The following is a 114,735-nucleotide window of genomic DNA, read 5'->3' on the forward strand; positions in this document are numbered from 1 at the left end:
CATTCCGAACCCGGAAGCTAAGCCTGTCTGCGCCGATGGTACTGCACTCGACAGGGTGTGGGAGAGTAGGACACCGCCGAACACCCGTTACCGAAGACCCCCACCGATTCCGGTGGGGGTCTTCGGCTTTCCCGGATCGAATCACTGCCGGCGGGGGTCGACGTCACCCTGGGCGGGTGGGTCTGGGGCCTTCGAGTGCGTGGAACCAGTGCTCGACGCGGCTCACTGTTTCGGCATGGCCACCGGTGACGCCGAGCGAATCCTCCATGATGATCACACGGGACAGGCACGTCATGAGGACCGACGCCACGACTGGGGGAAGATCTTCGTGCTCGATTCCGTACCGGTCGAGGACGGCAGCGATTGCGTCGGCCTGCTGGCGCCTGAATTGTTCTGAGTATTCGGCAATTTGGGTCCGAAGCGTCGGCCGGTGCCGCGACAGTGCAATGAACTCCATCGTCAGTGCCACGCCGGCAGGATCGGTGCTGAACTCCCACAGCGCCCACAGCGGTTGCGGCGAAGCCAGTGCGCTCGCTTGGTATTCGAGGCCTTCCTCGGCTCGACGTCGGAACACCTCGAACAGCAACTCGTCCATGCTCCGGAAGTAGTAGTGCACCAATTGTGGCTTGAGACCGGCTTGTTCGGCGATGCGGCGGGACGAGACGGCGGCGTAGCCGTGTTCGATCATGACCGTTTCGGCGGCGTCGAGCAGTACCGTCCGGTTCTTCGCGTCGGGAGCCCCGATTCTGCGCGGCGATGCCATGCGCGTCGTCCACCTCCAGGATTCGCACATCGGGTCGGGTGTGCTCGCATCGTAGGCGCCGGAGCCGGAAATATGGCGGGTATGCCTCGGTTCTTCGGGAGGCGAACGGCGCGGCAGGTTGTAAGGGGTCACCACCTGTCGTGATTCCGGGCTCGCGACGATCGACGCGGCGGTAGATGTCGACGGACAGGACCGGTGGTCGTTTGTCCGATTCGAGTCGGGAGTCGCTGTGCGCTTCGAATCCGTTGTGCGGATTGAGAACCGGGCCTCTCTGTCTCGTGGCGGCATAAGTCTGTTTACATCCGAGACGACCACGATGTGTGACCTTGACCACGTTCCGGCGGGCGTGCTATCCATGTGCTCAGCATCGCTATGCAACTGCTCAGCATCGGGGTGGGGCTACAGCCGGTCCCGTCCGTGCGCCCAGACAGGAGTTTGCCGTGACCGCTGCACCCGAGAACTCCCCGACCTGCCCGGTCGACCAGCTCGAGGGCGACTTCGCCCGGGACTACTTCACCGACCCGTACTTCACCGACGATCCGCACCCGTTCTACGACCATCTGCGGTCGCGCTGCCCGGTGCACCCGGTCAGCCACGGCGTCCTCGCGGTCACCGGCTACGACGAGGCCCTCGAAGTGCTCCGCAACACCACCGTGTTCTCCAACATCACCGCACCCATCGGCCCGTTCCCGCCGCTGCCGTTCATCCCGGACGGGGACGACATCAACCACCAGATCGACGAATATCGCGACCAATTCCCGCTCAACGAGCACCTGGTCACGATGGACCCACCCCGGCACACCAAGATCCGCCGCCTGCTCGCCGGCCTGTTCACCCCTCGCCGCATGGAGGAATCCGAAGAGTTCCTGTGGCGCTTGGCGGACAGGCAGATCGACGAATTCCTGGCCGACGGCACCGTCGAGGTCCTGCACGGATTCGCCCAGCCCTTCGCGTTGCTGACCATCGCCAACCTGCTCGGTGTCCCGGAAGAGGACCACGACGACTTCCGCCGTCATCTGCTCGCCCAGCAGGTCGGGGCGATGAGCGAGGCCGATACCCTGGCCACCAACCCGCTGGACTACCTCGACGCGAAGTTCACCGGCTACCTCACCGACCGCCGCGCCAATCCGCAGAACGACGTCCTCGGCGCCCTCGCCGCGGCGACCTACCCCGACGGCGAACTCCCTGAGGTGGTCGAACTCGTCCGGCTGGCCACGTTCCTCTTCGGCGCAGGTCAGGACACCACCGCCCGGCTGATCACCGCGGGGATCCGGCACCTGGCCGACACCCCGTCACTCCAGGCCGCGCTGCGCGCCGACCGCACCCTGATCGCGGATTTCGTCGAGGAACTGCTGCGCATGGACGGGCCCGTCAAGGGCGATTTCCGGCTCACCCGCACCACCACCGAACTGGCCGGGGTGCGCATTCCGGCCGGCACCGTGGTGATGGTGCTGCCCGGTGCCGCCAATCGCGACCCGGCCCGGTTCGACGACCCGCACACCTTCCACGTCGACCGGGCCAACGCCCGTGAACACGTCGCGTTCGGTCGGGGTGTGCACACCTGTCCGGGTGGACCGCTCGCCCGTATCGAAGGCCGTGTCGCGATCGAGCGATTCCTCGACCGCACAACGACCCTGACCGTCGACGACTCCCACCACGGACCGGCCGGACATCGCACCTACCGGTACGAACCGACCTACATCCTGCGCGGAATCGCAGAACTGCACGTCGATTTCACTCCCGCCCACTGATCACACGGCCGACCGACGACGAAAGGCCACACCATGGGGATCCTTGGGGAAGGTGGCGGGGATCGGCGCAGTCCCGTCGACGTTGCCGAGGTCCGGCCGGAAACCTCGGCGGTCGCCGAGATCGACCGGTGGATGCGGAGCTACATCCGTCGCCATCCCGTCGCGGCGCTGGAAACCGTCGGTGGGCAGTGTGTGCTGGGTATCCGCGCGATCCAGTATCTGATCACCGACATTGCGGCCCTGCGGTTTCCGTTCGCGGAGTTCGTGCGGCAGGCGGCGTTCATGGCTTCTGCGTCGGCGCTTCCCACGATGTTCGTGGCGATCCCGATCGGTGTCACCCTGTCCATCCAGTTCGGTCTGCTGGCAGGGCAGGTCGGTGCGACCTCGCTCGCCGGCGCGGCCAGCGGTCTCGCGGTCATCAAACAGGGAGCACCGATGGTCGCGGCCCTGCTCATGGCGTCGGCTGCGGGGTCGGCGGTCTGTGCGGACCTCGGATCACGCAAGATCCGGGACGAGATCGACGCCCTCGAGGTCATGGGTGTCTCGGTGGTGCGCAGGCTCGTGGTGCCGCGTCTCGCAGCGGCGATCTTGGTCGGGGTCGCCCTGACCGGGTTGGTGTGCTTCGTCGGCTTCCTCTCGGGATACCTGTTCAACACGTTCGTCATGAACGGAACGCCCGGCAGCTTCGTGACGACGTTCGCATCCTTCGCGACCGTGGGTGATTTCGTCCTGACGATCATCAAGGCGATCGTCTTCGGGGCGATCGTCGCGATTGTGGCCTGTCATAAGGGGCTCGACACCCGCGGTGGGCCCGCCGGTGTCGCGAACTCGGTGAACGCCACCGTGGTCGCCTCGATCCTGCTCCTGATGATCGTCAACGTCGCCTTCACGCAGCTGTATGTGCTGCTGTTCCCACGTACGGGGTTCTGAGTGGCATCGCGATACTTCCCTCCCGGGACACGGCCGATCGTGAATGTCGTTGCGTCGCACGCAGCGGTGATCCAGCGCCTCGGCCACATGATCGGGTTCCTGGTTCGGGCGCTGGCGGCGATCCCCACGACGCTGCGTCACTACCGGAAGGAATTCCTGCGGATTCTGGCCGACGTGACGTGGGGCAACGGCTCGATCGTGGTCGGCGGTGGCACCGCCGGAGTGATCGTCATCCTCGGTGCCGCCGCCGGAGCGCTCGTCGCGATCGAGGGATACAACGCATTGCATCTGCTCGGCCTGGAATCGGCGACCGGCATGATCTCGTCGACGGCGACGACGCGTGAACTGGCGCCGATCATGGCGTCGCTCGCGTTCGCCGCACAGGCCGGCTGCCGATTCACCGCGCAACTCGGTGCCATGCGGATCTCGGAGGAGATCGACGCGATGGAAACGCTTGCGATCCCGTCGATTCCGTATCTGGTGACGACGCGGTTGCTCGCGTCGATCGTCGCCATCATCCCGTTGTATCTGGTGTGTCTGGCCGCGAACTACCTGACCGTGCAGATCGTCATCGGGATGTCCGGCGGCGTCTCGTCCGGCACCTACGACCACTATTTCCGTCTCGTTCTCAGTGGCCCCGACATCGTGTACTCGCTCTCGAAAGCCGTTGTCTTCGTGGTCATCACCACGACAATCCAGTGCTACTACGGCTTCTACGCGTCGGGTGGACCGCAGGGCGTCGGCACTGCTGCCGGCCGGGCGATGCGCTCGAGCATCTCCGCGATGATCGTCGTCAATCTTCTGCTGACCGTTGCATTCTGGGGGATCAGCTCCGGAGCGAGGCTGGGTGGGTGAACGATGCCGATCCTGTTCGAGAGCGACGGACGCGGTCCGGGTCCGGCCCGGCTGTACCTGCAGGGCTTCGGGGCACTCGTCGTGGCGGCCCTGCTGGTCGCAGGGCTCGTGGCGAAGACCGGTGGCGCATTCGACCGCACCTTCGACGTCACCGCAGCCCTGACCGAGGTGGGGGACGGGCTGCCCGCACGGTCCGACGTGAAGTTCCGCGGTGTCCTGGTGGGAACGGTGCAGAGTGTCGATGCCGCCACCGGCGACGGACCGAACGTCGTTCACATGGCGCTCGACCCGGCCCACGCACGCTCGATTCCGAGCACCGTCACCGCACGCGTCGTCCCGAGCAATGTGTTCGCCGTGTCGTCGGTGCAACTCGTCGACAACGGGGCGGCGCCCCCGCTCCCACCGAATGCACGGATTCCCCAGGACGAGAGTCTGGCGACGGTCCAACTCCAGACCGCGCTGACGAAACTGCGGGAGATTGCGGCGGCGACAGCACGTGTCGGCACCGAACAGACCCTGGGTGTCCTCGCGGCGGTGGCCCACGCCACCGACCGTCGGGGCGACGACATCGTCGAGGCGGGAGCACAACTGGCGCGGATCGTCCGGGAGGTCGGCCCGGTCGTCGAGCCCGGCGCCGGACCGTCGACACTCGACGCGCTGACCGGCGCAGTGGAAGGTCTGCACGAGTCGGCACCGGAGCTGCTCGACGCCCTGCACCATTCGATCGCCCCGATGCGGACACTCGCCGAGAAGGACGCGGCACTCGCGGCGTTCCTGTTCTCCGGGGCGAACACGCTCGGGACGACGGGAACCGCCTTCGACAACAACACCGATCGGATGATCACTCTCACCACGCAGCTCACGCCGGTGCTCGGGGTTCTCGCCGACGGTTCGCCCTCGTTCTCGCAGATCGTGGTCAGCATGAACAGCATCTCCAGGAAGTGGTTCGAACACTTCCAGCCGGACGGCCGGCTCAACGGGGTCGGCAAGTTCGTCTTCCAGTTCACCCCGCACCGCATGTACACCAGGGCCGACTGCCCGCGATACGGCGACCTCGCCGGCGCGAGCTGCGCAACCGCCCCCACCGGCGTTCCGCCGGTGCCCGGTTACATCCCCGACGCGTCGACGATGGTGAGCACCGAGCCGGTCGGCGGCAACGTCGGGCCGGTCGGGGGACCGGAGGAGAAGGAACTGCTCGACGCGATCCTCGGTGGCGACCTCAACGCGGCCGCGGAGATGCTCCTCGGCCCCCTCGCCCGGGGTGCGGTCGTCAACGTCGTACCCGAACCGGAGGCGCCGCGATGAGCTATCGCAAGCCGCTGATCGGACTGTCCCTGTTTCTGGTGGTGTGTTGCGCCCTGGGATGGACCGTGCTGGTGACACTGCAGCGCGGCGTGCAGGGGCCGACGGCCTCCTACAGTGCGGAGTTCACCGACGTCTCCGGGCTACGGGTCGGCGACGACGTGCGCATGGCGGGTGTCCGGGTGGGTCGCGTCGATTCGATCGCGCTGGACGGCACCACCGCGAAGGTGAAGTTCCGCATCGACTCCGGTCAGGCCGTGTACGGCAACACGAAAGCGTCGATCACCTACCAGAACATCATCGGACAGCGGTACCTCGGATTGTCGCTCGGCGAATTCGGCGACCCACGGATACTGCCCGCAGGCAGTGGGATTCCCGTCGAGCACACCGAGCCGTCGTTCGACATCTCGGTGCTCCTCAACGGATTCGAACCACTGTTCAGCGTCCTCGATCCCGAGCAGGTGGACAACATCACCACCGCGATCATCACCGCGCTCCAGGGCGATACGGGCGCGGTCACCACGCTCGTGGCGGAGACGACGCGACTCGCCGAATCGATCGCGGGTCCCGACCAGGTCCTCGGCGAGATCATCGGCAACCTCGACACGGTCGTCCACGACCTCGCGGTGCAGAGTGGCAACTTCGACACGGTCATCTCGCAGTCGCGGGCCATCTTCGATCAGCTGACGGCGCGACGGGACGAACTCGTCGGGTCGGTGGAACGGATCGGTGCCGTCGCCGACAGCGTGTCCACGATCGTCGGCGAGGTCCAACCCGACCTGCAGGAATTCCTCGCGCGGGAGCCGGGTTTCGCGCAGCATTTCAACGATCACAAGGACTCCTTCGAGTACTTCGCCTTCAACCTTCCCGCATTGCTGAAAGGGCTCGCCCGGGTGAGCCAGGAGGGGAGCTACTTGTCCACATACCTGTGCAACTTCAATGTCACGCTCGTCCCGGCGCTGAGCAACGTCATTCCGACCGTCGTCGCGCAGGCCACGCCCGAGGGCCGGGTCACGCATTCACCGGTCTGCAGGTGACCGACCGTGACCACCCAGCGCACCGCCCGCGGCGGCAGGTTCCGGATCCGGCCCATCGAGGAGTACCGGCCGGTGACCCTCGGCGCGATCACCGTCGTCGCCATCGTCGTTGCACTTGCGGCGACACTCCTGATCAGCTCCGCTGGATTCGGAAAACGCACGTATGAAGCCGAATTCGCTCAGGCGGCACAGATCGCGCCCGGCGACGGGGTCACGATCGCCGGCGTCCAGGTCGGAACGGTGGACGGAGCGCGGCTCGAGGACGACCACGTCGTGGTGACCATGAAGATCGACAACGGGGTCCCGCTCGGCGCCGATACCCGGGCATCCATCAAACTGACCACGCTGCTCGGCGCCCGCTACATCGAACTGCGGCCCGCCGGCGAGGGCGACATTCCGGATGATCGGATCCCGCTGTCCCACACCGAGGTTCCGTACGACCTCATGGAGGTGCTGGCGGACGCGACCACGACCTTCGAACAGGTCGACGCCGGAGAACTCGGCGACACCCTCACCGCGCTCGCCGGTGAGCTGAACGGTCTGCCCCCGCTGATGCCCCAGGCGCTCGCGAACATCGAGAGTCTGTCGGCGGTGCTGGCGGAGCGCCGCGACCAGGTGGGGTCGCTGCTGGAGGCGACCGGGACGATGACCGGGATCGTGCGAGATCAGCAACACAGCCTCGGCGCGCTGGTCACCAACGGCCGGGACATGCTGCAGGAGATCACGACTCGCCGGGAGATGATCGATCGGCTGCTCGCCGCGACCACGAACCTCGTGTCGGAGCTGCACACCCTCGTGGTCGAGGACCGGCCGGAAGTGGAACAGCTGATCGCGAGCCTGAACGAACTGCTGCAGAGCCTCGGCAACCACGACGATCTGCTGCGCAACACCCTGCAGATCCTTCCGGTCCCCTTGCGCAACTTCACGAATGCCAGCGGAACCGCGAACGAGGTGGACTTCTCCGCGCCCGCCGGCCCGATGATCGACTCGTGGATGTGCGCGCTCAGCGGCCGTGCCGTGGAACTGGACATGCCGGCCTACTTCCAGGAGTGCGAATGAGCCCGCTTCGGATCGTCGGCGCCGCTGTCGTGGCACTTCTCGTGCTCGCCGCGGGATTCTTCGGACTCCGCGCGGTATTCGCCGGCGAGGAACCGCACACGATCACCGCTCGATTCGACAACGGTGCCGGGCTGTACGAGGGCAATACCGTCGCGGTCCTGGGAATTCCGATCGGAAAGGTCACGCGGATCGAACCGAAGGGTGCGTACGTCGAGGTGAGGATGGAGGTCGACGGCGGCATCGACCTTCCGGCCGACGTGCAGGCGGTGGCGGTGTCGACGTCCGTGCTGACGGACCGCCACGTGGAACTGACACCGGTGTACCGCGGCGGCGACACGCTTCCACGGGATGCGATTCTCGGACTCGACCGCACGAAGACTCCGATCGAGTTCGACCGGCTACTGGCCATGGCGGACAACCTGGCCGTCGAGCTTCAGGGCGACGGAACCGGCGGGGGCCCCGTCGCGGACATCCTGGCGGCCGGAGCCGGCGCCACCCACGGCAACGGTGATGCGATGAGGTCGGCACTGTCCACCCTTTCGGACGCGCTGCGCCTGAGCGACGACGAGGGTACGGGCACCGCGAACGAGATCACCAGGATCGTCGACGATCTCGCGGTCCTGACGAGTGCGGCCGCCGCCAACGACCGCGACATCCGCGAGTTCGGCGAGGCCATCCGAATGATGAGCGAGATCCTCGCCGACGCGAACCTCGGCACCGGCGACACCGGTTCGAAGATCAACGACATTCTTGTTCAGGCGAACTCGCTGCTGACCGACAATCGGGACGCGTTGAGATCCACGCTCACGAACGCGGAGACGGTCACCCGGTCGCTCGCGGACTATCGTGACCAGCTCGCCGAATTCCTCGACGGGACGCCGCTGCTGATGGAGAACGCGTACAACACGATCGACCAGGAGAACGGGGGAGCCCGCGTGCACGCACAGCTCGAGAAGGTCTTCTTCGACGGGCAGCTGGTCAAGGAGGTCTGCAACCGCCTGGGACTCACCCATCTCGGCTGTGCAACCGGAACCCTGCGTGACTTCGGGCCCGATTTCGGTGTCGCGGGCATGCTCGAGGGACTGGCGGGACTGCCGAGATGAGGGGCCCACGGTTGCGGTTCGCGTTCGCCGGCATCTCGGTCGCCGTGGCGATGTCGACGGCGGCCTGCTCGACGGGGCTCGAGAATCTGCCCCTTCCCGCCCCCGGTGTCGGCGGCGACTCGTACGTGATTGCGGCGACGTTCGAGAACGCGCTGAATCTGCCGACGAAGGCGAAGGTCAAGCTCGCCGGTGTGGACGTCGGAGAGGTCGAGTCGATGCGTGTGGAGAACTACACGGCGGTCGTCTCCCTGCGCATCATGAACGGTGTGGTGCTGCGCGAGGGCACGACCGCCGAACTGCGGTCGGCGACTCCGCTCGGTGACGTCTTCGTCTCGCTGCAGTCGCCGGACGATCCGTCGGCGGACGCCGCCGTCCTCGGCGAGGGCGACACCATCCCGATCGACGCCACCTCCGCCGCGGCAACCGTGGAGGAACTTCTCGCAACGTCGTCACTGCTCGTCAACGGCGGTGTCGTCCGGAACCTCACGAAACTGGTCAACGGCCTCGGTTCGGCGGTGGACGGCAAGGGGGACCGCATCGCCGAACTGATCCACGAGTCCACCAGGCTCGTCGGCGATCTCAATTCCCGGTCCGAGGAGATCCGACGATCCCTCGAGCAGACGAACGGTCTCGTCGCGACGCTCTCGGATCAGCGTTCGACGATCAACGATGCGGTCGTCGCTGCCGGTCCCGCACTCGACGTGTTGTCCGAGAACACCACGGCGGTGGTCGATCTGGTCTCCCAGGTCGCCGCGATCACCGACCGGATCGGTGAGTTCCCGTCCGTCCAGGGAACCGACACCCGCAGCATGATCGCCGACATCAACCGGGTTGCAGCCGAACTAGACAGAGCAGCGACCCAGCCGGGGGTGTCCCTCGATACCGTCAACCGGATCCTGGCGCCGGTCATCAACATCACGAGCGGTACGTCCGCGCACACCGACGCCGATCTGGAGCAGCTCGCGCTCGGTGCCGTCCCGGTCCCCGGGCACACCGGTGACCCCGGCAGCAGGCTGCCCGACGGCACGGACTGGACGGCGTTCGTCGGCACGTTGACGTACACGATCATGCGACTGCAGACCAAGTTCGGGGTGGTGCCGGAATGACGGCCGCCGACGGACGGAACGCAGTCCTCGAAGTTCCTGCCCGCGTACTGGTTACGGGTGTGCGCTACGCGTCGGCGCGCCGCCTCGGGCTGTCCGTGGCGGCCCTCGCCCTCACTCTGGTTCTCGGTGTCACCTACCTGATCTTCGGTGTCTTCCACCTCGATCCGGCCGACCGGAAGATCCACGTGCGGGTGAACCTCGGGGATTCGGGAGGGCTGCTGCCCGACCGCAACGTCACGTTGCGTGGCGTCCCGGTCGGGCGGGTGACGTCGGTGGAACTCACCGACGAGGGCGTGGTCGCGGTCGCGGCGATCGACTCGTCGGCGCAGATCCCCGTCGGCGGAGAGGTGCGGGTGGCGGGACTGTCGCTCGCGGGGGAGCAGTACCTCGACTTCCGGCCGACCTCCGACGGTGGGCCGTTCCTCGTCGACGGCGCGGAAATCGCTGTCGGCGAGACGTCGACCCCGGTCCCGTTGTCCACGCTCATGGGCAATCTCGACGGCATGCTCGCGCAGATCGACCCCGATACGGTCCGGACCATCGTCGACGAGCTCGGCATGAGCGCGGAGGGTCCGGACAAGCTGGCCGATATCGTCGACGGCGGAACGTTTCTGATCTCCACACTGGATTCGGTGCTGCCGCAGACCGTCAGCGTGCTCAACACCAGCAAGGTCGTGCTCGGGACACTCTCGGACAGTGCCGCCGGTCTGGCCGCGACCTCCCGGAATCTGTCGGCGACGCTCGAAGGGATCGAGTCGAAGGACGCGGGATTCCGGCAGTTCGTCGACGGTGCGCCGGCGACCCTGCAGTCCGTCGACACGCTCTTCGCGGACAACTCGCCGACGATGGTGCAGTTGCTGGGAAATCTGGCCACGACCGCGCAGATGGCCTACCTCCGGGTACCGGCCCTCCACGAGTTCTTCTTCCCGGCCACCCGCGGCGGGTCGACACTCGACGCGCTGGGGACCGCGTTCCGCGACGGCGGTATCTGGGCGTTCGTCAACATCTATCCGCGGTACTCGTGCGACTACGACCTGCCCCGGCAGTCGCCTGCGCTGTCGAACTTCCCGGAACCGTACCTGCACACCTACTGTCCGAATCCCGATCCGTCGACCCTGGTCCGCGGAGCACGCAACGCGCCGCGACCGGCGGGTGAGGAAGGCGGTTATGCGCCGCCGCCGGGCGTCGATCCGCTGCAGCAGGCGGATCCGACACCGGTGGGGCCGTTGTCTCTACTGCTCGAACCCGGCGGCCCCGATCCCGGCGACCCGGGGGTGCGCTGATCCGATCACGGCTGCCGACGCAGCGACCCGGCCCGACAACGAGAAGGAGAACCGACGTGAGCAAGAACAGCCGGACGGCAGCGGCCGTCGTCGAGCGCGAGGATGCCGACGAGAAGGCCGAGAACGATGTCGTGAACGAGGATGCTGAAACCGGCGACGCCGCAACCGAAGACGCTGCGACCGGCACAGCGGTGCGGGGCAAGGATCGGGGACGCCTCGCGCTCCTCGCCGCCGTGCTGGTGGCGGTCCTGGCGGTCGTCGCCGCCGGCGTGCTCGGCTGGAAGTGGAATCAGGCCGACGCCGTCGACGACGCCTCTGCCGCAGCGCTCGACGCGGCACGGCAGTACGCGGTCGTGCTGACCAGCGTCAGCTCGGACGACCTCGACGCGAATTTCCAGGCTGTGCTGGACGGCGCCACCGGCAACTTCAAGGACATGTATGCCCAGTCGAGCGAACAGCTTCGGCAGCTGCTCGTCGACAACCAGGCCACCGCCGAGGGCGTCGTGATCGAGGCAGGCATCAAGTCCGCGACGACCACGAAGGTCGAGGTGCTGCTGTTCGTCGACCAGACCGTCACCAATGCCGTGACACCCGAACCGCGACTCGACCGCAGCCGCGTCGTGATGACGATGGAACTCGTCGACGGCCGCTGGCTCGCCTCCGACGTGGTGCTGCCCTGAACTCGGGCGCGCGGACGTTCAGGCGTCGGGAAACGGAGGAAGCGCCCGCTCGTGGAGCCAGGAATCCCACAGCGGACGTAGCGGTTCATCGGTGAAATGCGCTGCAAGACCGACGAACTGCTCGGTGGTCACGTTCGAGTGCCGATGCTCCGCGGTCCAGGTGCGCAGCAGGGGGAAGAAGCGGTCGTCGCCCAGCTGCCGGCGCAGCGCGTGCAGGGTGAGGGCGCCGCGCTTGTAGATCCGGTCGTCGAACATGTCCTTCGGGCCGGGATCGCCGAGCAGGATGTCCTGGGGTTTGCGCGCCAGCCCGCGATGTGCTTCCGCCGCAAGGGTATGCGCGGACGGGCCGGTCGAATTCTCCGCCCACAGCCATTCGGCGTAGCACGCGAAACCCTCGTGCAGCCAGATGTCGCGCCAGCGCGTGAGGGTCAGGCTGTTGCCGAACCACTGGTGCGCCAATTCGTGTGCGACAAGCCGTTCTTCGCGGCGGCGGCCGTCGCAGTGGTTGGCGCCGAAGATCGACAGACCCTGCGCCTCGATCGGAATCTCGAGGTCGTCGTCGGTCACCACGACGGTGTAGTGCGCGAACGGATACGGCCCGAACAGGCGCCGGAAGACCTCCATCATCTGCGGCTGACGGCCGAAGTCGACGTCGAATTCCTCCCGCAGTCGCGGGGGATGCACCGCGACGATCGGAACGGGGGACGAGCACACCTTCCGGGACTCGTAGTGCCCGATCTGCACGGTCGCCAGATACGTCGACATCGGTTCGGGCTGCTCGTACACCCACGTCGTCTGGCTGGCCTTCGTGGTCTTGCGCAGCAGCGTGCCGTTCGCGACGGCGTGGAACGGCGAATCCGTGGTGAGGGTGATCCGGTAGGTCGCCTTCGACCCCGGGTGGTCGTCGCACGGAAACCACGACGGGGCACCGTTCGGCTGGCTCGCCACGAGCGAACCTTCCTCGAGTTCCTCCCAGCCGACCTCCCCCCACATCGAGTGGCGCGGCGTCGGCGTCCCCGAATAGTTCACGGTGACGGTCAGAACCGCCCCGGCCGGGATCTTCTGCGCCGGGGCCACGGTGAGCTTGCCGTCGCGGTGGGTGTACTTCGCCGGCCGCGCACCGTTGACCGACACCTTCGACACCCGCATCGTGTCGACGAGATCGAGCGCGTACTTGCCGCGCACATCGGTCGTGGTGGCGATGATCGTCGCGCGACCGGAGAGCCGGTTCGACGCGACCTTGTACGTCAACTCCAGTTCGTAACGGGACACGCGATACCCGCGGTTGCCGCTCGTCGGCAGATAGGGATCGAGCGGACGGTCCATGCCCACGGGGGCGACCGGCTTGGCCGCCTTGCCGGACTTCATCGGGGCGACCAATCCGCGGGCGACGTCCACGGGGCGATGGGATTGCCCTGCCAGCGGGTCGACGCGGGGACGACATCGCCGCGCATCACGAGCGAGGCCGGGCCCACGGTGGCTCCGGCGCCGATGCCCGACGCCGGCAGCGCGACGCACTGCGGGCCGAGCGTGGCTCCGTTCTCGAGGGTCACGGTGTCCATGGACATGATCCGATCATGGAACAGATGCGTCTGCACCACGCACCCCCGTTCCACGGTCGCTCCGTCCTCGAGCGTCACCAGATCCGCCTCCGGCAGCCAGTAGCTTTCACACCACACGCCGCGGCCGATGTGCGCGCCGAGCGCCCGCAGCCACAGATTCATCGCGACGGTTCCGGTCGCCGGGCGGGCGAACCAGGGCGCGGCGACCATCTCGACGAACGTGTCGGACACCTCGTTCCGCCACACGAACGAACTCCACAGCGGATGTTCCACCCGGCCGATCCGCCCGACCACCAACCATTTCGCCGCCACCGAGATTCCGCACGCGACCGCACCGGCGATCATGAGGACGAGACCGCCGAGCAGCAGGGCGAGCGGATATCCCCCGACGGCCGCGAGCGCGTTCAGTGCAAACAGCACACCGAGCCCGATCCCGAACGTCACCATCATCGGGACGAGCCGGAACGTTTCGACGCATCCCCGCGCGACCTTCAGTTTCAGTGGGGGAGCGAACGTGCGGGTCGCATCGGAGTCGCCCGCGGAACGGCGCAGTCGGACCGGGGGACTGCCCAGCCACGACGACCCGGACTTGGCTTTCGTCGGCGCTGCGGACAGCACCGCGACGAGACCGTGCTTCGGTACCCGGCGTCCCGGCGCGGCCATGCCCGAGTTGCCGAGGAACGCGCGCTTGCCGACCTTCGCGTGGGAGATGAACAGCCAGCCGCCACCGAGTTCGTAGGACGCGACCATGGTGTCGTCGGCGAGGAACGCCCCGTCGGCGACCTTTGTGAACTTGGGGACCATCAGCACGGTCGACGCCTCGACGTCCTTGCCGATGTCGGCGCCGAGCAGACGCAGCCAGATCGGGGTGAGCATCGAGGCGTACAGCGGGAACAGGAACGTGCGTGAGGAGTCCATGAGCCGTTCGGTGGCCCACACCTGCCAGCCGACGCGGCTGCGCACCGGGTGCCAGCCCTCGGTCATGCCGAGCGACAGCAGTCGCACCGCTGCGACGGTGAGCAGTGCGAACACGAACATGGTGAGCAGCCCGGCCGCGGGCAGCATCACGAGGGACCGGGCGACGGCCTCGGGCAGCGTCGCGGTGTCGCTCACCCACCAGCCGATCAACGCCACGCCGGCGCCGATCGCGACGAGCGGCAACCCGGCGATCAGCACCGAACTCGCACCGAACACCGGCACCCACGCCGGCGCGCGACGGGGCGGCTCGGCCGGCCACGGATGCGACGCCTTTCCCACCTTCACGGCGGGCGAGCCGGCCCACTGTTGTCCGGACTTGACGCGCCCGAACACCGCGGATCCGGCTTCGACCACCGCGTTCTTGCCGATCTTGCACCCGGGATTGAGGGTGGACCGGGCCCCGATCGACGCGCCTGCCCCGATCCGGATCGTGCCGATGTGCACCACGTCGCCGTCCACCCAGTGACCAGACAGGTCCACCTCGGGTTCGATCGAGCAGCCGTCACCGAGTTCGAGCATCCCGGTCACCGGCGGCAGGCTGTGCAGATCGACGCCGCGGCCGACCTTCGCACCGAGCGCGCGGGCGTAGTACAGCATCCACGGGGCACCGGACAGGTTCGCGGCCCCGCTCGCCTCGACCAGCCGCAGAGACGACCACAGGCGCAGATGCACCGAGCCGCCGCGGCGATACGTGCCGGGCTTCACGCCGCGCAGCAGGATCCGCGCGCCCGCGACCGCGATCGTCATGCGGCCGAGCGGGGTGATGAACAGCAGCACACCGAGCGCGACCCACCACCACGACAGGGTGACGGTCCACGGCACCGAGACGACGGTCGCGAGCACGTTGTTCAGCACGGCCAGCCACGTCACCCACTGCATGCCGGTCAGCGTGGTCAGCGGGACGGTCGCGGCGATCTGCGCCAGCTGCGCGGACCGCGGTGTCGGTTCGACGGTCCGGGGAGCGACGGTTTCGGTCGGGGCGAGCTCGTCGAGGTACAGGGCGAGCGAACCGAGCCGCGGATGGTCGTACAGTTCCGCGACGGTCATCTCCGGATAGCGTTCGCGCAGGGCCGTCACCAGCTGCGCCGCCGACAGTGAGCCGCCGCCGAGTTCGAAGAAGTCGTCGTCGAGGCCCTCCACGTGGGCGCCGAGCAGCGACATCCACAGGCTCGCGAGCCATTCCGCGGTGGGGTCCAGTCCGAGTGCCTCGGCGGACTCGGCGTCGGCGCCGGGCAGCGGCCACGGCAGCGCGTTCCGGTCGACCTTGCCGGACGTGCGGGTGGGTAGTTCGTCGACGAGCGCCAGTCGCGGGACCATCGCGGCGGGAAGCTGCTCGGTGAGCAGGTCGCGCGCCGAGGCGACATCGAAGTCCGGGTCGGTGCTGGCGATGTAGCCCACGAGCATTGCGTGCCCGGCCGCGGTCTTGCGCACGGCGCAGGCGCCGCCCGCGACGCCCGGCAGGTTCTGCAGGGCGTTGTCGATCTCGCCGAGTTCGATGCGTCTGCCGCCGATCTTGACCTGGTCGTCCGCGCGACCCTGGAAGAGCAGGCCGCGACGGTCGAGGGTCACCAGATCGCCGCTGCGGTAGGCGCGTTCCCAGCCCAGGGTCGGCATGGGCGCGTATTTCTCGGCGTCCTTGGCGGGGTCGAGGTAGCGGGCCAGGCCGACGCCGCCGATGACGAGTTCGCCGGTGGCGCCCTCCTCGACGGGCACCCCGTCGGCGTCGACGACGGCGAGGTCCCAGCCGTCGAGCGGCAGGCCGATGCGGATGGGGCCGGTGCCGTCCATCCGGGCGGCACACGCGACCACGGTCGCTTCCGTCGGCCCGTAGGTGTTCCACACCTCCCGGCCGGGGACGGCGAGCCGGGCGGCGAGGTCCGGGGGACAGGCCTCCCCGCCGAAGATGAGCAGCCGCACCGCTTCGAGCGCTTCGGCGGGCCACATCGCCGCGAGCGTGGGCACGGTGGAGACGACGGTGACATCGCGGGAGACCAGCCACGGACCCAGATCCATGCCGGAGCGCACCAGCGATCGGGGCGCGGGGACCAGGCACGCGCCGTGCCGCCACGCCAGCCACATCTCCTCGCACGACGCGTCGAATGCCACCGACAGGCCGGCGAGTACCCGGTCGCCTGGTCCGATCGGGTTGTCCTGCACGAACATTCGCGCTTCGGCATCGACGAAGGCGGCGGCGTTGCGGTGGGTGACCGCGACGCCCTTCGGGGTGCCCGTCGACCCGGAGGTGAAGATGATCCAGGCGTCGTCGTCGAGCCGCGGTCCGCGGATCTGCGGATTCGCGGACCCAGGTGCGGTGCCGGGGCCGATCCCGTTCTCGGTGACGATCGCGGTGACCCCCGCCTCCCCGAACACCAGCTCGGCTCGTTCGTCGGGATCGTCCGCGTCGACCGGAACGTACGCCGCGCCCGCGGCCAGCACCGACAGGATGGTGACGTACAGGTCCTTCGTGCCCGACGGCATGCGCACCCCGACCCGGTCGCCGGCGCCGACGCCCGCGTCGGTCAGCCGGTAGGCGCCGGCGACGATCTCCTCCGCCAGCTCCGCGTAGCTGAGCGTGACCTTGCCGTCGTCGATCGCGGGGGCGTCGGGATGGGCGTCGGCGGTGCTGCGCAGGATGTCGACGAGGGTCCGCGCGGGAGGCGTGAACGAGGAGCGCAGGTACTCGTCCGGTATTCGAGCCGGCCGACCCGGATCCGTCTTGGGCTGGACAGACAATCTGCGTCCTTCTCTAGGTGTCGATGCGTGTGGCCGGTTGTCTCACGGCCGGGTGGACGGCAGGTGAACTCCCTGCCGGCGGGCGGTCGCTTCGACCGATTGTGCTCCGGACCATCGACTTCTCGCCTGTCGACCGCGCGCGAAATGTTTCGGTTTGACAACAGCGGCGACGTGCTGTCATCCTCTTCGGCAGGTCACGAGTACCAGCATCAAGCCCCGGCTCGCTGGTCGGCAACCCTCCTCCGCGGTGGGGTGCTCCGGGTGACGACCAGGCTGTGGTTCCAACACCGGACGCAGCAAGCGCGGACTCCGCCGGCGATCCAACATCGTCGTGGCGATCACCGACGGGTCCCTGGACAGACAAGGGATTACTGATGACTGCTGCAATGACCGCCACCTGCATCGCCCCCATTGCTCGCGTTTCCGGCTGTGACCTGCAGGTTCCGCTCGTCCAGGGTGGCACCTGCACGTACGCCAACTTCGACTACGCCGCGAGTGCTCCGGCCCTGGCCGCCGTCACCGACCGCATCGCCGAACTGCTGCCCTTCTACGCCAGCGTTCACCGCGGCGCCGGCTACGCCTCGCGCGTGACCACGGACGCCTACGAGAAGTGCCGGGCCGTGGTTGCCGGATTCGTCGGTGCTGCCGACGATCAGGTCGTCGTGTTCACCCGCAACACCACCGATTCCCTGAACCTGCTCGCGACCGCCGTGCCCGGTGACGTCGTGCTCCTCGACATCGAACATCACGCGAATCTGTTGCCGTGGAAGAACGCCCGCATCGTCGAGGCCGCCGACACGGTCGCGGGGACGGTCGAGCGACTCGCCGCGGAACTGCGCCGCGCGCCGGCCGCGCTGCTCGCGATCACCGGAGCCTCGAACGTCACCGGTGAGCTGCTGCCCATCGAGGAACTCGCGAACCTCGCGCACGAGTGCGGTGCCCGCATCCTCGTCGACGGCGCACAGCTGGTCCCGCACCGCCGCATCGACCTCGCCGCGACCGGCGTCGACTACCTCGCGTTCTCCGGTCACAAGACGTACGCGCCGTTCGGTGCCGGCGTCCTGGTCGGCCGCCGCGACTGGCTCGATGTCGCCGAGCCCTACCTCGCCGGTGGTGGCGCGGTGCGCGAGGTGCGCCTGGACCACACCGACTGGGCCTGCGCCCCGGCGCGCCACGAGGCCGGATCGCCGAACGTGCTCGGTGCGGCCGCGATCGCGGCGGCCTGCGAAGCGCTCGCCGGTTTCGACGCCGACGCCGTCGCCCGCCACGAAGAGGAACTGAGCCGTCTGCTGGTCGAGGGCCTGCGCGAAATCGACGGCGTCGAACTGCTGCGCCTGTGGGAGGACTCGTGCGAGTCCGTCGGCATCGTCACCTTCACGGTCGCGGGCTACGAACCCGCCGAGGTCGCGGCGTACCTGTCGGCGGAGCACGGCATCGGCGTCCGCGACGGACGTTTCTGCGCGCATCCGCTGCTCGCCCGCGTCGGCCGCGCCGGAGGTGCAGTGCGTGCCTCCCTCGGCCTCGGCAGCTCGTCCGCCGACGTGGAGCGTCTGGTCGGGGCGGTGCGTCGCCTCGTCGAGCACGGCCCGTCCTGGACCTACGCGAAGACCGACGGCCTGTGGGGCCCGTCCCCGGAGACCCGCCCGGGTCTCGCGGCGGAGGGCGCGGGCGCGTCGGAGTGCGTCTGATCACCCCGATCGACAATTTCCCACAAGATCGGTAGGGTATTGCCCATGGCATCGCAGACCGCATCGAACGTCGTCGCACAGTGGTGCCGTCGTCATGTCGATCTGTGCCGTACCGCTTCCGGCATGTGTACGAGCTGAACGACACCCCAGTCTCCACAGCTCATCGCCGCGGGATCGCCTGCGGCAGTTCGAAGGAACCCCACATGTCGTACAACATCGTTCACACCGTGTCGTCCGCGCGCCCGCTGCGTGTCGCCGTCGAGCTCTCCGGTCCGTCCGGCCCGCACTACTGGGCCGATCTCACCGCCGGCCGACCCGGCGAGGAGTCGCTCGATCTCAGTGCGCCGCAGCCGAATGTCGTGCGGATCCGCGCCACCGATCTGCGCGAGACCCGCAAGGCCACCGATCGCGTCCGTGCCGGGCTCGTCGCCGAGGGTCGCGACCCCGGCAGCGTCACCGTCCTGGTCGATCTCGAGGTGGTCGTCGCATCCGAGGCCCGCAGCGCGCGGAAGCAGTACGCGCAGTTGGATGTTCCGCGCGCGTCGGACACCCTGTCGTACGTCGGTACCCCGCAGGGGCTTGCCGGCCTCATCGCCGACATCCACTCCACGCACGTCGCGGACGGTGTCACCCTCGTTCCGCTGGCGGCGCCGTTCACCGTGGAACACATCATCGACGGAACGCTGCCGTGGCTCGAAGCCCGCGGCCTCGCGGCGACCGCGCCGTCCGTCGTGGAAGTGTTGCGCCGCTTCGGAACCGGTGGTCGGGGCCTCGTCCGCGCCTCCTGAGTATCCCGGCGCGAGCCGGTCACGATTCGAAAAGCCGAGTGGGGCGAGAGAACGGATTCTCTCGCCCCACTCGCTGTGTCTTCAGGCCGAACGCCGGGTCAGGGGTTCGACGACGTGCACGCCGGGATCGGGGTCGAAACGGTAGCCGGTTCCCCGCACCGTCGTGATGATGGATCCGAATCTTCCCAGCTTCGTGCGGATTCGGGACACGTGGACGTCGACGCTGCGACCGCGTCCGTGGTCGACGTTCGCCGCGGCGGGATCGAGTTCGCGCAGTACCGATCGGGACACGACCACGCGAGGTCGCCGGACCAGCCGGGACAGGATTTCGAATTCGGTGTGGCTGAGCGGAACCCGGGCATTGTCGAGGATCACGTCGCGGGCCGGAAGATCGATCACCAGCGGCACCGGTGTGGAGCTGAGCAGCGTGTGTGTGCTCGCTCCCGGCACGAGGTCCCGAGCGGTTTCGCGCAACGCGTCGGCGAGCGCGGCGAGATCCGCCGACGAGCGCACGCCGGTGTTCGAAAGCTGAACGACCAGTACGAGTTCGGGTGTTGTGGTCATGGTGTGGTGTCCAATGGTGTGGGCCGGTGGTAGACGCCGTCGTGGTAGAGCAACGGCGCCGCCGTCGACTCGTTGTCGGAGACGTGCGTGTGGGTGACGAGGCCGACGACGAGCGTGCTGTCTCCGGCCGGAATCAATTGGTGCACAAGCAGACGCAGGCGCACGGGAGTGTCGTGGAGTACCGGTTCGCCGGTGTCGAGGCGGCCCCACAGGGAACGGTCGGCGAAGCGTTCCTCGGCGCTGCGTGCGAAACGCTGTGCCAGATGCTGCTGGTCCTCGCCCAGGAGGTGCACCACGAGCGAGTCCGCCGCGTGCACGGCGTCGATGCTCGACGAGGTCCGAGTGATGTTGAACGACACCAGGGGTGGGTTCAGCGACAGCGAGGAGAACGACGTCGCGGTGAAGCCGACCGGGCCGTTTCCGGCGTCGAGCGTGACGACGGTGACGCCTGCCGGGTGGCGGCGCAGCGCGGAGCGGTACTCCTCGTTGCCGACGCCCAGGGCGAATTCGGGTGCGGTGGCGTCGGCGCGATCGGCGACAGGGGAATGTGATGTGGGCATGGCCGTCCCTGGAAAGGCTCGTCCCCGGAAGAAACTGGGGGACAAGGCGAGTGATGAGATGGAATGGGTGTGGGCGTCAGGCCGCACACAGGCACGAGCGGGTACGGCACAGGTCGACGTGCCTGCGGCTCCACGCTCGGATAGTCACGGTGACACTATAGTGCAGCGGTTCCGGTTTCGATACCGCGGGCCGGTCAGTCCATGTCCACGTCCATGCCCGCGGTGATGCGCAGAAGTTCCCGATAGGTCGTGCGGAACACCGTGTTCGGGTATCCGCCCGCGGCCCACAACAGCGGATGGGCCTCGAGCGCGCGATCCACATAGGTCGGCAGATTGGTGGGATGGCCGAGCGGCGCGACACCGCCGACCGGTTGCGCGGTGACCTCCGTGACCAGCTCCGGCGACGCCGGCACCAGCGTGCCGCCGAGGCGCTCGCCGCAGCGCCGGACATCGACCCGATGGGCTCCGGAGACCAGCAGCAGAACCGGTTCGCCGTCGAGTTCGAACACGAGCGATTTCACGATCGCACCGACGTCGACGCCCAGCGCCGCGGCCGCCTGCTCGGCGGTGTGCACCGACTCCGGCTGGGTGAGGATCAGGCCGGGATGGCCGCGGGAGATGAGCGTGTCGGCCACGTGAACGGCGTTCGGATGCAGTGTCGCGGACATGGTTCCAATGTAGGAGCGGACCGCAACTGTCGCGCGGGGATCAGTAGAGCGGAAAGCCGTCCTCCGGTCCCAGCATGCGTTCGAGGCGGGTGCGCGTGATCTTCGCGAGTTCGTCGGTGCGGATCTTCCGCTCGGCGTCGATCTCGTTGTCGAGGCGGTGCACGAGGTCGGTGAGCAGCTCGTCGGGCCCGCGGTCTGCCGCACACCACAGATAGCGGAAGCCGAACCTCTCCTCGTACACCTGCGCCGAGTGGGCGATCTCCGCCATCATGAGCGGATCGTCGGTCCACACCGAACACTGCTCGGCGCGCGAATGGGTGCTGCGCGGCCGGACACCGACGATCGGGTGGCACTCCAGGGCCTCGGCGATGCTCGCCTCGTCCAACGTGACGAGCACTGCGTCGGCGCGGGCGAACAGTTCGGTGTAGCTCGCGTACGGGCGTCCGGCGGCCACCGGGTTCGCCCAGGCGAGCGTCGCGCAGCATTCGTACAAGGCGTGAACGGCGCCGCGGCGGCTGAGGGCGTTGAACGCACCGAGACCGATTCCCTGATGCAGAAGCATGGCCTGCGCTCCTCTCCGAGACGGACCGCCCCGGGGAACCCCGGCGCTGCGGTCGGATCCAGCTTCCCTCGTGTGGGGGCGTGTCTCCAGAGCTGTGACCGGGAGTTTTCGAGTCTTTAACACCGCTCGGGGGTGAACGTGACGGGGAGCTCGGTGTGAACGACCGGCAAAGATATTACTCTCGAGTAATGACCGATCATTCCAGCTGGAAAGCATTCACCGTCGAGGTCGAGGCGCACGTCGCACGCGTGACTCTCGTCGGACCCGGCAAGGGCAACGCCATGGGACCCGAGTTCTGGTCCGAGCTGCCCGAGGTGTTCGCCGCACTCGACGCCGACGACGAGGTGCGCGCCGTCGTCCTCGCCGGCTCCGGCAAGCACTTCTCGTTCGGGCTGGACCTGCCCGCGATGAGCGGCGACCTCGGCAAGGTTCTCGCCGACAAGGCGCTGGCCAAGCCGCGCACCGACTTCCACGCGATGATCAAGCGCATGCAGGCGGCGATCACCGCCGTCGCCGATTGCCGCAAGCCCGTCGTCGCCGCCGTGCAGGGCTGGTGCATCGGTGGCGGCGTCGACCTGATCACCGCGGCGGACATCCGCTACGCCTCGGCGGACGCCAAGTTCAGCGTCCGTGAGGTGAAGGTCGGCATGGTTGCCGACGTCGGGACCCTCGCCCGCCTCCCGCTCATCGTCGGCGACGGCCACACCCGCGAACTCGCCCTCACCGGCAAGGACATCGACGCCGCCCGCGCCGAGAAGATCGGTCTCGTCAACGACGTGTTCGACGACGCCGAGGCCACCCTCGCCGCCGCCCACGCGACCGCCGCGGAGATCGCCGCCAACCCGCCGCTCGTGGTCCACGGCATCAAGGATGTCCTCGATCACAGCCGCTCCCCGCAGGTCGACGACAGCCTCCGCTACGTCGCGGCGTGGAACGCGGCGTTCCTGCCCTCCGAGGACCTGACCGAGGCCATCTCCGCCATCTTCGAGAAGCGCCCCCCGAACTTCCGGGGAGCCTGATCTTCGGGCTCCACCCGAAACGAGCGAACGGTACATCAGTCGGTCAGATCGACTGAATGTACCGTTCGCTCGGAAAAAGAGGGGGTCGAAAGAGACCGGCTCGGCTCAGTGGCCGCCGTTCTCCTTCAGCCGCGCGATCGACGCCTCGACCTCGGCCTCGGCCTCGGCGCGACCGACCCAGTCGGCGGCCTCGACGTGCTTGCCCGGTTCGAGATCCTTGTAGTGCACGAAGAAGTGCTTGATCGCATCGAGCTCGAACTGCGCGACGTCGGAGATGTCCTGGATGTGATCCCAGCGCGGATCGCCGGCCGGCACGGCCAGGATCTTGTCGTCGCCACCGGCCTCGTCGACCATCTTGAACATGCCGACGGGGCGGGCCTCGACGATGACACCCGGGAAGACCGACTCGGGGAGCAGCACCATGCAGTCCAGCGGGTCGCCGTCCTCGCCGAGGGTGTTCTCGATGTAGCCGTAGTCGGCCGGGTAACCGAACGACGTGTAGAGGTAGCGATCCAGCTTCACGCGGCCGGTCTCGTGATCGACCTCGTACTTGTTGCGCTGTCCCTTGGGGATCTCGATGGTGACGTCGAACTCCACGCCGGTGTCCTCACTTCGTCGGTGATTGGCTGTCGCTCCAACTGCCGCGATCGCGGCGATGGTCCGCAGAGAGGATAACGGGAGCGGGGCTACCCTGGTGGACGCAGGTGCCGGACCCACCCGGGCGGCCACCAGGGCGCGGGAGTCTCGAACGCAGCGGAGGCGTGTTGGCGGGTCAGGATAAGAACAAGAAGCTCGGCGGGCTCGAAGCGCGCCGCCGACGAAGCCTCCGCATCCTGATCGGCATCTGGGGCACCGGATTCCTCGCGCTCGTCGTCGGCGGCACATTCGCGCTGTCCGAGATCGTGGGCAGCGACGCCGAGGCCGCGATCGCTCCGGCGCCCGGCCCGGTCACCGCGACCCCTCAGGTCGCTCCCGTGCCCGCCGACGCTCCGGCGCCCGTCGCCGCCGCGCTCGGCGCGATTCTGGCGCCCACCGTGGCCGATCCCGCGCTCGGCACCCTCACCGGGTCCGTCACCGACACCGCCACCGGCACGGTCCTGTGGGCGCAGGATCCCGACCGCCCGATGATTCCGGCGTCGACCACGAAGGTCCTCACCGCCGCGGCGGCGCTGTTGTCGCTGCCACCCGACCACCGGGTGTCCACACGGGTCGTCGAGGGCAGCCGTCCCGGCGAGATCGTGCTCGTCGCCGGCGGCGATCCCACCCTCACCGCTCTTCCGGTCGGGCAGGACGGCTTCTACCCGGGCGCGCCGCGCGTCGCGGATCTCGTTCAGCAGATCCAGCGTTCGGGCGCCGTCGTCGACACCGTGCTCGTCGACGTCGGCAGCTACATGGGCGATCCGATGGCCACGGGGTGGATGCCGTCGGACGTCGGGGGCGGCTACATCGCACCGATCGAACCGGTGATGCTCGACGGCGGCCGGTCGATTCCGAACGCGGACGAATCTCCGCGCAGCCCGACGCCCGCGCTCGACGCCGGCCGCGCCCTCGCCGCGGCGCTGGGCGCCGACCCCGCGGCCGTTGCGGTCGGGACCGCATCCCCGGGGGCCGCGCCCTTGGCGTCGGTGCAGTCGGCACCTCTGCGCGACCGGCTCCGCCAGATGATGGACCACTCCGACAACGTCCTCGCCGAGACGATCGGCCGCGAGATCGCGATCGCGTCGGGCTCGCCGGCGTCGTTCTCCGGGGCCGTGGACTCCGTGCTCCGCACCCTCACGGCCGCCGGATTCGACGTCGGTGGCGTCACCATGCACGACGTGAGCGGCCTGTCCGTGGACAATCGCATTCCCACGCGGCTGCTCGACGCGGTGATGGCATCCGCCGCCGGCACCGACCAGGACGCGCTGCGCCCGATGCTCGACTACCTGCCGGTCGCGGGGGCCACCGGAACCCTCAGCGCCCGCTACGCATCCGCCAACCGCGACGGCGCCGGCTGGGTGCGCGCGAAGACCGGCACCCTCTCGGAGGCGAGCGGGCTGGTCGGAACCGTCGTCGACGTCGACGGGCGGGTCCTGTCGTTCGCACTGATCGCCAACGGCCGACCGCCCGGCGAGAGCCGGTCTGCACTCGACGCGGTCGCTGCGACTCTCCGGGGGTGCGGATGCCGATGACCGGCCGCGACCACACCATCGGCGACGCGATCGACTGGTCGTTCGCGGCCGGGGTGGGTGCGCGACTGGCCCGGCCGGGTCCGGCGATGTCCCGGTACACCGCCGATGCCGTGGTGGCCGAACTCGCCGACGCCGCCGACCGGGCCGAGCAGCCGGTGCGGGAACTCACCGGTCTCGGTGACGGCCACGACGCTCCGGCGCCCGCCCGGGTCGTGGACCGCAGCGGCTGGGTGCAGGCCGCGGCCGGGTCGATGGCCGACCTCACCGGCGGTGGACAGAACGGCACGTCCTGGATGGGCAAGCCCGCCGGCATGCAGGCCGGCGCGATGCTCGCGTACCTGTCGTCGGCGGTCCTCGGCCAGTACGACCCGTTCTCGCGAACCCTGCTCCTCGTCGCACCGAACGTCGTCGCGGTCGAACGCGCGCTGAAGGTCCCGACCGCGGACTTCCGCCTGTGGGTGTGCCTGCACGAGGTCACCCATCGGGTGCAGTTCGCCGAGGCGCCGTGGATGGTCGAGCTGATGCGCACCGCCACCGCCGAACTCGGGGCCGCCGCCGACGAGCCCGTCTCGGAGCTGGTGGGCCGGGTCGTCGCCGTCGTCCGCGACCGCCGCAGCAACGACGAGAAGCAGATGTCCGAGCGCGGTGTCCTCGGCCTGCTGCGGGCCACCCAGTCGGAAACCCAGCAACTCGCCCTCGACCGCATGCTCGCGCTCGGCACCCTCCTCGAAGGCCACGCCGACCACGTCATGGATGCCGTCGGCCCCGGGGTGGTTCCCGCGGTCGGCCGCATCCGCCGGGCGTTCGACAACCGGCGGCGCCGCAGCTCGAACCCCGTTCATCGGGTGATCCGCGCGCTGCTGGGCGTGGACGCGAAGATGGCACAGTACGTGCACGGCAAGAAGTTCGTCGACGCCGTCGTCGCCCGCGTCGGGATGGCGGAGTTCAACGCCGTGTGGTCCGGCCCGGACGCGATGCCCACGCTCGCCGAGATCGACGACCCGGACGCCTGGATCGCCCGGGTCCTGGGCTGAGCGGCGTGGAACAGGACACGACCGGGGACCGGGACACGGCTGCCGGGAGCCGTCCGTTGCTGCCCGAGACCCCGGCGATCCACGAGGTCCGGCTGGCCGTGCGGGCATGGCTCGGCCGCCACGAGGTGCGGTCGGTGGCGGTGGGTCTCTCCGGCGGCGCGGACTCGGCCGCCCTGACCGCCGCGGCGGTCGCCGAGGCGGATTCGGTGCGGGCGGTCGTCGTCGATCACCGGCTGCAGGTCGGCTCCGATGTCGTCGCGGCGCGGGCCGCGGATTTCGCCCGTGCGCGGGGGTGCACGTCGGTGCAGGTCGTCCCGGTGGAGGTGGCCGGGCCCGGTGGGCTCGAGGCTGCGGCGCGGGCCGTGCGGTACCGGGCACTCGACGACAACCGCGCCGACCTGCCGGTGCTGCTCGGGCACACCCTCGACGACCAGGCCGAAACCGTGCTGCTCGGCCTGGGCCGCGGCTCCGGCCTCCGTTCGATCCGCGGCATGGCCGATTTCGACGAACCCTGGGGCCGGCCGCTGCTCGGAGTGCGGCGCTCGGTCACGCGAGCGGCGTGCCGCGAGCTCGGGTACGAGCCCTACGAGGACGCGCACAACAGCGATCCGCGGTTCACCCGCGTGCGGTTGCGCACCGAAGTGCTGCCGCTGCTCGAAGAGGTGCTCGGCGGCGGTGTCGCGCCGGCGCTGGCCCGGACGGCGGCGCAACTGCGCGAGGACGGGGAGGTGCTCGACGCGGCCGCGGCCGAGGCGTTGGTCTCCGCGGGTGGAGACGGCGCCGGACTCGACGTGGAATCGCTCGAGCCGGTGCATCCCGCGGTGCGGCGGCGCGCGCTGCGGCGCTGGCTCGCCGAAGCGGGTGCGTCGGCGCCCACGGACCGGACGTTGCGGGCCGTCGACGACCTGATCGGCCGCTGGCACGGGCAGGGTCCCGTGGCGGTCGGGCGTGGGCCGCGACCGGGGACCAGGTTGGTCGTGTCGCGTCGGCGTGGCAGGCTGGTCGTGGTGTTCGTCGACCAGCAGCGGTGTGCGGACGACTGACGGAAGGGCAGGAACGAACCGGTGTACGAGAGCGACATTGCGTCGGTATTGATCTCCGAAGAGCAGATCAAGGAGCGCACGGCCGAGCTGGCCGAGTCCATTGCCAAGCGTTACCCGGTGGGTGCGCCCGAGGGCGACCTTCTGCTCATCGGCGTGCTCAAGGGTGCGATCTTCTTCATGACCGACTTCGCCCGTGCCATGCCCATCCCCACCCAGATGGAGTTCATGGCGGTCAGCTCGTACGGGTCGTCGACGTCGTCGTCGGGTGTGGTGCGCATTCTCAAGGACCTCGACAAGGACATCGCGGGCCGCAACGTGCTCATCGTCGAGGACATCATCGACTCCGGCCTCACGCTGTCGTGGCTGATCCGCAACCTGTCCTCGCGCAATCCCGCGTCGCTCGAGGTGGTGACGCTGCTGCGCAAGCCCGAAGCCGTCAAGATCGACGTGCACGTCGCCGATGTCGGCTTCGACATCCCGGACGAGTTCGTCGTCGGCTACGGCCTCGACTACGACGAGCGGTATCGCGACCTTCCGTACATCGGCACCCTCGACCCCAAGGTCTACTCGAGCTGACGTCGGCGCCCGGCACGTTTCAGTGCCCCGGTATGTTTCAGTGACGCAGCATGTTTCAGTGACGCAGCATGTTTCAGTGACGCAGCGCGACGGTGCGTCGCAGTGCCTCGAGGTCCTGTTCCATGAGCCGGAACAGCCAGTACACCAGCACGAACGCGGCGATGCTGCCGACGGACAGCACCCGCACCGCGAACAGCACCTGCGGGATCTCGTAGGAGTTCAGGAACGTCACCCCGGCGACCCCGACGAGCGGGACCGCCGCAGCCAGGGCCAGGTAGCGGATGCTGCGGCGGTGCAGACCGTCGAGTTCCCGGGCGTCGGTGGCGTCGGTGGATCCGTGCGGCAGGAACGCCGGATACAGCGACCGCACGACATAGAAGGCGACGAAGAAGAACGGGTAGGCCACGGCGATCGCGCCGCACACCGCCATCGAACTGACGAAGTGCGTGGCGGCGCGCGTGTCGATCTCCCCGGTGATCACGCTCAGTGCCACGGGGAAGATGATGCCGGCCAGGATCCACAGGCTCATCACGACCGCCGCGACCCTGTCGCTGAACAGCAGCGCGTCGTGTCTGGTGCGGGCCAGCGTGACGGCGTCGTAGGTGCGTCCGCGTTGCAATCCGCGCGGCACGGTGATCAGGCGACGGCCCAGGTACACGATCACCAGGGCACCGAGGGGGAACAGGGTCGCGTTCACGATCAGCGACACGACCTCGAAGTTGTGCCTCGCGTCCGGCGGTAGCTTCTCGATGATCAGCGACGAGTTGTGCTGGTAGTTGTAGAGCGCTGCGAGGGCGTTGGGAATCCCGATCGCGGCGACGAGGACCGGCACGACGGGTTTGCGCAACCGGGCTCGCCAGCTGTCCAGTGGGGGATCGACGAGGTCACGGGCGCGGTGGTCGAGGCACAGGTCGAGTTGCTGGGCCAGTTCCGTGCCCGACGACCAGCGGTCCGCCGGATCCGGTTCGAGACACTTCGCGAGTACCCGCCGCAGCGTCTGCGGGCAGTCCGCGGGCAGCTTCGCCATCATTTCGGGGGTCAGGCCGCCGCGCCGGCGCCGCACCATCGTCTCGAGAGCCGGGAGAGTGTTCGTGTCGAGTGCCTCGCCCGGCTCCGGATCCCCCGGGCGGACGCCCGCCAGCAGCTCCCACAGCATCACTCCGAGGGCGTAGATGTCGCTGCGGGTGTCGAGGTCCGCGGCGGATCCCGGCAATCCCGGATGGCACGCCTCGAGCTGTTCCGGCGACATGTAGGCGAGGGAGCCGCCGAGATAGGCGACGGGGGAGCTGCCCCCGACGGACTCGGCGTAGCTGATGTTGAAATCGGCCAGCTTCGGCACACCCTCCGCGGTGAGCAGCACGTTCGCGGGTTTGACGTCGCGGTGCAGCACACCGCGACCGTCGGCGTAGGCGAGCGACTCCGCGAGCCGCCGTCCCAGCCACGCCACGGTTTCCGGCCAGGTCAGCGATTCGAGTTCGCCGCGCACGGTCGATTCCGCCGGGCGGATCTCGCCCTTCTCCGCGAGGGTCGCGTCGATGACGTCGAGCAGCATCGAGCCGGCGCGCTGGTCCGGCGGGGTGCGCCGCACCCGGTGCAGCACGTGCAGCAGTGTCCCGCCCGGGACGTACTGCATGTACAGCAACCGCAGACCCTGATCCGGGAGGATCCGCTGGTCGAACACGCGGACGATGTAGTCGTGGTCGAGCTGCGCGAGGGTCTGCGCTTCGCTGCCCTGGTCGGGAGAGATCTTCACCGCCACGAGTCGCTGCATCGAGAGCTGGCGGGCCAGGAACACCCGGCCGAAGGCGCCGCGGCCGAGGCTGGTGAGCAGGTCGAAGTCGTCGATCCGCCGTCCGGCGCGCAGTTCGTCGACGGTGACGGGGACGCCGGGGGTCATCGGATCGGTCACGGCGTCGGCGGCCCGGGTGACCTCCGCGGTGCGGGTGGCATCGAACCGGCTCGTCTCGGCGCCCGCGACCTCGGTGGTCTCGGCGCTCGGTATCCGAGTCGGTTCGGTACCGGACAAGGCGTGCGGATCCCGCTCGGCCATGCGAAATGATACCCACGCCCACGGCCCCTCCCGCAGGTGAAGTTGCTCCGCCGAACCGGCCGCGGTACGGGAACGCTGCGTCGGTCCGGGTCGTTGAAGCTCGCGAGGGGCGGAATACGCACCGGCGACGACATCTGCACACGCGGTAATCTGGCTGTGGCCGGATCGTCACCGGTCGACGCACGCTCATCGACGATGACCGCACTGATGACCGCACTATCGAAAGGACCGGCCGGCCGGGCCGAACCTGTATGAATCGCAAGACAGTGTTCCGTAATCTGGCGATAGTCGCCGGCATTCTGTTGGTCATCTACGCCTTCAGTTACTTCGGGAACGACACGCGTGGATTCACCAAGGTCGACACCTCGGTGGCACTCGCGCAGCTCGACTCGAAGAACGTCTCCAAGGCCCAGATCGACGACCGCGAACAGCAGGTCCGTTTGTGGCTGAACAACGGAAACGACGCCACCGAGAACCAGACGCAGATCATCGCGAAGTACCCGGCCTCGGCGTCGGAACAGATCTTCGACAAGGTCGCCGCGTCGGGCGCCGGCGAGTTCGACACCGCCGTCACCCAGGAGAGCTGGCTGACGTCGATCCTGCTGTTCGTCGTTCCGATGATCATCCTGCTCGGCGTGTTCTTCTTCATGATGACGCGCATGCAGGGCGGCGGCCGCGGCGGCATGATGGGCTTCGGCAAGTCCCGCGCCAAGCAGCTCTCGAAGGACATGCCGAAGACGACGTTCGCCGACGTCGCCGGCGCCAACGAGGCTGTCGAAGAGCTGTACGAGATCAAGGACTTCCTGCAGAACCCGGCCCGCTACCAGGCGCTCGGCGCGAAGATCCCGAAGGGCGTGCTGCTGTACGGCCCGCCCGGCACCGGCAAGACGCTGCTCGCACGCGCGGTCGCGGGTGAGGCCGGGGTTCCGTTCTTCACCATCTCCGGTTCCGACTTCGTCGAGATGTTCGTCGGTGTCGGCGCATCCCGGGTGCGCGACCTGTTCGAGCAGGCCAAGCAGAACAGCCCCTGCATCATCTTCGTCGACGAGATCGACGCGGTCGGCCGCCAGCGCGGTGCCGGCCTCGGCGGCGGTCACGACGAGCGCGAGCAGACCCTCAACCAGCTGCTCGTCGAGATGGACGGGTTCGGCGACCGGCAGGGCATCATCCTCATCGCCGCGACGAACCGCCCCGACATCCTCGACCCCGCGCTGCTGCGTCCCGGCCGCTTCGACCGCCAGATCCCGGTGACCAACCCGGACCTCGCCGGCCGCCGCGCGATCCTCCAGGTGCATTCCAAGGGCAAGCCGATCGACCAGAACGCCGACCTCGAAGGTCTGGCGAAGCGCACGGTCGGCATGTCCGGCGCCGACCTGGCGAACGTCGTCAACGAGGCCGCGCTGCTCACCGCCCGCGAGAACGGCACGGTGATCACCGAGGCGATCCTCGAGGAATCCGTCGACCGCGTGATCGGCGGTCCGCGCCGCAAGAGCCGCATCATCAGCGAGCACGAGAAGAAGATCACCGCCTACCACGAGGGTGGACACACCCTCGCCGCGTGGGCGATGCCCGACATCGAGCCCGTGTACAAGGTGACGATCCTCGCGCGCGGCCGCACCGGCGGTCACGCCATGACCGTTCCCGAGGACGACAAGGGCCTGATGACCCGATCCGAGATGATCGCGCGTCTCGTCATGGCGATGGGTGGCCGTGCCGCCGAGGAACTCGTGTTCCACGAGCCCACCACCGGCGCGTCGTCCGACATCGACCAGGCCACCAAGATCGCCCGGGCGATGGTCACCGAGTACGGCATGAGCGCCAAGCTCGGCGCGGTGCGCTACGGGCAGGAACAGGGCGACCCGTTCCTCGGCCGGTCCATGGGACAGGCATCGGACTACTCGCACGAGGTGGCCCGCGAGATCGACGAGGAGGTCCGCAACCTCATCGAGGCGGCCCACACCGAAGCGTGGGCGATCCTCAACGAGTACCGCGACGCGCTCGACGCGCTCGCCGGGGAACTGCTCGAACACGAGACGCTCACCCGCAAGGACCTCGAGCGGATCCTCGCGTCCGTGGAGAAGCGTCCCCGCATCACCGCGTTCAACGACTTCGGCGAACGCATCCCGTCGGATCGCCCGCCGATCAAGACCCCCGCGGAGCTCGCCGCCGAACGCGGTGAGCCGTGGCCGCCGCAGCCCGCGGTCCCGAACCTCGCGAAGCCGCAGCCGCTGCCCTCACAGCCGGTGACGCAGCAGCAGGCGCCCCAGCAGCCGGTGATGCCGCATCCGGAACCGGCCCAGCAGCCGGAGCCCTCCCGGTCGGCCACCTCGCAGCAGTACCCGCAGGCCGGCGGTCCCGGAGGGTACGGGACTCCGCCGCAGGGCCCGGGCAACGGCTATCCCGCGCCGCAGCCCGTCCCTGCTTCCGAGCCGATGCCCGGTTTCCCGCAGCCCGGCCAGTACTCCGGCGGGCCGCGGCACGCGACCCGGCCCGACTACGGCGCTCCCGCAGGATGGTCGGCGCCGGGGTGGCCGCCGCAGGAGCCCGAACAGCCACGCAGCACGTATCCCGGCTACCCTCAGTGGACTCAGCCTGCGCGTCCCGCCGACGCCGGCGATCGGCAGGACGAGAATCAGCAGGCACCGGAGCCGCCGCCCACGCAGCCCTGGGAGGGGCCGACCGGCCCGCGCTGAGCCGATTTCAACGAGAGTGGAGGACGGTCGGGTGTCGGTGAACCACCTGGATAGCACTGGGACTGCCGTGACGGCGCCGGGCGACGACGAGCAGCTGAGTCTGGCGACCGGCCGGGCATTCGATCAGGCCCGGGCCGAAGCCGCGGTCCGCGAACTGCTCATCGCCGTCGGCGAGGACCCCGACCGGGAAGGGCTGCTGGACACCCCGCGCCGCGTCGCGCGCGCATACCGCGAAGTGTTCGCCGGGCTGTACACGGATCCGGACGAGGTGCTCAACACGACGTTCGACGAAGGTCACCAGGAACTCGTCCTCGTCCGCGACATCCCGCTGTACTCCACCTGCGAACACCACCTGGTGTCCTTCCACGGCGTCGCGCACGTCGGCTACATCCCCGGCCCCACCGGGCGGGTCACGGGACTGTCCAAGCTGGCGCGGCTCGTCGATCTCTATGCGAAGCGCCCGCAGGTGCAGGAACGGCTCACCAGCCAGATCGCCGACGCGATCGTCCGCAAGCTCGATCCGCGCGGCGCGATCGTCGTCGTCGAGGCCGAACACCTGTGCATGGCGATGCGCGGCATCCGGAAGCCCGGCGCCAGCACCACGACGTCGGCGGTGCGCGGGTTGTTCCAGACCAGCTCGGCGTCCCGCGCCGAAGCCCTGGATCTGATCCTGCGCCGGTGAGCGCGCTGCAGAACCTGAGACGCCCGGTCGTCATGGGTGTTCTCAACGTGACCAGCGATTCGTTCTCGGACGGTGGTCGCTACCTGGATCGCGACGCGGCGATCGCACACGGACTGGAACTGCGGGCGCTCGGCGTCGACATCGTCGACGTCGGTGGTGAATCGACCAGGCCGGGCGCGCAGCGCGTCGACGCCGAGGTCGAGGCGGGCCGCGTCGTCCCGGTGATCGAGGCGCTCGCCGCCGAAGGTGTCGTGACCAGCGTCGACACGATGCGCGCGTCGGTCGCCGAAGCGGCGATCGCGGCGGGCGTGACGCTGGTCAACGACGTGTCGGGTGGTCGCGCCGACGCGGACATGGCCTCGGTCGTCGCGTCCGCGGGCGTGCCGTGGATCCTCATGCACTGGCGGCCGGCGGACGGATTCGTTCATGCCGGCGGTTCCACGCACTACGACGACGTCGTGCGCGAGGTGCGCGACGAGCTGCTCACCCAGGTGGATGTGGCGGTCGCTGCGGGGGTGGACCCGCAGGATCTGATCCTCGATCCCGGCCTCGGATTCGTGAAACAGTCGGACCACAACTGGGAACTGCTGCGGCGGTTGCCGGAGCTGACCGCGCTCGGATTCCCGGTGCTCATCGGCGCATCCCGCAAGCGATTCCTCGGTTCACTGCTCGCCGACGCCGATGGCAATCCCCGCCCGCCCGCAGGACGCGAGGTCGCGACCGCGGTGGTGTCGGCGCTCGCGGTCACCCACGGCGCGTGGGGGGTGCGCGTGCACGACGTGCGGTCGTCGCTCGACGCGCTCGCGGTCGCAGGGGCCTGGCAGCGGGGTAGTGCGGCAGGAGAGGCGGAATGAGCGATCGGATCGAACTGCGCGGCCTGCGGGTGCGCGGCAACCACGGAGTGTTCGAGCACGAGAAGCGCGACGGTCAGGACTTCCTGATCGACATCGTCGTCTGGACCGACCTCGCGCCGGCCGCGGCGAGCGACGCCCTCGAGGACACGCTCCACTACGGGATCCTCGCCGAACGCGCCGCCGCGATCGTCGCCGGCCCGTCCCGGGACCTGATCGAGACGGTGGCGGGGGAGATCGCCGACGATGTGCTCACCGACCCGCGGGTCGAGCGGGTCGAGGTCACCGTGCACAAGCCGTCCGCCCCCATCCCGCTGACGTTCGGGGACGTCGCGGTCGTTGTCGATCGGACGCGGCAGCCATGAGCCGGGCGGTGCTGTCCATCGGGTCGAACCTGGGGGATCGGCTCGCGCATCTGCGCTCGGTCACCGAGGCGCTGGGCGATCGGATCGTCGCGGTCTCACCGGTGTACACGACGGCACCGTGGGGTGGAGTCGACCAGCAGGATTTTCTCAACGCCGTCGTGGTCGCCGACGACCCGGCGCTCGACAGTCGGGGCTGGTTGCGTCTCGGACAGCAGCTCGAAGCCGCCGCCGACCGGGTGCGGGTGCAGCGGTGGGGGCCGCGCAGTCTCGACGTCGACGTGGTGACGTGCGACGAGATCGTCAGCGACGACCCGGAACTGACGTTGCCGCATCCGCGGGCGCATCAGCGCGCGTTCGTACTGGTGCCGTGGCTCGACGTCGCACCGGACGGCACGCTCACCGTCGACGGTGAACGCAGGCTGCTGACGGACTGGCTCGCCGACCTCGACGACGCCGAACGCGCCGGGGTGCACCGCACGGATCTCCGGCTCGGCTTTCACCCCGAAGACCGGGAACCCGACGAGGGGGAGCGCCGGTGCTGAAAGCGACACGTATCCGCGACCTGCTGGCCTTGGCGCTGCTCGCCGCGGTCGTGTCGTGGTTGCTGGTCCGCGTCCTGTACGGATCGCTGCCGCCGATTCCCGTCTACGCGGGTGCCTCGTTGTACCCGGTGGCAGTGCTCGAAGTGGTGCTGGCCTTCATGATCCGCTCGCGCGTCGGCAAGCGGGAGATCGGCGACGGGCCGCGCCAGCTGCATCCGATCACGGCGGCCCGCGCGGTCGCGCTCGCGAAGGCGTCCGCGCTCGTCGGTTCCGCGGCCTTCGGTGTCTGGGTGGGTTTCCTGCTGTACCTGCTGCCGCAGCGGTCGTTCCTCCAGGCCGCCTCCGAGGACACCGCCGGCGTGGTGGTCGGAGCGATCGGCGCCGTCCTGCTCGTCGCGGCGGCCCTGTGGCTCGAGCACTGCTGCAAGACGCCCGAGGACCCCGGCGAGCCCGCGACCTGAGATCCCCGCCATCGAGTCTCGGGGATCGCGCCCGGGACCAGTACCCTTGTCCGCATGGGCAGCTCGGGCCGGGACAGGAACGAACGTCGGCAATGGCGCAGCGCGAGTTCGATGATCGTCGCGGCGCTCCTCGCCCTCGCCATGGTGGCGTCGCTGTTCCTGGTCTTCAGTCAGAGCGTTCAGCTGCTGCGCGTCGGCATCGTCGTCGCACTGTGGGCCGCGACGATCGGGGCGATCGCGATGACGAAATACCGTCGCGAGTCCGCCCTCGAGAAGGCGAAGGTCGAGGATCTCAAGACCGTCTACGAACTGCAGCTCGAGCGGGAGATCTCGGCGCGGCGCGAATACGAACTGACCGTGGAGCAGAAGGTCCGTTCGCAGATGAAGGTCGAGGCCGACGAAATGGCCCAGCTGCGTGCCGAACTCGCCGCGCTGCGCCGCAACCTCGAGATGCTGTTCGACGGACGCATGCCGGAGGACCGCACCGCGCTGAACGCCGTCGTGAAGCCTGTTCAGGAGATCGGGACGCGCCCGAATTCGTCACAGGTCAGTGCCCCGCGACCGGCGGGTCCGGCGTTCGCATCCCCGGACGACGAACCGCTCACCGCGGAGACCACCGCGGTGACGTCGGACCCGGCCGACCCGCCGCACACGGCCGAACCGCCCAAGCCGACCGGAACGCCGAAGCCGACCGGAGCGCCGAAGCCGACCGGAGCGCCGAAGCCGCGGGTCGCGCCGCCCGGGCAGGAGAAGGGATCCGGGAAGGATCCGGTTTCCCGTCCGGACGCGCCCGCTCCCGAAGGCCTGCACGAAGCGCCCGGTGAGTCCGCCGTCGTCCTGCCGGACGCACCTCCGAACGGGCGTCGAGCCCGCCGGCTCCGGGCCGAGGCGGCCGGTGAGGAGAGCGCGCAGCAGGGCCGCAGCGTCGCCGAGATCCTCGCGTCGCTGTCCGCGGAGCGCTGATCGGGACCTTTTAGACCCCGACCGGGAGTCTCTCCGGGGGTCGCCCGCCCTTGCGGTGAGGCGTAGATCACGCCCGGCACCCGTGGCCGACGCAGATCGCGCCGCGCTATTGTCGGGCAGAACGTCTGGTACCCGCCGAGCGGGACTGGAACGAACGAGAGGACTCCCGTGAATTCCTTCGGGATCACAAACGCGCCTGCCCCCGCACGCCTCACCGTCGGAATCGTCTCCGCCGGTCGTGTGGGCACCGCGATCGGCGCGGCACTCGAGAAGGTCGGCCACGTGGTCGTGGCCTGTTCCGCCGTGTCCGAAGCGTCCAAGCATCGGGCCCGGACCCGCCTGCCCGATTCCGAGATCCTGCCTGTCGACGTCGTCGCGGGCCGCTGCAACCTGCTGATTCTCGCTGTTCCCGACTCCGAACTGGCCGAGCTCGTCGCGGGCCTCGCCGCGACCGGAGCGGTACCGCGGGGCACGATCGTCGCCCACACGTCGGGAGCCAACGGCATCGGGGTGCTGGCACCGCTCACGGAGCAGGGTGTGGTGCCGCTCGCGATCCACCCGGCCATGACGTTCACCGGCCACGACGAGGACACGGCCCGGCTGTCCTCCGCGTGCTTCGGGATCACCGCCGCCGACGACATCGGCTACGCGATCGCGCAGTCCCTGGTCCTCGAGATCGGCGGGGAACCGGTCCGGGTACGCGAGGACCTGCGCCCGCTCTACCACGCGGCGCTGGCCCACGGCAGCAACCACCTCGTCACCCTCGTCGTCGACGCCGTCGCGGCACTGCGCGTCGCGCTCGAGGGCCAGGAACTGCTCGGCCAGCAGCTCGTCGACGACGATCCCGGTGGGGTCGCCGAACGGGTGCTGCAGCCGCTGCTCGTCGCCGCTCTCGACAACGCGTTGCGTCGCGGTCCGTCGGCGTTGACCGGCCCGGTCGCGCGCGGCGACGTCGCGGCGGTCGCCACGCATCTGCAGGTGCTCGACGAGGTGGATCCGCGCATCGCCGCGGGCTACCGGGCACTGTCGCTGCGGTCGGCGCAGCGTGCAGGCTCGAAACCGGAGCTGATCGAGCTCCTCGAAGGGAATGATCACGGTGAGTGAAACGGGACGGGGCGGGTACGTGCGCGGTGAACTGACCGTGCATCACGATCCCGCTGACTTGACGAAGGTGACCAAGGCGCTCCGCGGCGTCGGACGGACGGTCGCGCTGGTGCCGACCATGGGTGCGCTGCACTCCGGTCATCTGGAACTGGTGCGTCAGGCCAAGCTGACCGGCGCCGTCGTGGTCGTCTCGATCTTCGTCAATCCGCTCCAGTTCGGTGAGAACGAGGACCTCGACGCCTACCCCCGCACCCTCGACGCGGATCTCGCACTGCTGCGCGAGGCAGGGGTCGAGCTGGCGTTCGTGCCGACCGTGTCGGCGATGTACCCGGAGGGGCGCCGCACGATGATCCACCCGGGTCCGCTCGGTGCGGAACTCGAGGGCGGCAGCCGGCCCACGCACTTCGCGGGCATGCTCACGGTGGTGGCGAAGCTGCTGCAGATCGTCGCGCCGAACACCGCGTACTTCGGTGAGAAGGACTATCAGCAGCTCGCGCTGATCCGGCAGATGGTCGCCGACCTGAACTTCGACGTCCGCATCGTCGGTGTTCCGACGGTGCGGGAACAGGACGGGCTGGCCCTGTCGTCGCGCAACCGCTACCTCGACGAGACGCAGCGGCAGACCGCGACCGTGCTGTCCGCCGCGCTCGTCGCGGGGGCGCACGCGGCGGCCGGTGGCGCCGAGGCGATCCTCACGGCCGCCCGCGAGGTGCTCGCGTCCGCGCCGGAGATCGAGCTCGACTACCTCGAGTTGCGCGGTGTCGATCTCGGAGAGCCGCCCGAGCGTGGCGACGGCCGTCTGCTGGTGGCCGCGCGAGTCGGGACCACCCGGCTCATCGACAACGTCGGTGTCGCGATCGGCACCGGCTTCCTGGAACGGGCGACCGGACCGGTCGACCCGGCCGTCGACGACCTCCTGAATCGCTGAACAAGCAGAACCAGAACGACAAGAGCTGAGGCAATACATGTTTCGCACCATGATGAAGTCGAAGATCCACCGCGCCACGGTTACTCACGCGGACCTGCACTACGTGGGTTCGGTGACCGTCGACCAGGACCTGATGGATGCCGCCGATCTGCTCGAGGGCGAGCAGGTCTGCATCGTCGACATCGACAACGGCAATCGTCTCGAGACGTACGTCATCGCGGGCGAGCGCGGGTCCGGGATCATCGGGATCAACGGTGCCGCAGCACGTCTGGTGAGCCCCGGCGACCTGGTCATCCTCATCGCCTACGGAGTGATGAACGAGCAGGAGTGCAAGGACTACGCTCCGCGCGTGGTGTTCGTCGACGCCGACAACCGCCAGGTGGAGCTGGGCAGCGATCCGGCGCACGCCCCGGAGGGCTCGGGCCTGATCACCCCGCGCATGCTCGCCACACTCGACTCCGGTTCGTTGGTGTAACGGTGCTGCTCGCCGTCGACGTCCGGAACACCAATATCGTTCTGGGTCTGTTCACCGGCAGCGGTTCGCACGCAAAACTGCTGCAGGACTGGCGAGTTCGCACCGACCCCCGGATGACGGGGGACGAGCTCGCGTTGCTGTTCCGCGGGTTGCTCGGTGAGGACGTCGACCGGATCACCGCGGTGTCCGCGCTGTCGACCGTGCCGTCGGTACTCCGTGAACTGCGCGGCATGCTCGGCCGGTACTGGGCGGAGGTGCCGCACGTGGTCGTCGAACCCGGTGTGCGCACCGGTGTGCCGCTGCTCGTCGACAACCCCAAGGAGGTCGGCGCCGACCGGATCGTCAACAGCCTTGCCGCGCACCACTTCTACGGTGGTCCGTGCATCGTCGTCGATTTCGGTACGTCCACGTGCGTCGACGTGGTTTCCGGCAAGGGCGAGTTCCTCGGCGGTGCAATCGCGCCCGGTGTCGAGATCTCGATGGACGCGCTCGCGTCGCAGGGTGCGGCGCTGCGGAAGGTCGAACTCGCGCGACCGCGCGGGGTGGTCGGGAAGAACACCGTCGAATGCATGCAGTCCGGCGCGGTTTTCGGATTCGCGGGCATGGTCGACGGTCTCGTGCGCCGCGTGCGCGCCGAGGTTCCCGGATTCGACCGCGACGACGTCGCGGTGATCGGCACGGGTGACTGCGCGCCGCTGATCATGCCGGAGGCGACGTCGATCGAGCATCACGAGCCGGATCTGACGCTCGAGGGATTGCGCCTGGTGTTCGAGCGGAACCAGGCCCGGCGTTCCGCACGTCACGGTTCTACGGGTTCCCCCACTCGCGAATCTGTGTAAGAATGGTCGCCGTGATCCGCTGCATGAACGCCCAGGAGTGTTGTCGAGGCTGACGTCCGCCTCGACCGATTACACATTCCTGGGAGTTTTCTCATGCGCGCTGCGCTTGCTGTTTCTGCACCTTTCATCGCTTCCCCCGCTTCGCATTCCGTCGGCTTTCTGCCGCTGACCACCGAGCGGACCTACCCCACGGAGCTCGCCGCCGCTGTTGCCCGCGGCGCCGTCGTCGTCGACATCCGCACCTCGGCCGAGCGCACCGTTCAGGGCACGCTTCCGGGTGCACTCGCGATCGACGCCGCGCTTCTGACCCGGCGTCTCGACCCGGCCGCCGGAGCCGAGAGCCTGGCGCTCGCCGTCGACCACGACGTCGAATGGGTCGTCGTTTCCGCGGACGGACCCGCCGCACACCGCGCGGTCGCGTCCCTGCAGGAGATCGGATTGCGCCGCGCGACCGGCCTCGTCGGTGGGTACGCCGCGATCAAGACGGCCGGTCTGGTCGACGCTGTCACCCGCGCGCAGCACATCGCGGAGGACGTGGCGCGCGTCACCGCTCACTGACCGCTTCTCTCTTCGGGCACTGACCTCGGGTTCCTCCGAGGAGGTCTGCGAATTCGTGCCTGCGGGTTCCGATAGTCTGGTTACCCGTGAGTGATGCCAGCGTTCAGCAGCCCGACGACACCCCCGAGCAGATCCGGGTCCGCCGCGAGAAGCGCGAACGACTCCTGGCGCAGGGCAAGGACGCGTATCCCGTCGTCGTGCCCCGCACCCACACTCTCGCGGAGATCCGTGCGAAGTACCCCGATCTCGAACCCGACAGCACCACCGGCGAGCAGGTCGGTGTCGCCGGCCGGGTGATGTTCTTCCGCAACACCGGCAAGTTGTGCTTCGCGACCCTGCAGGAGGGTGACGGCACGCAGTTGCAGGTCATGCTGAGCCTGGCCGGTGTCGGCGAGGAGTCGCTGGCCGCCTGGAAGGCCGACGTGGACCTGGGCGACTTCGTGTTCGTGCACGGTGAGGTCATCAGCTCCCGTCGCGGTGAGCTGAGCGTCATGGCCGACACCTGGCAGATGGCTGCGAAGTCGCTGCGCCCGATGCCTGTCGCCCACAAGGAGATGAGCGAGGAGTCGCGGGTCCGGCAGCGGTACGTCGACCTGATCGTGCGCCCGGAGGCGCGGGCGAACGCGCGGATGCGTGTCGCGGTGGTGCGGGAACTGCGCAATGCGCTCGAACGTCGCGGATTCCTCGAGGTCGAGACCCCGATGCTGCAGACGCTGCACGGCGGTGCCGCCGCGCGACCGTTCGTCACCCATTCGAACGCCCTCGACATCGATCTGTACCTGCGCATCGCACCGGAGTTGTTCCTCAAGCGTTGCGTCGTCGGTGGAATCGACAAGGTCTTCGAGATCAACCGGAATTTCCGCAACGAGGGCGCGGACTCGACGCATTCACCGGAATTTTCGATGCTCGAAACGTACGAGGCATACGGAACGTACGACGATTCGGCGCGCATGATCCGCGAGATCATTCAGGAGGTCGCATTCGCGGTCTTCGGCTCGTACGTGGTAACCCTCGCCGACGGAACCGAGTACGACCTCGGTGGCGAATGGAAGACCCTCGAGATGTATCCGTCGTTGTCCGAGGCGATCGGCACCGATGTGACGCCGGACACCACGGTCGAGGAATTGCTGGAACTTGCGGGGCGGGTGGGGCTCGAGGTCCCGAAGGACAAGGGATACGGCCACGGCAAGCTCGTGGAGGAATTGTGGGAGCACATGTGCGGCGATCAGCTGTACCAGCCCACGTTCGTCCGTGACTTCCCGGTCGAGACGTCACCGCTCACACGCGATCACCGCAGCATTCCCGGCGTGACCGAGAAGTGGGATCTGTATGTGCGCGGATTCGAACTGGCAACCGGATATTCGGAACTCGTGGACCCGGTGATCCAGCGCGAGCGTTTCGTCGATCAGGCGCGTCTGGCAGCGGCGGGTGACGACGAGGCCATGGTTCTGGACGAAGATTTCCTCGCCGCAATGGAACAGGGTATGCCGCCCACCACCGGTACGGGTATGGGAATCGATCGGTTGCTCATGGCACTCACCGGACTCGGAATCAGGGAAACCATCCTGTTTCCAATTGTTCGTCCGTCCGCTCGCTAATTCCGCACCCCGACCGGAATCGGTATTGCCCTTGTGAAATTCGCATGTACTCTTGTGCCCGTACCCGGGGGGCTGGGCGTTTCATTCGAGAGGATTTGCGGCACATGGCGAAGAAGGTCACCGTCACGCTGATCGACGATGTGGATCAGGAATCGGCGGCAGACGAGACCGTGGAATTCGGGATCGACGGGGTCACATACGAGATCGATCTGTCCGACGAAAATGCCGCGAAACTGCGCGAGCAATTGGAATTCTGGGTCGAGCACGCCCGGAAGGTCGGCGGCCGGAAGCGTCCGAAGGCGGTTCCGGCAGCACCGGCCGGGCGGAAGTCCTCCCGGACGGCCACCCCGAATCGGGAGAAGAGCGCCGTCATTCGGGAATGGGCCCGCGAGAACGACTACGCAGTTTCGGCACGCGGACGTATCTCCGCGGAAATTGTCGAGGCCTACAACGAAGCCCACGCATAGGCAGCTGTAGGACCGAAGACGGACGAACGAGGCGTCACCCGGAATTACCCGGGTGGCGCCTCGCCGCTTCTGCCGTCCGAATCCGGGTGCGTGCTGGGCGATCGGAGGCGCGCGCGGGCCCCGCGGGGTTGTTCGCTTCAGGCGTAGAGCTTGCGGAAACGTATCGGCGACGTGCAGCGTTAGCACTCGTGACCGGGTTTCGAAGTTCCGCTCAACCGGGTAGAGGGGGAGCGGGCCGAAACCACGGCAACTAGAGTGTCAAGTGGGGTCGTGGAACCTTCGCCGGTTCGACGACGACTCGAGTGCCGGAGCGAAACGCGGCAGTCGGGTCCGGAACAATCCTCGTACCGGATCCGCAGGCCGGAGAGTGTGAGGGAGTGCGATGTTCGAAAGGTTCACCGATCGCGCGCGGCGCGTCGTCGTCCTGGCTCAGGAAGAGGCCAGGATGCTCAACCACAACTACATCGGCACGGAGCACATCCTCCTCGGCCTCATCCACGAGGGTGAGGGCGTGGCCGCGAAGTCGCTCGAGTCGTTGGGGATCTCGCTGGAAGGTGTGCGCAGCCAGGTCGAGGAGATCATCGGCCAGGGACAGCAGGCTCCGTCCGGGCACATCCCGTTCACGCCCCGTGCCAAGAAGGTCCTGGAGCTGAGCCTGCGTGAGGCGCTGCAGCTCGGGCACAACTACATCGGAACCGAGCACATCCTGCTCGGCCTGATCCGCGAAGGTGAGGGTGTCGCGGCCCAGGTGCTGGTCAAGCTCGGGGCCGACCTCAACCGCGTGCGTCAGCAGGTCATCCAGCTGCTGTCCGGCTACCAGGGCAAGGAACCCCAGGAGACGGGCACGAGCCGCGGCGAGGCCGGCACCCCGTCGACGTCGCTCGTGCTGGATCAGTTCGGCCGCAACCTCACGCAGGCTGCGCTCGAGGGCAAGCTCGATCCGGTCATCGGCCGCGCGAAGGAAATCGAGCGGGTCATGCAGGTCCTGTCCCGCCGCACCAAGAACAACCCGGTGCTCATCGGCGAGCCGGGTGTCGGCAAGACCGCCGTCGTCGAAGGCCTGGCGCAGGCCATCGTCAACGGCGAGGTCCCCGAGACCCTCAAGGACAAGCAGCTCTACACCCTCGACCTCGGTTCGCTGGTCGCCGGTTCCCGCTACCGCGGTGACTTCGAGGAACGCCTGAAGAAGGTCCTCAAGGAGATCAACAGCCGCGGCGACATCATCCTGTTCATCGACGAGCTGCACACGCTGGTCGGTGCGGGTGCCGCCGAGGGCGCGATCGACGCCGCGTCGATCCTCAAGCCGAAGCTGGCCCGCGGTGAGCTGCAGACCATCGGTGCGACCACCCTCGACGAGTACCGCAAGTACATCGAGAAGGACGCCGCCCTGGAGCGTCGTTTCCAGCCGGTGCAGGTCGGTGAGCCCACGGTCGAGCACACCATCGAGATCCTCAAGGGTCTGCGCGACCGGTACGAGGCGCATCACCGCGTCTCGATCACCGACAAGGCGCTCGTTGCCGCCGCGACCCTCGCGGACCGGTACATCAACGACCGCTTCCTGCCGGACAAGGCGATCGACCTGATCGACGAGGCCGGCGCACGGATGCGTATCCGCCGGATGACCGCGCCGCCGGACCTCCGCGAGTTCGACGACCGGATCGCCGACGCCCGTCGCGAGAAGGAATCCGCGATCGACGCGCAGGACTTCGAGAAGGCCGCAAGCCTGCGAGACAAGGAGAAGCAGCTCGTCGCCCAGCGCGCCGAGCGCGAGAAGCAGTGGCGTGCGGGTGACCTCGACGTCATCGCCGAGGTGGACGAAGAGCAGATCGCGGAAGTCCTCGCGAACTGGACCGGTATCCCGGTGTTCAAGCTCACCGAGGAGGAGACCACACGTCTGCTCCGCATGGAGGACGAGCTGCACAAGCGGATCATCGGCCAGGAGGACGCGGTCCGGGCCGTGGCCCGGGCGATCCGTCGTACCCGTGCCGGCCTGAAGGACCCGAAGCGTCCGTCCGGCTCGTTCATCTTCGCCGGCCCGTCCGGTGTCGGTAAGACCGAGCTGTCCAAGGCGCTCGCGAACTTCCTGTTCGGTGAGGACGACGCGCTCATCCAGATCGACATGGGTGAGTTCCACGACCGCTTCACGGCGTCCCGTCTGTTCGGTGCGCCTCCCGGATACGTGGGCTACGAGGAAGGTGGCCAGCTCACCGAGAAGGTGCGCCGGAAGCCGTTCTCCGTCGTCCTGTTCGACGAGATCGAGAAGGCCCACCAGGAGATCTACAACACGCTCCTGCAGGTCCTCGAGGACGGCCGTCTCACCGACGGTCAGGGTCGCACCGTCGACTTCAAGAACACGGTGCTGATCTTCACCTCGAACCTGGGCACGTCCGACATCTCGAAGGCCGTCGGCCTGGGCTTCTCGGCCGGTTCCGGCGAGGCGTCGAACTACGAGCGGATGAAGAACAAGGTCCACGACGAGCTCAAGAAGCACTTCCGCCCCGAGTTCCTCAACCGCATCGACGACATCATCGTCTTCCACCAGCTGACTCAGGAGCAGATCATCGAGATGGTCGACCTGATGGTCGGCCGGGTCGAGGCGCAGCTGAAGAACAAGGACATGGGCATCGAGCTCACGGAGAAGGCGAAGGCACTGCTCGCCAAGCGGGGCTTCGATCCGGTTCTGGGTGCGCGGCCGCTGCGTCGCACCATCCAGCGCGAGATCGAGGATCAGCTTTCCGAGAAGATCCTGTTCGGCGAGATCGGCCCCGGCCAGATCGTCCTGGTCGATGTCGACGGCTGGGACGGCGAGGGCGCCGGCGAGAACGCGAAGTTCACGTTCACGCCGAGCGAGAAGCCGGCCGAGGTGCCGGACACCCCGGCGGTGGCACTGGCCAAGTCCACCGAGGGTGAGGCGGACGCCGGATAACCGGTTCCGGACACAGGGAGGGGCGGTACCCGTACGGGTACCGCCCCTCTCGTTTGCTCGGAGTCTCAGGTGTGTTCGCGCCGCACCCAGGGCGCGGTGTCGCGTCCGAGCCAGTTCGCGAGGCGTTCGGTGGCCCCGGCGCCCGGGGCGGGCTCGACCGGAGGGCCGAACGGCAGGCCGTCGCGGGGTGATGCCGGCAGAGCGAGCCGCATGACCTCGAGGGCCGCCTCGGCCAGGGGCGGGTCGGCTTCGGCCTCCTGGCCGGTGGCCACGGCGAGATCCCAGCCGTGGACGATCAGCTCGTCGAGCTCGACGAGTACCGCGACCCGGCCGGGGAAGGTACCCCACGGAGCGGTGACCGGCTTGTCGAGCAGCGCATCGTCGTTCCACACCTGCCAGTAGTGCTCGAGTGACGCATCGAGGACGGCGGGCCATTCGTCGTCCGCGGCGGTGAGGGATTCCGGGATCGTGCGCGGGTCGCCTCCCGAGCCGACGGCAGCGCTGCGTTCGAGCGTCGACGCGAGGTGCCCGAGGAGGGTGCGGACGTCGAACTCGGGGCACGGCGTGGGGGCCGTCATGTGGTCGGGACCGACGTTCTCGACGATCCGGCGCGCCCGATCGGCGGCGGCACGGACGAGCGGGCGGGGGTCCTGTTGTGGCGTGGTCACGCAGCCCATCCTGCGCCCGCGGTTCCCGATTCGTGATCGGTTCGGACGGACTACCTGCCGATGCCGGGCATGTGGGCGGTCAGCGTCGACAGCGTGCTCGCCACGATCTCGGTGAGTTCGCCGGGCCGGATGTCGAGCGTGCCGTCGAGCCATCCGCGGACGAGTTCGACGGCGCCGGCCATGACGACGACCGCGCACAGTTCCGCCTGGCGGGAATCGAGTCGCGTGCCCACCGCATCGCTCTGCTTCGCGAGTTCGTCCGCCGCGGCCCGGATGAAGGCGCTCTTGCGTTCGGCGAGCGGGGGAGCGTCGGAGATGAGGAATCGTCCCTGCTGGGGGTTGCGTTCGACCGCCCCGACGATCGCTCCGACCGCGGCCCGGGCCTTCTCGTGCAGGTCGTCGGGAGCCGAGGCGATCGCGGCGACGGCGCCCGCGAGCAGTTCGGCGCCGAGCTCGTCGTAGGTGGTGGTCACGAGATCGTTCATGTCGGTGAAGCTCTCGTAGAAGAATCGCGGACCGATTCCGGCGGTGGCCGCGACCTTCCGGACCGTGGCGGCCGACCATCCTTCGGCTGCGACCACCTCGATCACCGCGTTCTCGAGGCGTCTGCGGCGTTCGGCGCGCCGGTCGGCCGGTGCGACGCCGCGGTACGCGCGGTGGGTTTCGGGCTCGGACACATCCGCGAGTCTGTCACACGCGACGCTTCCGGAATCTTCAGATTCCGGAAGCAAGTGTTTACTAAATCCGGTATTCCTGCGATAGTCGGTGGCCGAATCCGGACGAGGAGAAACCGTGACGATCGAGGCTCCGCTGCCCACCCGCCCGACGAGCACCCGCCTGTCGACGAGCCGCCTGCACGACCGAGCCGATCGGCTGGTGCCGAAACCGATCCTGAGCGAGGGCGCTCCCCGGCTGGCGATGTCGCTCCTCGCCGGCGACTCGGTGCGGCCCACCCGTGCGCAGGCCAGGGCGTTCGCCAGGTTCGCGCACACCTGCGATCCGGTGGCGGACGATCTCGTCGCCGCGATGCGCCGCGACCGGACCCGGATCCGTGCGCAGTTCGAGCAGGCACTCGAGCACGGCATCGAGACCGTGGACGATCCCGCTCCCGAGGTGCAGGCGTTCATCGATGCCCTCGACAACGTGCCGTTCTGGGTCGACTACGACAAGCTGGATCTCGCCGCGCAGGCGATCGCACGGATGCCGGTGAGCACCCTCCTGGCGTTCACCACCGCCATCGCCTTCCCCGCCAGCTACGTCTCGCCGCGCGTGAACGACGTGCTGCTCCGCGGCGGCGACCTCGCCAAGCGCGCCGCGGCACGGATCGTGGAGACGGTCTCGTGGTCGATGGACTGCACGGCACCCGGTGGGATGGAGCGATTCGGGGAGGGGACGAAGAACACCGCCCGGGTGCGCGTCGTCCACGCCTACATCCGCGCCGGGATCGACCGCGTCGACGGCTGGAACACCGACACCCACGGCAGGCCCGTCAATCAACTGCACTACTGCGTGACGATGATTCCGATCGCCGGCGTCGCCCTGGCCGTCATGGCCGCCGGGCACTGGTACTCGCGACGGGAACGGGACGCGATCGTGCACCTGTACCGGTACGTCGCGCACACCATGGGCGTCACGGCCGAACTCCAGGTCACCTCGCTGGACGAGCTTCTTCGTCTCATCTGGCTCGCGGTCTGGTCGGAGGTGGATCCCGACGACTCGTCGCGGGCGCTGACCGAGGCGGCGCTGAAGGCCGTGCCCCGGATCTACGGTGTCGACGGTCCCGGACCTGCGAACCGCATCAAGAGCTGGGCGCACTACCACTTCCACGCCGACCTGGCCCGCCTGTCACTCGGTTCCGGCTACTCCGACGCCGTGGGAATTCCGCGCCTGAGCCCGATGGCGGCCCTGTATCCGCTGTGGTTCGCGCGCAATCTCGTCCGCGACCGTCTGAGCGTCGCCGTGCCGGGAGGCGCCGCGCGCGCGGCGCGCCGGGGGCACCGCGAGCGCATGCGGGCGGTCGGTGAGGTGAAACAGCGGCTCGACGTCCGGCCGTACGAGCGGGACGGCGCGGTGCACACCGTCGGTGAGCGCGACCGGGAACTGCGAGCGGGCCGGACCCGGTGAACCGTCTGCGGTGAACGCCCCTCGTGAGGCGGGCGAGTCTGCGAGTGTGGTTGGTGAACATGCGACAGCAGAGGCTCGCGAATCCACCACACGAAGGGGAAGATCCTCATGCCCACACGCACCGCACGCACCGCATGGAACGGCGGCCTCCAGGATGGCTCCGGGCAGGTCGAGCTCAGCAGTTCCGGGCGCGGCACGTTCGACGTGTCGTTCCCGAAGCGCGCCGCCGACGACGCCGGCGGTACCACCAGTCCCGAGGAACTCATCGCCGCCGCGCACTCGTCGTGCTACGCGATGCAGTTGTCCGCACTGATCGCCGAGGCCGGGGGAACACCGCAGAGTCTCGAGGTGACCGCCGACGTCTCGCTCGGTCCCGATCCCGCGGGCGGATTCCGGCTCACCGGAATCAATCTGACCGTGCGTGGTGAAGTCGAGGGACTCGACGCCGCCGGATTCGGCAAGGCCGCCGAGGACGCGAAGGCCGGATGCCCGGTGAGCAAGGCGCTCACGGGAGTCGAGATCACCCTCGACGCGGCGCTGGAGTGAGCCGGCCGAGGGAACATCGCGGCGCCGGTGGCTGTTGCACCGGCACGTGACCTTTGGAGACAACACTGCCCGGATCGAGATCTGGTCCGATATCGCCTGCCCCTGGTGCTACATCGGCAAGCGGCGCTTCGCTGCTGCCCTGAGCGAGTTCGAGCACCGAGACCGCGTGTCGGTGACCTGGCGTTCGTACCAGCTGGCCCCGGACACCCCGGCGGGTCTGCGGCGCCCCGAGATCGATGCGCTGGTCGAGATGAAGGGGATGCCGGCCGAGCAGGTGCGGCAGATGTTCGCGCACGTCGCGAACGTCGCGGCACAGGACGGTCTCGACATCGACTTCGCCACCGTGATCGCGGCGAACACCTTCGACGCGCATCGACTGCTGCACCTAGCGGGCGATCGGCGTGACGCGCTGCTCGAGGCGCTGTTCCGCGCGCACTTCGTCGAGGGCGAGGTGGTCGACGACCGCGACACGCTCGTGCGGATCGCCGCGTCGGCCGGGCTGGACCCGGAGGCGGTCCGTGCCGGCCTCGACGGCGACGCAGCCGCCGATGCAGTCCGAGCCGACCTGCACGAAGCCCGCACGCTGGGCGTGACCGGAGTGCCGTTCTTCGTCGCGAATCGCGCCGTGGCCGTCTCGGGAGCTCAACCGAAGGACGTGTTCCTCGCGCTGTTGCAGCGTGCCGTCGACGATGTCGATGCCGCGGAAACGGCCGCCGCCGACGTGACCGGCGTAGCGGGAGACGGCTGCGCAGTGTGAGCCGGGTACGCGGTGTGAGCCGGCGCCTCACGGTGGCCGTTCAGGACGGCACCGTGAGGTCCGCGATCGCCCGGAGGAGTGTCGCGGTCGCGGCATCGGCCGGGAAGAACGTCTCGATCGCGATCTCGTCGAGGGTCACGTCGAACGGGGATCCGAAGACCGTCGTCGTGTACAGCAGGGACAGGTCCCCGTGCGCGGATGCCACGACGAGCGGCATGGCGAGGTCGTTCGCTGCCGGACCGTCCGCCGCGTCGTGCGCAGGCACCGGGTAGGCGGCCAGTTCGTCGCGCAGCTCGCGTAGCTCCGGTATCGCCGTACGGGACAGTTGGCGGCTCACCCGGCGCAGGACGTGGTCGCGCCACCGGGTGAAGTTGCGAATTCTCGGGGCCAGGCCGTCGGGGTGCAGGGTCGCACGCAGAACGTTGACCGGCGGTTCGAGCAGATGCGGTGCGATGTCCGTGAACATCGACTGCGCGGGCCGATTCGCGGCGAGGAGTTCCCAGCGGACGTCGACCGCCAGCGCCGGGTTGGGTTCGTGTCCGGTGAGAACCGCCTCGACGGCCTCCCGCGCTGCGCCGAGATCGGCGAACGGACGCTCCGGGTACGCCGGGGCGTAGCCGGCGGCGAGGTAGAGCCGGTTCCGCTCGCGTAGCGGAATCTCGAGTTCGTCGGCGAGCTTGTCGAGGACACCCCTCCCGGGTGTCGATCGACCGGTTTCGACGTAGCTGAGATGCCGGGTCGACAGGTCGGCGGCGATCGAGACGTCGAGCTGGGAGCGGCCTCGTCGTTCGCGCCAGGACCGCAGTAGTGGCCCGACCGACTCCGTGCGGATTGCTGACTGTGCGGGCATGACCTCACCCTGCCCGGGTCCGCGCAGCGCTGCAATGACCCCGGAGGTCATCGACGATCGGCACGGAAGCGGTCCAGGATCGGTGATGCCGCACCGAAGCGGCTCGTCACCGAGAGGCAGTGAATGTCATGACCGAAACCACCTCGAAGAGCGAACGATTCGAACTCTCCGACACGATCGAACGGTACGTCCGATTCTGGAATCCGGGCGCCGGCGACGCCCTCACCGCCGAGACGCTCGCCGAGGACGTCGAATACTGCGCCCCCGTCGGAGTGCTGACCGGCCAGGCCGCGCTCGTCGACTTCCGGCGGCAGTTCACCGACCACATGGGCAGCTACGAGTTCCGTCGGCGAACCGCCCCGGACCTTCACCACGACCGGGCCAGACTGAGCTGGGAACTGGTCACGGCCACGGGGGATTCGTTCGCCGAGGGCACGGATGTGCTCACCGTGGCGGACGACGGCCGGGTCCGGGCGGTGACGGTGTTCCTCGATCGGCCGCCCGCCGGGTTCCATGCGTGAGGGTGGCCCACGAAAAAGGCAGCCGCGCGCGTGAGGACGCGCGCGGCTGTCGTTCGGCTCAGCGGATGTGGGTCAGGACTTCTTGACGTCGAGGACGACCTCGAACTCGAGCAGCGACGCCCCGGTAGCGACCGGCTTCTTGGCTTCACCGGCGTGGGCGGCACGGGCATCGCCGTCACGCCACGCGGCGAACGCCTCCTCGGACTCCCACTGCGTCACCACGAAGTAGCGGGTCTCGCCCGCGGTCGGACGCAGCAGCTGGAAACCCAGGAATCCGGGCGACTTGTCCACGGTGCCCGCGCGATTCGCGAATCGCTTCTCCAGTTCGGGGCCTGCGGGCTCCGGGACCTCGATTGCGTTGATCTTCACGACTGCCATGGCGGCGAGCCTACTCCGCTACCTTGTCGGGTGTGTTGCACGACGAAGGTGGTTCCGGACGACCGATCCTGCTGCTGCACGGGCTGATGGGCAGCGCCCGCACATGGCGGCGGCACGTGCCGTGGCTGCGCGACCACGGGCACGTCCACACCTTCGACGCGGCCGCACACGGACGACCCGCCCCGGACGAGCTGACCACCGAAGCGTTCGTGGCCGATCTCGCCCGGCACCTCGACGACGCCAATTTCGACGAACCGCTCGTCGTCATCGGGCATTCGATGGGTGCACTGCACGCCTGGTGCCTGGCCGCCGCGCATCCGGACCGGGTGGCGGCTCTCGTTCTCGAGGACATGGCCCCCGACTTCCGTGGCCGCACCGCAGCGGACTGGGCGGCCGTGATCGGCGCCTGGCCGCAGCCGTTTCCCACCGAGGCCGCCGTCCACGACTACTTCGGACCGGTCGCCGGGCAGTACTTCCTCGACTCGTTCGAACGACGCGACGACGGTTGGTACCTGCACGGCGACGTCGCGACCTTCCGCGACATCTCCGAGGAATGGGGCACCCGGCACTTCTGGGACGAGTGGCGCGCGGTCGAGGCGCCGACGCTGCTCATCGAGGGCGAATACACCATCACGCCCGAAGGCCAGATGCTGCGGATGGCCGACGAACGCCCCGGAACGGCCTACGTGCGGATCGCCGGAGCGGGGCACCTCGTCCACGACGACAAGCCGGAGGACTACCGCGCGGCCGTCGAAGGATTCCTCGCCGGGCTCGGCTGACCGTCGGCCCCTTCACCCGCGAGCGCGAAGCGCCCGTCGTCCGTCTGCTCGACGAGTCCGTCGACGAGCAGCGAATGCAACGCGCGGTCGCGCTGGCCCGGGTCGACGAGCCACACGACGTCGAGCGCCGCCCGCTCCACCGGGCCCTCGCTCTCCCGCAGTACCGCCATCAACTTACCGCGCACCTGCCGGTCGGTCCCGGCGAACTTCTGCACCTTCTTCGGCGGGCCGTCGTGGGCGGGACTGCCGGCCTCGCGCCAGGCGCAACTCGGCAGCGGGCAGCGTCCGCATTCGGGAGAGCGGGCGGTGCAGACGGTCGCACCGAGTTCCATCAGTGCCGCGGAGAACGTCGCGGCCCGGGATCGGTTGCGCGGCAACAGGATTTCGACGTCGGCGAGGTCGCGGGTGGTCGACGGATTGCCCGGTTCGGCGCGGCCGTGCACGGCCCGCGCGACGACGCGCCGCACGTTGGTGTCGACGACCGGCACCCGCTGCCCGTATGCGAAACACGCGACCGCCCGCGCGGTGTACGCGCCGACGCCGGGCAGGCTCAACAGCGTCTCGACGTCCGCCGGGACCACGTCGCCGTGTTCGGCGGCGAGGACCCCGGCACACTCGTGCAGACGCAGTGCGCGCCGCGGGTAGCCGAGCTTGCCCCACGCCCGCAGCACGTCGGCCTGGGTCGACGCCGCCATCAGCGACGGCACCGGCCAACGCTGCACCCACTGCTCCCAGATCGGCGCGACCCGGGCGACGGGTGTCTGCTGGAGCATCACCTCCGACATGAGGATCTGCCAGCCGGTGACCCCTTCGCGTCGCCACGGAAGATCCCGCGCTTCGGCGGTGTACCAGCGCAGCAGTGCGGACGCGTCGACGGTCGATCTCACAAGATCTCCTATCGGTGTGTCGGAAGATTGTTTCGCGCCGTTGATCACACCGAACGATCAGCGACATCGGGCCAGGGGAATAATGGCCGCATGCCCAATTCGAATCCCATCTCCGCTTGGAAGGCCCTGACCGAGGGTAACGAGCGGTTCGTGTCCGGTGTCCCGCTGCACCCCAGCCAGAGTATCGACCGCCGCACAGAGCTCGTCGGTGGCCAGAATCCGACGGCAGTGCTGTTCGGTTGCGGCGACTCCCGCGTGGCGGCCGAGATCATCTTCGACCAGGGTCTCGGCGACATGTTCGTCGTCCGGACCGCCGGCCACGTGATCGACAGTGCGGTTCTCGGTTCCATCGAGTACGCCGTCGAGGTCCTGAACGTGCCGCTCGTCGTGATCCTCGGCCACGACAGCTGCGGCGCTGTGAAGGCCACTGTGTCCGCGTTGGACAAGGGCGACGTCCCTCCGGGATTCATCCGCGACGTCGTCGAGCGGGTCACCCCGTCGGTCCTCATGGGCCGCAGCGAGGGACTGACCCATCCCGACGAGCTCGAGGCGCGCCACGTCGTCGAGACCGCCAAGCTCCTGATGCAGCGTTCGCGGATCATCGCCGAGCGTGTCGAGGCCGGTCGTTGCGCCATCGTCGGCGTCACCTACACACTCTCCGACGGCCGCGTCAAGCTCCACAAGCATGTCGGCGACATCGGTGTGACGGTCGACTGACGCGACACGCCGACCTCGGTGTGGCCACGGCCCGAACCTGCACCTACCGTGTGAGGCGTGCTTCAACCGAACGGGCCGCTGCCCCCTGAGATCTACTGGCGCCGCCGCGCACTCGCCGTGGGTGTCGGCTTGGTCGTGCTGGCTCTGGTCGTGTGGCTGGTAATGGCACTGACCGGTGGCGGTGACGACCCCGAGCCGGAGAACACCGCCGCCGTGGTCACGTCGACGACGGCGACCACGACGACGTCCGCCGACGCCACCGCCGAGCCGGCCGCAGCCGGATCCGGCGGTGGGTCGTCGACGGGAACGTCGGCGGGAACGTCTGCGTCCGCCACGACCACCTCGAGTACGACCGCGACGCCGGTCGCCGCGGGGCAGTGCCCCGACCAGTCGCTGGCGGTTCGCGTGACCGCGGATCAGCCGAACTATCGCGTCGGCGACGAACCCGCGTTCACGATCGTCATCACCAACATCGGAACCGAGCAGTGCGAACGCGACCTCGGAGCCGGCCTGCAGCAGGTGCTGGTCTACAGCCTCGACGGGGGGACCCGATTCTGGTCGAACACCGACTGCTTCCCCGAGTCGACAGCGGACGTGCGCACGCTGGCTCCGGGTGACCAGGCGGCGTTCTCGGTGAAGTGGTCCGGCACCACGTCGGCGCCCGGCTGCCAGCAGCCGCGCGAACCGGTCGGTCCGGGCGCATACAGCGTCGTCGGCCAGCTCGGTGGGCTGCGCAGCACCCCGGAGCCGTTCAACGTCGCCTGAAGCGCGGTCTCGCCTGAGAGCGGAGTCTCGGTAGCCCGAGCGCAGCGAGTCAGTCGTACGGTCCGTTGATGGACGCCTCCGCGAGGCGTGACAGTCCTTCGCGGATGTACCGGGCCCAGAGGGCGCCGATGCCGTCGACGGACTGGATGTCCGCGGCGGTCGCCGCGAGCAGTCCCTGCAGGGTCCCGAACGATCCGACCAGCCGATGGATCTGCGCGGTCTGCAGCCGCGGCACCCGGTGCAGGACCCGGTATCCGCGCGGGCTCATCGCGGTGTCGAGAGCCTCGATCGTCCCCGGATATCCGAAGGCGCGGGCCAGGACCGTCAGGTCCAGCAGGTCGACGTCGGTCAGGTGTTCGAGGACCTCGAGGGTGCGTTCGACATCGGCGGACGACGGTGCCTCGGTTCCGGCGAGGTAGTCGCGGACGATGAGCTGGCGCGCCAGCTGGTTGTCGCCGACCAGTTCCTCGAGCTGCAGTGCCAGCTGCCGGCCGTCCGTGCCGAGTTCGAGCACGTCCTGTTCGATTTCCACCGACACGCGGTGCATCATCTCGAGGCGCTGGGCCACGGTCAGCGCGTCGCGCAGCGTCACGAAGTCCTCGATCTCGACCACGGACAGCTGACGGGTGACCTCGTCCAGCCGCGCCTTGTACCGCTCGAGGGTCGCGACGGCCTGGTTGGCGCGCGACAGGATCGTCGCGGAATCGTTGATGACGTGCCGGTGGCCGGCCACGTACACACTCACGATGCTCATCGACTGGCTCACCGACACCACCGGATAGCCGGTTTCGATCGCGGTGCGCTCGGCCGCGCGGTGCCGGGTCCCGGACTCGACGGTCGGGATGCGATGGTCGGGAACCAGCTGCACGTTGGCGCGCACGATGCGCGTTCCGTCGGTGGAGACGACGACGGCACCGTCCATCTTCGACAGTTCGCGCAGCCGGGTCGGGGCGAACTCGACGTCGAGTTCGAAACCGCCGTCGCACAGGGCCGCGACCCGCTCGTCGAAACCGAGGACGATCAGGCCGCCGGTGCGTCCGCGCAGGATCCGTTCGAGCCCGTCGCGCAGTGCCGTGCCGGGGGCGAGGCGGGCGATCGTGTCGCGCAGCGTCGCGGACGACACGTCGGACATACCTTGCTCCTCCCTCGGGCGGCCGATGCGGCGGCAATCACAATTGCACGGTCTACCCGGCGGAGGCAGCCGATCGCGGAACTACATTACTGCGTCATGAGTAGCACCTGGACGTTGCCCGCTGACCTCGTACTTCCGGAGATTCCGGAGAACCATCCGCGGCCGGGTGAGGCACTGCCCCCGCACTGGAGCAAGTGCTTCGGGTGCGGTGACGACCAGCCGGGCGGGCTGAAGATGCACTGCACGGTCGGGGAGGGGCTCGAGGTCCTCGGCCGCCTCGACGTCGCCACCTACTACCAGGGCGGACCGGGTTTCATCCACGGCGGCATCCTGACCAGCGCGTTCGACGAAGTTCAGGGCATGGCGTGCATGGTGTTGCAGCGGCCGGTCGTCACCGGTCATCTCCAGGTGGATTTCGCGCGGCCGATCCCGCTCGGGTCGGTGCTCGAGTTCCGCGCCCGGCTGGACGGCACGGTGCGCCGCAAGGTGTACACGAGCGCAGAGGTCCGCATCGTGGAGGGCCCGATGGCCGATCCCGACATCGTGGTCGCGACGTCCCGGGGTCTGTTCCTCACGGTCGGTGCCGAGCACTTCGACAAGGGCAAGGACTACGTCGACGGCGTCCCGGTCTCGCCGCACGGCACCTCGTCGGTGTAGCGCTACCTCGTCGGGCCGGCCCGGCTCAGTCCGGCAGGAGCGGCACGCCGGGGCGGTGATCGCGGCCGAGGAGTGTCGCGGACGTCAGGGACCCGGATCCGAAGCGGTTGTGCACGTCGTCGAGCACGGCGTCGAGGGCATGTCGGTCGATCGGCCGGTGTGTGACGACCTCGCCCGCGGCGTTGCCGCCTTGTTCGACGACGTCGTCGAACGGCAGTTCCAGCTGTTCGGTGTCCTCGTCGTCGAGATTGGTGACCGCGACACCCACGAGCGTCAGCCCGCGATCGGCGACGAGCGGCCACGCGGCATGCAGCAGGTCCAGGGCGGTGTCGCGGACGGTGTCGGTGCGCGCGGTCGCGACCGGCAGCGTGTGCGACCGGGTGATGCGCGTGTAGTCGGCGAAGCGCAGTCGCAGCACGACCGTGCGGCCGAGCCGATCGGCCGCCCGCATCCGCCGGGTCACCTTGTCGACGAGCAGCATGAGGGTCGCAGCCACGGAGTCCGAATCGTGGTAGCCGCGTCCGAGCGCGTGCTGGGCTCCCATCGACCGGCGTCGTCGCCGGGTGCGGACGGTCCGGGGATCGACGCCGTTGGCCAGTGCGTGCAGGTGGCGGCCGGTGGCCTTCCCGAGCAGCGCCACCAGGTCGCTCTCACTGTGGCTCGCGACGTCGGCGACGCGGCGGATGCCGTGGGCGTGCAGCGTGGCGGCGGTGACCTTGCCGACGCCCCACAGGCGTTCGACGGGCAGCGGATGCAGGAACTGCAGTTCGCCGTCCGGTGGCACGAGCAGCAGTCCGTCCGGTTTCGCGACGCCACTGGCGACCTTCGCGAGGAACTTCGTGCGCGCGACCCCGACGGTGATCGGCAGCCCGACCTGCTCGGCGACGTCGCGGCGCAGCCTTGTCGCGATCTCCAGGGGCGTGCCCGCGATCCGGCGCAGCCCGCCCACGTCGAGGAACGCCTCGTCGATGGAGATGCCCTCCACGATCGGGCTCGTCCGGTCGAAGACGGCGAACACGTCGCGGCTCGCGCGGGTGTAGGCGTCCATGCGCGGCGGTACCGAGATCAGGCCCGGACACAGCGCGCGGGCGGCCCGTCCGGACATTGCCGTCTTGATCCCGTACGCCTTCGCCTCGTAGCTCGCGGCAAGCACGACCCCGCCGCCCACGACTACCGGCCGGCCCCGCAGCCACGGATCGTCGCGCTGCTCCACCGACGCGTAGAACGCGTCGAGGTCGGCGTGCAGGATCGTCGCATCGGACACGAACATATGTTCGCATCCGGCACCGACTAGCTCCGCAGCGCCGCCAGCGCCTGTCCGACGTTGCCCACCTCGGTCGCCTTCACCGACTTGGGGACGCCCTCGGTGCCGGGCGGGACCAGCGCGCGGGTGAAGCCGAGCCGGCCGGCCTCTGCGAGTCGCCGGCCCACGCCGGACACGCGCCGGACCTCACCGGCGAGCCCGACCTCGCCGAGCAGTACCGTGCCCGCCGGCAGCGGTTTCTCGCGCACCGCCGACGCGACCGCGAGTGCCAGGGCGAGGTCCGCGGACGGATCGGTGATCCGCATGCCGCCGACCGTCGACGCATAGACGTCGCACTTGCCCAGCGGGATCCTGCAGCGACGTTCCAGCACGGCGAGGACCATCGCGACCCGGGCGGAGTCGAGCCCGCTCACCGCCCGCCGCGGCGACGGGTTGTGGGTGGGCACCACCAGCGCCTGCAACTCACCGAGCATCGGACGCTTGCCGTCCATGGTCACGGTGATCGCGGTTCCGGCGACCTCCTCGGTGCGGTGCTGCAGGAACAGCCCGGACGGGTCGCTGACTCCGGCGATGCCGTCCTCGGACAGTTCGAAGCAGCCGACCTCGTCGGCGGCCCCGAAACGGTTCTTCACGCCGCGCACCATGCGCAGCGTCGAATGCTTGTCTCCTTCGAAGTGCAGCACGACGTCGACGAGATGCTCGAGCGATCGTGGCCCGGCGACCGCGCCGTCCTTGGTGACGTGACCGATGAGCAGCACCGGGACGCCGCTGGCCTTGGCGAGCGAGGTCAGCGCGCTGGTGACGGCCCGCACCTGGGTGACACCGCCGGAGACGCCTTCGACGTCGGCGGCGAGCATCGTCTGCACGGAGTCGACGACGAGCAGCGTCGGCTTCACCTGTTCGACGTGACCGAAGATCGTCGCGAGATCGGATTCGGCGGCGAGGAAGACCCGTTCGTGCACCGAGCCGGTGCGATCGGCGCGCAGCCGCACCTGACCAGCGGATTCCTCGCCGGTGACGTACAGCGAGCGGTCGTCGGGGCTGCGCTGTGCCCAGCGGTGCACGACCTCGAGGAGCAGCGTGGACTTACCGACGCCCGGTTCACCGGCGAGCAGAACGACCGACCCCGGCACCACCCCACCGCCGAGCACCCGGTCGAGTTCGGAGATGCCGGTCGGTTTGGCGTGCGTGGCCTTGCCGTCGACGAGCGTCAGCGGCGTGGCGGGTGTGGTCGGCAGGATCGCGGCGGCACCGGCGCGCGCCAGAGAGGTTCCCGGGCGTGCGGCGACCGCGGCGGGAACGGCCGCTGTCTCGTCCATCGACCCCCACGTGCCGCACTCGGGGCAGCGCCCCACCCATTTCGCGACGGTGTGCGCGCAGTCGCTGCAACGGTAGATCGATTTCGTCTTGGCCACGGACAGCACGATAGAGGCGCGGACCGACACCGGACCTCCACCGAAACGAGGGCGGGGCCGGACGAGCAATGCTCGTCCGGCCCCGCCCTCGTGAGATCGGGTCAGTGGCTCTCGCCGACCACCGGAGACTTGTCGGACTCGTGCCGCTCCATCTCCGGGCCCGCGTCGACGGGAACGCTGACGGTCACGTCGCCGGCCTCGGCGAACGTGAAGGTGACCGGGATGGTCAGGCCGGGGCGGACGCCCTCCTTCAGGCCGGTCAGCTCGACGGCGACGGGCACCGCGGTGTCCGGCTCCTCCTCGTCACCGGCCGGCTTCGGCGACTCGTCGACGACGAGTCCCTCGGCCTCGGCGGCCTCGGCAGGCGGAAGACCTGCGACGACGGAGCGGCCCGGCGGAATCTCGAGGTCACCGACACCGGTCGCGGCGGCCGCGAAATCGGTGGAGATGCCGGTCAGCTTGTCCGGGGTGTACGGATCGAGGTTGACGATGCTGAAGCCGAGGGCGGCCTTGCCGCCGGGCTCGAGGGAGTACTCCTCGGAATCGGGGTAGATCACGTGCACATTGCGCAGTGCGATCTGGCCGACGTTGCCGCTGTTGCCGTTGATGGCCGCGACCTGGGTGGCGGTCTGGCTGATCTGGCCGGCGCCGCATGCGGACAGTGTGAGCGCTGCCCCGGCGGCCAGGGCGAGAGCAGTCGCGACTCGGCGAGTCGGCGCGTTCAGAGCAGTCACGGGTTGTCCTCCACTCGAGTAAGGCTCGCAATCCACTAGGCAGAGTAGTAGTTGCCGGCGGCGCAGTCTTCCCCGGGGCCGTTCCGGCGGCACACCGATTGCACGGCGACGCGTACGCGCGCCCTGCGAATCATGATATTGGGCGGCCTGTGTCGGAAGTCACGAGATGCACGGAACCGGTTGCATGTCAAGCCCTACGCGCATGCGTCGGTGCCCCTGACCTGCACCGTTGATGAGGGGCGAATGTGGTCGCGTGTTAAACTCGAAGAATCGAAAGGGGCACGGGACACATGATTTTCAAGGTCGGAGACACCGTCGTATACCCCCATCACGGTGCGGCGCTGATCGAAGCAATCGAAACACGCACCATCAAGGGTGAGCAGAAGGAATATCTGGTTCTGAAAGTCGCGCAGGGCGACCTGACCGTACGGGTACCTGCTGAAAACGCGGAATACGTCGGTGTTCGCGACGTCGTCGGGCAAGAAGGCCTCGACAAGGTTTTCCAGGTTCTGCGCGCACCACACACCGAAGAGCCGACCAACTGGTCGCGCCGATACAAGGCCAACCTCGAGAAGCTCGCGTCCGGCGACGTGAACAAGGTCGCGGAAGTTGTGCGCGACCTGTGGCGTCGTGAGCAGGATCGCGGACTTTCCGCAGGTGAGAAGCGGATGCTCGCCAAGGCTCGGCAGATCCTCGTCGGTGAGCTCGCGCTCGCCGAGGGAACGGACGACGTCAAGGCGGAGACGCTGCTCGACGAGGTGCTCGCCGCCGCGTCCTGAGGCGTGGCAGCAGCGAACATCGAAAAACAGCAGTTGAACGATCGTAGCGGGCCGGTCGTCGGAATCATTCCGGCGGCCGGCCGCGGCGTACGTCTGGGGGAATCGCTTCCCAAGGCGTTCGTCGAACTCGGAGGCCGCACGATGCTCGACCGTGCGGTGCACACCATGATCGACTCCGGCGCGGTCGACCGCGTCGTGATCATCGTGCCTGCCGAACTGGCCGGGACACCCGTCGACGAGCTCGTCGGGGCCGTCCCGGACGGACGCATCACGGTGGTCGCCGGTGGCGCGGAGCGCGCCGACTCGGTGCGGGCCGGCCTCGACGCCGCGGGCGACGCCCGATTCGTGCTCGTGCACGACGCGGCGCGGGCCCTGACCCCGCCGGACCTGTGCGTGCGGGTCGCGGGGGAACTGCGCGAGGGCAAGGACGCGGTGATTCCGGTCCTGCCGGTCGCCGACACCATCAAGAGCATCGACACCGACGGGTGGGTCACCGGCACACCGGACCGGTCCACCCTGCGTGCGGTGCAGACTCCTCAGGGATTCGACATCGCGTTGCTGCGCCGGGCGAACGACGACGCCGGTGACGCCACCGACGACGCGGGCCTCGTCGAACGGCTCGGTGAGCGGGTGCACACCGTCGCCGGCGACCCTCTGGCCTTCAAGATAACGACGCCGTTGGACCTGGTCCTGGCCCGAGCGCTGCTCGAGTCGGAGACCGGAGCCCGGGAATCGGCCGAACGAGAACAGGAGCGTTAGCACCGTGCGAGTCGGTATCGGATCCGACGTCCACCCCGTCGAGGCAGGGAAACCGTGCTGGATGGCGGGGCTGCTGTTCGAGGGTGCCGACGGGTGCTCGGGCCATTCGGACGGTGATGTCGCAGCTCACGCGCTGTGCGATGCGTTGCTCTCCGCCGCGGGTCTCGGCGATCTCGGTTCCGTGTTCGGCACGGATCGGCCGGAGATGGCCGGGGCGAGCGGGGCGTCGATGCTCGCCGAGGTCCGGCGACTGCTCGACGCGAACGGTTTCACGATCGGGAACGCCGCGGTCCAGGTCATCGGGAATCGCCCGAAGATCGGGCCGCGTCGCGACGAGGCGCAGAAGGTCCTGTCCGACGTGCTCGGCGCCCCGGTATCGGTCTCGGCGACCACCACCGACGGGCTCGGCCTCACCGGCCGGGGCGAGGGTGTGGCGGCGATCGCGACTGCTCTGGTCCTGCCCCTCGAGACGGAACGGTAGGATCGCTGGTCGTGACCTTGCGCCTTTACGACACCGAAACGCGGGCCGTGCGGGATTTCGTCCCGCTGGTCCCCGGCCATGCCTCGGTGTACCTGTGTGGCGCCACCGTGCAGGGCGAACCCCATATCGGTCATGTGCGCAGTGGCGTCGCGTTCGACGTACTGCGTCGGTGGCTGTCCGCGCAAGGCCTGGACGTCGCTTTTGTGAGAAATGTCACAGACATCGACGACAAGATTCTCCGGAAGGCCGCCGAGGCGGGTCGCCCGTGGTGGGAGTGGAAGTCGACGTACGAGCGCGCCTTCAACCGCGCCTACGACGCCCTCGGAGTACTGCCGCCGTCCGTGGAGCCCCGCGCGACCGGCCACATCACCCAGATGGTCGACCTGATGCAGCGGCTCATCGACGCGGGCCACGCCTACGCGGCCGACGGCAACGTCTACTTCGACGTGCTCAGCTACCCGGAGTACGGATCCCTGTCCGGGCACAAGCTCGAAGACGTCCACCAGGGCGAGAGCGCGGGCCAGGGCAAGCGCGACCCCCGCGACTTCACGATGTGGAAGGCCGAGAAGCCCGGTGAACCGTCCTGGCCGACCCCGTGGGGTCGCGGACGGCCGGGCTGGCACCTCGAGTGCTCGGCGATGGCCGGCTACTACCTGGGCGGGACCTTCGACATCCACTGCGGCGGCATGGACCTGGTGTTCCCGCACCACGAGAACGAGATCGCGCAGGCCAAGGCCGCGGGCGACGGTTTCGCGCGGTACTGGCTGCACAACGGCTGGGTCACCATGGGCGGCGAGAAGATGTCCAAGTCGCTCGGCAACGTGCTGTCGATCCCGAACGTGCTCGAGCACGTCCGTCCACAGGAACTGCGGTACTACCTGGGCAGTGCCCACTACCGTTCGATGCTCGAGTACTCCGATGCGGCACTGCAGGAGGCGGCCGCCGCCTACCGGGGCCTCGAATCGTTCGTGCTCAAGACCCGCGACCGCGCGGGCGACGTCCCGCTCGGGACCTGGACCGAGGCGTTCGCCGCGGCTCTCGACGACGACCTGGGTGTGCCGAAGGCGCTCGCCGAGATCCACGGCCGGCGCAGCGAGGGCAACAAGGCGCTCGACGCGGGCGACCTCGACGCCGCCGTGCACATCGCGGGCCAGGTCCGCGCGATGCTCGGCGTCCTCGGTCTCGACCCGCTCGATCCGCACTGGCTGGAGCAGTCCCGCGACGAATCCGCGGCGCTCGCTGCGCTCGATGTGCTCGTCGCCGCCGAACTCGAGCGGCGTCAGCTCGCGCGCGCGGAGAAGAACTGGGCGGTCGCCGACGAAGTGCGCGACCGGATGGCGAAGGCGGGCATCGAAGTGACCGATACGCCGAACGGACCCGAGTGGTCCTTGAAAGCAGGGCAGTGATGGCTGGCAATTCTCAGCGCCGCGGAGCAGTCCGCAAGGGCGGAAGCAAGAAGGGGCAGGTCGTCGGCTCCGGCGGTCAGCGACGCCGTGGTCTCGAGGGTCGCGGCGCGACCCCGAAGGCCGAGGACCGGCCGTACCATCCCGCTGCCCGGCGTGCGCGTGCCGCCGCGAAGAACGCCGACCAGCGCGGCGGTGGCGGAGGTCGCCGACCGGCTGGCCGGAAGGCCGAGGACGGTCCGGAAATGGTGCTCGGCCGTAACCCGGTCGTCGAGTGCCTGCGGGCCGGTGTGCCCGCGACCGCGCTGTACGTCGCGATCGGCGCCGAGTCCGACGAGCGGCTCAAGGAAGCCGTCCAGCGCGCCGCCGAGACGGGGATCTCGATCCTCGAGGTGCAGCGCAGCGAGCTCGACCGGCTCACCGCGAACGGCATGCACCAGGGCATCGGTCTCCAGGTGCCGCCGTACCGGTACGCGCACCCGGACGATCTGATCGCGGCCGCCCGCGACAACCACGAGCGGCCGCTGCTGGTGGCGCTCGACAACATCTCCGACCCGCGCAACCTCGGTGCCGTCATCCGCTCGGTCGCCGCATTCGGTGGGCACGGCGTGGTCATCCCGCAGCGCCGCAGCGCGTCGGTGACGGCCGTCGCGTGGCGTACCAGCGCCGGTGCCGCGGCGCGGCTTCCCGTCGCGCGGGCCACGAACCTGACGCGGACCCTCAAGGACTGGCAGTCCCAGGGTGTGCGGGTCGTGGGTCTCGACGCGGGTGGCGACACGAGCCTCGACGACTTCGACGGCACCGATCCGGTCGTGGTCGTCGTCGGTTCCGAGGGCAAGGGCCTGTCGCGCCTCGTCCGCGAGACGTGCGATTCGATCCTGTCGATCCCGATGGCCGGCGACGTCGAGTCGCTCAATGCGTCGGTCGCGGCGGGCGTCGTCCTCGCCGACATCGCGCGTCAGCGCCGCAAGTGACACGGCGACGGTGACGGGTTCGCCCCCGTCACCGTGCGCGATGGAACCGGATGTGGTGTCCCGGCCGCAGTTGCGCTGCGATGTGCACGTCCTCGGGCACGACGACCGCGATCACCGGATAGTCGCCGACGGCGGGATGGTCCGCGAGCAGCAGGATGGGATGCCCGTCCCGGGGAACCTGGATCGCTCCCGCGACCGTCGGCTCGCCGGCGAACCTGTCCCGACCGGCCCGGTGCAGGGGCCCCGGTCCGTGCAGACGGATTCCGCGGCGATCGAGTTCCGGTGTGACCGACCAGATCTCCCGGGTCAGTGCTTCGACCGCTCCGGGTGTGAACCAGTGTTCCTGGGGTCCGCGACGGACCCGCAGCACGGCCGGTTCGGGCGTCTCGGCGGGCGGCGGAATCTGCACTTCCGTCGGCAGTTCCGCGGCGAGTCCCCCCACGAGCAGGCGGTCCCCGGCGCGCACGGGCGCCGGGCCGACCCCGGACAGCGTGTCGGTGGCGCGGCTGCCGAGCACCTCCGGCACGTCGATGCCGCCGCGCACCCCCACATACGTGCGTAATCCCTCCGACGGGGCGCCGAGTGTGAGGACATCACCGTCGTTCAGGCGCAGCATCGCGTAGTCGCCCTGCGGCCGGCCGTTCACCGCGACCGCGACCCGGGCGCCGGTGACCGCGACGATCGTCGGCCCGATACTGCGGATCTCGAGCCCGCCGACGGTCACCTCGAGGGTTGCGGCAACTGGGTCGTTGCCGACGAGGCGGTTCGCTGTGTCGTGCGAGGTGAGGTCCGCCGCACCGGATTCGGAGATCCCGGCCTCGGCGTCCCCGGCGCGTCCACGATCCTGGATCGTGGTCAGAGCTCCGCTGCGAACGATCTCGAGCCAAGCCATACCGAGATTCTCGCGCACCGGGCCGTCCGGTGCCCGGGGTTTCGTCAGGGCCGGCCGTACCCTCCTCCGCCCGGTGTTTCGACGAGCAGGACGTCGCCCGGCCCGACGTCCACCGAATCGCATCCGGCCATCTCGGTCACCGAGCCGTCGGCGCGTTCGATCCGGTTCGCGCCGAGCGACCCCGGCTCGCCGCCGGCCATGCCGTAGGGCGGAACACGCCGATGCCCGGACAGGGTGCTGACGGTCATCGGCTCGAGGAACCGGATCCGCCGGGTGCCGCCGTCACCGCCGTGCCAGCGGCCGCGACCGCCGCTGCCCGCGCGGATCGAGTACTCCTCGAGCAGCACCGGCAGCCGCCATTCGAAGACCTCCGGGTCGGTGAGCCGCGAGTTCGTCATGTGCGTCTGGACCACCGAGGTGCCGTCGAAGCCGTCGCCCGCGCCGGATCCCGAGCCGAGCGTCTCGTAGTACTGGTGCCGCGCGTTGCCGAAGGTGACGTTGTTCATCGTGCCGGCGCCCTCGGCCTGCACCCGCAGCGCCGCGTAGAGCGCGCCGGTCACGGCCTGTGAGGTCTCGACGTTCCCCGCGACCACCGCGGCCGGGTACTCGGGCGCGAGCATCGACCCCTCCGGGATGACGATGTGCAGCGGGCGCAGGCATCCGTCGTTGAGTGGGATGTCGTCCGCGACGAGTGTCCGGAACACGTACAGCACCGCGGCACGCGCCACCGCCGTCGGCGCGTTGAAGTTCGTCGGCAGCTGGGCGGAGGTTCCGGTGAAATCGATCGTCGCCGAACGTGATTCGCGGTCGACGGTGACGCGGACCTCGATCACCGCACCCGAATCCGTCTCGTACCGGTAGTGCCCGTCCTCGAGTCGGTCGACGACGCGGCGCACCTCCTCCTCGGCGTTGTCCTGCACGTGCCGCATGTAGGCCTGCACGACGTCGAGTCCGAAGTGCTCGATCATCCGGCCGACCTCGGTGACGCCACGCGCGTTCGCGGCGACCTGGGCGCGCAGATCCGCGAGGTTCGTGTCGGGATTGCGCGACGGATACGGCCCGGAGGTGAGGAGTTCCCGCGTCTCGTCGGTGCGGAAGTTGCCGTTCTCGACGAGCAGCCAGTTGTCGAACAGCACGCCCTCCTCACGGATGTCGCGGCTGCCCGCCGGCATCGAACCCGGTGTCAGGCCGCCGATCTCGGCGTGGTGCCCGCGTGATGCGACGTGGAACAGGATGGTGTCGCCGTCGGCATCGAACACCGGGGTGATGACCGTGACGTCCGGCAGGTGGGTGCCGCCGTGGTACGGATCGTTGACGGCGTACACATCGCCCGGCTTCATCGAACCCACTCGGCGCCGCACGACCTCCTGGACGCTGGTGCCCATGGACCCGAGATGCACCGGGATGTGCGGGGCGTTCGCGATGAGATTGCCGTCCGGATCGAACAGCGCGCACGAGAAGTCCAGTCGCTCTTTGATGTTGACGGACTGAGCGGTGGATTCGAGGGTGGTGCCCATCTGTTCGGCGATCGACATGAACAGGTTGTTGAAGATTTCCAGCAGCACCGGGTCGGCCTCGGTGCCGACGTCCGCGCCGGCGAGAGCCGCGAGTCGTTCGAGTACCAGATGACCGTGATCGGACAGCGTTGCCCGCCAGCCGTTCTCGACGACGGTGGTGGACAGGTCCTCGGCGACGATCGCAGGGCCGGCGACCTCGGTGCCGGGTGTCAGATGCTCGCGCCGGTACAACGGCACTTCGCGCCACGCACCGTCGACGAACATCCTCACCCGGGCGGGAGGCTGCTCGCCGCGGGCGTCGGCACTGCCGAGACCGGTCAGATCGGGACGGCGGGTCAACCCGGCGGCCTCGATCGCGACCGCGTCGACGATCAGCGGCCGGTCCATGAGGAACGAATACGTGCGCCGGTGTATCGCCTCGAACTCCGAGGTCATCGTCGCCGGGTCGGCCAGCGGTACCGGCACCGACGTGTCGGTCCCGTCGTACCGCAGATGCGCGGACCGGCTCACCACGATCCGGTCGTCGGGGATGTCCTCGTCCCGCAGCTCCGCACGGGCGTCGGCCTCCAGCTCGCCGGCGACAGCGTGCAGCCGGGGCATCGCCTCGTCGGACAGTTCGACGACGACGGACTGTTCGCGCATCGCGGCGGTGTCGGCCAGGCCCATTCCGAGAGCGGAGAGCACACCGGCGAGCGGCGGCACCAGCACCGTGCGGATGCCGAGCACATCGGCGACCGCGCAGGCGTGCTGGCCGCCCGCCCCGCCGAAGGTGGTCAGCGCGTACTCGGTGACGTCGTGCCCCTTCTGCACCGAGATCTTCTTGACCGCGTTCGCCATGTTCGAGACCGCGATCTGCAGGAAGCCCTCGGCGACCTGCTCCGGGGAACGGTCGTCGCCGGTGGCGGTGCGGATCTCCGCGGCGAGGTCGGTGAATCGGGCACGCACCGTGTCGCTGTCGAGGGGCTGGTCGCCGCCCGGACCGAACACGTGCGGGAAGTGCTCGGGCTGGACGCGACCCAGCATCACGTTGGCGTCGGTGACCGTCAGCGGCCCGCCGTTCCGGTAGGACGCCGGACCGGGATCGGCACCCGCCGAATCGGGACCGACCCGGTAGCGGCTGCCGTCGAAGTGCAGAATCGACCCGCCGCCGGCGGCGACGGTGTGGATGTCCATCATCGGTGCGCGCAGCCGCACACCCGCGACGACGGTATCGAACACCCGCTCGTACTCACCGGCATAGTGCGACACGTCGGTGGACGTGCCGCCCATGTCGAAGCCGACGACCTTCCCGAACCCGGCGATCTCCGACATCCGGGTCATGCCCACGATGCCGCCGGCCGGCCCGGACAGGATGGCGTCCTTGCCGCGGAAGTGCTGCGCCTCGGTCAGGCCGCCGTTGGACTGCATGAACATCAGCCGCACCCCGGGCAGCTGCTCGGCGACACGGTCGACGTAGTTGCGCAGCACCGGCGACAGGTAGGCGTCGACGACAGCGGTGTCTCCGCGCGGCACCACCTTCATCAAGGGGCTGGCGACCGCGGACAGCGAGATCTGGCCGAAGCCGATCTTCTCGGCGAGTTCCCCGACCGCGCGTTCGTGCTCGGGATACAGGTGGCTGTGCATGCAGACGACCGCGACCGAGTCGATGCCGTCCGCGTGTGCGGCGCGCAATTCCGGTTCGAGCGCATCGAGGTCGGGGGCCCGCAGCACGGTCCCGTCGGCGCGGACCCGTTCGTCCACCTCGATCACCCGCTCGTACAGCAGCTCGGGCAGCACGATGTTGCGGTCGAAGATGCGCGGCCGGTTCTGGTAGCCGATGCGCAGGGCGTCGCGGAAGCCGGCGGTGATCACCAGCGCCGTGCGCACACCCTTGCGTTCGAGCAGTGCGTTCGTCGCGACGGTGGTGCCCATGCGGACCTGCTCGACGAGATCGGCGCCGACGGGTGCGTCCTCGGGCACGCCGAGCAGCGCGCGGATACCCGCCACGGCCGCGTCACGGTAGCGGGACGGATTCTCCGACAGCAGCTTGTGGGTGACCAGCGTGCCGTCGGGTCGCCGCCCGACGACGTCGGTGAAGGTGCCCCCACGATCGATCCAGAATTCCCACCGCCCGGTCCCGGGGTTCTGCTTGTCTGCCGTGTCCTCCGTCGCCATGAAAGGAGCGTATCGACTCCGATCAGGCGGGCCCGACCTCAGTGTGCGGCGACCGCTCGGCCCGCGCCCCGCCGCTGCCGGGCCGACCCGACGAACCGGCACACCAGGTAGATGACGAAGGCGATCGCGGTGATGAAGCTCGAGACGGGCACGCCCGGTGCGAGCGCCAGCAGGATGCCGCCGACCGCGGCGAGTTCCGCGAACACCACCGCCAGGGCCGTTGCGGCGAGCGGGCTGCTCGCGATCCGCGCGGCCGCCGCCGCGGGCGTGATGAGCAGGGCCATCACCAGCAGCGCGCCGACGATCTGCACCCCGAGCGCGGCGGTGATGCCGACCAGCACCGCGAACACGATCGACAGCGCCCGGACCGGGACACCGCGCGCGGCGGCGACCTCGGGGTCGGTGCTCGCGAACAGCAACGGCCGGTAGATGAAGATCAGCGTGCCGACGACGACCACGGCGCAGACGGCCAGCACCGCGATCCCGGTGCCGCCGGGCGCGACGATCTGTCCGGTGAGCAGGGAGAACGCGGCGCCGGTGCGGCCGTCGTAGGCCCACAGCAGCAGCACGGCCAGGCCCAGCCCGAAGGCCATGACCACGCCGATCACCGAGTCGCGTTCGCGGGCGCGGGTGCCGAGAATGCCGAACAGGATCGCCGCGACGACGGCGCCGAAGACCGCGCCGATCCCGACCGAGACGCCGATGAGCAGCGCCGCGGCGGCGCCCGTCAGCGACAGTTCGGAGGTGCCGTGCACCGAGAACGCCATCTGCCGGCTCACGATCAGCGGGCCGATGATGCCCGCGAGCAGACCGAGGATCGCACCGGCGAGCAGCGCCTGCTGCACGAAGTCGTACTGCAGCAACTCGACGGTGTCCTGCCAGTCGAACATGCGGCTCATCGCGTCGGAGAACTTGCTGCTCATCAGTGATCCTCGTGATGGTCGTGATGGACGCCCTCGCCGGGGCGCAGGCCGCCGGCGCTGCCGAGCGCATCGATGGCGTCGCCGGTGCCGACGACGACGAGGCGGCCGCGCATCTCGAGGACTTCCACGTCGGTGCGGTACAGCTCGGACAGCACCTCGGAGGTCATGACCTCGGCGGGGGTGCCGATGCGGAACTGGCCGTCGACCAGGTAGAGGACACGATCGACGAGCGGCAGGATCGGATTGATCTCGTGGGTGACGAACAGCACCGCGGTGTCGTGGTCGCGGCGACGCCGGTCGATGAGAGTGGACACCAGGTGCTGGTTGGCCAGATCGAGGCTGAGCAGCGGTTCGTCGCACAGCAGGACACGCGGGTCGCCGACGAGCGCCTGCGCGATGCGCAGCCGCTGCTGCTCTCCGCCGGACAGCGAACCGATCGGGGCGTTCGCGTAGGACTCGGCCCCGACCTGGGCGATCGCGGCGTCCACCGCGGTGCGCCGCGTCTTCCAGAAACGCACCCCCGTACCCCACCGGTGCCCGTCGACACCGAGGCCGACGAGGTCGCGGCCGCGGAGCGGCACACCTTCGTCGAGCGACTTCTGCTGCGGCACGTACCCGACGTGCGAGTTCCCGGTCCTCGCCGGGGTACCGGCGATGGTGGCGGTGCCCGCGCTGAGTGGAAGCTGGCCGAGCAGGACCTTGAGCAGCGACGACTTCCCGGCACCGTTGGGTCCGAGTACCGCGACGAACTCGCCGGGTTGGACGGTCAGATCGAGGTTCTCCCACAGCGTGCGTTCGCCGAACGCCAGCCGCGCGTTGCTCAGTTTTGCGGCGGGTTCTACGGAGGGGGAACGGTCGGGGTTGTGTGTGCTCACCGGATTCCGTGTTTCTCGAGCGGGCGGATCAGGCCGGGGTGCCGAGTGCGGCGGCCAGCTTCTCGACGGTGCCGGTCTGCCACTGGACGTAGTCGACGCCCTCGGGCAGCGTCTCGAACACCTCCACGACCGGGATGCCGGCCTGTTCCGCGGCCTTGCGCATCTCGCGGCTGACCTTGTCCTCGGTCTGCGGGTTGTAGATCAGAGCCCGGACCTGCTTGTCCAGCAGCAGCTGGCGGGTGGCGGCGATGGACGCGGGGGAGGGATCGGTGCCGTTCTCGACGGCGTTGGTGAAGTCGGCGGGGGTGAGATCGTTCAGCGTCGCCGCGAGGACCAGGTAGTGCGCGATCGGTTCGGTCTGCGCGATCGGTGCCTGCGGGTGCTCGGCCGCGACGGCCGCGATGCCGTCGGAGACCTCGTGCAACCGGGTGTGGAACGCCTCGGCGTTGGCGCGATAGACGTCCGCACCTTCGGGATCGAGTTCTGCGAGGCGGTCGGCGACGGAGTGGGCGACGGCGTCGGCGGTCGCGAGGTCGTACCAGACGTGCTCGTTCACACCGCCGTGGTCGTGGCCCTCGTGTCCGTCCTCGCTGTGGCCGTCCTCGCCGGCGCTCTCGGTGGCGTGGCTGTCCTCTTCGTGGCCCTCGGCTTCGTGGCCTTCGTCTTCGTGGCCCTCGTCGTGCGCCTCGTCGGCACCGGTCGCCGCGGTGTTCCCACCGGTTGTCTCCGCTCCGTGCGCGTGCCCGTCGTGCAGGTCGCTGTTCTCGCCGGACTCGAACAGGGCGAAGGCGTCGACGGTCGCCGCACCGGTGTTCGTGGTCTCGAGGACGTCGTCGACGAACTGGTCGTAGCCGCCGCCGTTGTAGACGACGAGCGACGCGTCGCTGATCGCCGCCGCGTCGGTCGGGCTGGCCTCGTAGGAATGGGGGTCTGCGGACGGCTCCGTGATCAGGGACCGGACCTCGATGCGGTCGCCCGCGACGGCCTGTGCGACCGAACCCCACACGTTCGTCGATGCGACGACCTTGATCTCGTTCGAATCCTTGTCCCCGGTCGAGCCGCACGCGGTCAGGCTCAGTGCGGTGGCGCAGGCGAGGGCTGCGGTGGCGGTGGCGGCACGCGTGCGGGGGGACAGTCGCACTGATCCTTCTCCTGGATTCGACGTCGGGCGTGTCCGCGGGAGGCAACCCTAACGTTATTGGAAACCGTTACCGTTCTACTTTAGCGGACCGGATCGGGACTTTTGACCGGACCCGGGTGGCCGTGACAGGCAACACACAGCTACGGTCCGTGCATGCCCAGGTCTCGTCAGCCTCGTCGCCAGGCCACTCTGGCCTCGATCGCGGCCGAGCTGAAGATCTCGCGGACCACGGTTTCCAACGCGTACAACCGGCCCGATCAGCTGTCCGCGGAACTGCGCGAACGTGTCCTCGAGGTCGCCAAGCGGCGCGGATATCCTGGGCCCGACCCGATGGCGCGGTCGCTGCGCACCCGCAAGGCCGGGACCGTCGGTGTTCTGCTCACCGAAGCGCTGAGCTACTCGTTCCGCGACCCCGCCGCCATGACCTTCCTGTCCGGACTGTCCGAGGCCTGCGAGGCCGCCGGACAGGGTCTGCTCCTCGTCCCGGCCGGCCCGGGCCGCGACGACGAAGAGGCTGCGCAGGTCGTGCACCGATCCTCCGTCGACGGTTTCGTCGTCTACTCGGTACCCGACGGCGACCCCTACCTGGCGGCCGTCCTCGAACGGCACCTCCCGATCGTGGTGTGCGATCAGCCGCGCGGCATCGCCACCGCACCGCTCGTCGGCATCGACGACCGCGGTTCGATGCGACGCCTCGCCGAGTACCTCATCGGATTGGGACACCAGCGGATCGGCATCGTCTCCATGCGGCTCGGCCGCGACCGCCACGACGGTGTCGCCGACGCCTCGCGTTTCGCCACCGAGAGCTTCCACGTGCAGCACGAACGGATCCGTGGGGTGCAGGAGGCGATGACCGCCGCCGGACTCGATCCCGCCGAACTCACCGTCGTCGAGCGGTACGCCCACACCGCCGACGACGGTGCAGCCGGTGCCGCACAGGCGATGACGGCCGATCCGCGGATCACCGCGCTCATGTGCACCACCGACGTTCTCGCGCTGGGTGCGCTCGCGTGGGCGCACAACTCCGGGCTCGATGTGCCCGGGCACCTGTCGATCACCGGCTTCGACGGCATCGACGAGGCGCTGCGCGAGGGGCTGACCACCATCCGTCAGCCGCAGAAGGAGAAGGGCCGCCGCACCGGCGAACTCCTGCTCGCGGCCCCGTCGCACTCGGGGGTCGCTCAGGTCGAGACGCTGGAGACCGAACTACTCCCCGGACGCACCGCAGGTCCGGCCGAAAGCCTTTGGTGCGCTGAATAATCCGTGCGTAGGCGGCGGCCGCGCGGCAGGAAGACACCGGCGCGCGGAATCCCGCGCGCGGCTGTCTTTCCCGTCGGCAACCGCGTGCTACCCGACTGCTGCAGGCCGTTGCGCAAATCGGTAGCAGTGCGCCGCGCAGATTGAGGTAGCGGACTACCCGTGTGGTGGTCGGCCGCTCGCCCTACCGTCGAATCGTGGCCGCACCTCGCGACCGCGGCGAGCCGTACGCGGCAGTCGCCGAACTCGAACATGCAAGAAACCGAAGGTGTTTCGTATGTCTACTTCCCTGGAATTCCTCCACTACCACGTCGCCGAGGACCCGGCGGTGTCCCCGGACGAGAACGCACGGTCGCCGGAGTCGTTCCCGGCCGGGGCCGCCGCGCCGGAATTCGACGCCCCCGCACCGATCTTCACCAGCAACGAGGCGGCAGCCCGGTTCTACGTGGATCAGCTGCTCCGGAGCGACGACCGCCCGTCCCTCGAATCCCTGGTGGAACCCGAACGGCCCGAACGGGTACCGGGTCTGGTGTTCGACGGTGAGCAGGACCTGCGGGCGGCCGGAACCCGACAGGTGCGCTTCCACCAGACGTCACGGAACATCCCGGTCTTCGGGTCCGGGGCCGTCGTCGAAATGACCGAATCACGCGAACTCGTGAGTGTGAACGCGCGGCTCGACGAGGTCACCGGTGTCGACCCGATCGAGTCTCTCGATCGAGCGGAGGCGCTCGCGAGGCTCGCTCGGTACACCGGCAATGATCTGCCTCCCGACGTCGGGGTGGGCGCGACCCTCACCTTCTACAAGGACGAGGACTCGGGGTCGTGGCACCTGGCATGGTTGTTCGCCGAGGTCCCGGCCGAGCCTCCCACCACCGGCGACGAAGCCGCCGGCGACGCGGACGAGGTGCGCGGAATGGGACCTCGACCGGTCCCGCCGTCCTTCGACTACCTCGTCGATGCCCACGACGGAGAGATCCTGTTCTGCTACAGCGCCGTGGCGACCGCGCTTCCGACCCCGGCCCGGTGCGTCGGAGTCGACGAGAACGACGACCACCAGACGCTCCTCGGGCAGCTCGCGGATCCGAACGGCACCATCTGCCGGCTCTCCGATCCGCTGCGTGCGGTCCACACCTACGACCTGCGGTTCGCGGATCTCGACAGCGACCCACCGGTGCCGCGCAATCCCGTCGAGGCCCCCACGAGCGACTTCGGCACGACCAACCGGGCCGCCGTCTCCGCGCACCTCAACGCCTCCCGGGTCCAGGACTTCTACAAGGTCGTCCTGCAGCGCGACGGCATCGACGACAAGGGCATGGATCTGATCTCGCTGGTCAACGCCACCGCAGCAAGCATGGAACCCCCGCCGACACTGCTGAACGCCTTCTGGTGGAAGCGCCGGATGTGGTACGGGCAGATCTCCCGGAACGGCCGGCTCGTGAGCTTGTCGCGGTACCTCGACGTCATCGGCCACGAACTCACCCACGGGGTGATCGAGTCGACCTCGAACCTCGTGTACGCAAACCAGTCCGGGGCTCTCAACGAGTCGTACGCGGATGTCGCGGGAGTCGTCATCGGCAATTGGTACACCGCGCCGGACCGCCACGACGTGAGCACGTGGGACTGGAAGATCGGTGCCGGGCTCCGCCCGGACGGCCGACCGCTCCGCGACTTCGAAGACCCCACCCGAACTGGACATCCCGCACACATGAACAACTTCCGTGCGCTGCGTCCCGGTGAGTTGCCGAGCAACCGCAACGATCAGGGCTGGGTCCACTTCAACAGCAGCATCCACAACAAGGCGGTGCACAACCTGCTCACTATGACCAAGAACGGGGCACGCGTGTTCACGGTCGAGGACGTCGCGGTCCTGACCTACCTGGCGATGGCCCGGCTGACACCGCGAGCGACGTTCACCGACGCGCTCCAGGCAACCGTCGACGTCGGCCTGACCTACTTCGGGGGCGACCCGGACCGGAAGGGCAAGGTCGACTCGATCCGGGAGGCGTACCGCCTCGTCGGCATCACGTGAACCGCCGACCGACCCGCCGACGAAAACGACACCCGCTCACGTCCAGGACGTGAGCGGGTGTCGTTTCGGTAGGCGCCTTAGGTGGAGTGTCCCGACAGAAGCTGGGCGCAGCGCAGGAGCCCGATGTGGCTGTACGCCTGCGGATGGTTGCCCAGGGCCCGTTCGGCGACCGGGTCGTACTCCTCGCTGAGCAGGCCGGTCGGACCGGCCGCCGCCACGAGCTGCGCGAACAGGGCCTCCGCCTGAGGGCGGGCGCCGACCAGCAGATAGGCCTCGACGAGCCACGCGGCACACAGGTGGAAACCACCCTCGGTGCCGGGCAGTCCGTCCTCGTGCCGGTACCGGTACACCGTCGAGCCGCTGCGCAGTTCGGCCTCGGTCGCGACCACCGTCGCATAGAACCTCTCGTCGCTCGGATCGACCAGGCCGGTCAGACCGACGAACAGCGTCGCGGCGTCGAGGTCGGTGCCGTCGTAGGCGGCGGTGTAGGAGCGGACATCCTCGTTCCAGCCCTTCTCCCGCACCTCGTCGGCGATCTCGTCCCGAAGTTCCGTCCACCCCTCACCGGCGGTGCGGCCGAACTTCGCGGCCAGCGTCAGGGCCCGGTCGACGGTGAGCCAGCCCATCACCTTCGAGTACACGTGGTGCCGCGGGTTGTCCCGGATCTCCCAGATGCCGTGATCGGGTTCGAACCACCGCCGCTGCACGGCGGTGACCATGGCGCACACCAGGTCCCAATCGCGGTCGGTCAGCGCTTCGGCGTGCGGGATGCCGCGTTCCTCGCGTCGGTGCGCGAGCGCCGAGATCAGGTCGACGATCGGCCCGAACACGTCGAGCTGCACCTGCTGGTTGGCGGCGTTGCCGACCCGCACCGGCCGGGACCCGGCGTAGCCGGGCAGGTTGTCGAGCACCGCCTCGGGCGGAAGTGGGCCGCCGGCAAGCGAATACAGCGGATGCAGGCGTTCCGGCCCGGGGATCGTCTCGAGCACGCGGTGCACCCAGTCCAGGTAGGCCTCGGCCTCGCCGAGCGAACCGACACCGACCAGGGCGTGGGCGGTGAGCGCGGCGTCGCGGAGCCAGCAGTAGCGGTAGTCCCAGTTGCGGACGCCGCCGATCTCCTCGGGCAGCGATGTCGTCACCGCGGCCAGGATCGAGCCGGTCGGCTCGTGAACCAGACCGCGCAGCGTGAGCGCGGACCGCTTGATGAGGTCCGGCTTGAGCGGCGGCAGGTCGAGTTCCGCGGCCCACTGCCACCAGTACGCCTCGGCCTGTGCGCGCCGCTCCACCTCCGCAACCGGGTGTGGGCTCAAATCTTCTGTTCCGCAACGGAACTCGAGGATGATATCGTTCTCCGACGGATCGACCACCGCGTGCGCGGTCTGCTGCGTTCCGTCGGTGGTGATGTCCCACCGCACGTCGGGGGAGCGCAGCACGTACGGCTCGTTGAGGCCGAACACCCGCAGGCCGTCGTCGACGGCCTCGAGGATGACCTGCCCCTGTCCGAACTCGGGGCGCGGGGCGAACGTGACGACCGCCTTCGCGGTGCCGGTGATGACGCGCGTCAGATCGGTACGGCCGGGCTCGACGTCGTGCGGCAGATAGTCGATGACCGCCAGGCTCGCCCACCGGGTGACCACGGTCATCGTGGAGTCGACGTACCGCTGGCTCAGCGGCAGGGCCTCGCGGAGCGGGCCGATCGTGAAGTGGCCGGCGGCCTCCCCGCCGAGCAGATGCGCGAACACCGCGGCCGAATCCGGTTCCGGATGGCACAGCCACGAGATGGTGCCGTCGGGGGTGATCAGGGCCTTGGTCCGGGGACTCGCGAGCATGGTGAGACGCTCGATGCGCGGGGCGTCCGCACCGGACAGCCACGTGCGGCGCTGGTCGAGCAGGAACGCCATGGCCGCGGCGACGTCCTCGGTGCTCGAAACCCGGAACTCGGCGCTGGTGTCGCCGTCACCGACCTTGATTCCGACATCCGGCCCGTGCAGCGACCGGAACGCCTTCTCGTCGGTGACGTCGTCGCCGAAGAACACCGCCGCCGTCGCCGATTCCTGATGCCGGATGATGTCGAGCGCGCGACCCTTGTCGGTGGGCACGACGGACAGTTCGATCACGGACTTGCCCTCGGTGACCTGCACGCCGGGCAGGCGCGCCAGGTCGGCGCGGACGGTGGCCAGCGCGAGCTCGGCGTCGCGTTCGCTCGCATTGCGCACGTGCAGGGCCGCACTCGCGGGTTTGATCTCCACGTGCACGCCGTCGTAGAGCCGGGCGACGTTGTCGAGTCCGGCGATGATGCCGCGCAGCAACTCCTTGGCGTCGGTGTCGATGGCGTGCACGAATCCGATGTCGAACTCGGAGCCGTGGCTACCGACCAGCTGGACCTCGGCGGGAAGACGCGACAGCGCTGCCAGGTCCTTGAGTGCGCGGCCGGAGATGACGGCGGCCGACGTCGACGGCAGCCCCGCGAGCGCGCGCAGGGCGCGGACCGATTCGGCGTGAGGGAACGCCTTGTCGGGATCGGCGACGATGGGCGCGACCGTTCCGTCGTAGTCCGACGCCACGAGCAGTCGGGGGGATCGCGCGACCGTGACGAGTGCGCGACGCAGGTCGATCGGGAGGTCTTGGGCGCTCATTCTTCCCACGGTAGGGGAATAGGTCCCGCCCGTCGCTCCGGATGCACGGTTCGGGGCGTGTTCCCGGTTACAGGTTCGTTCCGGGAGCTCTCAGGAGCCGGCGACGGGCACCTGGGCGGGCCGGCGGGAGCCGTCGCCGAGCAGCAGTTCGACGGTGAGCTCGAGTCTGCGGGCGACGTCGGTCGCCGACGAACGGCGGGTCAGCCACGCCACGAGATTCGAGAGCCACACGTCGCTGATGACGCGCGCGACGGCCAGCTCTTCCTCGGTCGGCTCGCCTTCGTTCATCGCGCGGGCGAACAGCCGGTCCATGAGCTGGCCGACCCGGTCGACCTCGGCGGCGGCCGATGCGTCGGCGAACATGAACGCGCGCGTCATCGCTTCGGTGAGGAGCGGGTCGCGCTGCATGGCGCGGGTGATGAGGCTCAGGATCAGGTTCATGCGTTCGAGCGGGGTGTGGCCCGGCGGGATCTTGCCCTTGCTGTCGATGCGTGCGAATTCCCGGCCGAGCGCGGACACCAGCAGGTGCACCTTGGACGGGAAGTACCGGTAGAGGGTGCCGACCGCGACGTCGGCGCGCTCGGCGACCGCGCGCATCTGGACGGCCTCGTATCCACCCTTGGAAGCGAGCGCCAGGGTCGCGTCGAGTATCCGCTTGCGGCGTTCTTTCTGGGCGTTGGAACTGAGATCGTCCTCGGTGAGGGCGGACAGTGTTCCACTTCCGGTCGAACGCGAGCTGGGCGGTATCGTCATGGACTTTTTCCTCACACCTTGACTCTGAACCGGTGTCATATTAGAACACGTTCTAGACGTTGATGTCATTTTCGAAAGGCGGAGATCCGCTGTGAGTATCGCCACCACCGAGGAGCAGCGGGCTGTCCAGGCCTCCGTGCGTGCTTGGGCGCGCTCCGCGTCTCCGATAGACAAGTTACGCCACCAGCCAGCGGAAATGTGGAAGCAGGGTTGGGGTTCGCTCGCCGAATTGGGCCTGTTCGGGGTGGCCGTTCCCGAATGCGCGGGCGGGCTCGGCGCCACCACGGTGGATCTGGCCGTGATGCTCGAGCAGGCCGCGCACGAACTGGCACCGGGACCGGTTCTCACGACCGCGCTCGCCGCGCTCGTGTTCGGTTCCGGAGGCGACTCCGCCGCCAAGACGGCCGCCCTGCTGAGCGAGGGCACCGTACCCGTGGCCGCCGCGCTCGATCTCGCGGTCGACGCGACCGACGCCACCGACGGCCTGACCCTCGGCGGCGACGCCGGACCCGCGATCGCCGCGGAACCCGGGGTGGCGGTCCTTGTCCGCGTCGCCGGTGCCGGCGGTGCCGATGCGTCCGAGGCCGAGGAGCGCTGGGCGCTCGTCGACGCCGACAGCCCCGGCCTGCATCTCGAGCCCCTCGACACCCTCGACAAGTCCCGCGCGCTGGCGAGAGTGCGGCTCGACTCGGTCGCGGTCACCGCCGACCGTGTCGTGACCGTACGTTCCGGTCTGGTCCGGGACCTGGCCGCGACACTCGCCGCCGCCGAACTCGCCGGCATCGCCGGCTGGGCGCTGACCACCGCGGTCGAGTACGCGAAGATCCGCGAACAGTTCGGGCAGCCGATCGGTGCGTTCCAGGCGGTCAAGCACCTGTGCGCCGAGATGTTGTGCCGCACCGAGAAGATCCGTGCCACCGCGTGGGACGCGGCTTCCGCCGCCGACACCGCGCCGGACGAACTGCCCATCGCCGCGGCCGTCGCGGCCGCCGTCTCGCTCGACGCCGCGGTGCAGACCGCCAAGGACGCCATCCAGGTGCTCGGCGGCATCGGGTTCACCTGGGAGCACGACGCCCATCTGTATCTGCGTCGCGCCGTGGCCACCCGCCAGCTGCTCGGTGGGTCCACGTGGTGGCGTGCGCGGGTCACCGCGCTGACCCGCGCGGGCGTCCGCCGTCACCTCGGCATCGACCTGTCGGAGTTCGACGACGAGCGCGCCCGCATCCGCGCCGAGATCGCCGAGTTCGCCGGTCTTCCGGAACCGGAGCGGCGCAACGCATTTGCCGAATCCGGTTACCTCGCACCGCACTGGCCCGCCCCGTACGGCCGGGGCGCCCGCGCCGCCGAGCAGATTCTCATCGACGAGGAACTCGCCGCGGCCGGCGTGGAGCGGCCCGATCTGGTGATCGGCTGGTGGGCGGTGCCCACGATCCTCGAGCACGGAACCCCCGAGCAGATCGAGCGATTCGCGATGCCGACGCTGCGCGGCGACATCGTCTGGTGCCAGCTCTTCTCCGAGCCCGGCGCCGGTTCCGATCTCGCGGCGCTGCGCACGACCGCGGAGAAGGTCGACGGCGGCTGGAAGTTGCAGGGGCAGAAGGTGTGGACGTCGCTCGCCCAGGTCGCGGACTGGGCGATCTGTCTGGCCCGCACCGACCGCGACGCACCGAAACACAAGGGCATCACCTACTTCCTGGTGGACATGAAGTCCGCGGGTATCACCGTCTCGCCGCTGCGCGAGATCACCGGCGACGCACTGTTCAACGAGGTCTTCCTCGACGGCGTGTTCGTTCCCGACGACTGCGTGGTCGGTGGGCTCGGCGGCGGCTGGAAACTGGCGCGCACCACCCTCGCGAACGAGCGGGTCGCGATGGGCAGCAAGTCGTCGCTCGGCAAGGCCATCGAGGATCTGATCGAGCTGTCCAGCCCCGGCGACCCGGTTGCCGAGGATCGCATCGCCACCCAGATCTGCGAGGCGATGGCGGGTTCGCTGCTCGACCTGCGCACGACCCTCGCGCAGCTCGGCGGTCAGGATCCGGGTCCGGCGTCGAGCGTGCGCAAGCTCATCGGTGTGCGGCAGCGGCAGGACACCTCCGAGCTGGCGATGGACCTGGCGGGGGAGGCCGGGTGGGTCGAGGGTCCGCTCAGCCGCGAATTCCTCAACACGCGCTGCCTGACCATCGCCGGCGGCACCGAACAGATCCTCCTCAGCCTGGCCGCCGAACGTCTGCTGGGGCTGCCCCGGTGACCGGGACTTGCACTGCTCGGACCCGCTCAGCGGTGCTACAACGTGGCACACGTTCTAATCGAAGGTGGAATTGTGGACTTCGCACGTGACGAGACGCAGGAGGCGGTGGCGGAAGTCGCCGTCGACCTGCTCGCCCGCGACCTGACCGCAGACGACCTGTGGTCCGCGCTCGCCGGCGCCGATCTGCTCGCGCTGGCCCTACCCGAACGCCTCGGCGGCGCCGGACTCGGTGTCGGTGAGGTCGCGACGGTACTGACCGAGATCGGCCGCAAGGCCGCCCCGGTCCCGGCCCTGGCCACGCTCGGCTTCGGGGTACTGCCCGTCGTCGCGCTGGCCACCGACGAGCAGCAGGACGCGCTGCTCGCCGACGTCCCGGGCGGGGCCGTGCTCACCGCGGCACTGTCCGAGCAGGGCCGGCCGTTCCCGGCCGCGCCGGCCGCGACCGCGGTGCCCGTGGACGGCGGCCACGCGGTCACCGGCTACTTCGTCGCGGTCCCGTATGCCGCGACCGCGCGGCACATCCTGGTGCCCACGGACGCCGGTGTCGTCGCCGTCGACGCGACCGCCGACGGTGTCACCGCGACCGCGAGCCCGTCCGCCGCGGGGAGCCCCGAGTTCTCGGTGCGGTTCGACGGCGCGGTCGGCACCCTCCTCGGTGACGGCGCGGATCCGGACGCCGACGTCGCGGTCCTGTACCGCCTCGCACTCGCGTCGATCGGTGCATACGCGGACGGACTGCTCGACGGGGCAACGGCATTGACCGCCGAACACCTGAGCACGCGCCATCAGTTCGGCAAGCCGCTCGCGACCTTCCAGGCCGTGGCCCAGGAGATCGCCGACGTCTACGTCACCGCGCGCACCCTGCACGTCGCGGCGCTCGCGTCGACCTGGCGCGTCGCTCACGACGGGGCCCGCTCGGCGGCGGTGGACGACGATCTGGACGTCACCGCCTACTGGATCGCCGAGGAGCTGCCACCCGCGATGCGGGTGCTGCACCACCTGCACGGTGGCATCGGGGTCGACGTGACCTACCCGCTGCACCGCTATTCCTCGACCGCCAAGGATCTGGCGCGCCTGATCGGCGGCGCCTCGTACCGACTCGACCTCGTGGGGGCCCGGTGTTCATCGATCTGACCGACGAGCAGCGCGCGCTGCAGGCGGAACTGCGAACCTACTTCGCGGATCTCATCTCCCCGGAGGAGGCCGCGATCATGCGCACGGAGCGGCACGGCCCCACCTACCGTGAGGTCATCCGCCGCATGGGCAAGGACGGCTGGCTCGGCGTGGGCTGGCCGAAGGAATTCGGCGGCCGCGGGTTCGGCGAGATCGAACAGCAGATCTTCGCCAACGAAGCGGTGCGCGCCGACGTCCCGCTCCCGAGCGTGACGCTGCAGACCGTCGGCCCGACCCTGCAGGTGTACGGCACCGAGGAGCAGAAGCGAAAGTTCTTGCCCGCCATCCTCTCCGGTGAGGTGCACTTCGCGATCGGCTACTCCGAACCGGAGGCAGGCACCGACCTGGCCGCGCTGCGCACCAGCGCCGTGCGCGACGGCGACACCTATATCGTCAACGGCCAGAAGATCTTCACCACCGGCGGCCACGACGCCGACTACATCTGGCTCGCGGTGCGCACCGGTCCCGCCGACTCGCGGCACCGCGGCATCTCGATCCTCATCGTCGACACCACCGATCCGGGTTTCAGCTGGACCCCGATCATCACGTGCGACGGTGCCCACCACGTCAACGCGACCTACTACAGCGACGTGCGGGTCCCGGCGAACATGCTTGTGGGAGAGGAAAACAAGGGCTGGAAGCTGATCACCACCCAGCTCAACCACGAGCGCGTCATGCTCGGACCGGCCGGCAAGGTCGGCGGACTCTACGATCACGTGGCCGCATGGGCGAAGACGCACGATCTGCTGGGCGAGCCCGACGTGCGCCGCGCGCTCGGTGAGATCCACGCGACCTTCCGCCTCAACGAACTGCTCAACTGGCAGGTCGCGGCCAGCGAATCCGAGGCCGTGGACATCGCGGACGCGTCGGCGACCAAGGTGTTCGCCACCGAACGTATCCAGCGGGTCGGCCGGCTCGCCGAGGAGATCGTCGGGCGCTACGGCGACCCCGCCGATCCCGAAACGGGCGAACTGCTGAGCTGGCTGGACATGCAGATCAAGCGGAACCTCGTCATCACCTTCGGTGGTGGCGTCAACGAGGTGATGCGCGAACTGATCGCGACGGCGGGCCTGGGCATGCCCCGGGTTCCGCGGTGAGAGAGGCACTTTCGATGACGACACCCGAGGAGATCCTCGCCGCCGCGGAACGGGTTCGCGGTGACGGGCCGTCGAAGCCCCGCGCCGGACGCGACCCGGTGAACATGCCGATGATCCGCAACTGGCTCGAGGCGATCGGCGACGAGAACCCGATCTACACCGACCCCGATGCCGCGGTCGCGGCCGGGCACGGCGGGTTGGTCGCACCGCCGGCGATGGCCCAGGTGTGGACGATGCGCGGACTCGGCGCCAAGCGCGAGGAGGACGATCCGCTCGGCCGGATGACGAACATCCTCGACGAGGCCGGTTACACCTCCGTGGTCGCGACGAACTGCGACCAGATCTACCACCGCTACCTGCGGCCCGGTGAAGAGGTCACGATCGAGTCCACCCTCGAGGATGTGGTGGGCCCGAAGAAGACCGGTCTCGGTGAGGGCTGGTTCTTCACGACCCGCAACATCTGGAAGGTCGGCGACGAGGTCGTCGCCGAAATGTTGTTCCGCATCCTGAAATTCGCGCCGCCCGCCAAGGAGGCGCCTGCGGCCGCGGACGCACCGGCGGTGCCGGAGGACCTCGACCCGACCCGGCTGCTGCGTCCCTCCGCGTCGCCGGACTCTCAGTTCTTCTGGGACGGAGTCGCCGCGCACGAGCTGCGCATCCAGCGCCGGCCGGACGGGTCCCTGCAGCATCCCCCGGTTCCCGCGCTCTGGCTCGACAAGACCGAAACCACCGACTATGTCGTGGCATCCGGTCGCGGCACCGTCTTCAGCTACGTCGTGCACCACGCACCGAAGGTGCCCGGCCGGTCGCTGCCGTTCGTCGTGGCGCTGGTCGAACTGGAGGAGGGAGGTGTCCGCATGCTCGGTGAGCTGCGCGGTGTCGATCCCGCGCAGGTCCACATCGGCATGCCCGTCGAGGTGACCTACCTCGACTTCCCGGGCGACGACGAGACCGGCGGCGCACCGTGGACGCTGTACGCCTGGACCCCCCGTCAGGAGACCGCATGAACACCGCAACCGTGACCGTGGGGGAGACCCTGCCCGCCCTGTCCGTCTACGGGGACCCGACCTTCATCGTGTCGAGCGCGCTGGCCACCAGGGACTTCCAGGACGTCCACCACGACCGCGACCTCGCCCGGAAAAAGGGATCGAAGGACATCTTCGTCAACATCCTCACCGACACCGGCCTGGTGCAGCGTTACGTCACCGACTGGGCCGGTCCCCGCGCCGTGATCAAGTCGATCTCGCTGCGGCTCGGGGTGCCCTGGTACGCGTACGACACGCTGAACCTGACGGGCACCGTCGCGTCCGTCGACGAGGGCCTGATCACCCTGGACATCGTGGGCAGCAACAGCCTCGGTAACCACATCAACGCCAAGGCCACCCTCGTGATCGGAGGTACCGCATGAGCGGGCTGTCCCGCCGCGCCGCCATCGTCGGCATCGGCGCCACCGACTTCTCCAAGGACTCGGGCCGCAGCGAACTGCGCCTCGCCGCCGAAGCGGTGCGCGCCGCCCTCGACGACGCCGGGCTGCGCCCCGAGGACGTCGACGGCCTCACGTCGTTCACGATGGACACCAACACCGAGGTCGCGGTCGCACGGTCGGTGGGGATCCCGAGCCTGAAGTTCTTCTCGCGCATCCACTACGGCGGCGGCGCCGCGTGCGCGACGGTGCAGCAGGCCGCGATGGCGGTGGCCACCGGTGTCGCCGACGTCGTCGTCGCCTACCGCGCGTTCAACGAGCGCTCGGGCGCCCGCTTCGGTCAGGTCAACTCGGCGCTGGCCACGCAGGTCAACTCGTCGGGCACCGACAACGCGTTCTCCTACCCGCACGGTCTGAGCACCCCGGCGTCGTTCGTCGCGATGGTGGCGCAGCGGTACATGCACGCCACCGGCGCGACCAGCGCCGACTTCGGTGCGGTCGCGGTCGCGGACCGCAAGCACGCCGCCACCAACCCGAACGCGTTCTTCTACGGCAAGCCGATCACGCTCGAGGACCACCAGAACTCGCGGTGGATCGCCGAGCCGCTGCACCTGCTCGACTGCTGCCAGGAATCGGACGGCGGTGTCGCGATCGTGGTGACCAGTCCCGAACGCGCGAAGGACCTGAAGCAGGCGCCGGTGCTGATCGCCGGTGCGGCCCAGGGCAGTGCGCAGGACCAGTTCATCATGACCAGCTACTACCGCGACGGGTTGACGGGTCTGCCGGAGATGGGGATCGTCGGCAACCAGTTGTGGGAGCAGTCCGGTCTGACGCCGCAGGACATGCAGACGGCGGTGCTCTACGACCACTTCACCCCGTACGTGCTCATGCAGCTCGAGGAACTCGGATTCTGCAAGCCCGGCGAGGCGAAGGACTTCGTCGCGAACGGAGGCATCGAACTGGGCGGGCACCTGCCGCTCAACACGCACGGCGGCCAACTCGGCGAGGCGTACATCCACGGCATGAACGGCATCGCCGAGGCGGTGCGTCAGATCCGCGGCACCTCGGTCAATCAGGTACCCGACGTCGAGAACGCACTCGTCACCGCGGGCACCGGCGTACCGACCTCGGGGCTGGTCCTGTCCCGCGGATAGCTTCGCCGTCGGTTCGGTGAGTGGGATCGGTTCTGGTGGGACCGATCCCACTCGCGTATCGATGGTCGGGTAGCCGACGCACAGGAGTGGACGTGAACGAATTCGAGGGCAAGGTCGCGCTGGTCACGGGAGCGGCGCGCGGGCAGGGCCGTTCGCACGCGGTCGCGTTCGCCGAGCGCGGCGCCGACGTGGTGATCTGCGATCGCTGCGAGAACAGCGACGCGGTGTTCTACCCGCTCGCGACCGACGACGACCTCGCGGAAACCGTTCGCCTGATCGAGGCCACCGGCCGGCGCGTGATCGCGGAAAAACTCGACACCGCCGACCGTGGCGCCCTCGACAAGCTCGTCGCTCGCGCCACCGACGAATTCGGCCGCGTCGACATCGCGGTCGCCAACGCCGGGGTCTCCGTCGCGGCGCCGGTACAGGTGATGCCGCAGAACATGTGGGACGAGGCGATCTCGTCGAACCTCACGGGCGTGTTCAACACCATCGGAGCGGTCGCACCAGGCATGATCGAGCGCGGCTACGGCCGGATCGTGACGATCTCCTCGATGCTCGGCCGGGCCGGCAACACCAACATGGCGGCCTACAGCGCCTCCAAGTGGGGTGTCATCGGCCTGACGAAGAGTGCCGCCCTCGACCTCGCGCAGCACGGGATCACCGTCAATGCCGTTGCTCCCGGCAACATCTCGACCCCGATGATCCACAACGACTTCCTGTACGGCATGCTGCGCCCCGACCTCGGGAAACCGACCGCCGAGGATGTGGCCCCGGTGTTCACGTCCCTGCACGCACAGCCCGTGCCGTGGCTCGATCCCGAGGAGATCACCCGGGTCGTGCTGTTCTTCGCCGCCGAGGCCGCCGCACACATCAGCGGCACGGTTCTGCCCGTCGACGCGGGCAACGCGGCACGGGTGACCGGCTGATCCCCAGCGGCGTTTCGTTCGCCGCACCCGGACCCGGTGGGCGGGATACCGTGGATACCGCCGGCGCCGTCGGCACCGCGCATCCCGATTGCCGGACGCCCGGCCTGTGGACCGGAACGATCGGCACAGCCGCTCGGAGGGTCGACCATGACGCAAACGAACGGGCACGTCGTCCATCACCCCACACACCAAGAGCGCGTCGAGGCCGGTCTCGCGGCGCGGCGCGCCACCCCGATCGCCGCACTCGCCGAGGTGTCGCCCGACGAACCGCGCGATCCGATGGGGTTGCTCCAACGGCAGGCGGCGACCCGGATACCGCAACTGGTCCCGGTCCGGTACGGGCGGATGTCCAGTTCCCCGTTCGCGTTCTACCGCGGCGCGGCCCTGGTGATGGCGGACGATCTGTCGCGCACCCCGAACAGCGGCCTGCAATGCCAGTTGTGCGGGGACGCGCACGTGAGCAACTTCGGGCTCTACGCCACACCCGAACGGAAACTGGCATTCGACGTCAACGACTTCGACGAGACCTATCCGGGTCCGTTCGAATGGGATGTCAAACGGCTCGTGACGAGCCTCGCGGTCGCGGCCCGCGACAACGGGTTCACCGGTAGGGACCGCAAACGGATCACCCGGGCGTGCGTCGCCGAATACCGCGAGACGATGCTCGCCCAGGCCGAGCGGGGGAACCTCGCGGTCTGGTATTCGCACATCGAACCGTCCACCGAACTCGTGGAACTGCGCGACGAACTCGATTCGACGATGAAGAAACGCACCCGCAAACTCATCGAGAAATCGATGACCCGCGACAGCGTGCAGGCGCTCGGAAAACTCACGACGATCGTCGACGGCAAACGCCGGATCATCAGCGCGCCACCGCTCATCGTCCCGATCGAGGAGGTCTTCCCCGACCTCGACACCGAACTGATCTACAAGGAGCTGCACGAACGTCTCCGGTCCTACCGGTCGACCCTGCAGTGGGACCGGCGTGTCCTGCTCGAACAGTTCGAATTCGTGCAGGCCGCCCGCAAGGTGGTCGGCGTCGGCAGCGTCGGCACCCGCGCCTGGATCATGCTGCTCCGCGGACGGGACGACGACGACCCGTTGTTCCTGCAGGCCAAGGAAGCCCAGCGATCGGTGCTCGCGGACTACGTCGACGGCCCGACCTTCGAGAACGAAGGTGAACGTGTCGTCAACGGGCAGCGGCTCATGCAGGCGGCGAGCGACATCTTCCTCGGCTGGCAGGCGGGCGTGGGCGCGGACGGAGTGCAGCGCGACTTCTACATCCGGCAACTCCGCGACGGCAAGGGCTCGGCGGTCATCGAGGCGATGACCCCGACAGGAATGGCGTTGTACGGCAGGTTGTGCGGCCGGGTGCTCGCCTACGGGCACGCGCGGTCGAGCGACCGCGTCGCGATCGCCACCTACCTCGGCCCCGGCACGGAGTTCGACGAGGCGATCGCAGAATTCGCGGAGCTGTATTCCCAGCGCAACAAGAACGACAGAAAGCTGCTCCTCGCTGCGATCGACGCGGGCAGGGTGAGTGCCCGGGCGGGAATCTGAGAAGACTCGACCGCCAATTTTGGCGAACTGCACGGAATTCCGCTGCGCGCGGGAGCAAGATAGCCGGAGAATCCTCCGCTGGAGGATCCGTTCGCCCTGCGCACTCGGAAAGGTGCACGTCATGGATTCGTTTTGGGATTACGTGTGGTACACGATCGTAGTGTTCGCCTTCGTGGCGTACCTGATCGTGCTGTTCCAGATCCTGGTCGACCTGTTCCGGGATCACACCGTCTCCGGCTGGGTCAAGGCGGTGTGGGTGATCGTGCTGGTGCTGTTCCCATACCTGAGCGCGTTCATCTACCTGATCGTCCGGGGCCGGGGCATGGCCGAGCGTGCGCGTGCAGCGCAGGTCGAAGCCAAGCAGGCCACCGATCAGTACATCAGGGAGGTCGCGGGAAAGTCGCCCGCCGAAAGTATTTCGGAGGCCAAGTCGCTCCTGGACTCGGGAGTGATCACCGAGGCGGAGTTCCAGCAGCTCAAGGCGCACGCACTGGGTAAGACGGCCATGAGCTGACGGGTCGGCCGGCCAACCCGACTGCCGGCCGACCCTGCTCTCGGCGCGCTCACCTTTCCGGTGTTCTTCGAGCGCACAACCCACCCCTCTTTTTTCCGAGCGAATGTATCGCTCGTCTCCTTGGATCGATCGGATGTACCGTTCGCTCGGAAAAAGGGGGGAGCACCGGGTCAGCCGGCGAGGATTCGGGCCTTCTCGGCTTCGAACTCGGCCTCGGTGAGCACACCCTGGGCCTTCAGCTCGCCGAGTTGTTTCAGCGCCTCGAGCCGGTCGACGCCACCCGAAGCCTGAGGTTGTGGCGGCGGCGGAGGTGCAGCTTGCTGCTGCTGCTGCGCACGGGCGTACTCTTCCTGTTCCTGCCGGGCCCAGCGCTGTCCTTGGCGGCGCGAGACACGATTCGACACGGACGTCGCGGTTCCCGCGATCACGGCGGTCCGGGCGACGCCGCGGAGCAATCCGGGCATGGTTCAACCTTTCTCTGGATGTGCGGTTCCTGTCGGTCCTGGAACTCGGTCAGCTCTTGGCTTCGAGAGCATCGAGCGATGCCAGGATGCCCTGCACCGGCACCCGTCCCGACGCGACGAGCTGAGCCCCGTTGTGGCGTAACTTTGCCGCCAGCGGTGCTGCCCAAGTGTTCTCGTAGATCAGGACGGCCGCCGAGCATCCCGGTTCCAGCGCCTCACCGGCCTCGGCGAGGTCGGTTTCGTCGAGCAGTCCGGAGTACGCTTCGGCGAACAGTGTCACGTCGAAGTCTCCTTGGAGCCCGACGTCGGTGATGTCGATCCCGGACACGGAACCGTCGGCGCCCTTCTGGACGAACTCGAGGTCGAGCACGCGGATGATGCCGCGTTCGACGAGGTCGACCAGCAGAGGCAGGGCGGAGCCGTCCGGAGGCCGGTCGGCGGGAAATTCGATGACGAGATAGTCGATGGGCCCCATCTCGTCGACTTCGGTACCGGTCACGGTGGTCTCTTTTCGTGAGGACGGGTACAGCGTTTCGACCCTCGACGATAGCGCTCCGCACAGGTCTCCGGCCCTGTTTCCGCTGGCAGACGGGATCTCGTCGGTATCCCGTGGGGCCCGGTGCAATTCCGGGTTCGTCGGCACCACGCATCGGGCCGGGAGGCGAGTTCTGGAGTTGATCATCAAAGTCGTGCCGAGAACGCCAACCGCGCGCATACTACCGATACCACTCACCTCGTCAAAGGAACTCTCATGTCCGAAGATGTGCGTGTCAATCCGGAGGCCGGCAGCGTCAAGCAGGGAATCGCTGCGGGCACCTCCATCGGGGCCGCGGTGATCCTCGTGACCCTCGGCATCATCTCCCTCTTCCAAGGAATCGCCGCCGTCGCCGAGGACGAAGTGTTCGTGCGTGGCGTCGAATACATCTACAAGCTCGACTTCACCAGCTGGGGCTGGATCCACATCGTTCTCGGCGTCCTCATGATCCTCGTGGGTATCGCGTTGATGGCGGGCCAGACGTGGGCGCGGGTCAGCGCGATCATCATCGCGGCACTGTCGATCATCGCGAACTTCCTGTGGCTGCCGTACTACCCGTGGTGGTCGATCCTGATCATCGCGCTGAACATCGTGGTGATCTGGGCCGTGTCGACGTGGAAGCCGCAGGCCGCCGAGTACTACTGACCTACGACTGATCCACGACGATGACATCGGGTGTCGGCCCGACCGGATCGGGTGTCCCGGACGGCCCGCTCGCCTCGGGCGAGCGGGCCGAACTGGAGCGATTGCGCGCCGAGGTCGCGACCCTACGGTCGAAGGCCGCGGAGGTTCCCGCCGAGGGCGCGCCCCCGGAGCGGAAGCCTCGCCATGCGCTGCGATGGACGGCGGTGGCGATCCTGACCGTCCTGGTCGGAGTCCTGTCGATCGCCACGGTGACAGCGCGTTTCGTGCGCGGCGAAGTTCTCGATACCGACCGGTACGTCACCACCGTCGCCCCGTTGGCGTCGGATCCGGCGATCCAGAATCAGATCGCCAACTCCGTCACCGACGAGATCTTCGACCGGGTCGACGTCCAGCAGCTCACGTCGGACGCCCTGTCGGCACTCACCGACCTGGTGCCGGCAGCCGAGAACGCGCCGCGTCTCGATCGCGCGATCGACGGGCTGGCGCCGGTGATCGCCGGACAGGCACGCAGTTTCGTCAACGAAACGGTGTTGTCGCTGGTGCGCAGCGATCAGTTCGACGACCTGTGGATCCAAGCGAACCGGGCCGCCCACAACGGGCTGGTCGCGGTCGTGACGGGCGATGTCGGGCCGTCTTCCGTGACGGTGGACGAGTCCGGCACCGTCAGCATCTCGCTGGGGACGGTCATCGACAATGTCAAGGCACGCCTGATCGATCGCGGCTTCACGTTCGCCGAGAAGATCCCGGCGATCGACAAGCAGTTCGTGCTGTTCCAGTCACCGGATCTCGTTCGGGCGCAACGTGCAGTGTCCGCGCTGGACAAGGCCGCCGACATCCTGCCGTGGGTCACGATCGCCGCGGCCGTGGCCGCCGTGGTGGTCGCACCGACGGGCCGCCGCCTACGCGCCCTCGCGTTCGTGGGCGTCGCCCTGGCGATCGGGATGTTCGTGCTCGCCGTCGGTCTGATCATCGGGCGCGCAATATATCTCGACCAGATTCCACCGGACGTCCTGTCTCCCGACGCCGCCTCCACACTCATCGACACGGTGCTCGTGCCGCTCCGGGCCGCGCTGCGCGGTGTCGCCGTCCTCGGCCTGGTGATCGCGGTGGCCGCGTACCTGACCGGAGGCTCCGCCTCGGCCACCGCGGTGCGCCGCGGATTCGGTCGCGGACTGGACACCCTGCAGCGAGCACGTCGCACACGCCCGCCCAACGAAGTCGAACTGTGGGTGGCTCGGGCCCGAGTTCCGTTGCGGGTGGCGATCGTTGCGATCGGTGCGGTGCTGCTGATGTTCTGGCGGTACCCCACGGGCATGGTGGTCGTGTGGATCGTGATCGGTGTGCTCCTCGCGCTGCTGGTGCTCGAAGTGTTCGTGCGTCCGGTTCGGATGTGGCAGGAACAGTCCGGTCGCGACGCAGCGGCGGACGTCGACGCAGACGCACCGAGCGGGTGACCGATCGTGTCCGCCGTCGTCGACGAAATTCCGGGCGCGGCACGCTGGTGGGCGCGCGCCGCGGCGCTCTGTGTGCTCGTCGCGATCGTCCTGCCGATCGCCGAGGCGGGTGTGGGCGGTGCGGTGCTGCTCGTGGTCGTGGGAATCGCCGGGGTCGCGATCACCATCGCAGCGATCTACTGGTTCCTGTCCCGGCGTGGCGCGGTGAGGGCGGCGGCGCTCGTTCTGGCCGTCGTCGTACCGATCGCGGTGCTGGCGTTGTACATCCGCGAGAGAAACCTGTGGGTCGTGGTCGTCGCAGGTGTCCTCGTGGCGCTCGCCCTCGTGTGTGCCCGCGCGGCGCTGCGTATCCACCACGACGAGACCGGACAGCCCGAATATCCTGCGGCGCCGGTGGAGAAGCCGTTCCTGGTGATGAATCCGCGTTCCGGCGGCGGGAAAGTGGTCAAGTTCGATCTGCAACGCAAGGCCGAGGAGCTGGGCGCCACGGTGGCGTTGCTCGACGGACCCGAACCCGTCGACGTCGAGGCGCTGGCGCTCGAGGCCGTCGCACGCGGAGCCGATCTGCTGGGTGTCGCCGGCGGTGACGGCACCCAGGCGCTCGTGGCGGGCATCGCCGCAGCGCACGACATTCCGTTCCTGGTGATCAGTGCCGGGACCCGCAATCATTTCGCACTCGATCTCGGTCTGGATCGCGACGACCCCGCCGCCGGCCTCGACGCACTGCGCGACGGCGTCGAACTGCGCGTCGATCTCGGCGACATCGACGGCCGCACGTTCGTCAACAACGCCTCGTTCGGGGTGTATGCCGACATCGTGCAGAGCCCGAACTATCGCGACGACAAGACCGGGACCGTGCTGGACATGCTGCCGGATCTGCTCGCCGGTGACGGCAGGGCGCGCTTGCGTGCCCGCATCGACGGGGAACTCGTGGACGGCCCCCAGGCGATCCTGGTCAGCAACGGCCCGTACACCACCGACGACCTGGCCGGGATGGGCCGGCGCACCAGGCTGGACCGGGGCCGGCTCGGGGTCGTGGCGATCTCGGTGTCCAGCGCCCGGCAGGCGGTCGGTCTGCTCAATCGGGCGCGCAGCCGCGGTCTTGTGCAGCGCACCGCCACCGAGGTGGTCATCGACGCCGACGCACCCGACATCCCGGTCGGCGTCGACGGCGAGGCCCTGCGCCTGCCGACACCGGTCCGGTGCACGATCACCCCGGGTGCCCTGCGCGTGCGGGTTCCCCGGAACCGGCCGGGGGTCCGTCTGCCCGCACCCGCCCTGGACTGGGTGCGTCTGCGCGAATTGGCTCTGCCCCGCCGTCGGACCTCCCCGGTGGCGCGGTGACGCTCCCGCAACCGCGGCGTTGAGGGTACGTTCGTCCGTTGGGCAGGGACGAACATCGTCGTGAAGGGGGCAATGTGCAGGTCGAGGGCAAAGTTGCGGTCGTCACCGGGGCGGGAGGCGGCATCGGTGCCGCGATCGCGGCAAGTCTCGTCGCGGCGGGGGCCAAGGTTCTCCTCGCGGACCTCGACGGCGACGCCGTGCAGCGGGTTGCGGCCGGACTCGATCCCGCCGGGAAGGGCTCGGTCCTGGGGGTGCGGGCCGACGTGGCCGACAGTGCCGAGATCGGCACCCTCCTCGACTGCGCGGAACACGAATTAGGACCGGTGGCACTGTATTTCGCGAACGCCGGGATCACCGGCGCGCCCGGTCTCGACGCCGACGAATCCGTGTGGGACCGCGCGTTCGACGTGAACGTCCGCGCCCACGTGCGCGCCGCACAGTTGCTCGTGCCGAGATGGCTCGACCGCGGCGAGGGCTATTTCGTGTCCACCGCATCCGCAGCCGGCCTGCTGACGCAGATCGGATCGGCCACCTATTCGGTGACCAAGCACGCGGCCGTCGGGTTCGCGGAATGGCTATCGGTTACCTACGGCGACAAGGGAATTCGTGTGTCGTGCCTGTGTCCCATGGGAGTCGAGACCGCGTTGCTGCGGGAAGGGGAACGATCCGGAACCGGGCTCGGCGACATGGCGACGCGCGCCGTCACCTCCGCAGGGAAGGTCCTCGAGCCGTCCGAGGTGGCGGAGGTCGTCCTCGCCGCGATCGCGGAGGAGCACTTCCTGATCCTGCCGCACCCCGAAGTGCTCGACATGTACCGCTACAAGGGTGCCGACTACGACCGCTGGATCGCCGGGATGCGACGGTTCCAGGCGAAGCTCGCGGACGGCTGAGCGGCGCCCGCGCAGAAAATCGGTCGCGACTTGTCGGTGTCGTCGGGCAGACTGGGCGGCACACGACGGTCAGGGGAGGACCGATGGTCGATGCCATAGTCGCAGAAGGATTGATCAAGACATACGGGAAGGTCACCGCGCTCGACGGCGTCGACCTCCGGGTCCCGGAGGGCACGGTGACCGCGCTGCTCGGACCGAACGGGGCGGGCAAGACCACCACCGTGCGGGTGCTGACCACGCTGCTGGTGCCGGACGCCGGTCGTGCCCAGGTCGCCGGCTACGACGTCGTCGCCGATGCCCGCACCCTGCGCTCGCACATCGGGGCGTCCGGGCAGTACGCGGCGGTCGACGAGTACCTGACCGGCTTCGAGAATCTCGAGATGGTGGGCCGGCTCTACCACCTCGGTGCCAAACGCAGCCGGGAACGTGCCCGTGAACTGCTCGAACAGTTCGATCTCGTCGAGGCGGGGGACCGTCCCGTCAAGGGATATTCCGGAGGTATGCGCCGACGCCTCGACCTCGCGGGCGCGCTCGTCGCCGAACCCCCGGTGCTGTTCCTCGACGAGCCCACCACCGGTCTCGATCCGCGTGCTCGGCTCGGGCTGTGGGAGGTGATCGAACAGCTGGTGGCGCGCGGCACGACGCTGCTGCTCACCACGCAGTACATGGAGGAAGCGGAACGGCTCGCCGACGACATCGCCGTGATCGACCACGGCAGGGTGATCGCCGAGGGGACGGCCGACGAACTCAAGAGCCTCGTGGGCAGCGAGCGCATCGAACTGGGGATCCCCGACCAGGCGCACCGCGAGATCGCGGTGCGCGAACTCGCAGCCGTCGCCGCCGGTGAAATCCAGGTCGACGGTGGCGCGGGAACGCTCACGGTCCCGGTCGGGTCGTCCGACGGCGGCGGCGCCGAAGCTCTCGTCGCCGCGCTGGGCAAGCTGTCCGCTGCGGAGGTGCGTGTGGTGGATGTGGCGTTGCGCAAACCGACGCTCGACGACGTGTTTCTCACGCTGACCGGCCACGAGGCCGAGGACGAGAAGGAGGTGGCGCGGTGAACTCGGTGCAGATGGTCGCGTCCGACGGCCTCACCATCGCCAAACGCAACGTCATCAAGATCAAGCGTGTGCCCGACCTGATCGTGTTCACGATCCTCTCGCCGATCATGTTCGTGTTGCTGTTCGCGTACGTGTTCGGCAGCGCCATCGAGATCCCGGGCATGTCGTACCGCGAATTCCTCATCGCGGGCATCTTCACGCAGACCGTGATCTTCGGGTCCACGTGGACCGGTCTGGGAATGGTCGAGGACCTGCAGAAGGGCATCATCGACCGGTTCCGCTCCCTGCCGATGGCTCCGTCCGCGGTGCTCATCGGCCGGACCACGACCGACGTGCTCATCAACGTGGTGAGCCTGGTCGTGATGTCGTTGACCGGTCTCGTGGTGGGCTGGCGCATCAACACGTCACTGGGCGAGGCCGCGGCCGGATATCTGCTGCTGTTGCTGTTCGCCTACGCGTTGTCGTGGGTCATGGCGGTCATCGGTATGTGGATCCGCACGCCGGAGGTGTTCAACAACGCGAGTTTCATGGTGATCTTCCCGTTGTCGTTCATCGCCAACACCTTCGTCGACCCGTCGTCGATGCCGCCGCTGTTGCGCACGATCGCCGAGTGGAATCCGATGTCCGCGCTGACGCAGGCGGTGCGTGAGATGTTCGGGAACACGAACCCGATGATGCCGACGCCCGACGTGTGGCCGTTGCAGAATCCGATCCTGGCCTCACTGCTGTGGACGGCCCTGATGTTGATCGTGTTCGTGCCCTTGGCGATCCACCGCTACCAGAAGGCCGTCAGCCGCTGAGACGGCCGATCACAGCGGGCTGTCCATCCACGAGTACTCGAGGCCGGCCCAGCCGCCGACGAGGCCGAACGTTCCCAGCAGCCACAGTGTCGTGAGCACGACGACGCCGGTTCCGAGCGCGCCGGCGCCGCGCACGACCCTCGACTGGCGGGAGAACCAGGCCATGAACCGGTCGTAGCGGGTGCGCACGCCGTGCAGGGTCCGATGCGCCCATGCGAACTCCGAGGCGAGGATGCCGAGCCCGGCGAACACGATCAGCCATCCCGGGCCGGGATAGGGGATCGCGACGACGCCGAGGACCAGCACGATCGTTCCGACCATGGCCACCGTGACCCGGTAGGTCGTGTTCAGGGTGGGTCGTGCCGCGATGTGTTCGCGCAGACGATGCAGGCGGTCCATGATCGACGGCGACGAGTCCGGTGACTCGTCCCGTTCACTGTTCACGATCGCTCCGGGCTCCTTCGTGTTCGGTCGCGTCGCTCGTGTGCGGCCGACTCTCCGAGTCCCACTGTACCGACGCCCGCTGGGCGCGGACGGGGGCAGTCGGGGTGCTGCGGCTACGGCTCCTACCGTGAAACTCCTGGTCAGCGGCTCAGCGGTGTCGCGCACACCCTCCCAGCCCTGTACTAGGTTTGCCTTCCCTTATAGACTTTCGCGGTGCTTTCCCGTTCCATCGAGCTCGTCGAGTGCTCGCGGGTGCCGTTCGCCTCGGGCCTCGCCGCTCACGGGGAACGGACCGCGCTCATCGTCGACGGCCGCGACATCTCCTACCGTGAACTCGCCGAGCGGGTCGATGCCGTCGCCCGCCGGCTCGGCTCGACCCGCCGCCTCGTCCTGATCACCGGCGCCAATGCCCTCGACCCGATCGTCGCCTACCTGGCGGCACTGGCATCCGGCCATCCGGTGCTGCTGGTGCCCGGCGGCAACGGCGATGCCCTCGCCGGGATGATCGAGACCTATCGTCCCGACGTCGTGGTCGACGACGGCCGTTTCGACGAACTCGCGCCCGGCACGACCCACGATCTGCATCCGGACCTGGCGCTGTTGCTGAGCACCTCCGGATCCACCGGCTCACCCAAACTGGTACGCCTGTCCCACAACAACGTTCAGGCCAATGCGGAGGCGATCGCCGACTACCTCGGAATCCGGGACACCGACCGCGCCGTCACGACGCTGCCGATGCACTACTGCTACGGGTTGTCGGTGCTGCACAGTCACCTGCTGCGCGGCGCGGGGGTGGTGCTCACCGACCGGTCCGTCACGGAACCGGAATTCTGGGACCTCGTCCGCGACCATCGCGTCAGCGCGCTTGCCGGCGTCCCGTACACGTTCGACCTGCTCGATCGCGTCGGTTTCGCCGACATGGACCTCGAGCACCTGCGCTACGTCACGCAGGCTGGGGGCAGGCTCGATCCCGAGCGCGTACGCGGATACGCCGAGTTGGGGCGGCGCCGCGGCTTCGACTTCTTCGTCATGTACGGGCAGACCGAAGCCACCGCCCGCATGGCGTATCTGCCGCCGGAACTGACGGCGCAGTGTCCGGACACCATCGGCGTCCCGGTTCCCGGCGGCTCGTTTCGCATCGATCCGGTCCCCGAGGGAGAGGACGGGGCCGGTGAACTCGTCTACACCGGACCGAACGTCATGCTCGGCTACGCGACCACACCCGGCGACCTCGCGTCGGGAAGGGTCGTCGACGAACTGCGCACCGGGGACCTGGCCGTGCGTACCGAGGCAGGTCTGTACCGCATCGTCGGACGCCGGTCCCGCTTCGCCAAACTGTTCGGTCTGCGCATCGATCTGCAGCGGGTCGACGCAGCGCTCGCCGCTCACGGTCTGATCGCGTGCTGCGCCGGCGGCGACGAGCAGCTCATCGTCGCGGTCGTCGACGCCGACCCGCGGCACGTCCGGGGGCTCGCCGCCCGGGCGAGTGGGCTGCCCGAGTCTGCCGTGCGGGTGGTCCCGGTCGCGGACCTGCCGCGCACCGAGAACGGCAAACCCGACTTCCGTGCCGTCGCCGCCCTCGCCGACCGCGCACCGGACGAACCGCTCGCCGCTGCCGGCCCGGTCGACTTGTCCCGGTTGCGCGCGCTCTACGCGGAGATTCTCGCCACCGACGAGGTCACCGACGACAGCACCTTCGTCGACCTCGGCGGGGACTCGCTCACCTATGTGCGGATGTCGGTGCGGCTCGAGAAGCTCCTGGGGAATCTGCCCGCCGACTGGCACACCACTCCGCTCCGCGAGCTGGCCACCGAGACCCGGCGGCCCCGGCGCGGGTTGCGCACAGTCGAGACGAACGTACTGATCCGTGCGCTGGCAATCGTCTTCATCGTCGGTTCGCATCTGCACCTGTTCGAGCTCGTCGGCGGTGCGCACGTGCTGCTCGCCGCCGCCGGGTACAACTTCGCGCGGTTCAACCTGGCGGGATCGCGCAGCGCCCGGTTCCGGCACACGCTGGCGTCCGTCGCGCGGATCGCACTGCCCAGCATGGTGTGGATCGGTGGGGTCGTGTCCGTCACCGGGATTCATCCGGTGAGCAGTGTGTTCCTCCTCAACGGTGTGTTCGGTCCCGACGCCTGGACCCGCGAGTGGCGGTACTGGTTCGTCGAGGCGCTGGTGTACATCGTGCTCGCGGTCGCCGTGCTGCTCGCGATCCCGTGGGTCGACGAACGAGAACGCCGCTTCCCGTTCGCGTTTCCGCTGGTGCTCGTGGCGGCGGGGCTGCTCACCCGCTACCAGGTGATCGGACCGGACACCCCGACCAGCCAGATCCTCGCGTCGTACGTGGTGTTCTGGCTGTTCCCGCTCGGCTGGGCGGCGGCACGCGCGACCGCCGTGTGGCAGCGGGTCGTGGTGAGTGCGATCGCGCTCGCGACGGTGCCGGGCTTCTTCCACGACGAGCCCGAGCGAACCGCACTGGTCCTCGGCGGATTGCTGCTGTTCGTCTGGATTCCGCGCATGTGGTGGCCGGCGTTGCTCGTCCGCCCGATGGAGGTGCTGGCGAGCGCGTCGCTGTTCATCTACCTGACGCACTTCACCGTCTACCCCTACCTGCGGGACATCGACCCGTGGTTCGCGTTCGCGGCGTCGCTGGTGGTCGGGATCGCCTACCAGCAACTGTGGGTCGGCCTGGGGTGGCTGTGGGCCAAGTGGCGATTCCGCTCGTCCGGCACCTCCGCCGATCCCGGCCGGGCACCCGCCGGGCACCCGGCCGAGACAGCGGCCGTCACAGGTACGGACGGGTGATCAGCTCGATCGCGTGACCGGACGGGTCCTTGAAATAGACGCCGCGCCCACCGTGCTCGGTGTTTGTTTCTCCGGGGCGTTGCATGTGCGGGTCGGCCCAGTGCTCGATACCGGCATCGACCAGACGCCGGTATGCGCGGTCGAACAGCTCGTCGTCGATCAGGAACGCGTAGTGCTGCATCTGGATCTCGACCGGCGGCTCGGCGAACTGGAGCAGCACGCCGTCGTCGAGCTGAAGGTTGGTGAACACGCCCCAGGACGGTGCTTCACCGACTTCCAGTAGCTCGCGGAAGAAACGCGCGGACTCCTCGCGGTCGCGGGAGGCGATGATCGTGTGGTTGAAGGTTGCGGGCACAGGTTTGCCCTTTCTGTGGTCGATTCTCGGGGTGGAAGTACATGCGGAACGTGCACGTACTTCGGGGGTCCCCGGATCGACTGCGGGCGGCGATTCGCCGCCCGGCCCGCGGTCAGCGCTCTACCGGATCGCCTATCCGTGTGTGGCGCAATGCCGTCCCGGTGTTCACACGCGGCACTCTACTCCCGTGAAGCCCAGACGGCACCCGAGTCGCGCAGTGGATCGGCACCGTGATCCAACTGCCGCTTCGTGTTTCGCATCGGTAAGGACCCCACTGGCGGTGGACGGCGAACAGAACCGATCGCGGCAGGCGGGTGCCTGCCGCGATCGGGGTTGTTCTCGCTTCAGTAGGTGATGGGCGCAGGCTGCCAGGTGGACACCGCCCAGATGACGACGATGTCCAGCGCGATGATCAGGACCGACCACCACGGGTAGTACGGCAACCACATGAAATTCACCAGGATCGACAGTGCCGCGAGAATGATCGCGGCCATGCGCGCCCAGGTCGCTCCCGTCAGCAGGACGAGGCCCACGACGATGATCACCACTCCGAACACGATGTGGATCCAGCCCCACGTCGTGAAGTCGAACTTGAACGTGTACTCCACGCCCACCACGAACAACTCGTTCTCGGCGACCGCGGCGATGCCCTGCAAGAGTTGCAGGATGCCGACGGTCATGAGAATGACGGCTGCCGCGATGGACGTTCCCGCAGCAACTTTCTGTTTGGTGCTTCCCCGATCGACGGGCACATCATCGGACACGGCAGTCACCTTCCAGTCGACTGTGCTTCCCGGAACGCTATTGTGCGCGCCGAGCCGGTCGTCACGGTGCGGTTTCTGTGATCTTCATCCGTTTCCGGGCGTGCGCCCGTGCGTTCACGGCAGGAGTCGGTCCAGGAAGCTGTTGCTGAACACGCGATGCGGATCGAGCCGGTTGAACACCTGCCGTGCCGAATCCCAGTTCTCGTGCGCCGGGACGCCCTGCCGGTAGGTGTCGGGAAGCGCCCCGGCGAGAATCGAATCGTCGGTGTACGGACGCTCGCGCCCGAACGCCCAGCCCTTCGACCATTCGGGACGGAAGGTGGAATCGCCACCGGCGAAACGCTGCCGCATCCACTGCTCCATCTCACGGTAGAACGCGAACATGCCGGGGGTGCCCGGGACACCGAGCACGTTCAGCCAGATGGCGGTGTCCCACTCGGGGTGGTCGGGGCGCGGCCGCATCGCCGAGATCGTCGGTGGGCCCGCCGACGGGACCCGCACGTCGTCGGGCTGATCGAGCCCACAGCAACGGATTTCGACAGGCCCGTTGAGCGGGTACTGCCCCAGCGACCGGTAGTGCTCGATCCGCTCGTGGAACCAGTGGGTGAAGTCGTGGATCACGTTGGCGATGTTCGCGCGGCTGGTGAGCACCGCGCCACCGCCCTCGGTCAGCCGGAGCGTGGTGGCCTTGATGTAGAACTGCAGGTCCTTCGACCAGCCCCAGATGTCGCTCGCGTTCGACGCGGCGAGCCCCGCGACCGTCACGCCGTAGTAGGCCTGCCCGAACGCCGGTGCGATGGAAGTGTTTCCGGCGGTGATCTGCCCGAGCATGTCGGTGATCGGCTCGGGGACGTTGTCGGAGAACGGATAGTTGTACGGCCCGAAGACCTCGCGGGATTCGGCGGGCTTCTCGGGGGTGATCGACCACACCTTCATCCACGGCTTGTCCGTGAACGGATACCAGATGGCCTCCGCGCGGCCGTCGCTGCGAATGAACGATTCGAACGTGCGGCCGTCGGCGCCGGCCGGCGCGAACAGTTCCCGCCAGTTGATGTCGGTGTAGCTGCGGCAGCGCATCCGCGTGTTCGGACCGGCCTGCATCGTCACTGAGGTGACGAAGGTGCGGCCGAGATTGGTGAGCAGCGCGGTGATGTCGGAGTCGGAGCGGCGGAATGTACGCAGACCGTATTCGCTGCCGGTCCACACCACCGCGGTCATCTCCGTGACCAGGTTGCTCAGCGAGCCGAACGTGTGGCCCGGCACCGGTTCCTCACCGTCGGCGGGGAGCGCGGCTCCGTGCGCGTCGACGGCGAGCGACCCGGCGATCGAAAGAACCCCCGGCGCGGGAAGATTCGCCCATCCCAGCCCGTGCTCCTGGAGTGCGGTGGTGATCGCGTCGAGAGTGGCTCCGGCGCCGGCGGTCACCGTGGCGGGGTCACCGCCCGGCTGCACGCTCACCCCGTTCAGATGAACCATGGTGTCCGCGAGGATCACCCGGTCCACCGACGCCCCGTGGGCGACGGTCAGCGGCGTCCAGCCGTGCATCGCGCCGCGCGGCCGGATCGTGTAGCCGTTCGCGTGTGCCCAGTTGGCCAAGCGGACAACGTCTTCCGGGCTCGTCGGCGTGCAGGTCCAGACGGCGTCGAGCATGATCTCCTTGGACCAGTTCTGATACGCCTGCTGGAACAGCGGGATGCCCTCGGGGAACTGCGGGGGAGCGGGCAGGGTGGCGCCCGACGATCCGAACGGCACAGCATGGGCCGGAGCCCAGCCACCCAGGGCGGTGGCAGCGAGGGCGCCTGCCCCGGCGGCGAGGAAACCCCGCCGGGACAGACGCAGCGACTCGTCACGAATCGTCATGCAGGATCCGCTTTCTCGAGGGGAAAAGGAGATCGAACAGGAGGTTATGCGATGGTGAGAACCACGTCGGCGAGTGCCGGAGCGAGATCGCGTTCGACGACGGCCGCGGTGATCAGCAGTCGATCGCCGTCGCGCCAGATCCGGACGCGCAGCGTCTCGCCCGGGAAGACCACGCCGGCGAACCGTGCCCGGAAACCCTTGACGCCGGCGGCATCACCGTCGAGGACGGCGTCGGTCGCCGCCTTGCACACGATGCCGTAGGTGCACAGGCCGTGCAGGATCGGCGCGGGGAAGCCCGCGCCCTTCGCGAACTCCGGATCCGAGTGCAGGGGATTGCGGTCGCCGCACAGGCGGTACAGCAGCGCCTGCTGCGGCAGCGTCGGGACGTCCACCTCGACATCCGGTTCGCGGTCCGGCAGCTCGACGGACTCCGACGGTCCACGCTCGCCACCGAAACCGCCCTCGCCGCGCGCGAAGATCGACGACCGTGCGGTCCACAGCGGGTTGCCGTCGGGATCCACCGTGGTCGATTCCTGCACGATCACCGCGGCCTTGCCCTTGTCCCACACCTCGGCGATGCGAGTGGTGGTGCGGCCCTTGCCGTCGGCCGGGATCGGCCCGTGCACGACGACCTCCTGGCTGCCGTGCACGACCTTCGCCAGGTCGATCTCGACGCCGGGGAACGACACCTTCGGCGGTTCCACGGCGTGGAAGGTCGCGGCGACGGTCGCGAACGTCGGCAGCACCTGCGACCGGCCGTCGCTGAGGTAGCGCAGTTCGGCCGGGTCGGTGGGGCGGGAGCCTGCGCCGATTCCCAGGTTGTAGAGCTGAACCTCGCTGCTGGTCCAGGAGAAATCCTGGGAGGGCAGTTCGGCGCCGATCGCGACGGAGGGGTCGATGGGCACGCGGGATCCTTTCTGACCGGCCGCTCTCTCGAGCGGCGATGTTGGCGGGGCGCTTCCGGCCTCGGCCGCAGACTAGTGCTGTTCCGCCGTCTCGGCTGCGGGTTCTCCCGTTGACCGGGTTCCCTCGCCCAGGATGTCGAGGACCGCGAGGTAGGCGAACGTCATCGCGGGACCGATGGTCGCGCCGGGGCCCGCGTAGGTGTGGCCCATGACAGGGGCGCTGACGTTGCCGGCCGCGTAGAGGCCCTCGACGACTGTGCCGTCCTCGCGGAGCACGCGAGCGTCGACATCGGTGACGAGTCCGCCCTTGGTGCCGAGGTCGCCGGGCACCACCTTGAACGCGTAGAACGGGGCCTTGGCGATGACGCCGAGGCTCGGGTTCGGCTTGTTCAGCGGGTCACCGTAGTAGTGGTCGTACTGTGATTCGCCGCGACCGAAGTCCTCGTCCTTGCCACTGCGGGCGAAACCGTTGAACCGCTCGACGGTCTCGGTGAGTGCCGCGGCGGGCACACCGATCTTCTCTGCGAGTTCGCTGACGGACCCCGCCTTCACCAGCACACCGGCCTTCAGCCAGCGACCGGGGAAGGGTGTGCGCGGGGTGATGCCGGCGAAGGTGTAGCGGTCGCGGTAGCGCTGGTCGAGGATCAGCCACGCCGGGATGTTCTCGCCGGGACCCTCGCCGCGGCCGTGGGTTCCGCCGTACATCGCGTGCGTCGCCTCGACGTACGGCGCGGATTCGTTGGCGAAGCGCTTGCCGGAGCTGTTGACCATGATGCAGCCGGGCAGGCTGCGCTCGGACAGCGCGAACCAGGGCCCGCCGGTCAGCGGGAAGGACGGACCCCACCACGCGTCGTCCATGAAGTCCACGGCGCCCCCGACGGCCTGGCCGGCGCGGATGCCGTCACCGGTGTTGGCCTTGGCGCCGACGGTCCATTCCGTCCCGATCGGGGCACGCTGGTACTTCTTGCGCATCTCGTCGTTGTGCTCGAAGCCGCCGCAGGCGAGGATGACGCCCTTGCGGGCGTGGATGATCCGCTCCTCGCCGTCCGAGACGATCTTGACGCCGCGCACGGCACCGTCCTCGACTACGAGGTCGGTGAGGGCGGTGTTGAGCAGCAGGGGAACGTTCGCGTCGCGGAGGCCGATGCGCAGCCCCGCCATGAGTGCCTGACCGCGGACCAGCAGGTGCTTGCGGGTGAGGTTCGCCCACACGAAGCGCGCGCCGACCCGCATGGCGCGCAGCGGTCCGCGCGGGTTGCGCATCAGCAGGTTCAGCCACTTGTAGTCGGCCTGTGTGATGACGAAGTTCTTCGGGGCCCGCGCGTAGTCCGGTTCGAGCGTGGCGAGATCCGCGCCGAGGCGACGTCCGTCGAACGGGCTGGGCTCGACGGAGCGGCCACCGGCGCGCCCACCCGGGGCCTCCGGGTAGTAGTCGGAATATCCGGGGACCCACTGCAATTCGAGTGCGCTGTGCTTCTGGACGAAGGACAGCATCTCGGGGCCGCGGTCGATGTAGGTGTCGATCTTCTCGGCGGGCACCACGTCGCCGATGATGCTGTGCAGGTAGGTGCGTGCGGCCTCGGGGGTGTCCTCGACACCGGCCGCCTTCAGTGCGTCGTTGTTGGGGATCCACACGCCGCCGCCGGAGCGGGCGCTCGAGCCGCCGTAGCAGGCGGCCTTCTCGATCACGACGACGCTCGCGCCCTTGTTGGCGGCGGTGATCGCGGCGGTCATTCCGCCGGCGCCACTGCCGACGACGACGATGTCGTACTCCTGCTCACTCATGTAGAACACGTTATAGAATTGGTTCTGCCGAGTCCATCCTTTCCGTCCAGATTGTCTGTGCGGAGAGGGGAGATCGCGCCGGTGGTCCGACTCGAGACATGTTCCACAAACGACCGGCGGGACCCGTCGTCCGGGCGGGCCGGACGAAGGGTCCCGTCGTCGTGGACCGCGACTACCGGGGCACGGTCAGTGAACCGTCGAGCACGGCCTGCTCGATGCTCGCGCGCAGGTTCGGGCAGCCCTCGCGCGGGCCGCCCGCGCGGTCGGCGTCCCGGAATACCGGGCACGTCTCCTTCGGATCGGACTGCCACTGGATGCTCGTTTGCCGGAAGCTGTTCTTGCGCACCAGGACACACGTGCCACAGCTCCGGCATTCGATCTCGCTCATGCCCGAGTCGAGGTAGTTGATCTTGTCGATGGCGGTCTGGGCGGCGATCGCCTCGACCCGGTCCGGCTGATCCGCGAAACTCGGAGACTTCGCCCACTTGCTCTTTCGGGTCGAGGCGCTCATCGTCAGACCTCCGCGTCCTGCTTCTTCTCCGCTTCGGCGGCCTTGCGGGCCATGTTCTCTGCGACCTCCGCCTCCCAGGCCTCGTTGGCCTTGGTGGTGTCGACCTCGAATTCGAAACGCTGGGTCATCTTCTCGGTGACGTCGGCGACGTCGACGTAGAACTGTTCGTACCAGCGGCGCAGCTGGTAGACCGGGCCGTCCTCCTCGCAGAGCAGCGGATTCTCGATCTTGGTCTTGTTCTTCCAGATCTCGACGTCCTGCAGGAAGCCTTCCCCGATGCCCTCGGTGAACTTGGCCGCCATCCTGTCCGACTGCTCGTCGGTCATGCCTGTCGGCTTCTTGACGATGATGCCGTACTGCAGCATGAACGAGTCCTGCGTGATCGGGTAGTGGCAGTTGATCAGCACCGATTCGACCTTGTAGCCGCCGTAGCTGTTGGTCATCGGGTTGATCATGTAGGACGGGCCGTAGTACGCCGCGTACGACTCGAGGGTCGACTCCAGGCCGTACTGGGTGGACATGCCCTTGTCCGGGCGGCCGCGGGTGTTGAGAAACTGCTCCGCGATGTGCCCTTCGAAGACGTTCTTGAAGAATGTCGGGAAGGCGTAGTGGATGTAGAAGAAGTGCGCCATGTCCACGACGTTGTCGATGATCTCACGGCAGTTGGAACCCTCGATGAGGATCTGGTTCCAGGTCCAGTCGGTCCACTCGTCGCTGCCGTACTGCTCGATCTCCGGGAGCGTGATCTCCGGCGGCGGCGGGTTGCCCTCGGGGTCGTTCCAGACGAAGAGCTGGCCGTGCTTCTCGGTGGTGATCCACGCGCGGGTGCGGGCGAGCGGCGGAACGCGGCGGGCATAGGGGATGTCGGCGCACTTGCCGCTGCCGTTCCAGCGCCAGTCGTGGAACGGGCACGCGATGTCGTCGCCCTTGATCTCTCCCTGCGACAGGTCGCCGCCCATGTGGCGGCAGTAGGCGTCGAGAACCTTGAGATCACCGTTGGTGTCGGCCCAGACGACGAGTTTGGTGCCGAACGCCTGCACGGAGTGGGGCTTGCCGTCCCTGAACGTCTTGCTCAGGCCGAGGCAGTGCCAGCCTCGTGCGTACCGAGTCCGGGCTTCTCCGACGTCGATCTCGCGAATCGGTGCCATGTCCCCTCACTTCCCTTCGGATTTCTACTAGAACACGTTATAGAAGTTCGTACCGATCCGGAAGTGATCGGAGACTTTGGTCCCTACGAAACCGCACCGACCTGCGGTGGGGCGCGACCCTCGACAGAAATAAGAACGTGTTCTAGTCTCGATTCAAGCGATCAATTCGGAGCAGACGGGAGCGTCCAGTGGGCGACCACGACAGCCACGAGGTACTGCAGCGCATCGACGCGCTGCTCCCTTCCTTCCGGGAACGTGCGCAGGAGACCGAGGACCTCCGCCGCATCCCCGACGACTCGATCAAGGCGCTGCAGGAGGCCGGCTTCTTCAAACTCGTCCAGCCGTCCCAGTGGGGCGGATACGAGTGCGATCCGGTCACCTTCTACGCCGCGGTCCGCAATATCGCGAGCGCGTGCGGCTCCACCGGATGGGTCGCCGGCATCATCGGCATCCACAACTGGCACCTGGCCCTGTTCTCCCAGCAGGCGCAGGAGGACGTGTGGGGCGAGGATCCCGACGTGCGCATCTCCTCGTCGTACGCGCCCATGGGCGCCGGCCAGGTCGTCGACGGGGGATACAAGGTCAACGGTGCCTGGGCATGGTCGTCGGGCTGCGACCACGCGACCTGGGTCGTCGTGGGAGGCCCGGTCATCAAGGACGGCCGCCCGGTGGACTTCGGCAGCTTCCTCATCCCGCGCGCGGAGTACGAGATCGACGACGTGTGGAACGTCGTCGGCCTGCGCGGCACCGGCTCGAACACGATCGTCGTCAAGGACGTCTTCGTCCCACGGCACCGCTTCCTCAGCTTCAAGACCATGAACGATCTGGCGTCGCCGGGTCTCGAGGTCAACACCGCTCCGGTCTACAAGATGCCGTGGGGCACCATCCATCCGACGACGATCTCCGCCCCCATCGTGGGAATGGCCTACGGCGCCTACGACGCCCACGTCGAGCACCAGGGCAAGCGAGTGCGCGCCGCCTACGCCGGCGAGAAGGCCAAGGACGATCCGTTCTCGAAGGTCCGTATCGCCGAGGCCTCCAGCGACATCGACGCCGCATGGCGTCAGCTCTCCGGCAACGTCGCCGACGAGTACGCATACCTGCTGGCGGGCAAGGAAGTTCCGATCGAGCTGCGTCTGCGCGCTCGCCGCGATCAGGTGCGGGCCACCGGTCGCGCGATCGCGTCGATCGACCTGTTGTTCGAGAACTCCGGAGCGACCGCTCTCGCGAACGGCACTCCGATCCAGCGCTTCTGGCGTGACGCCCACGCCGGCCGGGTGCACGCGGCGAACGACGCCGAGCGCGCGTACGTCATGTTCGGTGGCGCCGAATTCGGTCTGCCGCTCACGGACACGATGGTCTAGGGGAGGCGATCGATGACGACGACCGAAGAACTCACCTACGAATCCACGTCCCGCTTCGCGCAGGTCCGCCCGGACCTGAAGCTGCACTACCACGAGGCGGGCGTCGGCAACGGCCCGACGATCGTGCTCCTGCACGGCGGCGGCCCGGGCGCGTCCTCGTGGTCGAACTTCTCCAAGAACATCCCGGTCCTGGCGCAGCGGTTCCACGTGCTCGCGGTGGACCAGCCGGGCTACGGCAGGTCCGACAAGCCCACCGAACACCCGCAGTACTTCGTGCACAGCGCCTCCGCGCTGAAGGATCTGCTCGACACGCTCGGCATCACCGGACGTGTTCACCTGCTCGGTAATTCGCTCGGCGGTGGCGCCGCGGTGCGTTTCGCGCTGGACTACCCGGACCGTGCCGGACGGCTCGTGCTGATGGGGCCGGGCGGTCTGAGCGTCAACCTGTTCGCCCCGGACCCGACCGAGGGCGTGAAGAACCTCGGCAAGTTCAGCTACGAGCCGACCCGCGAGAATCTCGAAGCGTTCCTGCGGATCATGGTGTTCGACCAGTCGCTGATCACCCCCGAACTGATCGAGGAGCGGTTCGCCGCGGCGAGCACCCCCGAATCCCTGGCCGCCGCGAAAGCGATGGGCAAGTCCTTCTCCAGCAGTGAATTCGAGAAGGGCATGCTCTGGCGCGACGCCTACAAGCTGCGGCAGCGCGTGCTCCTCATCTGGGGTCGCGAGGATCGCGTCAACCCGCTCGACGGCGCGCTCGTGGCGCTGAAGATGATCCCGCGCGCGCAACTGCACGTGTTCGGCGGCTGCGGCCACTGGGCGCAGCTCGAGAAGTTCGACGAGTTCAACAGGCTCGCAGCCGACTTCCTGCTCGACGGAGGAAACTGATGAGCATCCGCGCACTGGCGTACCTGCGCATCGAGGCCACCGACATGGCGGCCTGGCGCGACTACGGACTCAAGGTCCTCGGCATGGTCGAGGGCAAGGGCGCCGACCCCGACGCGCTCTACCTGCGGATGGACGACTACCCCGCTCGTCTGGTCATCGTTCCGGGCGAGCGCGACGGGCTCTACTCCTCCGGTTGGGAGTGCGCCAATGCCGAAGGCCTGCAGGAGATCCGCGAGCGACTGGCCAAGGCGGACTGGGCGTTCGAGGAGGGTACCAAGGAGGAGGCCGCCGAGCGCAACGTCGTCGAGTTCATCAAGTGCCGCGACGCCTCCGGGTCGCGACTGGAGATCTTCCACACCGTGGCGCTGCAGCATCGGCGCATCGTGAGCCCGTACGGCCACAAGTTCGTCACCGGCGAGCAGGGCCTCGGGCACGTCGTGCTCGCCACCAAGGACGACGCGGCGGACCTCGAGTTCTACCGGGATGTGCTCGGCTTCAAGTTGCGCGACTCGATGCGCCTGCCCCCGCAGGTCGTCGGGCGGCCCGCGGACGGTGAACCGGCCTGGCTGCGTTTCCTCGGCTGCAATCCGCGCCACCACAGCCTGGCGTTCGCGCCGCTGCCGAACCCCACCGGGATCGTGCACCTGATGGTGGAGGTCGAGAACTCCGACGACGTCGGGCTGTGTCTGGACCGGGCGCTGCGCAAGAAGGTCAAGTTGTCCGCCACCCTCGGCCGGCACGTCAACGACCTGATGTTGTCCTTCTACATGAAGACCCCGGGCGGCTTCGACGTCGAATACGGTTGCGAGGGATTGGAAGTCGAGGACGACAAGTGGATCGCCCGGGAGAGCACCGCGGTGAGCCTGTGGGGTCACGACTTCTCGGTGGGATTCAAGTAATGTCCGGCAGCGAAACCGAATCCGGCGCGGGCATCGACCCGCGCCGGTTCCGGAACGTCCTCGGGCAGTTCTGCACCGGCGTCACCATCATCACCACCGTGGACGACGGTGCTCCGGTCGGCTTCGCGTGCCAGTCGTTCGCGGCGCTGTCGCTCGAACCGCCGCTGGTGCTGTTCTGTCCCACCAAGGCCTCGCGGTCCTGGGCGGCGATCGAACGGTCCGGTCGCTTCTGCGTCAACGTGCTCGCCGAGGAACAGCAGGACACGTGCGCCCGCTTCGGATCTCGCGAACCCGACAAGTTCGCCGGAATCGATTGGACGCCTTCGCCGCTGGGCTCACCGATCCTCACCGGCTCGCTCGCCCACATCGACTGCACCGTCGAGACCGTGCACGACGGGGGAGACCACTGGGTGGTGTTCGGACGCGTGGCCTCGCTGAGCGAGGTGCGCGACGAGAAGGAACGTCCTCTGCTGTTCTACCGCGGTCAGTACACCGGTATCGAACCGGACAAGACGGTGCCCGCACCCTGGCGCGACGACCTCGAGGCGTTTCTCACGAGCGTCACCGAGGACACCTGGCTGTAGTCGTCCCGCCCCCGGTCGTCCGGAGACCCCCGTCCTTTCCGAGACCCCCGTCTTTCTCGAGCGAGCGGTACATTCGATCGATTGAAGGAGACGAGTGTACCGCTCGCTCGGAAACGGGAGGGGCTCGTCCGGGTGGGGCGGCTACGTGTGGGTGGGGCGGCTACGTGGTGTAGTCCGCGTTGATGCGGATGTAGCCTTCCGTCAGATCGCAGCCGTAGGCGGTGAACTCGCCCGCGGCGATGCCCAGATCCACCTCGATGACCACCTCGTCACCCCCGAGGTACTCCTGGAGAGCGGCGAGACGTTCGGGTGATGCCGGGACCGGATAGGTTTCGAGCCCTCCGAATGCGATCCGCACGTTCTCCTCGAGGATGTCGGTTTCGGATTCGCACTTCCCCACGGCCATCGCCACCCGGCCCCAGTTCGGGTCGGCGCCGTGCACGGCCGTCTTGACGAGCGGCGAGTTCACGACCGCCTTGGCGACGAGCTTGGCCTGCGCATCGTCGCGGGCACCGGTGACCCGGACCTCGATGAGCTTGCTCGCGCCCTCACCGTCCGAGGCGATCATCCGCACGAGCTCGGTGCACACCTCGAGCAGCGCCGCTTCGAACTCGGTCGGGTCGACGGGCCCGGCCGCCCCGGACGCGAACACGGCAGCGGTGTCCGATGTCGAGGTGTCGGAATCGACGCTGACCGCGTTGTAGGTGCGGTCGACGACCGAGCGGAAGATGCGATCGAGGGCGTCCGGGGCGAGCTGCGCGTCGGTCGCGATGAACGACAGCATCGTCGCCATATTCGGTTCCATCATGCCGACACCCTTGGCCACCCCGACCACCGTCGCGTTCCCGACCGTACGGAACGCACACTTGGAGCGCGTATCCGTCGTCATGATCGCCTCGGCGACCGCGCCGAGATCGGCGGGTCCGGGCGCGGGAAGGGCGTCCATTCCCGCGAGCATGCGTTCCATCGGGTACAACACCCCGATGACGCCGGTCGAGGCGACCAGAACCTGCTCGGCCGGGCATCCGAGGCGGTCTGCCGCCCAGGCCCGGAGTGTCCGGGCATCCGCGAGTCCCTGCTCTCCGGTTGCGACATTCGCGTTGCCCGACACGACGACGACTCCGCGGAGCGCCGACAGATCGACCTCGCGGTCGAGACGCACACTCGGGCCGGCGAAGCGGGACCGGGTGAACACCGCAGCGGAGGCGACATCGGGGGTGGTCACGCCGAGAAGCGCGAAGTCGGGACGGTTGTCTTTGACACCGATGCTTCCGGTGAGCGAGATGAAGCCGTCGACGGCGGGGATCATGCGGGGTCCTTTCGAGCGAGTTTGCTGCAGGGTCCACTCTGCCGAACGAACGCCGGAAACGGGGACGCCGGGGTGCGCAGCAGCGCGTCCGCTCGGGACCGGACCGTGCCTCGTAGCTCGAGCGAACGGTACGTTCGATCGATTGAAGGAGACGAACGATACATTCGCTCGGAAAGAAGGGGGAGGCCTACCGCGCCGGCACTTCCACGGCGTCCCCGAACGTCATCGCCAGATTCCCGATCGACGACGACACCAGCGCACGCTTGGGGAGCCCCAGCGACCGCAACTCGTCGGCAATAGGGTGCGTCCCCAGCCGCAGCGTGGCACCCCCGATCCGTGTCCGCATTCCGGACGGGTTCATGTCCCAGCTCGTGCGGCGCGTCACCGCGTCCAGGAACGAGTACGCCGCGACGGACGCCGTCGCACCCGCCCCCGGAACCGGAATACCCCGGGCGACGGTCAGTTCCGCGATGAGCCGGTCGTCCACGGACACCGACGCGCGTTTGGTGGCGCTGTGATGGTCGGTGTCGAAGTCGGCGAGGATCTTCGGGAATCCCCAGATACCGCGGCCGGCGGCGAGCGTGAAGTCGCCGTCGACGGGCAGTCGGTGGATGAGCGCACCGGCGCCGCCGGACCCGAGTTCGCGGAGGTCCTGCAGCACCGTGCCGCCGCGCCGGTTGTGGTCGCGGACGAGGAAGCACACGCCGAATTCGTTGTAGGGCCCGAGATCTCCGTCGACGTAGTCGACGAACACGAGGGTGCAGAGGCCGTGTCCGGGCCGGTACTGCAGAATCTCGAGGCCGCTGCCGGCGATCAGCGCCTGCGCCGGTGCTGTGGGTACCGAGTACATCGCCATGAAGGCGGTCGCGGTCCGGACCTGCACGGGCATCGCGACCTTCCTGCCGAGGACGAGGTGCGTGCCGGTGGTGTCGCTCATGTGTGCCTTCCCGGAGAATCGTGGAACGCTCGGATCAGAAATGAGAACACGTTCCACTATTGGGTCCGGGTGCGGCGAACGCAAGACCTTACGGCGCTCCCAGGTTCATCTCGTCCGGGTGCATCCCCACCCGGGTGCCGTCGTCGAGAGTCGCGATCTCGCTCAGGTCCAGTTCGGACAGTTCGAAATCGAACACGTCGATGTTCTGCGCGATCCGTTGCTCGTGCACCGACTTCGGAATGACGATCAGCCCGTTCTGCAGGTGCCACCGGATCAGGACCTGCGCCGGCGTCTTGCTGTGCCGGTCGGCGATGCGCGTGATCATCGGGTCCGTGAGCAGCGTGTTCGGCTTGGATGCCGGACCCCACCCGGAACCGCTGGTGCCGCCGAGTGGACTCCAGGATTCGACGGCGATACCGAGTTCGGCGGCGGTCGCGCGGATCTCCTCCTGCGGCAGGTGGGGGTGCAGTTCGACCTGGTCTACGGCGGGAAGCAGGCCGCCGCGATCGGCGAGCAACTTCAGGTGCCGCGGCTCGAAGTTGCAGACGCCGACCGCCTTCGCCTTCCCCGAGGATGCGATCTCCTCCATCGCATCCCATGTGCGCAGCAGGCGCTGGTCGTCGAGCAGCGGCCAGTGCACGAGATACAGGTCGACGTAGTCGAGACCGAGCCGTTCCAGGCTCGCGTCGATCGCCGCCAGGGCGGGTTCGTAGCCCTGGTCGGAGTTCCACAGCTTGGTGGTGACGAACAGGTCTTCGCGGGGGACCGACGACGACGCGAGGCCGCGCCCGACGCCCGCCTCGTTGCCGTACGCGGCAGCGGTGTCGATGTGCCGGTAGCCGGCTTCGTCGATCGCGAACCGCACGATGTGCTCGGTCTGCTCGTCGGTGGCCTGCCAGACTCCCAGGCCGAGCTGCGGGATGGTCGTTCCGGAATTCAGCGTGATCTCGGGAGTGCTCATCGTCCCAGGCTAACCACCGGGGTGCGGCTGCGCGGTCCGGAAGAAGAAATGCAACTCGGGGGTTGCAGTGCGCTGGTACATGTGCAACTCTAGAGTTGCAAAGCATCTACCACGGAGGAAGTCATGGCCTCTCTCGACATCACCCGCAGTATCGACATCCAGGCCCCGATCGCCAAGGTGTGGGCCGCCCTGACCGAACCGGGGCTGATCGCCCAATGGTTCGGTGACACAGCAGAATTCGATCCGAAGCCCGGAGGCGTAGGAAGTTTCGGCTGGACGAATCACGACGAAGGTCCGTTCCGCGTGCTGGTCGAGCACGTGGACGAACCGAAGACCCTGATCTACCGGTGGGCACGTGAATCGAACGCCGACCCCGTGCCGGGAAACTCCACGCTGGTGCGGTTCGACCTCGCCGAGATCGACGGCGGTACCCGCTTGACGTTGGTGGAGACGGGTTTCGAGGAGCTCGCCGAACCGCGATCGGCTCACGACGGCAACGTCGAGGGCTGGCAAGCCGAACTGGGCGACCTCGTGGAGTACGTGGAAGCACGGTGAGCGACATGTCCAAGGATGTTCCGGCGGTGCTGGCGGTACTCGCCGACGAGACCCGCTGGAACATCCTCACGCAGATCGGCGCCGAGGACCTGTCCGCGAGTGCGCTGGCGGACCGACTTCCGGTCAGCAGGCAGGCCATCGCCAAGCACCTGTCCGTGCTGGCCGACGCCGGATTCGTGGAGTCGGTCCGGGTTGGGCGAGAGATCCGATACCGGGCGATCGGCACCCCGCTCGGCAGGCTCGCCGATGAACTCGACGCCATCGGGCGGCAGTGGGATCGCCGTATGGAGGCGATCAAACGTATCGCCGAACGGCCCGATTAGGGCGTGCCTCCCGATCCGTCAGGGAATGGGAGACATGCCCTGGATCGGCGGCGCCTCGACTACTCGACGGGACGAAGCTGCCGAACCCAGGCGTCGACCTCGCGCCGGCCGGTCAGCCGGATCACCGGAAATTCGGGTCGCCGCGCGACGACCTCGGCGACCCGCTGCGCCGTCAGGGGATGCGTCGACCACGCCCACCGTACGATGTGCGCCGGGTCGGTGAAGACCGTGTGCAGGGGTGGTTCGATGTTGCCGTTCCACAACACTTCCCGGCGCCACCGACGCCGCAGGGTGCGCACGGCCACCTGGCGCATCACCGTCGCGCGGGGCAGGTCCAGCCACACCATCAGATCGGCACGTTCGGCCAGCAGCGGACGCACCGCGCGGTACTGCCATTCCGTCACCCACGCGGGTTGCGCGCTGAACCGGTCCACGTCGTCGGCGAACGACGCCCGCGGGGTCCAGTTCGGTCCGTGGTGCAACCCGTCCAGCTCTACGTGCGGTATGCCGAGCACCGCCCCGAGCCGCCCCGCCAGCGTCGTTTTCCCGGACCCGGAGGTGCCGGCGACGAGGATGCGGCAGGGGCGGCTCGGTGGCGGTGCGGTGGCGTCGAGCAGGGGCACCCGGGCAGGGTAGCGCCGTCAGTGGGCGACCGCACCCAGATATTCGTGCGGCCGGCCGAACAGCTGCGCGGTGCCGTGGGCCCGCTTGAAATACAGCTGCGCGTCGTGTTCCCACGTGATGGCGATGCCGCCGTGCAACTGGATCGCCTCGGCCGCGACCTGCTCGAATGCCTCGGAGCAGTAGATCTTCGCGGCGTAGGCGTCCTGCGGATCCTGCGACAGTGCCGCCGCGTACGACATCGACCGGGCGGTCTCGACGAGCGCGTACATGTCGGCCATCCGGTGTTTGAGTGCCTGGAACGAGCCGATGACGCGACCGAACTGCTTGCGGTTCTTCGCGTAT

Annotated in this window: 110 protein-coding genes, 1 rRNA gene and 1 riboswitch (1 of these 112 only partly in view); of the genes, 71 read left to right on the plus strand and 40 right to left on the minus strand. The window is 68.6% G+C overall.

All coding sequences use genetic code 11. The features are described 5' to 3' along the window. Nucleotides 1-82: ribosomal RNA gene (gene rrf, locus ACWDUD_RS12440) — 5S ribosomal RNA — on the plus strand; the annotation flags it as partial. 81 nt (nt 83-163) lie between these two features. On the opposite strand, the gene ACWDUD_RS12445 is transcribed toward rrf, so the two are convergent. Continuing rightward, nucleotides 164-763: a TetR/AcrR family transcriptional regulator gene (locus ACWDUD_RS12445; RefSeq protein WP_197251367.1), complete on the minus strand. Its 600-nt coding sequence runs from the start codon at nt 761-763 to the stop codon at nt 164-166. A gap of 440 nt (nt 764-1,203) precedes the next feature. Between ACWDUD_RS12445 and ACWDUD_RS12450 the strand changes: the two genes are divergently transcribed. The 10 genes from ACWDUD_RS12450 to ACWDUD_RS12495 all read left to right on the plus strand — a co-directional run bounded on the left by ACWDUD_RS12450 (nt 1,204) and on the right by ACWDUD_RS12495 (nt 11,869). Next, nucleotides 1,204-2,514, plus strand: coding sequence for a cytochrome P450 (locus tag ACWDUD_RS12450; RefSeq protein WP_450109518.1), 1,311 nt, complete (start codon nt 1,204-1,206; stop codon nt 2,512-2,514). Between the two features lie 132 nt (nt 2,515-2,646). Then, nucleotides 2,647-3,444 (plus strand): MlaE family ABC transporter permease, encoded by a 798-nt coding sequence (locus tag ACWDUD_RS12455; RefSeq protein ID WP_450109599.1) that lies wholly within the window; start codon nt 2,647-2,649, stop codon nt 3,442-3,444. Further along, nucleotides 3,445-4,299, plus strand: a complete 855-nt coding sequence (locus ACWDUD_RS12460; protein WP_450109519.1) for an MlaE family ABC transporter permease — start codon at nt 3,445-3,447, stop codon at nt 4,297-4,299. A 3-nt stretch (nt 4,300-4,302) separates the two neighbouring features. Continuing rightward, nucleotides 4,303-5,604 (plus strand): MlaD family protein, encoded by a 1,302-nt coding sequence (locus tag ACWDUD_RS12465; protein ID WP_450109520.1) that lies wholly within the window; start codon nt 4,303-4,305, stop codon nt 5,602-5,604. Next, nucleotides 5,601-6,638, plus strand: coding sequence for an MCE family protein (locus ACWDUD_RS12470; RefSeq protein ID WP_450109521.1), 1,038 nt, complete (start codon nt 5,601-5,603; stop codon nt 6,636-6,638). The genes ACWDUD_RS12465 and ACWDUD_RS12470 overlap by 4 nt, the downstream gene beginning before the upstream one ends. Nucleotides 6,639-6,644: 6 nt before the next feature. Beyond that, complete coding sequence (locus ACWDUD_RS12475) at nt 6,645-7,697, plus strand: MCE family protein (RefSeq protein WP_450109522.1); 1,053 nt, start codon at nt 6,645-6,647, stop codon at nt 7,695-7,697. Further along, complete coding sequence (locus ACWDUD_RS12480) at nt 7,694-8,800, plus strand: MCE family protein (protein ID WP_450109523.1); 1,107 nt, start codon at nt 7,694-7,696, stop codon at nt 8,798-8,800. The genes ACWDUD_RS12475 and ACWDUD_RS12480 overlap by 4 nt, the downstream gene beginning before the upstream one ends. Continuing rightward, nucleotides 8,797-9,906, plus strand: coding sequence for an MlaD family protein (locus tag ACWDUD_RS12485; protein WP_450109524.1), 1,110 nt, complete (start codon nt 8,797-8,799; stop codon nt 9,904-9,906). Before ACWDUD_RS12480 ends, ACWDUD_RS12485 begins: the two co-directional genes overlap by 4 nt. After that, complete coding sequence (locus ACWDUD_RS12490) at nt 9,903-11,189, plus strand: MlaD family protein (protein WP_450109525.1); 1,287 nt, start codon at nt 9,903-9,905, stop codon at nt 11,187-11,189. The genes ACWDUD_RS12485 and ACWDUD_RS12490 overlap by 4 nt, the downstream gene beginning before the upstream one ends. 56 nt (nt 11,190-11,245) lie before the next feature. Continuing rightward, the gene (locus ACWDUD_RS12495) at nt 11,246-11,869 is read left to right on the plus strand and encodes a hypothetical protein (RefSeq protein WP_450109526.1); all 624 of its coding nucleotides are present in this window, start codon (nt 11,246-11,248) and stop codon (nt 11,867-11,869) included. An 18-nt stretch (nt 11,870-11,887) separates the two neighbouring features. Here ACWDUD_RS12495 and ACWDUD_RS12500 read toward each other — a convergent pair whose 3' ends face one another. Together ACWDUD_RS12500 and ACWDUD_RS12505 are read right to left on the minus strand one after the other, a co-directional pair. Further along, entirely contained in the window at nt 11,888-13,237 is a 1,350-nt protein-coding gene (locus ACWDUD_RS12500) for a M1 family metallopeptidase (protein WP_450109600.1), read from the minus strand. Further along, the gene (locus ACWDUD_RS12505) at nt 13,234-17,142 is read right to left on the minus strand and encodes a Pls/PosA family non-ribosomal peptide synthetase (RefSeq protein WP_450109527.1); all 3,909 of its coding nucleotides are present in this window, start codon (nt 17,140-17,142) and stop codon (nt 13,234-13,236) included. Before ACWDUD_RS12505 ends, ACWDUD_RS12500 begins: the two co-directional genes overlap by 4 nt. 192 nt (nt 17,143-17,334) lie before the next feature. Continuing rightward, nucleotides 17,335-17,451: riboswitch (SAM riboswitch) on the plus strand. A gap of 65 nt (nt 17,452-17,516) precedes the next feature. Between ACWDUD_RS12505 and ACWDUD_RS12510 the strand changes: the two genes are divergently transcribed. The 3 genes from ACWDUD_RS12510 to ACWDUD_RS12520 all read left to right on the plus strand — a co-directional run bounded on the left by ACWDUD_RS12510 (nt 17,517) and on the right by ACWDUD_RS12520 (nt 19,618). Further along, on the plus strand, nt 17,517-18,830 hold the full coding sequence (locus ACWDUD_RS12510; protein WP_450109528.1) for an aminotransferase class V-fold PLP-dependent enzyme: 1,314 nt from the start codon (nt 17,517-17,519) through the stop codon (nt 18,828-18,830). Nucleotides 18,831-18,875: 45 nt separating this feature from the next. Further along, on the plus strand, nt 18,876-18,968 hold the full coding sequence (locus ACWDUD_RS12515) for a putative leader peptide (RefSeq protein ID WP_368862574.1): 93 nt from the start codon (nt 18,876-18,878) through the stop codon (nt 18,966-18,968). 65 nt (nt 18,969-19,033) lie between these two features. Further along, a complete protein-coding gene (locus ACWDUD_RS12520; RefSeq protein ID WP_450109529.1) occupies nt 19,034-19,618 on the plus strand; it encodes a hypothetical protein in 585 nt (194 codons plus the stop codon). Nucleotides 19,619-19,699: 81 nt separating this feature from the next. Here ACWDUD_RS12520 and ACWDUD_RS12525 read toward each other — a convergent pair whose 3' ends face one another. From ACWDUD_RS12525 to ACWDUD_RS12540, 4 genes are all read right to left on the minus strand, one after another. Continuing rightward, on the minus strand, nt 19,700-20,182 hold the full coding sequence (locus tag ACWDUD_RS12525) for a winged helix-turn-helix domain-containing protein (protein WP_450109530.1): 483 nt from the start codon (nt 20,180-20,182) through the stop codon (nt 19,700-19,702). Next, a complete protein-coding gene (locus ACWDUD_RS12530) occupies nt 20,179-20,742 on the minus strand; it encodes a flavin reductase family protein (RefSeq protein ID WP_450109531.1) in 564 nt (187 codons plus the stop codon). Before ACWDUD_RS12530 ends, ACWDUD_RS12525 begins: the two co-directional genes overlap by 4 nt. Before the next feature lie 194 nt (nt 20,743-20,936). After that, on the minus strand, nt 20,937-21,410 hold the full coding sequence (locus ACWDUD_RS12535; RefSeq protein ID WP_197251355.1) for a YbaK/EbsC family protein: 474 nt from the start codon (nt 21,408-21,410) through the stop codon (nt 20,937-20,939). A gap of 40 nt (nt 21,411-21,450) precedes the next feature. Beyond that, nucleotides 21,451-21,972: a 2-oxo-4-hydroxy-4-carboxy-5-ureidoimidazoline decarboxylase gene (locus tag ACWDUD_RS12540; protein WP_450109532.1), complete on the minus strand. Its 522-nt coding sequence runs from the start codon at nt 21,970-21,972 to the stop codon at nt 21,451-21,453. 188 nt (nt 21,973-22,160) lie between these two features. Between ACWDUD_RS12540 and ACWDUD_RS12545 the strand changes: the two genes are divergently transcribed. Further along, nucleotides 22,161-22,991 (plus strand): crotonase/enoyl-CoA hydratase family protein, encoded by an 831-nt coding sequence (locus ACWDUD_RS12545; RefSeq protein WP_197251353.1) that lies wholly within the window; start codon nt 22,161-22,163, stop codon nt 22,989-22,991. Between the two features lie 105 nt (nt 22,992-23,096). Here the strand turns inward: ACWDUD_RS12545 and ACWDUD_RS12550 are convergent, their stop codons facing one another. Continuing rightward, nucleotides 23,097-23,588 carry an inorganic diphosphatase gene (locus ACWDUD_RS12550; protein WP_197251352.1) on the minus strand — a complete coding sequence of 164 codons (492 nt, stop codon included), beginning with the start codon at nt 23,586-23,588 and terminating at the stop codon, nt 23,097-23,099. Between the two features lie 164 nt (nt 23,589-23,752). On the opposite strand from ACWDUD_RS12550, the gene dacB reads away from it, so the two are divergent. Genes dacB through hpt form a run of 4 tightly spaced genes read left to right on the plus strand, consistent with a single transcriptional unit; the run spans nt 23,753 to nt 27,815 of the window. Continuing rightward, nucleotides 23,753-25,162, plus strand: coding sequence for a D-alanyl-D-alanine carboxypeptidase/D-alanyl-D-alanine endopeptidase (gene dacB, locus ACWDUD_RS12555; protein ID WP_450109533.1), 1,410 nt, complete (start codon nt 23,753-23,755; stop codon nt 25,160-25,162). Further along, nucleotides 25,159-26,196 carry a zinc-dependent metalloprotease gene (locus ACWDUD_RS12560; protein WP_450109534.1) on the plus strand — a complete coding sequence of 346 codons (1,038 nt, stop codon included), beginning with the start codon at nt 25,159-25,161 and terminating at the stop codon, nt 26,194-26,196. The genes dacB and ACWDUD_RS12560 overlap by 4 nt, the downstream gene beginning before the upstream one ends. A gap of 5 nt (nt 26,197-26,201) precedes the next feature. Continuing rightward, nucleotides 26,202-27,239 (plus strand): tRNA lysidine(34) synthetase TilS, encoded by a 1,038-nt coding sequence (gene tilS / locus ACWDUD_RS12565; RefSeq protein WP_450109535.1) that lies wholly within the window; start codon nt 26,202-26,204, stop codon nt 27,237-27,239. Between the two features lie 21 nt (nt 27,240-27,260). Next, the gene (hpt, locus tag ACWDUD_RS12570; protein WP_197251350.1) at nt 27,261-27,815 is read left to right on the plus strand and encodes a hypoxanthine phosphoribosyltransferase; all 555 of its coding nucleotides are present in this window, start codon (nt 27,261-27,263) and stop codon (nt 27,813-27,815) included. A gap of 73 nt (nt 27,816-27,888) precedes the next feature. On the opposite strand, the gene ACWDUD_RS12575 is transcribed toward hpt, so the two are convergent. Continuing rightward, the gene (locus ACWDUD_RS12575; protein WP_450109601.1) at nt 27,889-29,901 is read right to left on the minus strand and encodes a protein kinase domain-containing protein; all 2,013 of its coding nucleotides are present in this window, start codon (nt 29,899-29,901) and stop codon (nt 27,889-27,891) included. Nucleotides 29,902-30,116: 215 nt separating this feature from the next. Here ACWDUD_RS12575 and ftsH point away from each other — a divergent pair, with 215 nt between their 5' ends. From ftsH to ACWDUD_RS12650, 15 genes are all read left to right on the plus strand, one after another. Next, complete coding sequence (ftsH, locus tag ACWDUD_RS12580; protein ID WP_197251348.1) at nt 30,117-32,558, plus strand: ATP-dependent zinc metalloprotease FtsH; 2,442 nt, start codon at nt 30,117-30,119, stop codon at nt 32,556-32,558. A gap of 16 nt (nt 32,559-32,574) precedes the next feature. Next, nucleotides 32,575-33,240, plus strand: a complete 666-nt coding sequence (gene folE / locus ACWDUD_RS12585) for a GTP cyclohydrolase I FolE (protein WP_450109536.1) — start codon at nt 32,575-32,577, stop codon at nt 33,238-33,240. 32 nt (nt 33,241-33,272) lie between these two features. After that, nucleotides 33,273-34,094 (plus strand): dihydropteroate synthase, encoded by an 822-nt coding sequence (folP, locus tag ACWDUD_RS12590; protein ID WP_450109602.1) that lies wholly within the window; start codon nt 33,273-33,275, stop codon nt 34,092-34,094. Beyond that, the gene (gene folB, locus ACWDUD_RS12595) at nt 34,091-34,456 is read left to right on the plus strand and encodes a dihydroneopterin aldolase (RefSeq protein ID WP_197254530.1); all 366 of its coding nucleotides are present in this window, start codon (nt 34,091-34,093) and stop codon (nt 34,454-34,456) included. The genes folP and folB overlap by 4 nt, the downstream gene beginning before the upstream one ends. Further along, the gene (gene folK / locus ACWDUD_RS12600; RefSeq protein WP_450109537.1) at nt 34,453-34,998 is read left to right on the plus strand and encodes a 2-amino-4-hydroxy-6-hydroxymethyldihydropteridine diphosphokinase; all 546 of its coding nucleotides are present in this window, start codon (nt 34,453-34,455) and stop codon (nt 34,996-34,998) included. The genes folB and folK overlap by 4 nt, the downstream gene beginning before the upstream one ends. Further along, a complete protein-coding gene (locus ACWDUD_RS12605) occupies nt 34,992-35,459 on the plus strand; it encodes a DUF3180 domain-containing protein (RefSeq protein WP_197254528.1) in 468 nt (155 codons plus the stop codon). Before folK ends, ACWDUD_RS12605 begins: the two co-directional genes overlap by 7 nt. A gap of 54 nt (nt 35,460-35,513) precedes the next feature. Continuing rightward, complete coding sequence (locus tag ACWDUD_RS12610; protein ID WP_450109538.1) at nt 35,514-36,422, plus strand: DUF6779 domain-containing protein; 909 nt, start codon at nt 35,514-35,516, stop codon at nt 36,420-36,422. A gap of 168 nt (nt 36,423-36,590) precedes the next feature. After that, nucleotides 36,591-37,526: a Rossmann-like and DUF2520 domain-containing protein gene (locus ACWDUD_RS12615; RefSeq protein ID WP_450109539.1), complete on the plus strand. Its 936-nt coding sequence runs from the start codon at nt 36,591-36,593 to the stop codon at nt 37,524-37,526. Then, complete coding sequence (gene panC / locus ACWDUD_RS12620; protein WP_450109540.1) at nt 37,510-38,454, plus strand: pantoate--beta-alanine ligase; 945 nt, start codon at nt 37,510-37,512, stop codon at nt 38,452-38,454. The genes ACWDUD_RS12615 and panC overlap by 17 nt, the downstream gene beginning before the upstream one ends. 37 nt (nt 38,455-38,491) lie before the next feature. Further along, nucleotides 38,492-38,929: an aspartate 1-decarboxylase gene (gene panD, locus ACWDUD_RS12625; RefSeq protein ID WP_197254523.1), complete on the plus strand. Its 438-nt coding sequence runs from the start codon at nt 38,492-38,494 to the stop codon at nt 38,927-38,929. Between the two features lie 2 nt (nt 38,930-38,931). After that, nucleotides 38,932-39,768: a type III pantothenate kinase gene (locus ACWDUD_RS12630; protein ID WP_450109541.1), complete on the plus strand. Its 837-nt coding sequence runs from the start codon at nt 38,932-38,934 to the stop codon at nt 39,766-39,768. A gap of 93 nt (nt 39,769-39,861) precedes the next feature. Continuing rightward, complete coding sequence (locus ACWDUD_RS12635) at nt 39,862-40,326, plus strand: rhodanese-like domain-containing protein (RefSeq protein ID WP_450109542.1); 465 nt, start codon at nt 39,862-39,864, stop codon at nt 40,324-40,326. Nucleotides 40,327-40,412: 86 nt separating this feature from the next. Further along, nucleotides 40,413-41,924, plus strand: a complete 1,512-nt coding sequence (lysS, locus tag ACWDUD_RS12640; protein WP_450109543.1) for a lysine--tRNA ligase — start codon at nt 40,413-40,415, stop codon at nt 41,922-41,924. Nucleotides 41,925-42,028: 104 nt separating this feature from the next. Further along, nucleotides 42,029-42,391: a histone-like nucleoid-structuring protein Lsr2 gene (locus tag ACWDUD_RS12645; protein ID WP_420751857.1), complete on the plus strand. Its 363-nt coding sequence runs from the start codon at nt 42,029-42,031 to the stop codon at nt 42,389-42,391. Nucleotides 42,392-42,773: 382 nt separating this feature from the next. Beyond that, nucleotides 42,774-45,317: an ATP-dependent Clp protease ATP-binding subunit gene (locus ACWDUD_RS12650; RefSeq protein ID WP_197252311.1), complete on the plus strand. Its 2,544-nt coding sequence runs from the start codon at nt 42,774-42,776 to the stop codon at nt 45,315-45,317. A 65-nt stretch (nt 45,318-45,382) separates the two neighbouring features. Here the strand turns inward: ACWDUD_RS12650 and ACWDUD_RS12655 are convergent, their stop codons facing one another. Then, nucleotides 45,383-45,994, minus strand: coding sequence for a TIGR03086 family metal-binding protein (locus tag ACWDUD_RS12655; protein WP_450109544.1), 612 nt, complete (start codon nt 45,992-45,994; stop codon nt 45,383-45,385). Between the two features lie 41 nt (nt 45,995-46,035). Next, nucleotides 46,036-46,662, minus strand: coding sequence for a TetR/AcrR family transcriptional regulator (locus tag ACWDUD_RS12660; protein ID WP_450109545.1), 627 nt, complete (start codon nt 46,660-46,662; stop codon nt 46,036-46,038). Between the two features lie 115 nt (nt 46,663-46,777). On the opposite strand from ACWDUD_RS12660, the gene ACWDUD_RS12665 reads away from it, so the two are divergent. The 3 genes from ACWDUD_RS12665 to ACWDUD_RS12675 all read left to right on the plus strand — a co-directional run bounded on the left by ACWDUD_RS12665 (nt 46,778) and on the right by ACWDUD_RS12675 (nt 49,412). After that, complete coding sequence (locus ACWDUD_RS12665; RefSeq protein ID WP_450109546.1) at nt 46,778-48,109, plus strand: oxygenase MpaB family protein; 1,332 nt, start codon at nt 46,778-46,780, stop codon at nt 48,107-48,109. 108 nt (nt 48,110-48,217) lie between these two features. After that, complete coding sequence (locus tag ACWDUD_RS12670; RefSeq protein WP_197252308.1) at nt 48,218-48,655, plus strand: OsmC family protein; 438 nt, start codon at nt 48,218-48,220, stop codon at nt 48,653-48,655. Nucleotides 48,656-48,701: 46 nt separating this feature from the next. Then, nucleotides 48,702-49,412 carry a DsbA family oxidoreductase gene (locus ACWDUD_RS12675; protein ID WP_197252307.1) on the plus strand — a complete coding sequence of 237 codons (711 nt, stop codon included), beginning with the start codon at nt 48,702-48,704 and terminating at the stop codon, nt 49,410-49,412. A 40-nt stretch (nt 49,413-49,452) separates the two neighbouring features. On the opposite strand, the gene ACWDUD_RS12680 is transcribed toward ACWDUD_RS12675, so the two are convergent. After that, on the minus strand, nt 49,453-50,262 hold the full coding sequence (locus ACWDUD_RS12680) for a helix-turn-helix domain-containing protein (RefSeq protein WP_450109547.1): 810 nt from the start codon (nt 50,260-50,262) through the stop codon (nt 49,453-49,455). Between the two features lie 128 nt (nt 50,263-50,390). Between ACWDUD_RS12680 and ACWDUD_RS12685 the strand changes: the two genes are divergently transcribed. Further along, on the plus strand, nt 50,391-50,783 hold the full coding sequence (locus ACWDUD_RS12685; RefSeq protein WP_450109548.1) for a nuclear transport factor 2 family protein: 393 nt from the start codon (nt 50,391-50,393) through the stop codon (nt 50,781-50,783). A 72-nt stretch (nt 50,784-50,855) separates the two neighbouring features. Here ACWDUD_RS12685 and ACWDUD_RS12690 read toward each other — a convergent pair whose 3' ends face one another. Then, a complete protein-coding gene (locus tag ACWDUD_RS12690; protein ID WP_450109549.1) occupies nt 50,856-51,161 on the minus strand; it encodes an antibiotic biosynthesis monooxygenase family protein in 306 nt (101 codons plus the stop codon). A 32-nt stretch (nt 51,162-51,193) separates the two neighbouring features. Between ACWDUD_RS12690 and ACWDUD_RS12695 the strand changes: the two genes are divergently transcribed. Continuing rightward, nucleotides 51,194-51,940: an alpha/beta fold hydrolase gene (locus ACWDUD_RS12695; RefSeq protein ID WP_450109550.1), complete on the plus strand. Its 747-nt coding sequence runs from the start codon at nt 51,194-51,196 to the stop codon at nt 51,938-51,940. On the opposite strand, the gene ACWDUD_RS12700 is transcribed toward ACWDUD_RS12695, so the two are convergent. Beyond that, nucleotides 51,898-52,827, minus strand: a complete 930-nt coding sequence (locus ACWDUD_RS12700) for an A/G-specific adenine glycosylase (protein WP_450109551.1) — start codon at nt 52,825-52,827, stop codon at nt 51,898-51,900. The genes ACWDUD_RS12695 and ACWDUD_RS12700 overlap by 43 nt on opposite strands. A gap of 90 nt (nt 52,828-52,917) precedes the next feature. Here ACWDUD_RS12700 and ACWDUD_RS12705 point away from each other — a divergent pair, with 90 nt between their 5' ends. Next, the gene (locus ACWDUD_RS12705; protein ID WP_450109552.1) at nt 52,918-53,544 is read left to right on the plus strand and encodes a carbonic anhydrase; all 627 of its coding nucleotides are present in this window, start codon (nt 52,918-52,920) and stop codon (nt 53,542-53,544) included. A 57-nt stretch (nt 53,545-53,601) separates the two neighbouring features. Further along, a complete protein-coding gene (locus tag ACWDUD_RS12710; protein WP_450109553.1) occupies nt 53,602-54,309 on the plus strand; it encodes a hypothetical protein in 708 nt (235 codons plus the stop codon). A 49-nt stretch (nt 54,310-54,358) separates the two neighbouring features. Here ACWDUD_RS12710 and disA read toward each other — a convergent pair whose 3' ends face one another. Continuing rightward, nucleotides 54,359-55,441, minus strand: a complete 1,083-nt coding sequence (disA, locus tag ACWDUD_RS12715; RefSeq protein WP_197252300.1) for a DNA integrity scanning diadenylate cyclase DisA — start codon at nt 55,439-55,441, stop codon at nt 54,359-54,361. Between the two features lie 96 nt (nt 55,442-55,537). On the opposite strand from disA, the gene ACWDUD_RS12720 reads away from it, so the two are divergent. Beyond that, nucleotides 55,538-56,098: a PaaI family thioesterase gene (locus ACWDUD_RS12720; RefSeq protein WP_450109554.1), complete on the plus strand. Its 561-nt coding sequence runs from the start codon at nt 55,538-55,540 to the stop codon at nt 56,096-56,098. Nucleotides 56,099-56,123: 25 nt separating this feature from the next. Here the strand turns inward: ACWDUD_RS12720 and dinB are convergent, their stop codons facing one another. The 3 genes from dinB to ACWDUD_RS12735 all read right to left on the minus strand — a co-directional run bounded on the left by dinB (nt 56,124) and on the right by ACWDUD_RS12735 (nt 59,511). Then, nucleotides 56,124-57,368 carry a DNA polymerase IV gene (gene dinB, locus ACWDUD_RS12725; RefSeq protein WP_450109555.1) on the minus strand — a complete coding sequence of 415 codons (1,245 nt, stop codon included), beginning with the start codon at nt 57,366-57,368 and terminating at the stop codon, nt 56,124-56,126. Nucleotides 57,369-57,388: 20 nt separating this feature from the next. Beyond that, complete coding sequence (gene radA / locus ACWDUD_RS12730; RefSeq protein ID WP_248675797.1) at nt 57,389-58,777, minus strand: DNA repair protein RadA; 1,389 nt, start codon at nt 58,775-58,777, stop codon at nt 57,389-57,391. 101 nt (nt 58,778-58,878) lie between these two features. Next, nucleotides 58,879-59,511: a hypothetical protein gene (locus ACWDUD_RS12735; RefSeq protein ID WP_450109556.1), complete on the minus strand. Its 633-nt coding sequence runs from the start codon at nt 59,509-59,511 to the stop codon at nt 58,879-58,881. A 290-nt stretch (nt 59,512-59,801) separates the two neighbouring features. Between ACWDUD_RS12735 and carD the strand changes: the two genes are divergently transcribed. From carD to rlmB, 5 genes are read left to right on the plus strand one after another with little or no spacing between them, the layout of a single operon-like run. After that, nucleotides 59,802-60,290, plus strand: coding sequence for an RNA polymerase-binding transcription factor CarD (gene carD / locus ACWDUD_RS12740; RefSeq protein WP_068155544.1), 489 nt, complete (start codon nt 59,802-59,804; stop codon nt 60,288-60,290). Nucleotides 60,291-60,323: 33 nt separating this feature from the next. Then, the gene (gene ispD, locus ACWDUD_RS12745; protein ID WP_450109557.1) at nt 60,324-61,049 is read left to right on the plus strand and encodes a 2-C-methyl-D-erythritol 4-phosphate cytidylyltransferase; all 726 of its coding nucleotides are present in this window, start codon (nt 60,324-60,326) and stop codon (nt 61,047-61,049) included. 4 nt (nt 61,050-61,053) lie between these two features. After that, nucleotides 61,054-61,530, plus strand: a complete 477-nt coding sequence (gene ispF, locus ACWDUD_RS12750; RefSeq protein ID WP_450109558.1) for a 2-C-methyl-D-erythritol 2,4-cyclodiphosphate synthase — start codon at nt 61,054-61,056, stop codon at nt 61,528-61,530. A gap of 11 nt (nt 61,531-61,541) precedes the next feature. After that, on the plus strand, nt 61,542-62,936 hold the full coding sequence (gene cysS / locus ACWDUD_RS12755; protein WP_450109559.1) for a cysteine--tRNA ligase: 1,395 nt from the start codon (nt 61,542-61,544) through the stop codon (nt 62,934-62,936). Then, nucleotides 62,936-63,907: a 23S rRNA (guanosine(2251)-2'-O)-methyltransferase RlmB gene (gene rlmB / locus ACWDUD_RS12760; RefSeq protein ID WP_197250929.1), complete on the plus strand. Its 972-nt coding sequence runs from the start codon at nt 62,936-62,938 to the stop codon at nt 63,905-63,907. The genes cysS and rlmB overlap by 1 nt, the downstream gene beginning before the upstream one ends. 28 nt (nt 63,908-63,935) lie before the next feature. Here the strand turns inward: rlmB and ACWDUD_RS12765 are convergent, their stop codons facing one another. Genes ACWDUD_RS12765 through ACWDUD_RS12785 form a run of 5 tightly spaced genes read right to left on the minus strand, consistent with a single transcriptional unit; the run spans nt 63,936 to nt 71,409 of the window. Next, on the minus strand, nt 63,936-64,799 hold the full coding sequence (locus tag ACWDUD_RS12765; protein ID WP_450109560.1) for a 5-oxoprolinase subunit C family protein: 864 nt from the start codon (nt 64,797-64,799) through the stop codon (nt 63,936-63,938). A gap of 44 nt (nt 64,800-64,843) precedes the next feature. Continuing rightward, complete coding sequence (locus ACWDUD_RS12770) at nt 64,844-68,470, minus strand: hydantoinase B/oxoprolinase family protein (RefSeq protein WP_450109561.1); 3,627 nt, start codon at nt 68,468-68,470, stop codon at nt 64,844-64,846. Nucleotides 68,471-68,508: 38 nt separating this feature from the next. After that, entirely contained in the window at nt 68,509-69,393 is an 885-nt protein-coding gene (locus tag ACWDUD_RS12775; RefSeq protein ID WP_450109562.1) for a metal ABC transporter permease, read from the minus strand. Then, nucleotides 69,393-70,268 carry a metal ABC transporter ATP-binding protein gene (locus tag ACWDUD_RS12780; RefSeq protein WP_450109563.1) on the minus strand — a complete coding sequence of 292 codons (876 nt, stop codon included), beginning with the start codon at nt 70,266-70,268 and terminating at the stop codon, nt 69,393-69,395. Before ACWDUD_RS12780 ends, ACWDUD_RS12775 begins: the two co-directional genes overlap by 1 nt. A 28-nt stretch (nt 70,269-70,296) precedes the next feature. After that, complete coding sequence (locus tag ACWDUD_RS12785) at nt 70,297-71,409, minus strand: metal ABC transporter solute-binding protein, Zn/Mn family (RefSeq protein WP_450109564.1); 1,113 nt, start codon at nt 71,407-71,409, stop codon at nt 70,297-70,299. A gap of 153 nt (nt 71,410-71,562) precedes the next feature. On the opposite strand from ACWDUD_RS12785, the gene ACWDUD_RS12790 reads away from it, so the two are divergent. Together ACWDUD_RS12790 and ACWDUD_RS12795 are read left to right on the plus strand one after the other, a co-directional pair. Further along, on the plus strand, nt 71,563-72,669 hold the full coding sequence (locus tag ACWDUD_RS12790; RefSeq protein ID WP_450109565.1) for a LacI family DNA-binding transcriptional regulator: 1,107 nt from the start codon (nt 71,563-71,565) through the stop codon (nt 72,667-72,669). Between the two features lie 274 nt (nt 72,670-72,943). After that, entirely contained in the window at nt 72,944-74,695 is a 1,752-nt protein-coding gene (locus tag ACWDUD_RS12795) for a M4 family metallopeptidase (protein ID WP_450109566.1), read from the plus strand. Nucleotides 74,696-74,772: 77 nt separating this feature from the next. Here ACWDUD_RS12795 and otsB read toward each other — a convergent pair whose 3' ends face one another. Further along, nucleotides 74,773-77,331: a trehalose-phosphatase gene (gene otsB, locus ACWDUD_RS12800; RefSeq protein WP_450109567.1), complete on the minus strand. Its 2,559-nt coding sequence runs from the start codon at nt 77,329-77,331 to the stop codon at nt 74,773-74,775. A 90-nt stretch (nt 77,332-77,421) separates the two neighbouring features. Further along, a complete protein-coding gene (kstR, locus tag ACWDUD_RS12805; RefSeq protein WP_420752412.1) occupies nt 77,422-78,084 on the minus strand; it encodes a cholesterol catabolism transcriptional regulator KstR in 663 nt (220 codons plus the stop codon). 91 nt (nt 78,085-78,175) lie between these two features. Between kstR and ACWDUD_RS12810 the strand changes: the two genes are divergently transcribed. The 9 genes from ACWDUD_RS12810 to ACWDUD_RS12850 all read left to right on the plus strand — a co-directional run bounded on the left by ACWDUD_RS12810 (nt 78,176) and on the right by ACWDUD_RS12850 (nt 88,182). Beyond that, nucleotides 78,176-80,332 carry an acyl-CoA dehydrogenase family protein gene (locus tag ACWDUD_RS12810; RefSeq protein WP_450109568.1) on the plus strand — a complete coding sequence of 719 codons (2,157 nt, stop codon included), beginning with the start codon at nt 78,176-78,178 and terminating at the stop codon, nt 80,330-80,332. 72 nt (nt 80,333-80,404) lie between these two features. Then, nucleotides 80,405-81,466: an acyl-CoA dehydrogenase family protein gene (locus ACWDUD_RS12815; protein ID WP_450109569.1), complete on the plus strand. Its 1,062-nt coding sequence runs from the start codon at nt 80,405-80,407 to the stop codon at nt 81,464-81,466. Then, on the plus strand, nt 81,451-82,602 hold the full coding sequence (locus ACWDUD_RS12820; RefSeq protein WP_248676152.1) for an acyl-CoA dehydrogenase family protein: 1,152 nt from the start codon (nt 81,451-81,453) through the stop codon (nt 82,600-82,602). Before ACWDUD_RS12815 ends, ACWDUD_RS12820 begins: the two co-directional genes overlap by 16 nt. A 14-nt stretch (nt 82,603-82,616) precedes the next feature. Next, entirely contained in the window at nt 82,617-83,609 is a 993-nt protein-coding gene (locus tag ACWDUD_RS12825) for a bifunctional MaoC family dehydratase N-terminal/OB-fold nucleic acid binding domain-containing protein (RefSeq protein ID WP_450109570.1), read from the plus strand. Further along, a complete protein-coding gene (locus tag ACWDUD_RS12830) occupies nt 83,606-84,010 on the plus strand; it encodes a MaoC family dehydratase (RefSeq protein ID WP_450109571.1) in 405 nt (134 codons plus the stop codon). Before ACWDUD_RS12825 ends, ACWDUD_RS12830 begins: the two co-directional genes overlap by 4 nt. Next, nucleotides 84,007-85,179, plus strand: coding sequence for a lipid-transfer protein (locus ACWDUD_RS12835; RefSeq protein ID WP_450109572.1), 1,173 nt, complete (start codon nt 84,007-84,009; stop codon nt 85,177-85,179). Before ACWDUD_RS12830 ends, ACWDUD_RS12835 begins: the two co-directional genes overlap by 4 nt. Nucleotides 85,180-85,271: 92 nt before the next feature. Further along, nucleotides 85,272-86,108, plus strand: a complete 837-nt coding sequence (locus tag ACWDUD_RS12840) for a mycofactocin-coupled SDR family oxidoreductase (RefSeq protein ID WP_450109573.1) — start codon at nt 85,272-85,274, stop codon at nt 86,106-86,108. A gap of 147 nt (nt 86,109-86,255) precedes the next feature. After that, nucleotides 86,256-87,668: a DUF2252 domain-containing protein gene (locus tag ACWDUD_RS12845; protein WP_450109574.1), complete on the plus strand. Its 1,413-nt coding sequence runs from the start codon at nt 86,256-86,258 to the stop codon at nt 87,666-87,668. Nucleotides 87,669-87,789: 121 nt separating this feature from the next. Then, nucleotides 87,790-88,182: an SHOCT domain-containing protein gene (locus tag ACWDUD_RS12850; RefSeq protein WP_450109575.1), complete on the plus strand. Its 393-nt coding sequence runs from the start codon at nt 87,790-87,792 to the stop codon at nt 88,180-88,182. 170 nt (nt 88,183-88,352) lie between these two features. Here ACWDUD_RS12850 and ACWDUD_RS12855 read toward each other — a convergent pair whose 3' ends face one another. Together ACWDUD_RS12855 and ACWDUD_RS12860 are read right to left on the minus strand one after the other, a co-directional pair. Continuing rightward, nucleotides 88,353-88,646, minus strand: a complete 294-nt coding sequence (locus ACWDUD_RS12855) for an SHOCT domain-containing protein (protein WP_450109576.1) — start codon at nt 88,644-88,646, stop codon at nt 88,353-88,355. 49 nt (nt 88,647-88,695) lie between these two features. Then, a complete protein-coding gene (locus ACWDUD_RS12860) occupies nt 88,696-89,145 on the minus strand; it encodes a DUF6325 family protein (RefSeq protein WP_450109577.1) in 450 nt (149 codons plus the stop codon). A gap of 252 nt (nt 89,146-89,397) precedes the next feature. Here ACWDUD_RS12860 and ACWDUD_RS12865 point away from each other — a divergent pair, with 252 nt between their 5' ends. The 6 genes from ACWDUD_RS12865 (at nt 89,398) to ACWDUD_RS12890 (ending at nt 95,372) form a co-directional block, all read left to right on the plus strand. Then, on the plus strand, nt 89,398-89,826 hold the full coding sequence (locus tag ACWDUD_RS12865; protein WP_450109578.1) for a DUF7144 family membrane protein: 429 nt from the start codon (nt 89,398-89,400) through the stop codon (nt 89,824-89,826). Between the two features lie 20 nt (nt 89,827-89,846). After that, nucleotides 89,847-91,280 carry a hypothetical protein gene (locus ACWDUD_RS12870; RefSeq protein ID WP_450109579.1) on the plus strand — a complete coding sequence of 478 codons (1,434 nt, stop codon included), beginning with the start codon at nt 89,847-89,849 and terminating at the stop codon, nt 91,278-91,280. A 6-nt stretch (nt 91,281-91,286) separates the two neighbouring features. Next, a complete protein-coding gene (locus ACWDUD_RS12875; protein WP_450109580.1) occupies nt 91,287-92,624 on the plus strand; it encodes a diacylglycerol/lipid kinase family protein in 1,338 nt (445 codons plus the stop codon). A 74-nt stretch (nt 92,625-92,698) separates the two neighbouring features. Beyond that, a complete protein-coding gene (locus ACWDUD_RS12880; RefSeq protein WP_450109603.1) occupies nt 92,699-93,514 on the plus strand; it encodes an SDR family oxidoreductase in 816 nt (271 codons plus the stop codon). Between the two features lie 83 nt (nt 93,515-93,597). Beyond that, nucleotides 93,598-94,572, plus strand: a complete 975-nt coding sequence (locus ACWDUD_RS12885; RefSeq protein WP_450109581.1) for an ATP-binding cassette domain-containing protein — start codon at nt 93,598-93,600, stop codon at nt 94,570-94,572. Next, on the plus strand, nt 94,569-95,372 hold the full coding sequence (locus ACWDUD_RS12890; RefSeq protein ID WP_450109582.1) for an ABC transporter permease: 804 nt from the start codon (nt 94,569-94,571) through the stop codon (nt 95,370-95,372). The genes ACWDUD_RS12885 and ACWDUD_RS12890 overlap by 4 nt, the downstream gene beginning before the upstream one ends. A 9-nt stretch (nt 95,373-95,381) precedes the next feature. Here ACWDUD_RS12890 and ACWDUD_RS12895 read toward each other — a convergent pair whose 3' ends face one another. Continuing rightward, a complete protein-coding gene (locus tag ACWDUD_RS12895) occupies nt 95,382-95,771 on the minus strand; it encodes a TIGR02611 family protein (protein WP_248676169.1) in 390 nt (129 codons plus the stop codon). Between the two features lie 258 nt (nt 95,772-96,029). Between ACWDUD_RS12895 and ACWDUD_RS12900 the strand changes: the two genes are divergently transcribed. Next, nucleotides 96,030-98,621 (plus strand): AMP-binding protein, encoded by a 2,592-nt coding sequence (locus tag ACWDUD_RS12900; RefSeq protein WP_450109583.1) that lies wholly within the window; start codon nt 96,030-96,032, stop codon nt 98,619-98,621. Here ACWDUD_RS12900 and ACWDUD_RS12905 read toward each other — a convergent pair. The 7 genes from ACWDUD_RS12905 to ACWDUD_RS12935 form a co-directional block, all read right to left on the minus strand. Further along, a complete protein-coding gene (locus tag ACWDUD_RS12905; protein WP_450109584.1) occupies nt 98,602-98,976 on the minus strand; it encodes a VOC family protein in 375 nt (124 codons plus the stop codon). The two genes, ACWDUD_RS12900 and ACWDUD_RS12905, sit on opposite strands and share 20 nt — an antisense overlap. 344 nt (nt 98,977-99,320) lie before the next feature. After that, nucleotides 99,321-99,740 (minus strand): DUF7144 family membrane protein, encoded by a 420-nt coding sequence (locus tag ACWDUD_RS12910; protein WP_450109585.1) that lies wholly within the window; start codon nt 99,738-99,740, stop codon nt 99,321-99,323. Nucleotides 99,741-99,854: 114 nt separating this feature from the next. Next, nucleotides 99,855-101,600, minus strand: a complete 1,746-nt coding sequence (locus ACWDUD_RS12915; protein WP_450109586.1) for a cholesterol oxidase substrate-binding domain-containing protein — start codon at nt 101,598-101,600, stop codon at nt 99,855-99,857. Nucleotides 101,601-101,644: 44 nt separating this feature from the next. Then, the gene (locus ACWDUD_RS12920) at nt 101,645-102,505 is read right to left on the minus strand and encodes a MaoC/PaaZ C-terminal domain-containing protein (protein ID WP_450109587.1); all 861 of its coding nucleotides are present in this window, start codon (nt 102,503-102,505) and stop codon (nt 101,645-101,647) included. 72 nt (nt 102,506-102,577) lie between these two features. Next, the gene (gene kstD, locus ACWDUD_RS12925; RefSeq protein ID WP_450109588.1) at nt 102,578-104,290 is read right to left on the minus strand and encodes a 3-oxosteroid 1-dehydrogenase; all 1,713 of its coding nucleotides are present in this window, start codon (nt 104,288-104,290) and stop codon (nt 102,578-102,580) included. A 172-nt stretch (nt 104,291-104,462) separates the two neighbouring features. After that, entirely contained in the window at nt 104,463-104,801 is a 339-nt protein-coding gene (locus ACWDUD_RS12930; protein WP_248676163.1) for a hypothetical protein, read from the minus strand. Nucleotides 104,802-104,803: 2 nt separating this feature from the next. Continuing rightward, nucleotides 104,804-105,949, minus strand: coding sequence for a Rieske 2Fe-2S domain-containing protein (locus tag ACWDUD_RS12935; protein ID WP_197251655.1), 1,146 nt, complete (start codon nt 105,947-105,949; stop codon nt 104,804-104,806). A gap of 188 nt (nt 105,950-106,137) precedes the next feature. Between ACWDUD_RS12935 and hsaA the strand changes: the two genes are divergently transcribed. From hsaA to hsaB, 4 genes are read left to right on the plus strand one after another with little or no spacing between them, the layout of a single operon-like run. Beyond that, a complete protein-coding gene (gene hsaA / locus ACWDUD_RS12940; protein ID WP_450109589.1) occupies nt 106,138-107,313 on the plus strand; it encodes a 3-hydroxy-9,10-secoandrosta-1,3,5(10)-triene-9,17-dione monooxygenase oxygenase subunit in 1,176 nt (391 codons plus the stop codon). 12 nt (nt 107,314-107,325) lie between these two features. Then, nucleotides 107,326-108,201, plus strand: coding sequence for a 4,5:9,10-diseco-3-hydroxy-5,9,17-trioxoandrosta-1(10),2-diene-4-oate hydrolase (gene hsaD / locus ACWDUD_RS12945; RefSeq protein WP_450109590.1), 876 nt, complete (start codon nt 107,326-107,328; stop codon nt 108,199-108,201). Beyond that, a complete protein-coding gene (gene hsaC, locus ACWDUD_RS12950; protein ID WP_248676165.1) occupies nt 108,201-109,100 on the plus strand; it encodes an iron-dependent extradiol dioxygenase HsaC in 900 nt (299 codons plus the stop codon). Before hsaD ends, hsaC begins: the two co-directional genes overlap by 1 nt. Next, nucleotides 109,100-109,684, plus strand: a complete 585-nt coding sequence (gene hsaB / locus ACWDUD_RS12955; protein ID WP_197251651.1) for a 3-hydroxy-9,10-secoandrosta-1,3,5(10)-triene-9,17-dione monooxygenase reductase subunit — start codon at nt 109,100-109,102, stop codon at nt 109,682-109,684. The genes hsaC and hsaB overlap by 1 nt, the downstream gene beginning before the upstream one ends. Before the next feature lie 160 nt (nt 109,685-109,844). Here hsaB and argJ read toward each other — a convergent pair whose 3' ends face one another. From argJ to ACWDUD_RS12970, 3 genes are all read right to left on the minus strand, one after another. After that, entirely contained in the window at nt 109,845-110,993 is a 1,149-nt protein-coding gene (gene argJ / locus ACWDUD_RS12960) for a bifunctional glutamate N-acetyltransferase/amino-acid acetyltransferase ArgJ (RefSeq protein WP_197251709.1), read from the minus strand. Nucleotides 110,994-111,180: 187 nt separating this feature from the next. Next, nucleotides 111,181-111,930, minus strand: a complete 750-nt coding sequence (locus tag ACWDUD_RS12965; RefSeq protein WP_197251710.1) for an acetoacetate decarboxylase family protein — start codon at nt 111,928-111,930, stop codon at nt 111,181-111,183. 88 nt (nt 111,931-112,018) lie between these two features. Continuing rightward, nucleotides 112,019-112,891: an aldo/keto reductase gene (locus ACWDUD_RS12970; RefSeq protein WP_197251711.1), complete on the minus strand. Its 873-nt coding sequence runs from the start codon at nt 112,889-112,891 to the stop codon at nt 112,019-112,021. 123 nt (nt 112,892-113,014) lie between these two features. Between ACWDUD_RS12970 and ACWDUD_RS12975 the strand changes: the two genes are divergently transcribed. Beyond that, nucleotides 113,015-113,446: an SRPBCC family protein gene (locus ACWDUD_RS12975; RefSeq protein ID WP_450109591.1), complete on the plus strand. Its 432-nt coding sequence runs from the start codon at nt 113,015-113,017 to the stop codon at nt 113,444-113,446. A gap of 5 nt (nt 113,447-113,451) precedes the next feature. Continuing rightward, nucleotides 113,452-113,769 (plus strand): ArsR/SmtB family transcription factor, encoded by a 318-nt coding sequence (locus tag ACWDUD_RS12980; protein WP_450109592.1) that lies wholly within the window; start codon nt 113,452-113,454, stop codon nt 113,767-113,769. A 59-nt stretch (nt 113,770-113,828) separates the two neighbouring features. Here ACWDUD_RS12980 and ACWDUD_RS12985 read toward each other — a convergent pair whose 3' ends face one another. Then, nucleotides 113,829-114,392, minus strand: coding sequence for a P-loop NTPase family protein (locus ACWDUD_RS12985; RefSeq protein WP_248674957.1), 564 nt, complete (start codon nt 114,390-114,392; stop codon nt 113,829-113,831). A gap of 18 nt (nt 114,393-114,410) precedes the next feature. Continuing rightward, nucleotides 114,411-114,735 carry the final stretch of an acyl-CoA dehydrogenase family protein gene (locus ACWDUD_RS12990; RefSeq protein ID WP_450109593.1) on the minus strand. It continues 731 nt past the right edge of the window, so only the last 325 of its 1,056 coding nucleotides appear in the window; its start codon lies beyond the right edge, outside the window — the gene reads right to left on this strand; it ends in the stop codon at nt 114,411-114,413.

The organism is Rhodococcus sp. NPDC003382 (genome assembly GCF_053589135.1).

Bases quoted from the DNA above. Each gene is read 5' to 3' on its own strand.
- ACWDUD_RS12445 (WP_197251367.1), bottom strand. From the start codon at position 763: ATGGCATCGCCGCGCAGAATCGGGGCTCCCGACGCGAAGAACCGGACG.
- ACWDUD_RS12455 (WP_450109599.1), top strand. From the start codon at position 2,647: ATGCGGAGCTACATCCGTCGCCATCCCGTCGCGGCGCTGGAAACCGTC.
- ACWDUD_RS12465 (WP_450109520.1), top strand. From the start codon at position 4,303: ATGCCGATCCTGTTCGAGAGCGACGGACGCGGTCCGGGTCCGGCCCGG.
- ACWDUD_RS12470 (WP_450109521.1), top strand. From the start codon at position 5,601: ATGAGCTATCGCAAGCCGCTGATCGGACTGTCCCTGTTTCTGGTGGTG.
- ACWDUD_RS12480 (WP_450109523.1), top strand. From the start codon at position 7,694: ATGAGCCCGCTTCGGATCGTCGGCGCCGCTGTCGTGGCACTTCTCGTG.
- ACWDUD_RS12485 (WP_450109524.1), top strand. From the start codon at position 8,797: ATGAGGGGCCCACGGTTGCGGTTCGCGTTCGCCGGCATCTCGGTCGCC.
- ACWDUD_RS12490 (WP_450109525.1), top strand. From the start codon at position 9,903: ATGACGGCCGCCGACGGACGGAACGCAGTCCTCGAAGTTCCTGCCCGC.
- ACWDUD_RS12500 (WP_450109600.1), bottom strand. From the start codon at position 13,237: ATGAAGTCCGGCAAGGCGGCCAAGCCGGTCGCCCCCGTGGGCATGGAC.
- ACWDUD_RS12510 (WP_450109528.1), top strand. From the start codon at position 17,517: ATGACTGCTGCAATGACCGCCACCTGCATCGCCCCCATTGCTCGCGTT.
- ACWDUD_RS12515 (WP_368862574.1), top strand. From the start codon at position 18,876: ATGGCATCGCAGACCGCATCGAACGTCGTCGCACAGTGGTGCCGTCGT.
- ACWDUD_RS12520 (WP_450109529.1), top strand. From the start codon at position 19,034: ATGTCGTACAACATCGTTCACACCGTGTCGTCCGCGCGCCCGCTGCGT.
- ACWDUD_RS12525 (WP_450109530.1), bottom strand. From the start codon at position 20,182: ATGACCACAACACCCGAACTCGTACTGGTCGTTCAGCTTTCGAACACC.
- ACWDUD_RS12530 (WP_450109531.1), bottom strand. From the start codon at position 20,742: ATGCCCACATCACATTCCCCTGTCGCCGATCGCGCCGACGCCACCGCA.
- ACWDUD_RS12535 (WP_197251355.1), bottom strand. From the start codon at position 21,410: ATGTCCGCGACACTGCATCCGAACGCCGTTCACGTGGCCGACACGCTC.
- ACWDUD_RS12540 (WP_450109532.1), bottom strand. From the start codon at position 21,972: ATGCTTCTGCATCAGGGAATCGGTCTCGGTGCGTTCAACGCCCTCAGC.
- ACWDUD_RS12545 (WP_197251353.1), top strand. From the start codon at position 22,161: ATGACCGATCATTCCAGCTGGAAAGCATTCACCGTCGAGGTCGAGGCG.
- ACWDUD_RS12560 (WP_450109534.1), top strand. From the start codon at position 25,159: ATGACCGGCCGCGACCACACCATCGGCGACGCGATCGACTGGTCGTTC.
- ftsH (WP_197251348.1), top strand. From the start codon at position 30,117: ATGAATCGCAAGACAGTGTTCCGTAATCTGGCGATAGTCGCCGGCATT.
- folP (WP_450109602.1), top strand. From the start codon at position 33,273: ATGGGTGTTCTCAACGTGACCAGCGATTCGTTCTCGGACGGTGGTCGC.
- folB (WP_197254530.1), top strand. From the start codon at position 34,091: ATGAGCGATCGGATCGAACTGCGCGGCCTGCGGGTGCGCGGCAACCAC.
- folK (WP_450109537.1), top strand. From the start codon at position 34,453: ATGAGCCGGGCGGTGCTGTCCATCGGGTCGAACCTGGGGGATCGGCTC.
- ACWDUD_RS12610 (WP_450109538.1), top strand. From the start codon at position 35,514: ATGGGCAGCTCGGGCCGGGACAGGAACGAACGTCGGCAATGGCGCAGC.
- panC (WP_450109540.1), top strand. From the start codon at position 37,510: ATGATCACGGTGAGTGAAACGGGACGGGGCGGGTACGTGCGCGGTGAA.
- panD (WP_197254523.1), top strand. From the start codon at position 38,492: ATGTTTCGCACCATGATGAAGTCGAAGATCCACCGCGCCACGGTTACT.
- ACWDUD_RS12635 (WP_450109542.1), top strand. From the start codon at position 39,862: ATGCGCGCTGCGCTTGCTGTTTCTGCACCTTTCATCGCTTCCCCCGCT.
- ACWDUD_RS12645 (WP_420751857.1), top strand. From the start codon at position 42,029: ATGGCGAAGAAGGTCACCGTCACGCTGATCGACGATGTGGATCAGGAA.
- ACWDUD_RS12650 (WP_197252311.1), top strand. From the start codon at position 42,774: ATGTTCGAAAGGTTCACCGATCGCGCGCGGCGCGTCGTCGTCCTGGCT.
- ACWDUD_RS12655 (WP_450109544.1), bottom strand. From the start codon at position 45,994: ATGGGCTGCGTGACCACGCCACAACAGGACCCCCGCCCGCTCGTCCGT.
- ACWDUD_RS12670 (WP_197252308.1), top strand. From the start codon at position 48,218: ATGCCCACACGCACCGCACGCACCGCATGGAACGGCGGCCTCCAGGAT.
- ACWDUD_RS12680 (WP_450109547.1), bottom strand. From the start codon at position 50,262: ATGCCCGCACAGTCAGCAATCCGCACGGAGTCGGTCGGGCCACTACTG.
- ACWDUD_RS12685 (WP_450109548.1), top strand. From the start codon at position 50,391: ATGACCGAAACCACCTCGAAGAGCGAACGATTCGAACTCTCCGACACG.
- ACWDUD_RS12690 (WP_450109549.1), bottom strand. From the start codon at position 51,161: ATGGCAGTCGTGAAGATCAACGCAATCGAGGTCCCGGAGCCCGCAGGC.
- ACWDUD_RS12705 (WP_450109552.1), top strand. From the start codon at position 52,918: ATGCCCAATTCGAATCCCATCTCCGCTTGGAAGGCCCTGACCGAGGGT.
- disA (WP_197252300.1), bottom strand. From the start codon at position 55,441: ATGTCCGACGTGTCGTCCGCGACGCTGCGCGACACGATCGCCCGCCTC.
- ACWDUD_RS12720 (WP_450109554.1), top strand. From the start codon at position 55,538: ATGAGTAGCACCTGGACGTTGCCCGCTGACCTCGTACTTCCGGAGATT.
- dinB (WP_450109555.1), bottom strand. From the start codon at position 57,368: ATGTTCGTGTCCGATGCGACGATCCTGCACGCCGACCTCGACGCGTTC.
- carD (WP_068155544.1), top strand. From the start codon at position 59,802: ATGATTTTCAAGGTCGGAGACACCGTCGTATACCCCCATCACGGTGCG.
- rlmB (WP_197250929.1), top strand. From the start codon at position 62,936: ATGGCTGGCAATTCTCAGCGCCGCGGAGCAGTCCGCAAGGGCGGAAGC.
- ACWDUD_RS12765 (WP_450109560.1), bottom strand. From the start codon at position 64,799: ATGGCTTGGCTCGAGATCGTTCGCAGCGGAGCTCTGACCACGATCCAG.
- ACWDUD_RS12770 (WP_450109561.1), bottom strand. From the start codon at position 68,470: ATGGCGACGGAGGACACGGCAGACAAGCAGAACCCCGGGACCGGGCGG.
- ACWDUD_RS12775 (WP_450109562.1), bottom strand. From the start codon at position 69,393: ATGAGCAGCAAGTTCTCCGACGCGATGAGCCGCATGTTCGACTGGCAG.
- ACWDUD_RS12790 (WP_450109565.1), top strand. From the start codon at position 71,563: ATGCCCAGGTCTCGTCAGCCTCGTCGCCAGGCCACTCTGGCCTCGATC.
- ACWDUD_RS12795 (WP_450109566.1), top strand. From the start codon at position 72,944: ATGTCTACTTCCCTGGAATTCCTCCACTACCACGTCGCCGAGGACCCG.
- otsB (WP_450109567.1), bottom strand. From the start codon at position 77,331: ATGAGCGCCCAAGACCTCCCGATCGACCTGCGTCGCGCACTCGTCACG.
- kstR (WP_420752412.1), bottom strand. From the start codon at position 78,084: ATGACGATACCGCCCAGCTCGCGTTCGACCGGAAGTGGAACACTGTCC.
- ACWDUD_RS12825 (WP_450109570.1), top strand. From the start codon at position 82,617: ATGACGACACCCGAGGAGATCCTCGCCGCCGCGGAACGGGTTCGCGGT.
- ACWDUD_RS12830 (WP_450109571.1), top strand. From the start codon at position 83,606: ATGAACACCGCAACCGTGACCGTGGGGGAGACCCTGCCCGCCCTGTCC.
- ACWDUD_RS12835 (WP_450109572.1), top strand. From the start codon at position 84,007: ATGAGCGGGCTGTCCCGCCGCGCCGCCATCGTCGGCATCGGCGCCACC.
- ACWDUD_RS12845 (WP_450109574.1), top strand. From the start codon at position 86,256: ATGACGCAAACGAACGGGCACGTCGTCCATCACCCCACACACCAAGAG.
- ACWDUD_RS12850 (WP_450109575.1), top strand. From the start codon at position 87,790: ATGGATTCGTTTTGGGATTACGTGTGGTACACGATCGTAGTGTTCGCC.
- ACWDUD_RS12855 (WP_450109576.1), bottom strand. From the start codon at position 88,646: ATGCCCGGATTGCTCCGCGGCGTCGCCCGGACCGCCGTGATCGCGGGA.
- ACWDUD_RS12865 (WP_450109578.1), top strand. From the start codon at position 89,398: ATGTCCGAAGATGTGCGTGTCAATCCGGAGGCCGGCAGCGTCAAGCAG.
- ACWDUD_RS12870 (WP_450109579.1), top strand. From the start codon at position 89,847: ATGACATCGGGTGTCGGCCCGACCGGATCGGGTGTCCCGGACGGCCCG.
- ACWDUD_RS12885 (WP_450109581.1), top strand. From the start codon at position 93,598: ATGGTCGATGCCATAGTCGCAGAAGGATTGATCAAGACATACGGGAAG.
- ACWDUD_RS12895 (WP_248676169.1), bottom strand. From the start codon at position 95,771: ATGGACCGCCTGCATCGTCTGCGCGAACACATCGCGGCACGACCCACC.
- ACWDUD_RS12915 (WP_450109586.1), bottom strand. From the start codon at position 101,600: ATGACGATTCGTGACGAGTCGCTGCGTCTGTCCCGGCGGGGTTTCCTC.
- kstD (WP_450109588.1), bottom strand. From the start codon at position 104,290: ATGAGTGAGCAGGAGTACGACATCGTCGTCGTCGGCAGTGGCGCCGGC.
- ACWDUD_RS12930 (WP_248676163.1), bottom strand. From the start codon at position 104,801: ATGAGCGCCTCGACCCGAAAGAGCAAGTGGGCGAAGTCTCCGAGTTTC.
- ACWDUD_RS12935 (WP_197251655.1), bottom strand. From the start codon at position 105,949: ATGGCACCGATTCGCGAGATCGACGTCGGAGAAGCCCGGACTCGGTAC.
- hsaD (WP_450109590.1), top strand. From the start codon at position 107,326: ATGACGACGACCGAAGAACTCACCTACGAATCCACGTCCCGCTTCGCG.
- hsaC (WP_248676165.1), top strand. From the start codon at position 108,201: ATGAGCATCCGCGCACTGGCGTACCTGCGCATCGAGGCCACCGACATG.
- hsaB (WP_197251651.1), top strand. From the start codon at position 109,100: ATGTCCGGCAGCGAAACCGAATCCGGCGCGGGCATCGACCCGCGCCGG.
- argJ (WP_197251709.1), bottom strand. From the start codon at position 110,993: ATGATCCCCGCCGTCGACGGCTTCATCTCGCTCACCGGAAGCATCGGT.
- ACWDUD_RS12965 (WP_197251710.1), bottom strand. From the start codon at position 111,930: ATGAGCGACACCACCGGCACGCACCTCGTCCTCGGCAGGAAGGTCGCG.
- ACWDUD_RS12970 (WP_197251711.1), bottom strand. From the start codon at position 112,891: ATGAGCACTCCCGAGATCACGCTGAATTCCGGAACGACCATCCCGCAG.
- ACWDUD_RS12975 (WP_450109591.1), top strand. From the start codon at position 113,015: ATGGCCTCTCTCGACATCACCCGCAGTATCGACATCCAGGCCCCGATC.
- ACWDUD_RS12980 (WP_450109592.1), top strand. From the start codon at position 113,452: ATGTCCAAGGATGTTCCGGCGGTGCTGGCGGTACTCGCCGACGAGACC.